This window comes from Roseibium marinum (genome assembly GCF_002906165.1).
In the GTDB taxonomy this organism is placed as follows: domain Bacteria; phylum Pseudomonadota; class Alphaproteobacteria; order Rhizobiales; family Stappiaceae; genus Roseibium; species Roseibium marinum.
The window spans coordinates 1-106972 of sequence record NZ_PPCN01000015.1 but is presented as its reverse complement, the minus strand read 5'-3'; the positions used below and the strand labels follow the sequence as shown (position 1 = coordinate 106972).

Annotated in this window: 96 protein-coding genes, 1 pseudogene and 1 other annotated feature; of the genes and pseudogenes, 33 read left to right on the top strand and 64 right to left on the bottom strand. The window is 60.4% G+C overall.

Features of this window, described 5'->3' with window-relative positions:
- A partial coding sequence (locus CLV41_RS24640; RefSeq protein ID WP_170107309.1) for an alcohol dehydrogenase catalytic domain-containing protein occupies window positions 1-212 on the bottom strand: 212 nt, incomplete at its 3' end.
- A 102-nt stretch (window positions 213-314) separates the two neighbouring features.
- Between CLV41_RS24640 and CLV41_RS24635 the strand changes: the two genes are divergently transcribed.
- Window positions 315-1001 carry a hypothetical protein gene (locus CLV41_RS24635; protein WP_146048632.1) on the top strand — a complete coding sequence of 229 codons (687 nt, stop codon included), beginning with the start codon at window positions 315-317 and terminating at the stop codon, window positions 999-1001.
- Between the two features lie 35 nt (window positions 1002-1036).
- On the opposite strand, the gene CLV41_RS24630 is transcribed toward CLV41_RS24635, so the two are convergent.
- The gene (locus CLV41_RS24630; RefSeq protein ID WP_103225141.1) at window positions 1037-2074 is read right to left on the bottom strand and encodes a quinoprotein relay system zinc metallohydrolase 2; all 1038 of its coding nucleotides are present in this window, start codon (window positions 2072-2074) and stop codon (window positions 1037-1039) included.
- A 228-nt stretch (window positions 2075-2302) separates the two neighbouring features.
- Between CLV41_RS24630 and CLV41_RS24625 the strand changes: the two genes are divergently transcribed.
- A complete protein-coding gene (locus CLV41_RS24625; RefSeq protein WP_103225140.1) occupies window positions 2303-3166 on the top strand; it encodes a quinoprotein dehydrogenase-associated SoxYZ-like carrier in 864 nt (287 codons plus the stop codon).
- Window positions 3167-3306: 140 nt separating this feature from the next.
- On the opposite strand, the gene CLV41_RS24620 is transcribed toward CLV41_RS24625, so the two are convergent.
- The 12 genes from CLV41_RS24620 to CLV41_RS24565 form a co-directional block, all read right to left on the bottom strand.
- Entirely contained in the window at window positions 3307-3705 is a 399-nt protein-coding gene (locus CLV41_RS24620) for a hypothetical protein (protein WP_408014289.1), read from the bottom strand.
- Window positions 3705-4406, bottom strand: a complete 702-nt coding sequence (locus CLV41_RS24615; protein WP_146048631.1) for a hypothetical protein — start codon at window positions 4404-4406, stop codon at window positions 3705-3707. The genes CLV41_RS24620 and CLV41_RS24615 overlap by 1 nt, the downstream gene beginning before the upstream one ends.
- Before the next feature lie 69 nt (window positions 4407-4475).
- Window positions 4476-6779, bottom strand: coding sequence for a hybrid sensor histidine kinase/response regulator (locus CLV41_RS24610; protein ID WP_103225138.1), 2304 nt, complete (start codon window positions 6777-6779; stop codon window positions 4476-4478).
- The gene (locus CLV41_RS24605) at window positions 6776-7945 is read right to left on the bottom strand and encodes an FIST N-terminal domain-containing protein (protein WP_103225137.1); all 1170 of its coding nucleotides are present in this window, start codon (window positions 7943-7945) and stop codon (window positions 6776-6778) included. The genes CLV41_RS24610 and CLV41_RS24605 overlap by 4 nt, the downstream gene beginning before the upstream one ends.
- Window positions 7946-7950: 5 nt before the next feature.
- The gene (locus CLV41_RS24600; RefSeq protein WP_103225136.1) at window positions 7951-8673 is read right to left on the bottom strand and encodes a response regulator; all 723 of its coding nucleotides are present in this window, start codon (window positions 8671-8673) and stop codon (window positions 7951-7953) included.
- Between the two features lie 393 nt (window positions 8674-9066).
- On the bottom strand, window positions 9067-9765 hold the full coding sequence (locus CLV41_RS24595; RefSeq protein ID WP_103225135.1) for an HAD family hydrolase: 699 nt from the start codon (window positions 9763-9765) through the stop codon (window positions 9067-9069).
- A 1-nt stretch (window position 9766) separates the two neighbouring features.
- Window positions 9767-10645 carry an ABC transporter permease gene (locus CLV41_RS24590; protein ID WP_103225134.1) on the bottom strand — a complete coding sequence of 293 codons (879 nt, stop codon included), beginning with the start codon at window positions 10643-10645 and terminating at the stop codon, window positions 9767-9769.
- Complete coding sequence (locus CLV41_RS24585) at window positions 10645-11580, bottom strand: ABC transporter permease (protein WP_103225133.1); 936 nt, start codon at window positions 11578-11580, stop codon at window positions 10645-10647. Before CLV41_RS24585 ends, CLV41_RS24590 begins: the two co-directional genes overlap by 1 nt.
- Complete coding sequence (locus CLV41_RS24580; RefSeq protein WP_103225132.1) at window positions 11577-12581, bottom strand: ABC transporter ATP-binding protein; 1005 nt, start codon at window positions 12579-12581, stop codon at window positions 11577-11579. Before CLV41_RS24580 ends, CLV41_RS24585 begins: the two co-directional genes overlap by 4 nt.
- A 36-nt stretch (window positions 12582-12617) precedes the next feature.
- Window positions 12618-13397 carry an ABC transporter ATP-binding protein gene (locus CLV41_RS24575; protein ID WP_103225131.1) on the bottom strand — a complete coding sequence of 260 codons (780 nt, stop codon included), beginning with the start codon at window positions 13395-13397 and terminating at the stop codon, window positions 12618-12620.
- 87 nt (window positions 13398-13484) lie between these two features.
- Complete coding sequence (locus tag CLV41_RS24570) at window positions 13485-15038, bottom strand: ABC transporter substrate-binding protein (RefSeq protein ID WP_103225130.1); 1554 nt, start codon at window positions 15036-15038, stop codon at window positions 13485-13487.
- Window positions 15035-16720 carry a sulfatase-like hydrolase/transferase gene (locus CLV41_RS24565; protein WP_103225129.1) on the bottom strand — a complete coding sequence of 562 codons (1686 nt, stop codon included), beginning with the start codon at window positions 16718-16720 and terminating at the stop codon, window positions 15035-15037. The genes CLV41_RS24570 and CLV41_RS24565 overlap by 4 nt, the downstream gene beginning before the upstream one ends.
- Window positions 16721-16805: 85 nt before the next feature.
- Here CLV41_RS24565 and phnF point away from each other — a divergent pair, with 85 nt between their 5' ends.
- On the top strand, window positions 16806-17588 hold the full coding sequence (phnF, locus tag CLV41_RS24560) for a phosphonate metabolism transcriptional regulator PhnF (RefSeq protein WP_103225128.1): 783 nt from the start codon (window positions 16806-16808) through the stop codon (window positions 17586-17588).
- 371 nt (window positions 17589-17959) lie between these two features.
- Here the strand turns inward: phnF and CLV41_RS24555 are convergent, their stop codons facing one another.
- The 7 genes from CLV41_RS24555 to CLV41_RS24525 all read right to left on the bottom strand — a co-directional run bounded on the left by CLV41_RS24555 (window position 17960) and on the right by CLV41_RS24525 (window position 26655).
- On the bottom strand, window positions 17960-18949 hold the full coding sequence (locus CLV41_RS24555) for an ABC transporter substrate-binding protein (RefSeq protein WP_103225127.1): 990 nt from the start codon (window positions 18947-18949) through the stop codon (window positions 17960-17962).
- Between the two features lie 166 nt (window positions 18950-19115).
- Entirely contained in the window at window positions 19116-20237 is a 1122-nt protein-coding gene (locus CLV41_RS24550; RefSeq protein ID WP_103225126.1) for an AbrB family transcriptional regulator, read from the bottom strand.
- Window position 20238: 1 nt separating this feature from the next.
- The gene (locus CLV41_RS24545) at window positions 20239-21714 is read right to left on the bottom strand and encodes an aldehyde dehydrogenase family protein (protein WP_103225125.1); all 1476 of its coding nucleotides are present in this window, start codon (window positions 21712-21714) and stop codon (window positions 20239-20241) included.
- Window positions 21711-23252 (bottom strand): tripartite tricarboxylate transporter permease, encoded by a 1542-nt coding sequence (locus tag CLV41_RS24540; RefSeq protein WP_103225124.1) that lies wholly within the window; start codon window positions 23250-23252, stop codon window positions 21711-21713. The genes CLV41_RS24545 and CLV41_RS24540 overlap by 4 nt, the downstream gene beginning before the upstream one ends.
- Before the next feature lie 15 nt (window positions 23253-23267).
- Window positions 23268-23738 carry a tripartite tricarboxylate transporter TctB family protein gene (locus CLV41_RS24535; protein ID WP_170107308.1) on the bottom strand — a complete coding sequence of 157 codons (471 nt, stop codon included), beginning with the start codon at window positions 23736-23738 and terminating at the stop codon, window positions 23268-23270.
- A 42-nt stretch (window positions 23739-23780) separates the two neighbouring features.
- Window positions 23781-24740: a tripartite tricarboxylate transporter substrate binding protein gene (locus CLV41_RS24530; protein ID WP_170107307.1), complete on the bottom strand. Its 960-nt coding sequence runs from the start codon at window positions 24738-24740 to the stop codon at window positions 23781-23783.
- 82 nt (window positions 24741-24822) lie between these two features.
- A complete protein-coding gene (locus tag CLV41_RS24525; RefSeq protein ID WP_103225149.1) occupies window positions 24823-26655 on the bottom strand; it encodes a thiamine pyrophosphate-binding protein in 1833 nt (610 codons plus the stop codon).
- Between the two features lie 224 nt (window positions 26656-26879).
- On the opposite strand from CLV41_RS24525, the gene CLV41_RS24520 reads away from it, so the two are divergent.
- Window positions 26880-28121 (top strand): LysR family transcriptional regulator, encoded by a 1242-nt coding sequence (locus CLV41_RS24520; protein WP_328590056.1) that lies wholly within the window; start codon window positions 26880-26882, stop codon window positions 28119-28121.
- Window positions 28122-28133: 12 nt separating this feature from the next.
- On the opposite strand, the gene CLV41_RS24515 is transcribed toward CLV41_RS24520, so the two are convergent.
- The 3 genes from CLV41_RS24515 to CLV41_RS24505 form a co-directional block, all read right to left on the bottom strand.
- Window positions 28134-28883 (bottom strand): class II aldolase/adducin family protein, encoded by a 750-nt coding sequence (locus tag CLV41_RS24515; protein WP_103225148.1) that lies wholly within the window; start codon window positions 28881-28883, stop codon window positions 28134-28136.
- Window positions 28884-29135: 252 nt separating this feature from the next.
- A complete protein-coding gene (locus tag CLV41_RS24510; protein WP_103225120.1) occupies window positions 29136-29744 on the bottom strand; it encodes a TetR/AcrR family transcriptional regulator in 609 nt (202 codons plus the stop codon).
- Window positions 29745-29883: 139 nt separating this feature from the next.
- Window positions 29884-30783, bottom strand: coding sequence for a LysR family transcriptional regulator (locus CLV41_RS24505; RefSeq protein WP_103225119.1), 900 nt, complete (start codon window positions 30781-30783; stop codon window positions 29884-29886).
- A 127-nt stretch (window positions 30784-30910) separates the two neighbouring features.
- On the opposite strand from CLV41_RS24505, the gene CLV41_RS24500 reads away from it, so the two are divergent.
- The 4 genes from CLV41_RS24500 (at window position 30911) to CLV41_RS24485 (ending at window position 34689) form a co-directional block, all read left to right on the top strand.
- Window positions 30911-31843 (top strand): VOC family protein, encoded by a 933-nt coding sequence (locus tag CLV41_RS24500; RefSeq protein WP_103225118.1) that lies wholly within the window; start codon window positions 30911-30913, stop codon window positions 31841-31843.
- 62 nt (window positions 31844-31905) lie between these two features.
- Window positions 31906-32526: an alpha/beta hydrolase gene (locus CLV41_RS24495; protein WP_103225117.1), complete on the top strand. Its 621-nt coding sequence runs from the start codon at window positions 31906-31908 to the stop codon at window positions 32524-32526.
- Entirely contained in the window at window positions 32523-33221 is a 699-nt protein-coding gene (locus CLV41_RS24490; RefSeq protein ID WP_103225116.1) for a pirin family protein, read from the top strand. The genes CLV41_RS24495 and CLV41_RS24490 overlap by 4 nt, the downstream gene beginning before the upstream one ends.
- Before the next feature lie 331 nt (window positions 33222-33552).
- Complete coding sequence (locus tag CLV41_RS24485; protein ID WP_103225115.1) at window positions 33553-34689, top strand: patatin-like phospholipase family protein; 1137 nt, start codon at window positions 33553-33555, stop codon at window positions 34687-34689.
- Between the two features lie 20 nt (window positions 34690-34709).
- Here the strand turns inward: CLV41_RS24485 and CLV41_RS24480 are convergent, their stop codons facing one another.
- From CLV41_RS24480 to CLV41_RS24460, 5 genes are all read right to left on the bottom strand, one after another.
- On the bottom strand, window positions 34710-35501 hold the full coding sequence (locus CLV41_RS24480; protein WP_103225114.1) for an SDR family oxidoreductase: 792 nt from the start codon (window positions 35499-35501) through the stop codon (window positions 34710-34712).
- 84 nt (window positions 35502-35585) lie between these two features.
- Window positions 35586-36368 carry a glucose 1-dehydrogenase gene (locus tag CLV41_RS24475; RefSeq protein ID WP_103225113.1) on the bottom strand — a complete coding sequence of 261 codons (783 nt, stop codon included), beginning with the start codon at window positions 36366-36368 and terminating at the stop codon, window positions 35586-35588.
- A 19-nt stretch (window positions 36369-36387) separates the two neighbouring features.
- Complete coding sequence (locus tag CLV41_RS24470; protein ID WP_103225112.1) at window positions 36388-37881, bottom strand: sugar ABC transporter ATP-binding protein; 1494 nt, start codon at window positions 37879-37881, stop codon at window positions 36388-36390.
- A gap of 32 nt (window positions 37882-37913) precedes the next feature.
- A complete protein-coding gene (locus CLV41_RS24465; protein WP_103225111.1) occupies window positions 37914-38849 on the bottom strand; it encodes a substrate-binding domain-containing protein in 936 nt (311 codons plus the stop codon).
- Between the two features lie 224 nt (window positions 38850-39073).
- Window positions 39074-40051, bottom strand: a complete 978-nt coding sequence (locus CLV41_RS24460) for an ABC transporter permease (RefSeq protein ID WP_103225110.1) — start codon at window positions 40049-40051, stop codon at window positions 39074-39076.
- A 202-nt stretch (window positions 40052-40253) separates the two neighbouring features.
- Here CLV41_RS24460 and CLV41_RS24455 point away from each other — a divergent pair, with 202 nt between their 5' ends.
- From CLV41_RS24455 to CLV41_RS24440, 4 genes are read left to right on the top strand one after another with little or no spacing between them, the layout of a single operon-like run.
- Window positions 40254-41072 carry a transketolase gene (locus tag CLV41_RS24455; RefSeq protein WP_103225109.1) on the top strand — a complete coding sequence of 273 codons (819 nt, stop codon included), beginning with the start codon at window positions 40254-40256 and terminating at the stop codon, window positions 41070-41072.
- Window positions 41072-42031, top strand: a complete 960-nt coding sequence (locus tag CLV41_RS24450) for a transketolase family protein (RefSeq protein ID WP_103225108.1) — start codon at window positions 41072-41074, stop codon at window positions 42029-42031. The genes CLV41_RS24455 and CLV41_RS24450 overlap by 1 nt, the downstream gene beginning before the upstream one ends.
- Window positions 42032-42037: 6 nt before the next feature.
- Complete coding sequence (locus CLV41_RS24445) at window positions 42038-43513, top strand: FGGY family carbohydrate kinase (RefSeq protein ID WP_103225107.1); 1476 nt, start codon at window positions 42038-42040, stop codon at window positions 43511-43513.
- Window positions 43514-43559: 46 nt separating this feature from the next.
- Window positions 43560-44543, top strand: a complete 984-nt coding sequence (locus CLV41_RS24440; RefSeq protein ID WP_103225106.1) for a sugar-binding transcriptional regulator — start codon at window positions 43560-43562, stop codon at window positions 44541-44543.
- 211 nt (window positions 44544-44754) lie between these two features.
- Here the strand turns inward: CLV41_RS24440 and CLV41_RS24435 are convergent, their stop codons facing one another.
- Window positions 44755-45225 (bottom strand): 6,7-dimethyl-8-ribityllumazine synthase, encoded by a 471-nt coding sequence (locus CLV41_RS24435; RefSeq protein ID WP_408014285.1) that lies wholly within the window; start codon window positions 45223-45225, stop codon window positions 44755-44757.
- Between the two features lie 132 nt (window positions 45226-45357).
- Window positions 45358-46314 (bottom strand): transaldolase, encoded by a 957-nt coding sequence (gene tal / locus CLV41_RS24430; protein WP_103225104.1) that lies wholly within the window; start codon window positions 46312-46314, stop codon window positions 45358-45360.
- Between the two features lie 350 nt (window positions 46315-46664).
- Window positions 46665-46722, top strand: a sequence feature (sul1 is cis-regulatory element that is thought to sense ions involved in sulfur or methionine metabolism; They are found in Alphaproteobacteria).
- A gap of 66 nt (window positions 46723-46788) precedes the next feature.
- Here tal and CLV41_RS24425 point away from each other — a divergent pair.
- Together CLV41_RS24425 and CLV41_RS24420 are read left to right on the top strand one after the other, a co-directional pair.
- Complete coding sequence (locus tag CLV41_RS24425; RefSeq protein WP_103225103.1) at window positions 46789-48279, top strand: SulP family inorganic anion transporter; 1491 nt, start codon at window positions 46789-46791, stop codon at window positions 48277-48279.
- A gap of 10 nt (window positions 48280-48289) precedes the next feature.
- Window positions 48290-49144, top strand: a complete 855-nt coding sequence (locus CLV41_RS24420; RefSeq protein WP_103225102.1) for a universal stress protein — start codon at window positions 48290-48292, stop codon at window positions 49142-49144.
- A 231-nt stretch (window positions 49145-49375) separates the two neighbouring features.
- On the opposite strand, the gene CLV41_RS24415 is transcribed toward CLV41_RS24420, so the two are convergent.
- On the bottom strand, window positions 49376-50299 hold the full coding sequence (locus CLV41_RS24415) for a response regulator transcription factor (RefSeq protein ID WP_208987712.1): 924 nt from the start codon (window positions 50297-50299) through the stop codon (window positions 49376-49378).
- Complete coding sequence (locus CLV41_RS24410; protein ID WP_103225100.1) at window positions 50286-53699, bottom strand: hybrid sensor histidine kinase/response regulator; 3414 nt, start codon at window positions 53697-53699, stop codon at window positions 50286-50288. The genes CLV41_RS24415 and CLV41_RS24410 overlap by 14 nt, the downstream gene beginning before the upstream one ends.
- 529 nt (window positions 53700-54228) lie before the next feature.
- Between CLV41_RS24410 and urtA the strand changes: the two genes are divergently transcribed.
- The 7 genes from urtA to CLV41_RS24375 all read left to right on the top strand — a co-directional run bounded on the left by urtA (window position 54229) and on the right by CLV41_RS24375 (window position 60856).
- Entirely contained in the window at window positions 54229-55407 is a 1179-nt protein-coding gene (urtA, locus tag CLV41_RS24405; protein ID WP_235867246.1) for an urea ABC transporter substrate-binding protein, read from the top strand.
- Window positions 55408-55606: 199 nt separating this feature from the next.
- Window positions 55607-56533: an urea ABC transporter permease subunit UrtB gene (gene urtB / locus CLV41_RS24400; protein WP_103225098.1), complete on the top strand. Its 927-nt coding sequence runs from the start codon at window positions 55607-55609 to the stop codon at window positions 56531-56533.
- A 10-nt stretch (window positions 56534-56543) separates the two neighbouring features.
- Entirely contained in the window at window positions 56544-57713 is a 1170-nt protein-coding gene (gene urtC, locus CLV41_RS24395; protein WP_103225097.1) for an urea ABC transporter permease subunit UrtC, read from the top strand.
- Window positions 57714-57725: 12 nt separating this feature from the next.
- Window positions 57726-58481 (top strand): urea ABC transporter ATP-binding protein UrtD, encoded by a 756-nt coding sequence (gene urtD, locus CLV41_RS24390; protein ID WP_103225096.1) that lies wholly within the window; start codon window positions 57726-57728, stop codon window positions 58479-58481.
- 9 nt (window positions 58482-58490) lie between these two features.
- Window positions 58491-59180, top strand: a complete 690-nt coding sequence (gene urtE / locus CLV41_RS24385) for an urea ABC transporter ATP-binding subunit UrtE (protein WP_103225095.1) — start codon at window positions 58491-58493, stop codon at window positions 59178-59180.
- 62 nt (window positions 59181-59242) lie between these two features.
- Window positions 59243-60472 (top strand): formamidase, encoded by a 1230-nt coding sequence (gene fmdA / locus CLV41_RS24380; protein WP_103225094.1) that lies wholly within the window; start codon window positions 59243-59245, stop codon window positions 60470-60472.
- A gap of 9 nt (window positions 60473-60481) precedes the next feature.
- Window positions 60482-60856 carry an FmdB family zinc ribbon protein gene (locus tag CLV41_RS24375; RefSeq protein WP_103225093.1) on the top strand — a complete coding sequence of 125 codons (375 nt, stop codon included), beginning with the start codon at window positions 60482-60484 and terminating at the stop codon, window positions 60854-60856.
- Between the two features lie 104 nt (window positions 60857-60960).
- Here CLV41_RS24375 and CLV41_RS24370 read toward each other — a convergent pair whose 3' ends face one another.
- The 4 genes from CLV41_RS24370 to CLV41_RS24355 form a co-directional block, all read right to left on the bottom strand.
- Window positions 60961-62211 carry an ABC transporter permease gene (locus tag CLV41_RS24370; protein ID WP_103225092.1) on the bottom strand — a complete coding sequence of 417 codons (1251 nt, stop codon included), beginning with the start codon at window positions 62209-62211 and terminating at the stop codon, window positions 60961-60963.
- On the bottom strand, window positions 62208-63131 hold the full coding sequence (locus CLV41_RS24365; protein WP_103225091.1) for an ABC transporter permease: 924 nt from the start codon (window positions 63129-63131) through the stop codon (window positions 62208-62210). The genes CLV41_RS24370 and CLV41_RS24365 overlap by 4 nt, the downstream gene beginning before the upstream one ends.
- A 2-nt stretch (window positions 63132-63133) precedes the next feature.
- Window positions 63134-64222, bottom strand: coding sequence for an ABC transporter ATP-binding protein (locus CLV41_RS24360; protein WP_103225147.1), 1089 nt, complete (start codon window positions 64220-64222; stop codon window positions 63134-63136).
- Window positions 64223-64321: 99 nt separating this feature from the next.
- Complete coding sequence (locus CLV41_RS24355) at window positions 64322-65458, bottom strand: extracellular solute-binding protein (protein ID WP_103225090.1); 1137 nt, start codon at window positions 65456-65458, stop codon at window positions 64322-64324.
- 289 nt (window positions 65459-65747) lie between these two features.
- On the opposite strand from CLV41_RS24355, the gene CLV41_RS24350 reads away from it, so the two are divergent.
- On the top strand, window positions 65748-67232 hold the full coding sequence (locus CLV41_RS24350) for an aminotransferase-like domain-containing protein (RefSeq protein WP_103225146.1): 1485 nt from the start codon (window positions 65748-65750) through the stop codon (window positions 67230-67232).
- 193 nt (window positions 67233-67425) lie between these two features.
- Here the strand turns inward: CLV41_RS24350 and CLV41_RS24345 are convergent, their stop codons facing one another.
- Entirely contained in the window at window positions 67426-68742 is a 1317-nt protein-coding gene (locus CLV41_RS24345; protein ID WP_208987711.1) for an aminotransferase class III-fold pyridoxal phosphate-dependent enzyme, read from the bottom strand.
- Between the two features lie 191 nt (window positions 68743-68933).
- Here CLV41_RS24345 and CLV41_RS24340 point away from each other — a divergent pair, with 191 nt between their 5' ends.
- The 8 genes from CLV41_RS24340 (at window position 68934) to CLV41_RS24305 (ending at window position 77398) form a co-directional block, all read left to right on the top strand.
- Entirely contained in the window at window positions 68934-69683 is a 750-nt protein-coding gene (locus CLV41_RS24340) for an SDR family NAD(P)-dependent oxidoreductase (protein ID WP_103225089.1), read from the top strand.
- 209 nt (window positions 69684-69892) lie between these two features.
- Window positions 69893-70972: a LacI family DNA-binding transcriptional regulator gene (locus CLV41_RS24335; protein WP_103225088.1), complete on the top strand. Its 1080-nt coding sequence runs from the start codon at window positions 69893-69895 to the stop codon at window positions 70970-70972.
- The gene (locus CLV41_RS24330; RefSeq protein WP_103225087.1) at window positions 70965-71987 is read left to right on the top strand and encodes an ABC transporter substrate-binding protein; all 1023 of its coding nucleotides are present in this window, start codon (window positions 70965-70967) and stop codon (window positions 71985-71987) included. The genes CLV41_RS24335 and CLV41_RS24330 overlap by 8 nt, the downstream gene beginning before the upstream one ends.
- Window positions 71988-72061: 74 nt before the next feature.
- Window positions 72062-72889: an ABC transporter permease gene (locus tag CLV41_RS24325; protein WP_103225086.1), complete on the top strand. Its 828-nt coding sequence runs from the start codon at window positions 72062-72064 to the stop codon at window positions 72887-72889.
- Window positions 72886-73665, top strand: a complete 780-nt coding sequence (locus tag CLV41_RS24320) for an ABC transporter permease (RefSeq protein ID WP_103225085.1) — start codon at window positions 72886-72888, stop codon at window positions 73663-73665. The genes CLV41_RS24325 and CLV41_RS24320 overlap by 4 nt, the downstream gene beginning before the upstream one ends.
- Window positions 73658-74692, top strand: a complete 1035-nt coding sequence (locus CLV41_RS24315; RefSeq protein WP_103225084.1) for an ABC transporter ATP-binding protein — start codon at window positions 73658-73660, stop codon at window positions 74690-74692. The genes CLV41_RS24320 and CLV41_RS24315 overlap by 8 nt, the downstream gene beginning before the upstream one ends.
- Window positions 74693-74699: 7 nt before the next feature.
- On the top strand, window positions 74700-75614 hold the full coding sequence (locus CLV41_RS24310) for a nucleoside hydrolase (protein ID WP_103225083.1): 915 nt from the start codon (window positions 74700-74702) through the stop codon (window positions 75612-75614).
- Window positions 75611-77398: an adenine deaminase gene (locus CLV41_RS24305; protein WP_103225082.1), complete on the top strand. Its 1788-nt coding sequence runs from the start codon at window positions 75611-75613 to the stop codon at window positions 77396-77398. The genes CLV41_RS24310 and CLV41_RS24305 overlap by 4 nt, the downstream gene beginning before the upstream one ends.
- A gap of 23 nt (window positions 77399-77421) precedes the next feature.
- On the opposite strand, the gene CLV41_RS24300 is transcribed toward CLV41_RS24305, so the two are convergent.
- The 3 genes from CLV41_RS24300 to CLV41_RS24290 are packed head-to-tail and all read right to left on the bottom strand — an operon-like array spanning window position 77422 to window position 80215.
- A complete protein-coding gene (locus CLV41_RS24300) occupies window positions 77422-78711 on the bottom strand; it encodes a Zn-dependent hydrolase (RefSeq protein WP_103225081.1) in 1290 nt (429 codons plus the stop codon).
- Window positions 78708-79367: a TenA family protein gene (locus tag CLV41_RS24295; protein WP_103225144.1), complete on the bottom strand. Its 660-nt coding sequence runs from the start codon at window positions 79365-79367 to the stop codon at window positions 78708-78710. The genes CLV41_RS24300 and CLV41_RS24295 overlap by 4 nt, the downstream gene beginning before the upstream one ends.
- A 5-nt stretch (window positions 79368-79372) precedes the next feature.
- Window positions 79373-80215, bottom strand: coding sequence for a BtpA/SgcQ family protein (locus CLV41_RS24290; protein WP_103225080.1), 843 nt, complete (start codon window positions 80213-80215; stop codon window positions 79373-79375).
- A 28-nt stretch (window positions 80216-80243) separates the two neighbouring features.
- On the opposite strand from CLV41_RS24290, the gene CLV41_RS24285 reads away from it, so the two are divergent.
- The gene (locus tag CLV41_RS24285) at window positions 80244-81140 is read left to right on the top strand and encodes a ribokinase (RefSeq protein ID WP_103225079.1); all 897 of its coding nucleotides are present in this window, start codon (window positions 80244-80246) and stop codon (window positions 81138-81140) included.
- 21 nt (window positions 81141-81161) lie between these two features.
- On the opposite strand, the gene CLV41_RS24280 is transcribed toward CLV41_RS24285, so the two are convergent.
- From CLV41_RS24280 to CLV41_RS24250, 7 genes are all read right to left on the bottom strand, one after another.
- Window positions 81162-81932 (bottom strand): glutamine amidotransferase, encoded by a 771-nt coding sequence (locus CLV41_RS24280; protein WP_103225078.1) that lies wholly within the window; start codon window positions 81930-81932, stop codon window positions 81162-81164.
- Between the two features lie 32 nt (window positions 81933-81964).
- A complete protein-coding gene (locus CLV41_RS24275; RefSeq protein ID WP_103225077.1) occupies window positions 81965-83035 on the bottom strand; it encodes a phosphotriesterase family protein in 1071 nt (356 codons plus the stop codon).
- A gap of 1 nt (window position 83036) precedes the next feature.
- Window positions 83037-84041 carry an ABC transporter permease gene (locus CLV41_RS24270; protein WP_103225076.1) on the bottom strand — a complete coding sequence of 335 codons (1005 nt, stop codon included), beginning with the start codon at window positions 84039-84041 and terminating at the stop codon, window positions 83037-83039.
- A complete protein-coding gene (locus CLV41_RS24265) occupies window positions 84038-84853 on the bottom strand; it encodes an ATP-binding cassette domain-containing protein (RefSeq protein ID WP_103225075.1) in 816 nt (271 codons plus the stop codon). Before CLV41_RS24265 ends, CLV41_RS24270 begins: the two co-directional genes overlap by 4 nt.
- Window positions 84850-85800: an ABC transporter substrate-binding protein gene (locus CLV41_RS24260; RefSeq protein ID WP_103225074.1), complete on the bottom strand. Its 951-nt coding sequence runs from the start codon at window positions 85798-85800 to the stop codon at window positions 84850-84852. The genes CLV41_RS24265 and CLV41_RS24260 overlap by 4 nt, the downstream gene beginning before the upstream one ends.
- 38 nt (window positions 85801-85838) lie before the next feature.
- On the bottom strand, window positions 85839-86864 hold the full coding sequence (locus tag CLV41_RS24255; protein ID WP_103225073.1) for a LacI family DNA-binding transcriptional regulator: 1026 nt from the start codon (window positions 86862-86864) through the stop codon (window positions 85839-85841).
- Between the two features lie 416 nt (window positions 86865-87280).
- Window positions 87281-88450 carry a M20 aminoacylase family protein gene (locus CLV41_RS24250; RefSeq protein ID WP_103225072.1) on the bottom strand — a complete coding sequence of 390 codons (1170 nt, stop codon included), beginning with the start codon at window positions 88448-88450 and terminating at the stop codon, window positions 87281-87283.
- Window positions 88451-88574: 124 nt separating this feature from the next.
- Between CLV41_RS24250 and CLV41_RS24245 the strand changes: the two genes are divergently transcribed.
- Entirely contained in the window at window positions 88575-89285 is a 711-nt protein-coding gene (locus CLV41_RS24245) for a phosphoribosyltransferase (RefSeq protein WP_103225071.1), read from the top strand.
- 6 nt (window positions 89286-89291) lie between these two features.
- Here the strand turns inward: CLV41_RS24245 and CLV41_RS24240 are convergent, their stop codons facing one another.
- The 10 genes from CLV41_RS24240 to CLV41_RS24195 form a co-directional block, all read right to left on the bottom strand.
- Window positions 89292-90368 (bottom strand): ABC transporter ATP-binding protein, encoded by a 1077-nt coding sequence (locus CLV41_RS24240; protein WP_103225070.1) that lies wholly within the window; start codon window positions 90366-90368, stop codon window positions 89292-89294.
- 11 nt (window positions 90369-90379) lie between these two features.
- The gene (locus CLV41_RS24235; RefSeq protein WP_103225069.1) at window positions 90380-91222 is read right to left on the bottom strand and encodes a carbohydrate ABC transporter permease; all 843 of its coding nucleotides are present in this window, start codon (window positions 91220-91222) and stop codon (window positions 90380-90382) included.
- Window positions 91223-91230: 8 nt separating this feature from the next.
- Window positions 91231-92160 carry a carbohydrate ABC transporter permease gene (locus tag CLV41_RS24230; RefSeq protein WP_103225068.1) on the bottom strand — a complete coding sequence of 310 codons (930 nt, stop codon included), beginning with the start codon at window positions 92158-92160 and terminating at the stop codon, window positions 91231-91233.
- Window positions 92157-93413 (bottom strand): ABC transporter substrate-binding protein, encoded by a 1257-nt coding sequence (locus CLV41_RS24225; RefSeq protein WP_103225067.1) that lies wholly within the window; start codon window positions 93411-93413, stop codon window positions 92157-92159. The genes CLV41_RS24230 and CLV41_RS24225 overlap by 4 nt, the downstream gene beginning before the upstream one ends.
- Window positions 93414-93459: 46 nt before the next feature.
- A complete protein-coding gene (locus CLV41_RS24220) occupies window positions 93460-94626 on the bottom strand; it encodes an aminotransferase class I/II-fold pyridoxal phosphate-dependent enzyme (RefSeq protein ID WP_103225066.1) in 1167 nt (388 codons plus the stop codon).
- Window positions 94619-95347 carry a FadR/GntR family transcriptional regulator gene (locus CLV41_RS24215; protein WP_103225065.1) on the bottom strand — a complete coding sequence of 243 codons (729 nt, stop codon included), beginning with the start codon at window positions 95345-95347 and terminating at the stop codon, window positions 94619-94621. The genes CLV41_RS24220 and CLV41_RS24215 overlap by 8 nt, the downstream gene beginning before the upstream one ends.
- Window positions 95348-95746: 399 nt before the next feature.
- On the bottom strand, window positions 95747-96646 hold the full coding sequence (locus tag CLV41_RS24210; RefSeq protein ID WP_103225064.1) for a hypothetical protein: 900 nt from the start codon (window positions 96644-96646) through the stop codon (window positions 95747-95749).
- Window positions 96647-97134: 488 nt separating this feature from the next.
- Window positions 97135-99273, bottom strand: a complete 2139-nt coding sequence (locus tag CLV41_RS24205) for a S8 family serine peptidase (RefSeq protein ID WP_103225063.1) — start codon at window positions 99271-99273, stop codon at window positions 97135-97137.
- Between the two features lie 14 nt (window positions 99274-99287).
- Window positions 99288-100415: a phosphatase PAP2 family protein gene (locus CLV41_RS24200; protein ID WP_103225062.1), complete on the bottom strand. Its 1128-nt coding sequence runs from the start codon at window positions 100413-100415 to the stop codon at window positions 99288-99290.
- A 29-nt stretch (window positions 100416-100444) separates the two neighbouring features.
- Window positions 100445-102088 carry a hypothetical protein gene (locus CLV41_RS24195; protein WP_103225061.1) on the bottom strand — a complete coding sequence of 548 codons (1644 nt, stop codon included), beginning with the start codon at window positions 102086-102088 and terminating at the stop codon, window positions 100445-100447.
- 144 nt (window positions 102089-102232) lie between these two features.
- Here CLV41_RS24195 and CLV41_RS24190 point away from each other — a divergent pair, with 144 nt between their 5' ends.
- On the top strand, window positions 102233-102433 hold the full coding sequence (locus tag CLV41_RS24190; protein WP_103225060.1) for a hypothetical protein: 201 nt from the start codon (window positions 102233-102235) through the stop codon (window positions 102431-102433).
- A gap of 412 nt (window positions 102434-102845) precedes the next feature.
- Here the strand turns inward: CLV41_RS24190 and CLV41_RS24185 are convergent, their stop codons facing one another.
- From CLV41_RS24185 to CLV41_RS28225, 6 genes and pseudogenes are all read right to left on the bottom strand, one after another.
- On the bottom strand, window positions 102846-103241 hold the full coding sequence (locus CLV41_RS24185) for a RidA family protein (protein WP_103225059.1): 396 nt from the start codon (window positions 103239-103241) through the stop codon (window positions 102846-102848).
- A 174-nt stretch (window positions 103242-103415) separates the two neighbouring features.
- The gene (locus CLV41_RS24180; RefSeq protein WP_103225058.1) at window positions 103416-104102 is read right to left on the bottom strand and encodes an ABC transporter ATP-binding protein; all 687 of its coding nucleotides are present in this window, start codon (window positions 104100-104102) and stop codon (window positions 103416-103418) included.
- Window positions 104099-104881, bottom strand: coding sequence for an ABC transporter ATP-binding protein (locus tag CLV41_RS24175; protein ID WP_103225057.1), 783 nt, complete (start codon window positions 104879-104881; stop codon window positions 104099-104101). Before CLV41_RS24175 ends, CLV41_RS24180 begins: the two co-directional genes overlap by 4 nt.
- Complete coding sequence (locus CLV41_RS24170; RefSeq protein ID WP_103225056.1) at window positions 104874-105857, bottom strand: branched-chain amino acid ABC transporter permease; 984 nt, start codon at window positions 105855-105857, stop codon at window positions 104874-104876. The genes CLV41_RS24175 and CLV41_RS24170 overlap by 8 nt, the downstream gene beginning before the upstream one ends.
- Window positions 105854-106774, bottom strand: coding sequence for a branched-chain amino acid ABC transporter permease (locus tag CLV41_RS24165; protein ID WP_103225143.1), 921 nt, complete (start codon window positions 106772-106774; stop codon window positions 105854-105856). The genes CLV41_RS24170 and CLV41_RS24165 overlap by 4 nt, the downstream gene beginning before the upstream one ends.
- 72 nt (window positions 106775-106846) lie before the next feature.
- Window positions 106847-106972: pseudogene (locus CLV41_RS28225) on the bottom strand (ABC transporter substrate-binding protein); the annotation flags it as partial.

The window sequence follows — 106972 nt, the reverse complement described above, 5'->3', positions numbered from 1 at the left end:
ACCTCCACGACGATTCCGGCGCCTTCATGGCCCAGGATCGCCGGGAACAATCCCTCGGGATCGGCTCCTGACAGAGTGAACTCGTCCGTGTGGCAAATTCCGGTGGCCTTGACTTCCACCAGCACCTCGAACGCACGCGGGCCTTCCAGATTGACTGTCGTAACTTCGAGCGGTTTTCCCGCAGAAACGGCAACCGCCGCACGTACTTCCATTTGAAATCTCCGCCCCGTGAATTCATTGAATGCGAACCTATTCATCGACTATAGGTTGGCCCTCCATCCAGGCAATTGCGACCTTAGTGTGCATTCCTTTGCATGGACAAAAATGGCTATTTGACTGACACTGAAGCGACTGAGGTGAAGGGAATGAAAGCAATTCAAACACTTTCGGCAGTTTTACTCGCCAAAGTATTCCTGTGTGGCATTTGCATCGATTACGCTGCGGCCGCTACGTTTGATGATCCCACCTGGCCGTGCCAGCAACGCAAGGTCGAAAGCCTTTCAATGGCCCTTATGTGGACCAGCCAGTTGCCGGAAGGGTTCGATCCCCAAAAGCCCGGCACGCTGACGCCGCAAGCCCGGGACCTTGCGGCGCTGCTGTCACTGCGCAAGTTTTCGCTCGAGGAAGCCGAAACGGCCATCCGGGAGTTCGCCGATAGCGACAACAACGCCGAACCTCAGCAAATGGCAGCCATTTTTGCCCAGGTGTTCAATTCGCTCGGCAACACCCGCCGGCAGATTATCAACGGTATTGAAAGCTACTCCCTGAAGCAGATCGCGCTTTCGGAAAAGATCGACCTGACCCGATCGGATATGCGGGTGCTGATGGATGCCGAAAAGCCGGACTTCGACAAGGTGGACGCGCTTGAAGAACAGCTGGATTGGGACGAACGCGTCTTTCGCGACCGCGGCAGATCGCTCACATATGTGTGCGAAACACCCGTGCTGATCGAAAAACGGCTCTACGCTCTGGCTCATCTTCTCATGAAGTACGCCAAATAATACCAACGGCTGTCTCCCGCCCGTCCCCGGTCCGCTTATTCCCATTCCAGCTCCGTGAAGGCCACCGTTGCGTTGCGCGCGTTATACGCGTCGAAGAGGTCCCAAAAGGGCGCCTGTTCCAGCGCGATCCGGGTCACCGCGCTGCTCATGCGTTCACCGGCATCCAATGCCTTGCGTGTATCATCTTCAAGGGCGAGCAGATAACTGCGCATCGGAGCGACACCGTCGGCAACCGGCAGTGCCGGACCGCCATGACCCGGAACGACCCTGTCGGCCGCCATCGTTTCGAACTCCCCGAGGATGCCCTTCCAGCCTTTCAGCGATCCGTCCAGCACCGGCACGTGGCCCTCGAAAATCAAGTCCCCGGCAAACAGCGTCCCGGTGAGATCGTCCAGGGCCGTCAGGTCCGAGGACGAATGCGCCAGGGGCCAGGCCTTCAGCACGAGTTTCCGGCCACCAAGATCGATTTCAGACACCTGCCCGACAGCAAAGTCCGCATGCGTTCCCAGAAAGCCCGCTTCTCCGATCGCCGTTCCGAACGTGCGGAGATAAGTCTCTTCTCTTTCTCTGAGGGCGCGAAACAAATTCGGGTGGCCGACGATCTCGGCTCCGGCCTCGGCGAACACTGCGGCCCCGAACACGTGATCGGGATGAACATGGGTCAGAACCAGGTGACTGACCGGCAATGGGCTGAGCTTCCGGATCGCCCTGTACAAGTCTTCGCCGACCGCGCGGGACCCACCTGCATCGATAACGGCGATCGACTTCTCGCCGATGACCACGCCCGAATTCGAAATATCGCCCAAATTGGCCGAACTCGGCTGAGATATCTCTCCCCTGTGCACAAAAATGCCGTTTGCGACTTCCGTGAGTTGCAGTCCGGCAGGCATTTCGCGGCACGTTGCGGCATCGATTGCAGCTTCGTGGCCGGCTTGAAAATGAAGACTGATGTCCAGGCCGTCCCTGACGGCGACGCATCTTTGCTCGGACGGTGTTTCGAGACCGGCAAGCAATTGCTGCCGGCAAATCTCGGGGTTACTCAACAGACACAGGTTGATAATGATCTCAAACATTTGCTCTCTGTTCCCGCTCAGGTCCGGCGCAGAATTACTGTTCATGCCAATCCAGAATCCCTTACGGCACAGAGCAGAACAATACCTCCCAAAGGCTTGATTTCGGGATTACCGTCGCTGTGGTAGAATAACACTACGCCACGGCACCAGAAGAAAACTTGAAGCCCCATTGGCCTGTCCGCATTCGGGTTTTCACAGCGATCCGGCCGATGGTTTGGGAGTAGATCCATGAATGAGTTTCGCAAACCGGCTGACCTCCTCCGGTTCCGCCTTCTGGCTGTCCCGCTTGTGTTGTCCTGCGCCCTTGTCGTCCTGCCAATGAACGCTGCAGCCGCCGAGCCGCAAACGGCCGACAATCCGCTGCGGATCGAAGGCAGCTGGACCGATTTGCGAGAAGACATTCTGGGAGAAATCCTCCCCGCGCCGGCAATGGGCGTCATAGATCTGGAGGCTCCTTACCGGGCCCATGACGCGGCAACTGTTCCCGTGCGCATCAAACAGCCTTCGCCGAATTCGCCCGCGGTTGACCGCGCGTTTCTTATTATTGACGAAAACCCGGCTCCGGTGGCCGCCGAAATGACATTCGGCAAGGCGATGCATCCGCTCGACCTGGAGTTCAGGGTCCGGGTAAATCAATATTCCAACGTGCGTGTCGTGGCGGAAACCGACAAGGGCACGGTCATGGCGGGGCGTTTTGTGAAGGCATCCGGCGGCTGCTCCGCACCGGCGACAAAATCACCGGAACTGGCGCTTTCTCAGATGGGAACGATCCGGGCCAAGCATTTTTTGCCCGATATCGAAAATTCTTCAAACCGCCGCGAAGCGCAAATCATGATACGGCACCCCAACTACTCGGGCCTGCAGAGGGATCAGGTGACCCAGCTTTTCATTTCCGCTCATTTCGTCAATTTCATAGAAGTCAAACAGGGTGAGGACACGCTCTTCACGCTGGAAGGCGGTATTTCCCTCTCCGAAAACCCGGTTATACGCTTCGCCTACACGGACAACGGGACGGACGAACTGCGGATACGCGCGGAAGATACCGACGGCAACGTGTGGGAAGAAGTCATCACAAAAGGCAAGGAAAGCTGACGGCTGCTTTGCGCACAGCATCCCGACCCCTCGGGATGTTCACCGTGCTTGTCTTGAACGCTGTTTCAGCAGAAACATACGCGCCTTGCGGACTGATCCGCCTCAAACCATTCAGCTCATTTGTGGGCCCGCAAAACACTCTAGAAACAGCGAATATCGGCTTCCGCCTGGGCCCGCCGGAGATCGGCGACAAGATTGTTCGCGCTCGCAGCTGTCCGGAAAATCGACATGCGCTCCCCGCCGACCAGTTGCAATGAAAGCACCGTTTCGGCCTCGACGTATTTCTTGTAGGGAAGGATCGACGCGATAATGTCGATTGAGCAGGAACATTTGCGCAGCACGTCGCTGGTCTGGCCGTTCGTCGCCATGCATGCGAACACGTATTCGGCTCTGGCCGCTGTGGGATAGTCGTTCAGGCCTTCCGGTGCGCTTTCGGCGCGGGCCTGCACAAAGGGCAATACCGACAGGCAGGCAACGCCGACCGCCAACGCTGTCAACTGCCTCACCCTTGGGCCGAAGCAAAGGTTCTTGCCAAGCATCATTCTGCCTCGCCCTGATTGAGAAAAACGATCGAATTCGAATAGGCCGGCAAGGTATCGGGACGTTCAGAGCGCCGGCCACGGTCAACCGTTGTCTCAGCCTTCAGGGAATAGTACCAGCCCGGCACGTCTTCCGATACCGTGAAGGTGAGTGCAAGTGTCTCCACGCCCCGCATCTTGTCGCTCGCGGGATCGTTCTTGAAGGGAAAGAGAACGATCGTTCGTGCCTTCAGCTTGCGGCCGTCGAGCGAAATTTCCAGGTCACGAACTGGTCTTTGTTTCAACAGCGCCGCTTTGATCCTGTTGCGGATATAAAAAGGGCTTCCACCAGAGGAACCGGCAAGGTCCCTGATGACCGTCTCAAGAAAATACATGATAAGGGGATTGCCCACATCCGCCGGAAAACTGCCGACCCCCCTCACCTTGCTGCCGGGGTCGAAATACAGGTCAGCCATGCCCTCCTGAGCGAATTTCAGCGTTACCGTACCGCTGTTTCCGGTTTCGAGCATCTCGTTTCCTGGAGCGGTCACACTTTTGCGATAGTCGAGGAAAGACGTCCTTGGAAGGCTGTCCAGAGTTCCTTCCTTGAAAAGAAGTTCGTATGTGTCCGCCGCATGACCGGCGGACGTCATCAGGTAAACGAGCAACCACACAAGGGCGCTCAAGGTCATGCCTTTAGGCATTGTGGCAGTTGGCAGCATGGCACTTTGCCTTCCACTTGCTGGGCAGTTGACGGTCAAGTCCGTACCCTAAGCCGCCCATTCGCGCTGTCAGCACAGACTTTTGTCGGCATTCTTCGCGGTCTCAATCGTTTCGAATCTATCTGTCGCATCGCCCTTGCCCGCACCGCAGCGTCTCGTCTTCCAGTCAATCAGGGGACGCAGCCGTGAAAGCTGTACCGGCTTGGTCAAGATGGTGAAATGGTGTTTCAGGCTTTCGTTCACCAGGCTGTCTTCCCGGTTCGCCGTGATCATGATCGCGGGGATGTCGCTTTTCGTCTCCCGTCTCAGGTTCACGATGGTCTTGACACCGTTGTCACCGCCATCGAGCTGATAGTCAGCCAGGATGATATCCGGAGCCATGCCCAGTTCGCGCACCTGGTCCAGGGCCTCGGCGGTCGACGCCGCGGTCAGAACACTGCCCCCCCAGGCCTCGATTTTCCGGGCGGTTGCAAACAGCACGTCCGGATTGTTCTCCACAATCAGGACAATGACGTCCATGTCGCTCGACGGCTTTGAGAAGACGGATCTTTCCATGTTTTCGATTTCAACCGGCGGCTGGCTGCAGGGAACCGTGATCGAAAACACCGACCCGACCCCTGGCTTCGAACGAACCGTAACGGAGTGGCCCAACCGCCTGCAGGCGCGGTCCACGATCGACAGACCCAGCCCCATGCCAAAGCCGACGTTATCGGGGGTCGCCCTCGTAAATTCGTCGAAAATCCGCTTCTGGTCTTTCTTCGAAATACCAATTCCAGTGTCCCAGACCTCAAGAACGACATTCGAGCCCTTGCGCCGGCACCCTGCCAGGATACGGCCGTTTTCCGTATATTGGATAGCGTTCACGATCAGGTTCTGCACCGACCGCAGCAGGTAGCGCTGGTCGCTCCTGACCCAAAGACTGCAGGGCACGATATCGAGCCGGAGATCCTTTTCATCAGCCAGTTGCATGCAGTCGATTTGGACCGAAGCCAGAATTTCACCGACATTGAAAGTGCTGAGCGTCAGTTCGGTGCCGGTGGAATCCAGGCGTGAAATATCAAGCAGGGCATGCAGCAGGGACTCGATCGACTTGAATGACCTCTCAAGCCGCGAGACCGTTTCGGCCACTGCTTTATTCTCGACGCTCTCGCTCATGGTGGAAATCAGGAGCTTGGCCGCGTTGACCGGCTGCAGGAGATCGTGACTGGCCGCCGCGAAGAACTTCGTCTTTGAGGAAACCGCCTCTTCCGCGCGTTCCTTGGCCTCACGCAGTTGCTCGTCGATCCGGATCTGCTCCTGGTTCTGACGCCTCAACCGGTTGTTGGCCTCGGTGAGTTCAATAGTCCGTTCACGAACCCGCCGCTCCAGCAAATCGGTCATCTGTGCCTCGGCAGTGAAATCCATGACATTCATGATGAAGCCCTTGTCCGGCAAACGATGAATGCTGATGTTCAGGAGCTCTCCGGAGAAAAGCCGGACCTTCCTTTCGATCCCGTCGCAATCCGGATCCACGGCGGCAAGGAATTCCTGCTGCGTCGCGACCCGCGTCTCCGCCGGCAACTCGTGCCTGATGAAAAATTCAAGGACCTGACTGAGAGCCGTTCCCTTTCTGACCAGTTGCATCGGCAGCCGCAACAATTTGCGAAACCGTTCGTTGCCCAGGATCAGGGAGCCCGCCGCTGAAAAAGTGCAGACGCCTTGGGAAATATGCTCGAATGCGGCGTTCAGGAAGACCGCCTGTTCGTCGATCAGCCTGTCCTTTTCAATACGGTTTTGCAAAACGATGCTGGTGATTTCGGTAGACAGCAGAACGGTCTTGCTGGCCGACGCGGACTTTCGCGTGATCTGAAACCACCTGTCGTTTTTCAATCCGAAGACCGAGGGATATTTCGCCTGTTTCTGGTTGTCGCTCTCCCGCACCCTGTTATCGGCCGGCACGCCGCTGGAGATGACCTGCCTGCTGCCGCTCAAGGCACTGAAATAATCTCCTATGCTGAGCCCGGTGACGACCTTGTCGGAGAGGTCAGGCACCATGTTCTTGAATTGGGTGTTGCAGATTTCCAGCGTGTCTTCTGTAAAAAGGGCGAAGCCGCCTTCCATCGCGTCGAGCGCATCCGCGAGATTGCGCTCGGTTTGTTCACGGGCGAATTCGGAAATGCGCAGCTGGTTGCTTGCCTGGCCCAATGTATCGAGCACCTGTTCCAGGTGTTTTGTCTTCTCCCAGACTTCACCTTGAAGCGTGATCGCGGATTGAAAGAGAGAATACGCCGATCCTCCCACGTCGTTTTCCCTGGCTGCCCGCTGAACCAATGCCTTGATGATTTTCGCCTGCTGTTCGACCTGGACCTCCAGAGGCTCGTTGGTGTCGATCAATAGAGCACCTCGTCTTTCGGCGGATAGAAGGCGACGCCGACAAACGTCTGGTTGACGTGAACGCCCAGATGCTGCTCCCCGTAGGTATTGAAACCGAAGACGCGGTTTTGACTCAGGATCCGGGATACGCTCTCGACCAGGTTGTTCTGTTCGATTTCGAGCCGTCGGAGATAGCAGTCAAATCCGATCACGAAGTCCGGACGGCCGGTTTTCCTCCGGCAATGTTCGAGCCCCATTTCGAGCGTCTTGAGGATTTCCGTGCCCCGGCCGAGCGTCAGGATGAGACCATCGTCGATCGCGGAGAGGAACCAGAGCCCCCCGTCTTCGGCAACCTGCTGGATTGCTCTCACATGCCAGCTCTTGCCGTTTCGCACCAGAACGGGGTTTTCGGCGAATACCTTGGGGGAAAGATCCTCGACGGCACAGTTCACGTAGCGCGCATATTCCCTCGCGGCGGGAACGCCGTTGATTTCAAGAACGAGCCGTTCGTCCGGGACGGCATGTGTCACCACCATTTGCCTGTCGGTCGGCAAGATGTGGTCAAAGCCGACACCGCCGAAGGACAGGTCGGTTTCGATCAGCAAAAGCAGCGCCGCATTCCTGTGCGCGACACCGCCGTGAAGCACATAGGTCTCGTTGAACGCAAGGCCATTGCCCGCCGAACCGCCGAACACCGGGATGTCCCCCAGTCCGGCATTCAACGCCGCCACAAGCAGGTCCTCCTGTTTGGACATGCCATCCGCGATGATGAAGGCCACCCTCTTCCAGTTGCCCGTTCGCGGGAACCTGTCGGTCAGCACCTTGGCCTGATTGGCCGTGGATTCGATCGAGCTGGGTTTAAGGGGCTTTATCAGTGCGGACGAGCACCGGAAGTGCCGCCTCGGAAAGGCGATCAGCAGCAAGGCGTCGTTCTCGTAGCCGACCGATGTAATCTGTCCCGCGGTTGAACAGCCGAACACGGCCGCCGAAGGCATTTGCCCCGAAATTTCCGCCGCAACCTTTTCCGGATCGAGATGGTCCGGCATGAAGAAGAGAACGAAACAGATGGCGGCGGGCCCGAAGCCGCCGATGGCTTCCCGGACCGCTTCCGTTTCTTCCCTCGCATGCGACACGCCGATTTGGACTGTCTTCGGCTTCTCAGGCGGATTGTCGGTCAATGCCGTCATATGTGTCAGCTCAACAGCGCCCTTGCATCCATGTCGGATATCGCCGGCTCCGTTCCAAAGCTGACGCTTTTCACCAGCACCGCGGCCTGCGTCCGGTTACTGACGCCGAGCCGCCGCAACAGGGCCGTGATATGAGCCTTGACCGTCGCTTCCGCCAGGGACAATTCATACGCGATTTGCTTGTTCGGTTTCCCGGCGCAAATCAGCTTCATGATCCGGTTCTGCTGTGGTGTGAGGACGGCGATCTTCTGGGCGACCTGCTGCAAGGTCAGTTCGGATTTCGCGGACCTTTGGCACGGGGTAAATCCCGGAGGGAAGAACCTGCGGCCCTCGCGGATTTCCACAAGCGCTTTTTGCAGCAAATTCACCGATGCGTCTTTGGGAATGAACCCCGCGGCGCCCGCCGACATGAGCGCGCTGACGGATTCGTCAGAGGACTCCGCGGAAATCACCAGCACCGGCACATCCGGCAATCGGTCCTTCACCTTCATGAAGCCGCTCAACCCGGTTGCGTCCGGCAGCTTAAGATCCAGCATCACGAGGTCCAAACGCAATCGCGAATTAACCTGCCGCAAGCCGTCCTGAAGCGAGTTCGCCTTTTTCACGCTTTTCGAATTGAACAGCCTTTCAAGCGTGGACGCGAGCGCATCGCAATACAGGGGATGATCATCGATCACGAGAATCGATCTGATCTGAGCGTGTTCTTGAGAACTACACTTTTTACTCATTCGACTGACTCCTCCCAGTCTGTCGAACAGAGTATCAACCACACCGCCAAAGATGCAAGAACTACCGGATCGCACCTCGTTTCGGAAAATTGATACTTTAGTATATGGCGCTCTTAATTTTACAAGTAAAATCCATGAGTTAGGGTATGGGAAGACCACTTCAACAATAAAATTACTACCCGGCCTGTCAGCAGCATTGGCGGCCTGGTCACAAATTAGCCGGGTTCCGGTCGCCGCGAGATTCGTTGGTGGTGACTAAAGCGCTTGAATCGCCCCGGGTATGCCGGCAACTGCAACGAATGCGTTTGTTCGCGGAAAATGAGAAAAAATTATGCCTGCGGCAATCAAACGGACGATAGCCAGCTGAGATCAACCGATCAGCTTTGAGACCTCTCAACTGTCCCCCGCCAACAGGTCCGGGAGAATTTCATCGGCGCTGTATATGACACGCTCGGCACCTGCTTCAAGGAGTTGTCGTTCGGCTTCCGGATCATGATTTCTGTAAGCAAAGGCAATTACTCTGGCACCGAACGTGCGCGCCGCTTTAATACCTGAGGAGCTGTCCTCGACGACAAGGCATTCGTCGGCTGAAACGCCATTCTGGGCTGCCGCATAATAGAGAATATCGGGTGCAGGCTTTCCCCGGGCGACCATCTCGGCTGAGTAAATCTGGTCCCTCAGAACATCGGACAGATTCGCTCGACCAACGCTGAACTTAAGGCGCCTCATATCGCTGTTTGAAGCTACACAGGTGGTGACACCGCTCTTCTTCACGATTTCAGAGAATGCGGATCCGAGCGGCAATTCCAAGAGCAATGCATCAAAGGCGGATTTTCGCATCTCGTCCGCGATCAAGCCGATTGTCTTGCCGGTTGATCTTTCGACGCACAAGACAATCTCTTCCTCTCTCACGCCGCTGAATTCGCGCATGAATGTCTCAAGATCGCCGCCGTAACCGACTTCACTTAAAATAGACCAGTAAGTCCGGCAGACAATTGGCTCACTGTCAACGAGAACACCGTCGCAGTCCAATATCAGAAGTTTGACGGCGGCGGAGTGTCCCGGTTTCTTGTTATTCTTGATATTCGGCAATCTAGCGCTTCCCTTTTATCTTTGGATCCAGAACATCGCGGAGCCAGTCGCCGATGAGGCTGGTCGATAAACTGGCGAGAGCGACAACCACTCCGGGGATGACGGCTATCCACCAGGCGTTGACAAGATATTCGCGCCCTTCACCGAGCATCGTCCCGAGGCTCGTTTGTGGCGGTTGAACGCCGAGCCCGAGGAAACTCAATGTTGTTTCAAGCAGCAAGGTTTCCGGAAAGTTGAGCGTGAAGGCAACGATCAGGGCGCTGGCGATGTTGGGTAAAATGTGAAGCACGTAAACTCTCACGGGGCCGCCCCCGATATGAGACGTCGCGACCGCATATCCCTCTTCACGTGCCGCCAGTGTCATGCCACGGGCGATCCTCGCGTAGCGTTCCCAGCCGAATACGCCAACCACAGCGACAAAAAGCCAGAAGGTATTGCCGAAAAACGCAATCGACGCCATGGCAACGATGATGAAAGGAAGCGCCGCTTGAACATCCACGAGCATCATGATGAAATCATCGGCGATGCCACGAACCGCGCCTGCAACAAGACCAAGCGTTGTTCCCAGGACGGCCCCGATTACAGTCCCCAGAAATGCAATCGACATACTAGTTTTAATGGAAATAATCAGGCGGGAGAGCATGTCTCGCCCCAGCTGATCCGTGCCAAGGATGTGGTCGAACGCTCCACCGAAGAGGACTGGCGGATGTAATCTCATGCGCAGATTGCTGATCAGCGCATCAGTTGGCGTGAGAAGATCCGCCGCCAGCGATATCGCAAAAAGCGCAGCAAGCCACAAGGCAGAAAGCCAGATCGCCGGCGGAATGATGTGTAGTCTTTGAACGATCGTCCTCAGGCCGAGGGAGGTTTGCACAAGCATCAGTTACGACCTTTCTGCAAACCATCGCGAATGCGCGGATCGAGCCATCCGTAGAGAAGATCGACGATCAGATTCACGCAAACCATTGTTACAGCGATCAGCAAGACGATGGTCTGAACGACTGCCAGATCACGAGATGCGACTGCCGTGACGGTCAGTCGTCCGATACCGGGCCAGGCAAACACGGCTTCGGTGACGACAGCCCCCGCGATCAGACTGCCAAGAAGAAAGCCGATGACGGTCACTGTTGGAATTGCGGCATTTGGCAGCGCATGCCGGACAACAACTGTGAACCGCGACAGGCCCCGGGCCTTTGCAGAGCGCACATAGGGTTTTGAGATAACTTCCAGCATTGCCGATCGGACAAATCTGGCAATAACGGCCGCACCTGCCGTTCCGATAGTCACAACCGGCATAATGAGATGTTGCCAGGTGCCGCTGCCCGTGCTCGGAAGCCATCTGAGATACATGGAAAAGAATAAAATCAGCAAAATACCGAGGAAGAAGTTGGGAAGGCTATAGCCGAACACGGCAATCGACATCACCAGCCGGTCGACCCATGTATTGTGCTTGAGTGCACTGATGATGCCGAGCGGGAACCCCATTGCGAGCATCAAAAAGAAAGACGTCCCAAGCAGAAGCAAGGTCTTCGGAATGCGTTCGCCGACGACCTGTGAAGCCGGGCGGCCGTCGACAAAGGAATGTCCGAGATCACCACCCATGACATTCTTCAGATAAGCAAGGTACTGATCCGGAAGCGGCCGATCCAGACCCCACTTCTCACGAAAGTCCTCGACCGTTTTCGGAGAGGCATCGGGAGGCAGAAACGTTTGCGCCGGGTCACCTGATGTTCTGAGCACGATGAACGTCAATGTGACAATTACCAGCAGTGCGACAAACATCCGAATGAACTTGCCAATGATGAATTCCGTCATTTGGCCGCCTCCGCGGCCATCTCAAGTTTCGCTCGATTTTGCGCGGTAACCAGATGGCATGCGACGGCCTGATCGTCTGACGTTGCAGTCAGCGCAGGGATGACCGAGTTGCACACATTCCAGGCCTGAGAGCATCGAGGGTGAAATGGGCAGCCCCCTAGCCTGTTGGTCGGGCTTGGCGGCTCGCCTTGCAATGTGGCCCGTTTTCCCTGTCGTCTGCCGATTTTGGGAGACGCCCCGAAGAGTGCGCGCGTGTAGGGATGAGACAGTTCGCCTCCGACACTTTGCGTAGAGCCGATTTCCACGATTTGTCCGAGATACATAACGGCGATCCGATCTGCGATCCTCGGAACGAGGTGCAGATCGTGCGTGATAAAAAGAATAGCGGTATGTCGCTCTTTCTGGATGGATTTGAGCAGACCGACGATTTCCGCCTGCACACTAGCATCCAGAGCGGAGACAGCTTCATCGCAAACCAGAATTTCCGGTTCCAAAAGAAGCGCCCGGGCAATGGCAACGCGCTGTAATTGACCTCCGGACAATTCATGTGGCCGCCTTGTGAGAACGGTTTCAGAAAGCCGAACGGCGGACAATATGTCTCGAATTGCAGCGCCATCTCGACTGTCCAGTTCCCGGTGGATCCGGAAGGGCTCCTCAAGCAGGCTTTCAATCGTCCATCTTGGATCCATCGCCGAACTTGGATCCTGAACGACGGGTTGGGCAAGTCGCGAGCGGACCAGACGGCTAAGGTTGCGAACCTCTTGACCTTTTATTTTAATTGAGCCGCCGGTAGGTTTCTGATCGCCTATGATAAGTCGGCCAAGGGTGCTCTTGCCGCTGCCGCTCTCCCCCACAATCGCAACGGTTTCGTCTCGGTTGAGTGTCAAGTTGACAGTGTCGACCGCGCTGAGTGTTTCTTTTGCAGCAAAGAAACCGCCACGCATAACAAAGTCCACGCTCGCATCCCTGACCTCGATGAGATCGCATCCACTTTGTATCATTGTCGTCTCTCCACTATTTTTGTTGTTGTTGTTGTTTTAGCCGAGAGCCAGATTCACCAGAGATCTGGTGTAATCTTCTGCAGGTGCGCTAAACAGAGCCTCATTCGTAAGTGTTTCGACCTGCTGTCCGTGTCTCATGACGAGAACACGATCAGAGATATCCGCGATGACCGCGAGGTCATGGCTGATGAACAATACGGCCATGCCTTCTTCTTCCCTCAGGCGATCTATGAGATCGAGGACTTGCGCTTGCACAGTTGTGTCCAGGGCGGTTGTCGGTTCATCGGCGATCAGGAGCTTTGGTCTGGCGGCCAGAGCAAGGGCAATCATGACCCGCTGGCAGGTGCCGCCTGAAAGATGATGGGGAAACTGGAGCAGACGTTTGTCCGGATCGCCAATCCCCACCTCTTCCAGCAGACCAATAGCTTCCTCGCGGCAACCGCTCCGATCCAGCGACCTGTGTGTTCTGAGCGTTTCCAGAAAATGCGCACCAATCGTGCGTACGGGATTGAGCGAGGCCCGGGGGTCCTGAAAAATCATTCCGATATCCGATCCCCGCAACCGTGCGAGAGACGAGGCATTGTTTAACTGAAATGACTGACCCTTGAGCCTCAATACCCCCGTTGCCTGCAGCGGTTGGTCAAGCAACCCCACAAGCGCCAGTGCGCTGAGCGATTTCCCGCTTCCGGACTCGCCCACGATACCCAGAACTTCGCCGCGCTCGATGTGGAAGCTCAGATCGTGGACAAGTGCCTGACCCTGGTCCAGGCCGTTCGATCGGATCGAGATCCCTTCTGCTTTCACGAGCGCATTCATACAAATCCCGTTTCCCGTTGTGCTACGCGATCCACGCGGGCTGAAGCCTGCGTGGATCTTGGCTCAATCTGCCTTGGAATGAGTGGCCTAGTTGACGGTTCCGGCATTTTCAGCACGCATATCCATATATGGCAGCGGATATGGTTCCCATTTGATCCCATCACGAATGCCATAGAACATTCCAAGCGCATGGACGACGATCGCCGGCGGGTCGATATCGTGGAAAATATCCAGTGCCTCGCGATGAAGAGCCTTGCGCTTTTCAAGATCAAATTCTGTCTCCAGAATTTTCCCGATTTCTTCAAAGCGGTCGTTTGACCACGTATTTGCCTTTGCCTGAATGAAGCCCGTCGGGCCATACAGCGGCCAGAGCGACCCCAACAGGTCCGGGTAGTTCATATTGATGGATCCGTTGAAGGCAGCATCGATCGGTTGCTCAAGGACCTGACCCCAACCGTCCTTCACCTGCAGATCGACATTCACTCCGATGGCACGCCACATGTCCGCAACAGCCTGGGCCGTCAGCAGCTCACCGGTGTAATATCCGGTTTGCGTGCGAAATGGGATTGGAGCACCGTCATACCCTGCTTCCTTGAGCAGCGCCTTGGCAGCGTCCGGGTCGTAGGTGGCACCGGGGTAGTCGGCAAGATACAGTTCGCCATAGGCCTCCCACTGAAACCCGTTCGGCACTTCGATCTTGCCGCCAAAGATCGTGTCGGCGATGAGTTCCCTGTCGATTGCAAGGCTCAGGGCTTTGCGGACTTTGGCATCGGCCAACCAGCCTGTGTTCGTGCCCAGGTTGATGACCCGATGGTTTGCGATCGCGCCGCCGATGACGGACACGCCTTCGGCGGACTCCAGCGTCGCGAACTGGTCGGGTTCAACTTCCGAGATGATGTCGAAATCGCCTGCGATCAAACCTGAAATGCGAGCTGCCGTTTCAGGAACAATCTGAAACCTGATACTCGCGAAAGGGGGTTTGCCGCCCCAGTAATCGTCATGCGCCGTAAGCAGCAAATAGTCGCCGGAAACATATTCAGCGACTTTGTACGGGCCTGTTCCGACAGGGGCCAATGCCCACTTGTCCCAATCTCCGGTCGCTTCAAATGCGGCTTTTGAGATAATTTGCGACGACCAGCCTGCAAGGCGCTGCTCCAGCAGAGGATCGGGTGCGTGGCTCGTGATCCGCACCTTGTAGGGGCTGAGGGCCTCAACATTCGCGATAGTCCCCATATAGGGGCGTGTCAGCGCGAAGCCTGGAGAGTCTTCCGATGACATATGCTCGGGACCATAGCTGAAGACAAAATCTTCGGATGTCATCTCCGTACCGTCATGGAACTTGACGCCTTCGCGAAGTGTCAGTTCGATGGTTCGATCGTCGATCCGCTCCCAGGAACTGGCGAGACCGGGCTCAAGTAACCAATTGTTTTTGAAATTGATTTTGATCGGATAGTCGTAGACGTTGTAAAGGGTTCGCAATGAAACGTTGCGGCTGAAGAGTACCGGATCCAGTTTTGGAGGGTTGTCTTGCACGGCAATCACAATATCGGGCCTGTCCTCGGCGAGGACCGGCGAAACCGCTGTTAGCGACAAGGCAGCCGATAACAACAGGCCCGCCAATTTGAAGGGCTTGAAGTTCATTTCGAGTTTCCTTTGTGTTTCGATATTTCGAAGGGGGTGTGCCAGACATCTCGATACGCCCGGTCGTTGTTTTGAGCCCGCTCGGGTTTTTGAATATTCGGCCAGCCCAGAAGGCCATGCGTCGAGGACGAGACTGCCGTTAGCGTCCGGTCCGCCTGAGATATTCTCCAATCCAGCATGGAAGACATGCAGCAGATCATGTCCTCGCGCGCCGCCGGCTCACGGGCAATATTGTTGAATTCATCTGGATCTTGAACGAGGTCGAAAAGAATGGGGTCGAATGCCGGGAAATGGACGTATTTGTATCTCTCGCCCCGAATGATCGCGGCACCGCATTCGTCAGCGCTTGTTCCCAGCGCTCTGTCTCTGCTGTGCCGCAAATCCCGGAAGTCGACTTCCATAAAGGCGTTGTCGCGCCATGCCGGCAATTCGCCTTCGAGCAGCGGTAACAGTGAGTGACCATCACACTGACGAGGAATGCCGGCTCCGAGAAAATCCAGAACCGTCGGCATGATATCCACGTGTTCGGTGAATAGATCGCAGAGCTGGCCCCTTGTTTTGTCAGCTTTTTTTCTCGGATCGCGAATAATCAGGGGCACGTGGAATGTCGGCTCGAAATAACTTTCTTTGCCAAAAAGATAGTGATCGCCGAGCATTTCACCGTGATCGCTGGTGAAAACGATGAGGGTATCGTCAAGAACGCCCTCACGTTCGAGGCGATCCAGGAGCCTGCCGACATTGTCGTCGATCTCCTTCATCATGCCTCGATACACAGCGCGGGCATTTTGAATAGCGTCATCACTCAGATCCGCGGCCGGGCCGTCGACACCCTGCAGGTAGTCGCCCGCCTGAACATTCTCGATCAAATGTGAAAGAACAGGATGCCGGTCTGCTTCCGCCGCTTTCGTGCTCAGCCTGTTTGGTTTGGATAGATCCTTGGGATCGGTGAATTCATGAAAGGGAGCGCTCACGGAAATCGGCGGGTGAGGCCGCCAGTAGCCAAGGAACAGGCACCAGGGTTCGGTTCCTCTGCCTGTTATGAAATCCAGGGCTGCGTCCGTCATCCAGCGAGTGTCGGAATGTTCCGCGGCGATCGGCGAAGGCTTTATTCCGATTTCCGTGACCGTGTCATTCCATATCTCGAAAGGATTTTCGGGAAGAACATAACCTTTGGATCGCAGAAAGGAGAAATAGGCTTCGAATTCCGGCTCCTCAAAGGATTGTACCGGCGTAAAGCCCGGCATATTGGCCCCATACATTGAAAACCGGGGGTCTGATGGAGCTGTTGAGTGCGGATCGGGGATCCAGGATGTGTATCCGACCAGTCCGGAGAGCATTCCAAACTTCTGGAGCTCCAAAGCCAGATTGGTTTTCCCGTCTCTTAGCGGCACGCCGTTTTGGACCACACGATGGTTCATCATGTATTGACCGGTCAGCAAACAAGCGCGCGCCGGGCCGCAGGGCGAAGCATTGCAATAGTGACGCTTAAAAAGCGCGCCATCCCTGGCGAGTCGGGACAGGTTGGGCAGATCCATATCGCCCCCCCAATCAGCCGGCAGATAATCGCCCCGCCATTGATCGGCGACAATCAGCAATATGTTTTGCTTTTTTCCCACCGAAATCCCCTTTGCGGCTACTTTCAACTTGTCAGGTTGTTGGTACAAGTGATAGCGTAACAACATTGCATCTGTGTGACAATTGAAAATTTCGGACGGCGCGGATCAGATGCTATGAAGCCTTTGACGTTTTGCGAGGCCAGGAGGCGGGATGACTCAGAAACTGCAACCGATCACCGGAATGGCCCTCTGGCGCCACATCACCGACAAACTGGGCGATGCCATCGATCGTAATGAACTCAGACCGGGGGACGCTCTTCCCTCCGAGCATGATCTGATGTCGGAATATGGAGTAAGCCGTAACACGGTGAGACGGGCCCTTGGCCGCTTGAGAGAGCTCGGTAAGATCGAGGTTTCTCAGGGCAAAGGCGCTTTCGTAAGAAGTGAGCCGCTTCAGCACACGATCACGGTGCGGACGCGGTTTGCTGACAATTTGGCTGTAGAGGGTCTGGATTTTGATGTTCAGATCCTGTCGCAGCGGAAGATCAAGGCGAATGAATCTCTGGCACAGGCATTGGATTTAAAGACCGGAGATCCGGTCATTTATCTCAAGGCGCTGACGTCCGTCGAAAACACGCCGGTTTCCTACGGCAAGATTTTTCATCCTGCGGACCGGTTTCCAAACATCGCAAAGGCACGCGCCAACAACTCCAATCTCGCAGAAGTTTATGAAGGTTTTGGGGTGAAAGACTTTATTCGTCGCGTCACCTGGATCAGCGCCCGCAACCCGACCGAGGAAGAAGCGCAACTCCTGAGGCAGGACGCGATCGATCCGGTATTGCTTTCCCGCAAAATCGATGTCGATACGGAAGGCGTCCCGGTTGAATTCAACGAAACAGTATGGTCGGCACGCCGGGCACAGCTTTGCCTGCCTGTCTCGGAATTTGCGCGCGCGGAGGATGAGAATATTCGATCTCATGTACTCCCGGACTAAACACCTGGGGTCCACGAACACTTAGGAGCTGGTCGAGGTTTGAGTGCAAATCTCTTCGAGACGCGCTGGTGGTGGCGCATGGCGCAAAGGCTTTGACACAGCTCTGCGAAGCCGGATTGCTGTCCTTCGGGTCGTTCAGAAAGCGATTGTCTCCGGCGTTGTAAAATCTTGAAAACCTGGACGGCTTCCTGCGATCTCGCGCCTTGGCGACAACCATTTTCTGAACGACCTGAAAGCAAAATTTCGTGGGTTCCTCCCCCAGAGCGTGTCGCGTTTAAGTGGATTCATGGTTTCAGGAAGACGCCTGAGGCAGCGTTTGCTTTGCAAATGCGTTCGGGCGATTTCCTGAATTCAATTTAACGCGACACGCTCTAGATCACCACGCTCTCGAACGTGCTGGGATCGAAGAGTTCTTCCGGGTCGACCTTGCGCGGCGACAGACCCTGGGCGTGATGGTGATGCAGGAAGGTCTCCAGCACATGCCGGTTGGCGTTCAGTCCGTAGGACCAGTAGTCATCTCCCATGAGCTTCCTGGTGTCATGAACCTGTTCCTCGACAAAGGGCAGCATCACCTTGGTTGCCGAGGTATCGCCAAGCCGTTCCGCGCACAGGCTCTTCGCGGCGCTGAACGCCTTCACCATTGTCGCCGCAAGCCAGGGGTGAGCCTCGGCCAGGTCCCGGCGGATGCCGACGATATGCATGATCGGAAAGATCTTCGTGCGCCGGTAGTAGTCCATCGCGGCGGCGCGCGGATCCTCGAATGCCCAGCCGACCCGGTTCGCCTCTCCGAAGCATGAGGGTATGCGCGGCCCGATCATGGCGTCGATGTCACCGTTGCGCAGGAGAGCAGACAGTGTGCTGCCTTCCGGCGCGTCGGTGAGTTTCACATCCGGCGGCAGGTTGAGTTTTATCTTCTCCGGCCGTCCGGGCTCCTCGATCCCGGCGCGTATCCATTCCACGTCCCGCGGCGCCACACCGAATTCATCCTCCATCAGCGCCCGCGCCCAGACATTCGCGGTCAATTGGTACTCGGGCAGCCCGATCCGCTTGCCTTTCAGATCCGCCGGACTGTCGATACCGCGGTCCTTGCGGACATAGATGGAGGTATGCCGGAAAGCGCGGGAGGGAAAGACGGGGATGCCGACATAGGGGCAATCGCCGTTGGCGGTCTTGACCGCGAAGGAACTGAGCGACAGTTCGCAGACATCGAAATCCGCGTGCCGGAAGGCGCGGAAGAAGATTTCCTCCGGGCTCAGACGCAGAAACACCGGATCGACACCGTCGATCTTAACGTCGCCATTGAACAGGGGCCGCATACGGTCGTAGTCCCCGACGGCGATGGACAAATTCAGGTCGTTCATGAAACAGGTCTCTCCTCTCACAGGGGACGGCACGTTCGCCGGTCCGGTTCTCGTATTTCCAACAGCACCCGATTTTCCCTGCTTTCAGGCGAGCGGGGCACGATGCTCTGACGTTTCAAAAGCGACCGGCTCTTCGCGCCGGTCGCGTGTGGCATTTCCGGCCCCTTCATGCGTCGAACCGATTGCGGACGAACCTGTAGGCATGCGGAATGACCAGCACGGTGAAGGTGATCCGGTAAAGGTGGTGAAGCACGACGAAGGGGACACTCAGGCTCAAGGTAAGGGCGATCAGGCTCATTTCGGCCAGGCCGCCCGGCGCCAGAGCCAGCAGAAGGCTCTCGATATCGGCGCCCAGCCAGTCATGCAGCGCGATTGCCGTTCCAAGCGCCAGCGACATGGTTATCACGAACGCCGCCACGGAAAGACCGAACGCCTGGACCAGATCGCGCCAGGCAATGCCGACGAAGCCGACACCCAGCGATGTCCCGACCACAAGCTGCGTGATCGCGATCAACACCGGCGGCGGTGTCGCGCCATGGGTCAGGCCGATGATATTGACGGCTGCTCCGAAGAGGACGGCGCCTGAGATATCGGGTGCGGGCAGCCTGAAGCGGCGGGCGAAGAGCGTCCCCGATATGCCCGCGAGAGCCAGAATCAGGTAGTCGGTCCAGACCGGCTCGGCACCGCTTGCCACTGCCGCGACATCGCTCATGCTGCCAACGAGTTGGCCTTCATAGAGCCAGAAACCGATCGGGATCAGGAAGACGATCAGGGAAATACGCAGGAAATGCTGGATCTGAATGATGCGTTCGTCGCCGCCTGCCCTGACGCCGAGCAGAATTGCTTCCAGGAACCCGCCGGGAAAGGAGGCAAAGAACGCGGTCGGAATGTCATAGCGCCCGATACGCAGAAAAACCGCGAAGACAAGGCTGTGGGCGACGACGAGAAAGACCGTCAGGGCCAGAAGGCTCGGCCACCAGCCGGGCATTGTCAGGAGGATTTCCCGTGTGAAGGCGCTGCCGACCATGAGCCCGAGGATCGGCAGGAACAGCCCTCGTGAGCCGGGAGGCCATGAGGGGGCCTGCCCGAAGAACCGAATGCCCATGAGAGCGGCGGCACACAGGGATATCTGCGCGCCGACAAGCCAGGGCAACGGCAGTCCGATCCACGCGGCCGCCGCACCGCCAAGCGCGGCGATCGCCAGGGTCGCGAGAGGCGTTCTGACGCGCTTGACGACAAGCTGCGGGGACAGGGTGGCCAGGAGTGCCTGAGCGGATCTGTGTGTCACGTCAATCCAGATTGATATGGATGTTCTTTTCCCGTGTGAACGCGAGCAGTTCACCGATGCATTCCTCGCGTCCGATACCCGATTGTTTCACGCCGCCAAACGGTGCGCCGAGGAAATGCGCCCCGGACTTGTTGACCCAGACGAAGCCGGCGTCGGCCTGCCGGGCGAGACGATGGGCGCGTGCCAGATCCCGGGTCCAGATCGAGCATGTCAGCCCGAACTCGACCCCGTTGACCGCCGTCATCATCCGGGCTTCATCGGACCATTTCAATACCGAGAGGACGGGGCCGAAGATTTCCTCCCGCGCAATCGTCATGTCGGGCGTGACATCGGCAAAGACCGTGGGCTCGACGAAGAAGCCGTTTTCCAGTCCAGGCGCATCCGGCACGTTACCGCCGCAGACCAGCCTGGCGCCCTCCTCCCGGCCTTTGCGGATATAGCCCAGCACCCGCTCATGCTGGCTCTTGCTCACCAGCGCTCCCATCGTCGTCGCCATGTCGACGGGATTGCCCGGTTTGAACGCGCCGCAAAGATCGACCACCCGTTCCAGCACCGCGTCGTGAATATCCTCATGCAGGAATGCCCGGCTGGTCGAGCCGCAGGACTGCCCGCACCAGGCGAAGTTCATCCCGGCAACGATGCCCCTTGCCGTCTTTTCGACATCGGCATCGGCGCAGGCGATCAGCGCGTTCTTGCCGCCGAGTTCCAGCATCACATCCTTGATCGTGCCGGAAGCACCCGTCATCACCGCCCGTCCGGTCGGCACACTGCCGATCAGGCCGACTTTCGCCACAAGCGGATGGCTCGCCAGGACCGCCCCGGCGTCCACGCCGCCATGAACGACATTCAGCACTCCGGCCGGAAGGATCCCGTCGATCAGTTCCAGCAGGCGCAGCACCGAAAGCGGCGCCTGTTCGGCCGGTTTCATCACCACGGTGTTGCCGGCCGCGAGCGGCGCGGCCATCTTTGCCGCGCAGAACATGAGAGGATGGTTGAAGGCGACGATCCGCCCAACCACGCCAAGAGGCTCGCGAACGGTGAAATTCACCGCGTCCGGACCCATCGGAATACTGTCGCCCTTCATTTCCGTGACAAGACCGGCGAAGAAATCGAGCTGGCTTACAGCGATGTCCACGTCCTTCAGCATGGCGGCGACCGGATTGCCGCTGTCCGCCGCATCGACCAGCGCAAGCTCCTGCTTGTTCGCCCGCAGGATGTCGGCGATCTGTCTCAGCTGCCGGGCCCGCTCCAGAGGCGGCGTGTCGCGCCAGGCGGGAAAGGCCTTGTGCGCGGCTTCGATCGCCGCGCGCATGTCGTCCGGGTCCGCGTAACTTGCTTCCCCGTAGCTCTCGCCTGTTGCCGGGCTGCCGCAGGGGCGGACCTGCCCTTTGCGGGCGGCATGCCATCCGCCGGCGTAATAGAGTTGCCGGTGCTCGGGAAACCGGATCCGCGGTTCGCTCAGATGATGTGCGCTCATGATCCGTTGTCCGGTGCGGTTGTGTCCGGTGAGCGCACAGGCGCGATCCGGTTCTTGGTGCGGGCGATGCGCCAGAGGGAAAAGACCGTCAGCGCGGTGAAGAACAGGACGATCGGATGCTGGAAGAGTTCAAGCGGCTGGTCCTTGAAGAGGATAACCGACTGGCGCACCGATTGTTCGAAGGTGCTGCCCAGCGCGAAGCCGATGATGAAGGTCGCAAAGGAGAAATCCATCTTGCGCATGAAATAGCCGACGACGGCGAAGACCATCATGACCGCGACGGAGAACATGGCATTGCCGTTGGCATAGGCGCCGGCGATGCAGAAGATCACCAGAATGGGATGGATGATCGCCTTGGGCACGCTGACAAGGAGGGCGAAAAAACGCAATCCGAAATTGCCGATTGCGAAGTTGATCCAGTTCGCCAGGAACATGGCGGCGAAAATGCCGTAGACCAGCCGCCCGTGTTCCTGAAAGATCAACGGTCCGGGATCGACGCCGTGCATGAGGAAGGCGCCGATAAGGATCGCCGCGGACAGGCTGCCGGGAATGCCGAGCGCCAGCAACGGGATCAGGTTGGCGCCGATGACCGCGCTGTTCGCCGCTTCCGTGGCGGCGATGCCCTCCAGTTTTCCGGTGCCGAATTCCTCCGGATTTTTCGAGGCTCTTTTGGCCGCGCCATATCCAAGGAAACCCGCCACGATCGCGCCGATACCCGGGACCGCGCCGACGCCCGTCCCGATGAGGGCGGAGCGGACAATGGTCCTCAGGCAGCTTTTGTATTCGGCAAAGGACACGCGGCGGTCTTCCCTGGGCAGGTCCTTGCTGAAGATCCTGTTGCGGCCGGTGTCCGTTTCCCGTCCGAGCAGCGTCGTCTCGATCTGGATCAGGATTTCCGACAGCGCCAGCAGGCCGATTGTCATCGGGATGATGGGAATGCCCTCGATGAGATTGCTTATGCCCATGGTCAGACGCGGCTGCGCCGTCTCGATATCGAGCCCCACCGTTGACAGGAACGCGCCCAGAACCGCCGCGATCAGCCCGCGCAGCAGCGAGTTGCCGCTCAGCCCCGCGACGATTGTCAGCGAAAAGGCGAAGACGGCCGCCATTTCCGCGGGTCCCATCTTCAGGGCGATGATCGCCAGCGGCGCGGCAACGGTGAACAGAACGATATCTGAAAAAATGTCGCCGGAGACCGACGAGTAGAGCGCCATCTTGAGCGCTTTCAGGCCCTTGCCTTTTTTGACCAGCGGATAGCCGTCGAAGGCGGTCGAAGTCGATTCCGGCGAGCCCGGCGTATTGAGCAGGATCGCGGAAACGGATCCCCCATAGGTGCCGCCCTTGTTGATGCCGATCAGAAAAGCGACGGCCGCGAGCGGTGTCATGGAATAGGTCAGGGGCACGGCGACGGCGATCGCCATCGGTCCGTTGAGGCCGGGAATGGCCCCGACCATGATGCCCATGAAGACGCCGAATGCGATATAGCCGATATTAACGAGCGTGAAGGCATCGGAAATGCCGGCAAGGATTGTTTCCATTATTCCACTCAGAGCCTATGTCGGCAGGAAGACAAGGAACAGGTGCCTGAACACCATGTAGACGAGCACCGGAGCGGCAAGGCACATGAGGGCCAGCCGGACCGGGTGTTTGCGCAGGTTGCCCATCGCCAGTCCACCGCAAAAAACGGTGAAGACACCGGCCCAGATGAAGCCGGCGTATTCCATGAGAAGATAGGCAATCGCCAACACCGCCGCGGCGGCGCCGATGAACAGCCAGTCGGCCGGTTCCATCGGTGACGTCTCCTGCGCGCCGGAGGCAGCGGCTCCTCGGCGAACTTCGAGCAGTCTGCTGCCGGCCAGCGCGGCCGCCAGCAGCACAAAGAACCACATCAGCAAGCGTGGGAAGAAATCAGGCGCAAGCCCGTAGTCGGAATGGCCGCTGATCTGGACCGGAATGATCAGCCAGAGGCTGACCAGTCCGAACACTGTCAGGACAAGGCCGCTTGCGATATCGCTCTTGCGCACAATTTCCTCCCGCAACGCTCCGGGTGTCCCGGCACGCGGCCCTTATTGAGCCAGCATCTTCTCGACGAAAGGCTTTACCTGCTCGCGCTGCATCTTCAGATAGTCAAGCGTCTCTTCCGGTGTCCGGTAATCGGCGGACAGATACATCTTGGACTGAAGTTCGGCAGCCAGTTCCGGTGTGAGCGCGGCCTTGACAGCCGCGGACAGCTTGGCCTTGACGTCTTCCGGCAGACCTTTGGGAGCCGACAGCATGAACGTATCGACAAAGGCGTAGTCGATGCCCAGTTCCTGCAGGGTCGGAATATCCTGGAAGTCCGGATTGCGGACATAGCCCAGCGACAGGATCGGCTTCATTTCACCGGCCTTCACCTGGCCATGCCAGCCCGAAGCGCCCCAGGTCAGATCGGTATGGCCGCCAAGGACGTTCTGGATACCGGCCTTTCCGCCCTTGACCGGAACGATATTGAACTTGACGCCTTCCTTTTCCTCGATGGCGATCGCCATCAGACGCGACACGGAAACCTGGGAGGACAGGGACAGGGCCTTGTCGTTCTCCTTGGCGTCCTTGATCATGTCGGCGTAAGTGTTCCAGGGTGAATCGGCACGCACCACCAGCGCATCCTGCGGATAGGAAACGGTTGCGATGTGATCGAAGCCGTCCAGTTCGAACTGGATGTCAGAATTGAGCAAGGGCGCGAGGACGAATGCCGCGCTGGCGCCCATGCCGATAGTGTAGCCGTCCGGCTTGTCATGCATCAGCGTCGTGGCCATGACCGTGCCGCCACCGCCGGGTTTCTGGACCGCGACGACCGGAACGCCGAGTTCCTTTTCCAGGTTCCTCTGGATCAACCGTGCGGTCGTATCGACAGCCCCGCCCGGATTGAAGCCGATATACATCGTGATTGGTTTGTCAGGATATTCGGCAAGCGCCGGCACCGCCGGAAAGGCCAGGCCGGCGGCGACCGCAGCCAGGGCCAGCTTCTTCATCATCGTTGCAGTCATTTCGTTCTCCTCCGATTTCCGTTTCATTTCCTCCCGGTCTTGTCGCCGGGTTTGTACCAGCCGCCCCGCCTCCCCGGAGGGGTCACTGCTGGCCAAAGTCGTTTGCGTAGCCGTCCTCTATCGCGGCATCGATCAGGACCCTGCCGCCGGCGCGAACCGTTCCGGTTGCCTCCCGGATCGCCGTTTCAAGATCCGCCCGGCTTTTGACCGGTCCTATCGTTTCGAAGCCTTGCGCCGCCGCCATCGCGCGGATATCGACCTGCGGATCGGTGAGCCGCTGGCCGATCCACTTGTTGTCCGCCGGCCGTCCGCGTGCATCGGCGATCCGTTCCTGATGCCGCTCGTCGTTGAAATAGGATGTGTTGTTGGCGACGATGATCAGAAGTGGCACTTGCAGATGGCTGGCTGTCCAAAGCGCGTTTATGCCCATCAGCGTATCGCCGTCGCCCAGAACGGCGGTGACGATCCTGCCGCTGTCCTTGAGCGCCAGGGCCGCGCCGACGGCATGTCCGGGACCGACCCCGACGGCCGCGCCACCATCCTTGCCGAGATAGGAAAGCGGATGGTCGAAATGGCTTGCCGCCGCGGGCCAGCCGAGTGGCAGGCGGACCAGGGTGACGTCTTCGGCGCGGGCATGGGCGCGAATGCTCAGCGCGAAATCGCCGAGCGAAATCTTTCCGGACACTGTGCCGGGTGCTTCGGCAGGCAACTTGTCCGACCAATGCGTGCCGTCGAAATCCCATGTGCTTGAACCCGGTGCCGCGCGGCTCTCAAGCCTGTCCAGCAGGACGGAGACGACGATGTCCGGGTGCGCCAGAATGTTCGTATCGGCCGCCGGCAATGCCTGATGATCCATGCTCCAGCCGTTGGTTACGGTTGAATCCAGCGAGCAATGGATGATCGGGCAGTCCAGCGGGTCCTGGGTCTGGGACTTCCCGGTACAGCTTCTGAGGTAGCCGGCCAGATCCATCCAGTCGAAGGACAGGATGAGATCGGCCTCCGCAATCAACTCCTGCTCGGCAAGGCTTCTGGCCTCGCCGCATGGCGGCAGCAGGTGCTGGCGATGCGGGGTCGGAAAGACAGACGGATTGTGAATGCTGGTCATCACGGCGGCGCCACAGGCCTCGGCCAGCGCTATTCTGCGGTTCCATTCCCGCACGCCCCGTTCCATCCGGCCGAACAGGAAAACCGGCCGCTGCGACCGCTCCAGGGCCGCGGCCACCTTTTCCAGATCGGCCTTGCCCGGAGCCGGAGGTTCAGGGGCTTGAAACCGCTTCACGTCGGGAATGGAAATCTCCCGCCCGAGTTTTTCCTCCTGCATGCTCACGTCAAGGCATACGTAAGCCGGCCCGTAGGGCGGCGTCGTCGTGACCTGATAGGCGCGCAGGAGAGATTCAATGGACGCCTCCACCGAAGCCGGCTGGTCGTCCCATTTGATGAACGGCCGGATCAGAGCACCCTGGTCCCTGGATGTGTGCACCCAGTCGATCCAAGGCCGCCGCTTGTGCGCGTCGACCGGACCGGTCGCCCCGATGATGAGCATCGGCACGCGGTCGCACCAGGCGTTGTAAATGCTCATGGAAGCGTGCATCAGGCCGACATTGGAGTGAAGCGCCACCGCCATCGGCTTGCCGGTCACGCGGGCGTAGCCGTCGGCTATGGCAACCGCATGCTCCTCATGCAGGCACACCACCATCTTCGGATCGATATTGCCGAGATAGTTGACCAGCGAGTCGTGCAGCCCCCGAAAACTCGATCCGGGAACCAGGGCAATATAGGGAATTTCGAAAAGACGCAGGAGTTCGGCAACGGCATCGCTGCCCCATTGCAGGGCAGTGGTCTCGCATGGAACGGGATTTTCCAGCTCGTCGAGCCAGATTGTTCCGCTTTCGCCGTGGCGGCGAATCTCGTCCATGACCATCGTCCTCCCGTGCCGGCCTGTTTGAATTTTTCAGCCGGCTTATTGGGGTCCATAGTGGGAAGAAAACCGGACGCAGGGAAATGCCATCTGCTATCGATTGATGCATTTTGGTTATAGGCTTCGAGGTCAAGTTCCGGCAAATCGGCAAAAACTCTTGAGAAATTGGGAAAAAGCGCGTTCCTTGACTCCGTATAGAATAAAATTCCGATTGGAGATCCATCCTGCCCAAGCTCCGCAAACTTCATGTCGCATTATCGGTTGCGGAGTCCGGCAGCTTTTCGGGCGCCGCACGCCACATCAACATGACGCAACCCGCCGTCACCCGTGCGGTACAGAGCCTTGAGGACGAACTCGGCATTCTGCTGTTCCATCGCAGTTCGCGAACGCTTGCCTTGACGGATGCCGGCAAGCTCCTGGTCGATCGGGTCCGCAGGACGCAGCATCACCTGAAGCGAAGCGAGACGGAGCTTCGCGCCCTGAACCGGAACGCTCCCGCCGAAGAGCACTCCTTCGTGCAACATGCATCCGATCACGAGTTTGCAGCTCTTCTGGGCATCGCGGACTTCGGCTCGATCAACAGCGCCGCACGTGCCGCCGGACTGACGCAACCGGCCATGAGCAAATCGCTGCGGACGCTGGAAAATCGCGTCGGAACAGCCCTTTTCTACCGCATGAAAACCACCATGAAACTCACGCGGTCCGGCGAAGTTCTCCTGCGCCGGGTGAAACTCGCGCAGGCGGAAATCCGCCAGGCCGTCGAGGAGATAGGTTATCTCAGGGGCGAAACGGGCGGCAGGATCCGGATCGGCGCCCTGCCTCTGACCCTTGGCGGGCTTGTCCCGGTTGCGGTCGAAAAGCTGCTGTGCAGCTTTCCCGACGCCCAGGTCGCCATAGTCGACGGGACGTATGAGGCCCTCCTGAGAGATCTCGCCGAGGGCAACATCGATATATTGGCCGGAACCATCCGCCAGCCGATCCCGATAGGCGGGCTGGAGTCCGAGGAACTGTTCAGGGACGATATCGCCATCATAGCGGCGCGGAACCATCCGCTCGCGGCGCGCGATCATGTCGGCCTGGCCGACTGCCTGGATCACGGCTGGGTCCTGCCCTTCGGGGGCGTGCCGATCCGGGCTCTGTTCGAGAGCGCACTGTCCGCCGCGGGCCTGCCTTCGCCGCGCAATGTCATCGAGACGGATTCAGTCGTGACCGTGCGCTCGCTCCTGTTGCGCGGCGACCGGCTGGCGCTCCTGTCGCGGTTTCAGGTCGATCTGGAAGTGGACTGGCGCGTCCTGAAGATCCTGTCGGTTGAGATCAGCTCCGGCAACCGGCCCGTCGGCATCACCATCCGCTCCGATTTTTCCCCGACACCGATGGCTTCCGCCCTTCTGGGTTCCCTGCGCGCCGTTGCCGCGGAGCTCAGCGGCACAAGGCCCGTTTCCCCGAACAAGGCGCAGATTTAGACGTCCGCCCGTTCACGAACAGCGGCGCGCCCAGTACTCCCAGGCGCGGGCGACGGGAGCACCGCCGTCATGCTTGGCCGCCGCTTGCCGGATTTCACCCTCTGTCAGATAGGACGGCGTTCCAAGGCGAAGGGCGTTCGTCAGCACCTCGGCATTGTCCCGCATGCAGATCGCGATGAACACCGTCTGCCGGATGTCGGGTCCGGCGCAGACCGCGCCGTGGCGGGCCAGCAGGCAGCTCGGCTCAGTGCCAAGCGTTTGCGCAAGCGAGCGGGCCATGTCGAGATCGGATACCAGCAGGCTCGTGTCATCGAAGCTGTCCTGGCTGTCCCACACCGGCACCCGAGCTCCCATGACGGCGCCGAGATGAAACACAGGCCGCAGCGCCACATCGGCGACGGCAAAGGGCAGCACGGACGGCGCATGATGATGCACGACCGAATTGACATCGGGGCGCGCGGCCAGAATGGCGGCGTGCAGGACGCGCTCCAGATAAGGCTTCCCCTCGCCCTCCAGCACGTTGCCCTCCAGATCGAAGCGCATGATGTCCCCGGCCTCAACCAGTTCCGGACTGCGGGACCGCGACAGAAAGAACGCGCCTGGATCGTGCGGATCGCGCACGCTGATATGCCCGAAAGCATCCAGCACACCTTCCCCCGCCAGGATCCTGTTGGCCGTCACGAGGTCATCGATGACTGAGTGCGTGACGGTGTCGTTTGCCGAAAATATCCCCTCCGGCTGCCGCCGGTCCAAAGTGGTCATGTGAATGAGTTTCCCGAAACAGAGATCGAACGCAGGCGCAGACATTGCCAGAATTTTGTCGGCCCGGTCAAAACCTGTTCCTGAAGCAGCGGCAAAGCGTCTAGAGAGCATGTCGCGTTGAATTGAACCCAGGAAATTGCCCGAACGCATTTGCAATGCAAACACTGCCCCGAGCGTCTTCCTGAAACCATGAATCCGCTTAAACGCGACACGCTTTAGTACCCAGGCTGCGGGGTCGCGGCAATCGCCCGCTCAGGAACCTTCGAACAGCAGCTCGATATAGCGGTAGAGATGATCGATACTGTCTTTCGCTTGCTGCGGATCGCCGCTTGCTTTAGCCAGGATAAATGCCCCCTGGAGGACGGCCTGCGTGTGCAGCGCGAGGGATTTCGCGGTCCAGCTCCCGTCGCAGCCATAGGTGTCCATCGCCGCCTGAATATCGGCCACGAGCGTATCGGCATGTCCGGCAATGCCCTGCCAGCAGGCGGACCGGATCGCCGGGCTCGTCCCGAAAACCTCCTGCGTCATCGTGCCGAGAAGACAGGTGAATTCGGCCAGCTCTCCGGCAACAAGCTCTTTTCTGAAAGCCACATAGGCCAGCACCCGCCGCAGCGGATCGGCAGGCTGGTGATAGGCCGCGTCCGTGAAGAGCCCCGCGGTCGTCTCCGACCAGTGATTGGCAGCCGCGACCGCCCAGTCTTCCTTGCTCTTGAAATGGTGAAAAAAGCCGCCCTTGGTCACCCCTGCTTCCGCGCAGATCTCGTCCACATTCGTCGCGGAATACCCCTTGGCCCGCACGACCTTGAGGGCGGCATCCAGCAGTTTGTCCTTTGCCGATACCCGGTTTCCCGCTTGCGTCATGGCAGTCTCCTTTTCTTTTTTAGTACCAACCGGTTGGTATTTTCGTCAAGAAGAAACGCCCTCTGTCATGAATGTGGAACGGCTTCTACAGATGACCGCGCAGGAGAGGCGGACGAGGAACCAACTTCCCGCCCACTGCTCACAATGGCCGCGTGCGCGTAACATAACGCTCAAAGAAATCCGAGAATTTCGCCACGCGCATCGGCAGGCGTTCATAGGGCGGATAATAGAGCGTCAGCCACAGCTCCGGCGGCTCCCATTCCGCCAGCACCTGAACCAGAAGGCCATTGGAGATCGCATCCTCGACAATGAAATGCGGCAGCAGCGCGATCCCCTCGCCGTTTTCCGCCAGCCTTGAGATCAGGTCGCCATTGTTGCCCGCAAGCGTCCGCCCGGCCCTGACCCGGCGCGTCCTGCCCTGGCAGCGCAATTCCCAGGTCTCCTCCAGCGAGCGCGCGTCATAGGCAAGACAGGTGTGGCTGTTCAGATCCTCCGGTGTCTCCGGTGCCCCGAAGGAGGCCAGATACCCCGGCGAGGCAACCAGGATGCGCCGGACCGGGCAGAGTTTACGCCAGATCGTCGACTTGTCGCGCGGTGGTTCGGAAATCCGGATCGCCAGATCGAAATCGTCGGAGACGATGTCGATGAAACTGTCGGTGAGATTGAGCGACAGGACCGTGCCCGGATATTCGACCCGGAAAGCCGAAGCGACATCGGGCAGGATCTGCAGGCCGAGCGACATCGGCGCGTTGATCCGGATCAGCCCCGCCACGTCGCCATGCTGCTCCCGCAGATCTTCGGTCACCTTGCGAAAATCGTCCAGCAGCGGACGGATACGGGCCGCGAACACCGCCCCCGCCGAGGTCAGAGATACATGCCGCGTTGTCCTGAGCAGGAGCTGAATTCCAAGCTCCTCCTCAAGTCCGCTGACAGCCCGCGTGACGGTGGGCGCCGTCATGGCAAGCTGACGCGCGGCCGCGGCAAAGCTCCGCAGTTCGGCGACGGTGAGAAATATCCGGACCTGCCCGAGATCGATCATGACCTGATTATTTCATAATATGAAATAATATCATAGAAATTATTGCTATTCCAAACCGGCCGATCCTGACCCATTTTCCTGTCAACGGCACACGCCAACACGTTTTCGAAACAAAGGACCAGCGGTCATGCTCAAGCAAATCAAGGGCCTGCATCACGTCACGTCGATGGCGGCCAACGCTCAGGAAAACAGCGATTTCTTCACCAAGGCGCTCGGTCTGCGCCGGGTCAAGAAAACCGTCAATTTCGACGACCCGGAAGTCTATCACCTCTACTACGGCGACGAGGTTGGAACTCCGGGATCGGTGATGACCTATTTCCCCTTCCCGCATATCGCCAGGGGCCGGCAGGGCACCGGCGAAGTCGGGGAGACCTATTTCACGGTTCCCCGGGGGTCCCTCGGCTATTGGAAGGAACGTCTTTCGCGGCGCAATGTAAGCGGTCTTGGCGAAGACAGCGTTTTCGGCGAGAACCGCCTGCGCTTCGAAGGGCCCGACGGTGACCGCTTCGCGCTGATCGAGGTCGGCAATGACGTCCGCGAGGGCTGGACAGCGGGCGGCATCGGCTCCGCCGAAGCGATCCAGGGCTTCCACGGTGCGAGCTTCCGCCTGCAGGACGCAGGCGCCACGGCCGAACTGCTGAAGTTCATGAACTACAGCGAAGTCGACCGCAAGGACAACTGGACTCGTTTTTCGGTCGAGGGCGGCAACGGAGCCGACTTCATCGACATCGAAACGCTCCCTTCCGGCAATCGCGCCCGCCAGGGCGCCGGGTCTGTCCACCACATCGCCTTCGCGGTGGAGGACCGGGCCGCGCAGCTGGAGGTCCGCAAGGCGCTTCTCGACACGGGCTATCAGGTGACGCCGGTCATCGACCGGGATTATTTCTGGGCGATCTACTTCCGCGCACCGGGCGGCATCCTGTTCGAGGTCGCCACCAACGAACCCGGCTTCGACCGTGACGAGGATACCGCTCATCTCGGCGAGGCCCTGAAGCTGCCGGGCCGCTACGAGGAATTCCGGACGCAGATCGAAAAGAATCTCAGCCCGATCATCGATTAACCGCTTTGCGGCGGCGCGGAGCCGCCGCTCCGCGCCCGCAAACATGTGAAAAGAGAAACGATATGTCCCTTTCCCTCTATCACGCCCTGACAAAACCCCCGGCTCCGGGCGCACCCCTGGTTTTCGCCTTTCACGGCACGGGAGGCGACGAGCACCAGTTCTCGCAGTTTGTGGACGAAATCCTCCCAGGCGCCGGACTTGTCTCGCCGCGCGGCGATGTTTCCGAACACGGCGCGTTGCGCTTCTTCCGCCGCACCGGCGAAGGCGTTTACGACATGGACGACCTGGCGCTCAGAACCGGCAGGATGGTGGCGTTCATCGAGGCGCACAAGGAAGCCAATCCGGGTCATCCCGTCTATGCGTTCGGCTATTCCAACGGCGCGAATATCCTTGCCTCCGTGGCCTTCACCCGGCCCGATCTCTTCGACCGGGTCGCCCTCCTCCACCCGCTCATTGCGTGGACGCCCGACGCCAATCCCGGTCTTGCCGGAAAGGATATCCTGATCACCGCCGGCCGCCGCGATCCGATCTGCCCGCCTAAACAGACCGCCGCCCTGATCTCCTGGCTTGAGGGCCAGAAAGCCGGAGTGAGCGCCGAATTGCATGACGGCGGACACGAGATCCGGCAACAGGAGGTTGCCGCCCTGCAGGCCTTCCTGACCGATCCGGAGCATTCATCATGACCCTGATTCACGAAAACATGAGCCGTGGCCACACAGGAACCGGCTGGCTGGACAGCTTTCACACGTTTTCCTTCGGCAGTTTCCGCGATCCCTCGCGGATGGGCTATGGGTCCCTGCGTGTCATCAACGAGGACAGGATCATTCCAGGCTCGGGTTTCGCGGAGCATGGGCACGCGGACATGGATATCCTCACCCTGGTCCTGTCCGGCGCGCTGCGCCACAAGGATACGATCGGCAACGAGACCACCATCGCACCGGGCGAGGTCCAGCTCATGTCCGCCGGCAGCGGGATCCGGCACTCGGAAATGAACGCTTCGGACACGGAGCCCGCGCATTTCCTGCAGATCTGGCTGATCCCGGAGACACTGGGAGGAGCGCCGACTTATCAGCAGGCGTTTCTTCCCGCGCCGGGGGCTGCACGGAGCTGGTCGCTTCTGGCCAGCGGCACGCCGGGGGTAGCTCCCCTGCGGCTTCTGTCCGACACGAAAGTCTCCATCGTGCATCCGCTCGCGGGCGCGGAAACCGGGGTGCCGGTTTCAAGCGGACGAAAGACCTTTCTCCACGTGGTGGAAGGTCTCGCCACCCTTGCGGGCGAACGGATCTCCTCGGGCGACGGATTGCAGCTCGGCAGTGAGGACATCCCTGCCCTGACATGGCTCACGGATGGTCAGGCCCTGCTGTTCGACATGGCGTGACAAGGTCACGATGTGAAACTGTACGAGGCGGCGGGAACTTTTAGGCCGCCAAGGGCTTCACATCCGGGAGCGGAAATACCTGTTGCCGGTTCGCAAGCCGGAGCAGCGCGCGATCACGTTCTTGTGAATAGCTATAGGATTTGTTGCAGTGCAGCATATCTTCTCGATGGAGGCGTTCGCCGGATCGGCGGACGCAACGCCGGGAGCCGATCACAACTTGATCTCGAGCGAAAACCCGAGATTTAAAAACAATCAAGAGGAGGAGAAGGTTCAGGCTGGTGACCACCGCTTCGCGGTGTGTGAACCGGACTGTTGAAAAAGGAAGTCGGCAATGAGACGGCAAGTTTCGACCGGTGGCATCATCTCCCTCAATCTCGCGCTTCAGGGCGGCGGAGCGCACGGAGCCTTCACCTGGGGTGTTCTGGACCGCCTCCTTGACGAAAAATCATTTCAGATCAACGCTATCTCCGGCACCTCCGCCGGGGCCATGAACGGTGCCGCGCTGGTGTCCGGCCTTGCAGCAGGGGGCAGGTCAGGGGCACAGCAATCCCTGGAAACCTTCTGGCGGGACGTTTCCGACCGGGGCCGCTTCACCCGCTACAACGCGGCAACCGCGCAGGCGGTGTTCGGCGGCCTGGGTATCGACATCGCCATGTTTCGGCCGCTTCTGGAGACCGGACTGCAGATGTTCTCGCCTTACGAGCTCAATCCGGTCGGGCTGAACCCCTTGCGCAATGTCATCAGGGCCGCGATCGATCTTGACGCCATTGCGCGCTCGCCAATCGCGTTTTTTGTCACGGCGACCCATGTCGCCACCGGCGAAGCCCGCATCTTTTCCAACGACGAGATCAGCAGCGAGGTCCTCCTCGCCTCCGCCTGCCTGCCGACGCTTTTCCACGCGATCGAGATTGACGGGGAATTCTACTGGGACGGCGGATACAGTGGAAATCCGAGCCTGATGCCGCTGGTGCGCACAACTGGCGCGCTTGATTTACTGCTTGTGCAGACCAGCCCCACGCAGCGCTCCACAATCCCGCAGAACGCCCGTGAGATTGCCTTGCGCGAGAAGGAAATTTCCTTCAACGCGCCGCTGATCAACGAACTCAGATTGCTTGCCGAACTGCAGGACCAGGCCAGGCGCCGCAGTCCCGCGCGCCGCATGGGTGTCCTTCCGCGCCTCTCGGCTCTGGGATCCGGCAAGGAGAGTGAGGGCGGCACTGCCACCGATCCTCTCGCCAACCTGAGACTGCACCGCATAACCAGCGAAGAGATGAACGGACGCAGCGGTCAGTCGAAGATGAACTCCGCCTGGCAATTCCTGACGGGTCTGCGCGATGAAGGCCGGCAGGCCGCCGACCGGTTCCTGAGCGACCACGGCGCTGACCTGGGACGCAGATCGTCGCTCGACCTGTCGCGCTGGCTGCAATGTGTCGGCAAAACCGAGGTGAAAACGGCCCGCGCCTCTTAGGTTCCCGGGCCGTCCGCTCCTTACCAGCAGCAAAAACCGCCGTCCACCAGCAAGTCGACGCCGGTGCAGTAGGACGCGGCGTCCGACAGAAGGAAAACCGCCGGACCGACCATCTCATCCACGTTCGCCATGCGTTGCATGGGGGTCTGGCTTTCGAACTCCCTGGTCTGATGCACCATTTCCGGCCGGGTGTTCATGGGTGTCGCGGTATAGCCGGGCGAGATGGAATTCACCCGGATTCCTCGATCCACCCATTCCATCGCCATCGATTTCGACATGTGGATGACACCTGCCTTTGAGGCGTTGTAATGCACCTGCGACAGGCCCCGGTTGACGATCACGCCGGACATGGAGGCGATGTTCACGATGGCCCCGCCCTTGCCGTGCGCCAGCATCGCCCGCCCTTCCGCCCGGCAGGAAAGCCAGACGCCCTTCATGTTGATGTCCATGAGGGTCTGATACTGCTCTTCGCTCATGTCTTCGCACGGACTTGCGTTGGCGATGCCCGCTGCATTGACCGCCAGCGTCAACGCCCCGAGCTCGGCCTCGACACGCGTCACCGCATCGGCAAGCGCATCCTCCGAAGTCACATCCGCCGCGATTTCGACAGACCTGCGCCCCGTCTTTGCAATGAATTCTGCCGTCTGAGCCAGGCCGTCATCGGTGCGGCGGTCCAGAAGCCCCACATCCGCGCCGCATTGCGCAAGCCCCATCGCGATGCGCTGGCCGATGCCGCTGCCGGCGCCGGTGACGAGCGCCACCCGGCCCGTAAGGTCAAAAAGCGCCGGTGCATTCAAGGTAATTTCAGCCAACTTTTCCATCCTCGCAGAAGCTCTAACACATTGAATTCGATGAATTGCAGATGACAAATGGAACGCGACTTGTCATCCATCGGCCTAGGACATGATCAGCCCGCCATCGACATTGATGGTCTGGCCGGTGATGTAGTCGGCGTCCTCACTGGCAAGGAAGGCGATCAGTCCGGCCACGTCCTTGCCCTCGCCCGCGCGCTTCATCGGTATGTTCTGAACCCAGCTCGCCATCAATTCGCCCGGACCGTAATCGCCCAGCATCTGACCCCAAACCCGGTCATTGTAGTCCCACATGTCCGTCTTGATGATCCCCGGACAGATCGCGTTCACCGTGATCCCTTCCAGGGCGACTTCCTTTGCAAGGCTCTGGGTCAGGCCCATCACTCCGAATTTCGAAGCGGCATAATGCGGGGTGTAGATGAACCCGTCGCGCGCCTGGCCGGAGGCCGTGTTGATCAGCCGCCCCCCGCGCCCGTGCTTGCGCATCTGCCGGATAGCTTCCTGGCAGCACAGGAAAACCCCCTTGGTGTTGACCGCCATGGTGGCGTCCCATTTGTCTTCCGTCAGGTCCTCGACCTTGGCGATGGTGATGATGCCGGCGTTCTGCACCGAAATATCCACCTGGCCGAACTCATCGAAGGCGCGCTCGTAAAGCACCCGCACGGCTTCCGGATCCGTTACGTCGCATACGACGCCGGACACGGCGGCTCCGCTCTCGCGAAGCTTCGCGGCAGCCTCTTCCACCTGTGGCTCGACCGAAGCGATCACCACATTGGCGCCCTCCGCGGTGAAGCGCTCGGCAATGGCGTAGCCGATCCCCTTGTTGCCGCCGGTGATGACAACTGTTTTTCCGTCGAAACGATTCATCTCTTGTTACCTTCGCAAATCATGCGGTTGCCAGTTCCATGACGGAAACATCGTTTGCCTCGTCACGATCCAGAATACCGGTCTGCCGGCCTGCCGCCATCACCAGGATGCGGTTCGAGACGCCAAGCACTTCTTCAAGATCGGAGCTGACCACGATCACCGCCACGCCGTCGGCGGCGAGTGCGTGAATGATCTCGTAGATCGAGGATCGCGCGCCGACGTCGATGCCGCGTGTCGGTTCGTCCAGAAGCACGACACGCGGATTGCGGGCAAGCCACTTGGCGATGACGACCTTCTGCTGGTTGCCGCCGGACATCTCGGACGCCTTCTGGCGGCCCCTGCCCTTCACGCCGAATTTGCGGATGTTTTCATCGGCGAATTCCCGCACCCGGTGCGACCTGATCCATCCGGCCCTGGCGACCGATTCAAAATTCGAATAGGCGATGTTCTCCGCGATGCTGTGATCGAGAATGACACCCTGCAGCTTGCGGTCCTCGGGAACCAGCACGATGCCGTTGCGGATGGCGTCGCGGGGCGAGTTCGGCGTGATATCCCGCCCGTTCAGCTTGACCGAGCCGGAGCGTATCGGATCCGCGCCCGCGATCGCCCGTACCAGTTCCGTGCGCCCGGCGCCGATCAGGCCCGCGATCCCAAAGATTTCGCCTTTGCGGACCGAAAAATTCACATCGGTGAACCGGCCCGAGGGCGATGAAAAATTGCTGACTTCCAGCACGGTCTCCTCGTCCGGAACGGCCAGCGGCGGAAACATCTGCTCCATGCTGCGTCCGACCATCGCCTCCACGATGGTGCGCACCGGAAGATCGGCGGTGTCGAATTCCTGCACCTTGTGGCCGTCGCGCATGACGACGATCCTGTCGGCGATCTGCTTGATCTCCTCCAGGCGGTGCGAGATGTAAACGATGCCGACACCCTCGGATTTCAGCCGCTCGATCTGCTTGAAGAGCAGCTTGGTCTCTTCGCCGCCCAGGGCGGCGGTGGGCTCATCGAGAATGAGAAGCTTCGCATTGAGCGTCAGTGCCTTGGCGATCTCGATCAGCTGCTGGCTGGCGGTCGAAAGCCCTTCGACATACTGGCGCGGCGAGATGTCGAGGCCGAGACGTTCAAGGCCGCGATGGGCACGGCTTTCCATCTCCCTGCGGTCGACCCGCCCGTGCTTCATCGGGTAGCGCCCGACAAAAATGTTCTCGGCGATGGACAGATGCGGCAGCAGCAGCAGTTCCTGATGGATCATGCCGACGCCCGCGTCTATCGCTTCGCGGGGATTGGCGGGCGCGTAGGACGCGCCCTGCCAGGTCATTGTTCCGGCGCTCGGCAGGACCGTTCCGGAGATGATGTTCGACAGCGTCGATTTTCCGGCGCCGTTTTCGCCAAGCAGCGCCACGACCTCGCCGGCGTGGATATCCATGTCGATACCGTGCAGAACTTCAATCGGTCCGTAGGACTTGTGAATGTTCCGCAGTGTAAGGATCGGAGATCTGCCGTCGGACGTCATGGCGCCGCCTTTCTTCCGGTCGTGCCGGTTGCTTACGGGTGCTGCTTCACGAATTTCGGCGCATCGTCGCAAGTCGTCAGCACGGCGTTGGGGATCTGCCGCTCGGGCACTTCTTCCCCGGCAGCCACCTTGATGGCGGAATCGACCGCGAGGCGGCCCATCAGCTGCGTGCTCTGCGTCGCGGTCACGATGAAGGGACCTTCGCATTTAGCCAGATATTCGAGGGCCGCGACGTCGCCGTCATAACCGCCGATGATGACCGTGTCGGAGAGTCCCGCGACATCGACAGCCTTGGCCGCGCCCATGGCCAGCCCGTCGGCCTGTCCGAAGATCAACTTGATATCGGGATGCGCCTGGAGCATGTTCTGGGCAATGGAAAAGCCCTCGTCGGGAGACCACATCTGGCTCCACTGCTGGGTGACCAGTTCGATGCCCGGATTTTCATCGATGGCGCGCTTGCAACCGGCGAAACGGTCGACTTCCGGCGTGGTGCCCTTCTGGCCGTGAATGATGGCCATCTTGCCTTTGCCCTCAGCCAGACCGATGATGTGGTTGCAGACCTGATAGGCGGATTCAACGCTTTCGCCGGCGATGAACGTGTCGCCGGGAGCGCCTTCCGGTGTCCTGTCGACATTGATGACCGGAATGCCCTCGGCCCGCGCCAGTCTTGTCGGAACGGCCGCTGCCGCGGCACCCGCCGGGATGTAGATGAATGCATCGATCCCCTGGGTGATCAGATCCTGAACCTGGTTGACCTGCGTTGCCGTGTCGTTCTTGGCATCGACGACGATCACTTCGATACCCTTCTCCCCGGCATAGGCTTCAACGCCGAGTTTGATCTGGTTGAAGAAGTCCGCCTGCAGGTTGGGAACCGCGAGGCCAATCTTGTTCACATCGCCAGCCAGGGCCGACCCGGCCATCAGGGTCGTAGCGACCGCGGCAACCATTGCCTTCATTGTCGTCTTCATTGAATTTTCCTCCACTGTGATTTGGGCCGTTCTTCTGCCGACCCGATTTAGCCCGGCTGTCGCCGACCCTTCGCTTGATCGCCCCGCTTCCACCAGGAAGACAAAAGTCGATCTATTTCAGTAACTTGCGATATCTTCTCAATAAACATCCAGACACAGGATATTCTTCCGGCACCGGGAGTATTTCGTCGGCTTCTCGCAATGCTTCCGGTAACGTCTTCCCGTCAGCTCCGGCGTTTGATTGTCTCGACGGCCACGGCAAGCACGATGACCGAGCCGATGATGACGGCCTGCAGAAAGGGTGACACGCCGATCAGGTTCAGGCCGTTGCGCAGCACGCCGATGATCAGGACGCCGACGATGGTCCCCACAACGCCGCCGGTGCCGCCGGACAGGCTGGTGCCGCCGATGACCACCGCCGCGATGGCATCCAGTTCATAGGCCACACCCGAACTCGGCTGCACCGCATCGAGGCGCGCCGCGAGCAGGATACCTCCCAACCCTGAAAGGACCGCGGAAGCCACGTACACCAGCACCGTTGTGCGTTGGACATCGATCCCCGCAAGACGCGCCACTTCCGGGTTGCCGCCGATTGCATAAAGCGAACGCCCGCCCTCGCGGTAACGCAGATACAGGGTCGCGACAGTGAAAACGATCAGCATGACGGCGACGGTCATGGTCAGAAACCCGCCATAACGAATGATCGCGCCCATGTTGAACCAGGCGGGAAAGCCGATGATCTGCGAGCCGTTGGTGATCATGTTCGCCACACCGCGCGCGATCGACATCATGGCCAGCGTCGCGATGAAGGCGGGAATCCTGAAGGCCGTGATCAGCAGCCCGGACACCGCACCGGCGACGGCCGAGGCCAGCAGCGCTCCGCCGATGGCAATCGCCATCGGCATCCCGGCCTCCACGTTGAGATACCCCAGCACCATCATGGAGAGCGCCAGCACCGATCCGACCGAAAGATCTATGCCGCCGATCAGAATGACGAAGGTCATGCCGACCGCCATGATGCCAAGCACGGTGATCTGATCGAGAATGTTCAGGAAGTTTCTGAACGACAGGAACGAATCCGTCGCGATTGAAAGAAACACGCACAGCAGAAGCAGACCGATCAGCGGCCCTGTAGCCCCGCGGATCGAGACCATTTCCAGCAAACGCGATTTTCCAACGTCATGATCGGCTGTCACCGTCATCTCCTCCTCCCAAACACGAATATTTATTCATGTATGCAAAAAAATCATACTCAGCAGTTTTTTGTCTGTCAAGATCCGAAAAGATCTAAAAATCCCCGGTAATCTCCGAATTTCTCCATTGTCGGAATTTGAAACCAGCTTGACAGCATTCATTTGTGCATGTTTAATATCAATAGAATAATTATGCAAGGGCAAGCATGTCATGACACCCAGTGAGCTCCGCGTTATCGCAAATCGTATCAGGCGGCGAGACCTTCAGGCGGTTTTCGAGGCCGGTGCCGGCCACATCGGCGGTGAAATGTCGGTAACGGACATCCTGACAGCGCTTTATTTTCGGGTTTTGAACATCGACCCGGCCCATCCCGATGTGCCGGACCGGGATCGCCTGGTCCTCAGCAAGGGACACACGGCCTGCGCGCTCTATGTGACGCTCGCCGAAAAAGGCTTCATTCCCAAGGATGAAATCAGCACATTCCTGAAACCGCATTCCCGTCTGAACGGGCACCCCAACCGCACTAAGGTGCCCGGTGTGGAGGCCAATACCGGCCCGCTCGGCCACGGCCTGCCGATCGGTGTCGGCATGGCGATGGCCGCCAAACTCGACAAGGCGGATTGGCGGACCTTCGTCGTCACGGGCGACGGCGAAATGCAGGAAGGCTCCAACTGGGAAGCGATCATGGCGGCTGCCCAGTTCAAGCTGGACAATCTGACGCTGATCATTGACCACAACCGGCTGCAACAGGGCGCGCGCGTGGCCGACACGAACAATGTCGCCCCCTTCGCTCCAAAGCTGGAGGCCTTCGGCTGGGCCGTGGAGGAAATCGACGGTCATGACATGGCGGCGATCAGCGCGGCGCTTGATCGCGGCGCGATCACCCCCGGCAAACCGAAATGCATCGTCGCCCATACATTCAAGGGAAAGGGTGTTTCCTTCATGACCGACGATGTCGCATGGCACCACAAGGTTCCCAGCGCGGACCAGTACAAACAGGCGATGCGCGAACTGGAGGAGGCAGTTTGATGACGATCCCGGTACCACCTGGGCAGCTGTACGACTGCCGTGACGCCTTTGTCGCCACGCTCGAGGCGCTCGCGCAGAAAAACAGCGATATCATCGCCGTGTGCAACGACTCCGTCGGCTCCAGCAAACTGGGCGGGTTTCGTGACAGATGGCCGGACCGGCTGGTCAATGTCGGCATCGCGGAACAGAATATGGTCGGTGTGGGCGCGGGCCTTGCAAATGGTGGCAAGATCCCCTTTGTCTGCGCCGCCTCGTGCTTTCTCACCGGCCGTGCGCTGGAACAGATCAAGGCGGATATCGCCTACACCAACACCAATGTAAAACTCTGCGGCATCAGCTCCGGCATGGCCTATGGCGAACTCGGGCCGACCCACCATTCGATCGAGGATTTCGCCTGGATACGGGCGCTGCCCAATATTCCGGTCATCGCCCCGGCGGATCGGGCGGAAACGATTGCCGCGGTGGAATGGTCCGCGCAATATGAAGGACCGGTCTTCCTGCGGCTGAGCCGCGTCGGCGTGCCGGATCTTCTTCCCGAAGGGCATGTCTTCGAGCTCGGCAAGGCCAATATGCTGCGCGACGGCACCGACCTGACCATCATCGCCAACGGCGTTCTCACCCACCGGGCCATGGCCGCCGCGCAAGTGCTTGCCGCGCGCGGTGTCTCAGCCCGGGTGCTCAACATGGCGACCGTCCGCCCCATCGATCGTGATGCGGTCCTGGCGGCTGCGAACGAAACCGGTGCTATCCTTACTTGCGAGGAACATACCGTTTTCGGTGGACTTGGCAGTGCGGTCGCCGAAGTTGTTGTTGAAACCCGGCCCGTTCCGATGAAGCTGCTGGGTGTGCCGGGCATTTTCGCCCCGACAGGCTCCGCGAATTTCCTGCTGGACGAATTCGGCATGTCCCCTGAAGGCATCGCCGCAAGCGCCGCGGAGCTCATGAAGAAGAAGGCCTGAGCAACTATGACCATCCGGGCCGTTCTGGCGATTGACGAGGGGACGACCAACAGCAAGGCCGTCCTTGTTGGCGAAAACGGCGATATTCTTGCCAGCGGCAGTGCGCCTGTCCCGACAGAACACCCCCGGCCCGGATGGGTTCAGCAATCGGCTGAGGACATCTGGTCCGCCACCCTTGAGGCGATAAGATCCTGCCTGTCGGCAACGCCGGACGTCGACATCGCGGCACTGGGAATATCCAACCAGCGCGAATCGATGCTCGTCTGGGACAGGGCGACCGGCGAACCGCTTGGCCCGGTCATCACCTGGCAGTGCCGCCGCACCGCGGCAACCTGCAGCGCGCTCAAGTCGGCCGGCCATGAACCTTCGGTGCTCCGGCTCACCGGACTGCCGCTCGACCCGATGTTTCCGGCAACCAAGGCCAGATGGTTGCTTGAGAACCACTGCCAGGGGCGCGACCCCGCCGACATCTGTCTGGGGACGGTCGACTCCTGGCTCATCTGGAACTTCTCCGGCGGGCAGGCCCACATGACCGACCGCTCCAATGCGGCGCGGACGCAACTTCTCGATATCGCGACCGGCATATGGGACGACACTCTGTGCACGCTGTTCGGGGTTCCGAAAGCAGCGCTGCCACAAGTAACGGATTCCTCCCACGTCTTCGGCGTCACCACGGATGTGCCCGGCCTTCGCAACGGCATCCCGATTGCCGCGGCAGTGGGCGACTCCCACGCGGCCCTTTTCGGCCACGGCGCTTTCGGCGCTGGCGACGGCAAGATCACCTTCGGCACCGGTTCGTCGATCATGACGACAATCCCGGAATTCATCGCGCCGCCACAAGGCATCACCACAACGATCGCCTGGTCCATTGGCGGCAAGATGACCTATGCGTTAGAGGGCAACATTCTGGTCAGCGCCGCCATTCTGCCATGGACCGCGGAATTGCTTGGCCTGGAAAGCGTCGACGCCCTTCTGGAGCTCGCGCAGACCGTCGACGAATGCCTGGGCGTTACCCTGGTGCCGGCGCATGTCGGTCTCGGCGCGCCTCACTGGCAGGCGGACGCACGTGGCCTGATAAGCGGCCTCACATTCTCCTCAGGTCCGGCCCATGTCGCCCGCGCGGCCGCCGAGAGCATGGCCTTTCAGGTGAACGACATCTACCGGATCATGGCGAGCGCGACCGGGCACGGAATCGGGCGGCTTTACGTCGATGGCGGCCCGAGCCGCAATCCCTTCCTGATGAAGCTGGTTGCCGATTATCTCAACCACCCTGTCACGATGTGCGACAATACCGAGGCCTCCGCCCTGGGAGCGGCCTATCTGGCAGGCCTCGCGGCGGGTGTCTGGCCGGACCTGGCGACCATTTCAGGACTGAAGAGAAGCGGCACGGAACTGAGCCCCGATATGGCCGACGAAACGCGGGCTCGATCGCTGGAAAACTGGCAGATCGCAATTACCCGCTCGACAATTATCAATATTTGAATATTTATTCATAGGAGCCGGACCCGAACCAACTGGAGCTGATGACGTGTCGCGCCTGAATGAATTACGCATGATCGCTCGGGTTGCCCAGATGTATCACATCGAAGGCAAGCGGCAGGCCGATATCGCCAAACATCTGCGCATCTCCCAGGCAACGGTCTCCCGAATGCTCAAGAAGGCTCAGGACGAGGAGATCGTGCGCACCACGGTCGTCGCCCCGTCGGGGACCTACAGCGAACTGGAGACGGGGCTCAGGGAAGCGTTCGGGCTCGCCGAGGCCATCGTGGTGGAATGCTCCGAGGACCGCGAAGGCGCGATCATGGCCCGCATCGGCGAAGCGGCCGCGCATATCATCGAGGCCACCTTGCAGCCCGGCGAGATCATCGGCGTTTCCAGCTGGAGCCAGACCATTCTCAAGATGGTCGACAACATCCATCCGATGAAGAACGGCAAGGCGAAATACGTTGTCCAGACCCTGGGCGGCATGGGCGACCCGACGGTTCAGATCCACGCCACGCAACTGACCTCGCGCCTTGCCAAACTGACCGGCGCCGAGGCGCGGCTGCTGAGCGCCCCCGGTGTCGCACAATCGCGGGAAGCCAAGCTCGTTCTGCTCAGCGACCCTTACATCCGCGAGACCATCGACCTGTTCAGCCGCATAACGCTCGCCATTGTCGGCATCGGCGCGCTCGAACCGTCCTGGATGCTGGCCCGCTCCGGCAATATTTTCACGCCGAACGAACTGGCCGCGGTCAAGGAGGCCGGGGGCGTCGGCGACATCAGCCTGAGGTTCTTCGACCAGGACGGCGGAACCGTCAAAACCCCGCTCGATGACCGGGTGATCGGCATGCCGCTGGAAGATCTGGAGCATATAGAGCGTGTCGTCGCGCTGGCGGGCGGCGAAACCAAAACCGAGGCCATACGCGGCGCGCTGAGAACCGGCAAGATCGACGTCCTGATCACCGACAGGTTCACCGCCGAACGGCTGGTCGCCACGCCTCAAGCCGAAGCGCAGGCAAAGCCACTTTAGGATTCAGTCTGGCGGAAAGGCCAGCATATGCATTCCTGTTCCCGGTTGGCAAAGCGCCAACCGGTACCAGAGTGCCGATATGCAGGTACGTCAACCGCACCCCGAGTGCTGTCCCGGACTTGATCCGGGACCACCGGCGGCTCCGGATCAAGTCCGGGGCGGCCGACGGGTGATAACCAGAGTCGGGCAGTCTCCGCGCGGAAGCAACTGGTTACGCGCCGAGCTGCGCCACCAGATCGGCCGCGCTGACTGCGGCGTCCGCGGCTTCCCTGCCCTTCTTGACGAAATGCTCGCTGAAAAAGCCTTCATGGTCACTGGTCGGCTGGAAATGATGCGGCGTCAGGGAGACCGAGAGCACCGGAACGCCCGACTTGAGCCCGGCATCCATCAGTCCTGAAACGACCGCCTGAGCGACAAAATCGTGGCGGTAGATACCACCGTCGACGACAAGCGCAGCGGCGGCGATAGCGTCGTATTTTCCCGTTTCGGCCAATTTGAGCGCAATGAGCGGCATTTCGAAAGCGCCTGGAACATCGAAGCTTTCCACGTCGGCCTCCGCATCCAGCTCCGACAGTCTCTGCTTGAAGCCCTCGAACGCCTTGTCGACGATGTTCGCGTGCCAGCGCGCCTTTATGAAGGCGAATTTCCTGGTTCTGCTCAAAGATCCCGTTCCTTTTTGCATGTTTCTTGAGGTTTGCTGTGCGCCCAGCCGGGTCAGCGCCCCCCTTAATGTTTAACGCCGGAAATTGCCGCCGCGCAATTTGAAAGCCGCGGTCCGCCGGAACGGACACGCGGCTTCAGGCAACGTCCATCGTCAGGCGGCGGAAGCCTTCATGCGCTCCGCCACGAGGGTGATCAGCGTCTTGTGGTCCTTGTCGAAGTTGCGGATGCCCTCGGCGAGTTTTTCGGTTGCCATCGGGTCCGCGTTCATCTGCCAGCGGAACGCCGCCTCGCCCATTTTGACGGGAGCGACGCCCGTGGCGTTTTCCGGCGACAGCACCCTTTTCAATTCGGAGGTATCGTTTTCCAGCTCGGTCAACAGCTTCGGCGCAATGGTCAGGTTATCGCAACCCGCCAGGGCCTTGATCTGCCCGGTGTTGCGGAACGAAGCCCCCATCACGATGGTGGAGATGCCGTTGGACTTGTAATAGTCGTAGATCGAGCGGACCGATTTGACACCCGGGTCTTCGTCGGGCGCATAACTGTCGCGCCCTTCCGCCTTCTTGTACCAGTCGGTGATGCGGCCGACGAAGGGTGAAATCAGAAAGGCGCCGGCATCGGCGCAGGCCACCGCCTGAGCCATGGAAAACAGCAGCGTCAAATTGCAGTCGATGCCCTCGCGCTGCAGGATCTCGGCGGCGCGGATGCCTTCCCAGGTCGAAGCGAGCTTGATGAGGATCCGTTCCTTGCCGACGCCGCGCCTGTCGTATTCGGCGATGATCGCGTGTGCCCGCTTGACCGAAGCTTCGGTATCGAAAGACAGGCAGGCATCCACTTCCGTCGAGACACGGCCCGGCACCAGCGTCGTCAACTCTGCGCCGATGGCGACCGTCAGGACATCCGTGACCTGCTCCGGCGAAAGGCCGTTTTTGCGCCCGGTTTCGATCTCACGTACGATCAGGGCTTCCGATGCCGGGTCCTTGAGCGCTCCCAGCACCAGCGACGGGTTCGTTGTGCAATCCACCGGTGCAAAGGCCTTTACAGCCGCAACATCGCCGGTGTCCGCGACAACGACCGTCATGTTTCTGAGTTGTTCAAGCACACTCGCCATTTTAAGCCTCCAAATTCAACATCATTATGCGTCAACGCATGTGCCCGAAGCACGATCCGCGTCTTTGCCCACAAACGCCATCACACGGGCGCTGTTGTCAAATCTTTCCTGATCTTTGCACATGGAGGAAGGAACGCAGCACCGGCAAAGCCGACCTCGCGGGGAAAATTTTACCCTTGGACAACCAGGCAATCCACCCTTCATTGCAGGAAGGATTGCCATGATATCATCATAGCCGTTTGGTGAAAGAAGCCAGGGTCCTCCTGTCTGAACGCTGGTGCGGGCCGTCGCGGTTCCGGCCCTTTCAAGACTTGGCTTTTGCACTGCAACACGCTATGAGATCCGGATCACACGGACCCGGGTGAGATTCCCGGGTGGCTCTTCCGGCCGCCTATCCGCCGGACAACCCGAAACATTATCTTGAACCACCGTAGCCGGAAATGCCGCTCCGGATGACAGGACTTTGGGCTGTTTATGATCTCCTTTACTCAATACAAAAACCAATGGACGGGCAACGTCCGGGCGGACCTGCTGTCGGGCCTCGTCGTCGCGCTCGCCCTGATCCCGGAGGCGATCGCCTTCTCCATCATCGCCGGTGTCGATCCGAAGGTCGGCCTGTATGCCTCCTTTTCCATTGCCGTGCTTGTCGCCATAACCGGTGGCCGTCCGGGCATGATCTCGGCGGCGACCGCCGCGACGGCGGTGCTCATGGTGACGCTGGTCAAGGATTACGGACTGCAATATCTGCTTGCCACGACCGTTCTTGCGGGTCTGCTGCAGATCGGCGCGGGATTGCTGAAGCTCGGATACGTGATGCGGTTCGTTTCCCGCTCCGTCATGACCGGTTTCGTCAACGCGCTTGCGATCCTGATCTTCATGGCGCAGCTGCCGGAACTGGATCCCTCGCGCGTCCCGCTCCTGACATTCGCTCTCGTGGCCGCCGGTCTGGCGATCATCTATCTGTTCCCGCGCGTGACCAAGGTCATCCCCTCGCCGCTGGTCACGATCATCGTGCTGACCGTCCTGTCGATCGCCTTCGGCTGGGACGTGCGCACCGTCGGCGACATGGGAGAACTCCCGGACACGCTGCCGATATTCCTGCTCCCGGACATCCCGCTGACTTTCGAGACCCTGCAGATCATCTTCCCCTATTCGCTCGCCGTCGCAGTGGTCGGCCTGCTGGAAAGCCTGATGACGCAGCAGATCGTCGACGATCTCACCGATACGCCTTCCGACCGGAACCAGGAATGCATCGGCCAGGGCATCGCCAACACGGCGACCGGCTTCATCGGCGGCATGGCCGGTTGCGCCATGATCGGCCAGTCGATGATCAACGTGAAATCCGGTGGACGCGGACGCCTGTCCTGCTTCGCCGCCGGCGTCTTTCTCCTGTTCATGGTGGTCGTTCTGGGCGATCTCGTCGGCCAGATCCCCATGGCGGCCCTGGTGTCGATCATGATCATGGTGTCGATCGGGACATTCTCGTGGAGTTCGATCAAGAACCTGAAGGAACATCCCCGCTCGTCTTCCATCGTCATGCTGGCGACGGTGTTCTTCGTGGTCTACACCCACAACCTTGCCATCGGCGTGCTCGTCGGCGTGTTGCTCTCGGGCCTGTTCTTCGCCTGGAAGATCTCGCAGATCTTCCGCGTGACCACGACGATCAGCCCGGACGGGCGCCACCGGACCTACCGGATCGCTGGACAGCTGTTCTTCGCCTCTTCGGAGGATTTCATGAAAGCGCTCGACTTCAAGGAAGCCGCTGAGAAGGTGACGATCGATGTCAGCCGCGCCCATATCTGGGATATCTCATCGGTCGCCGCACTCGACATGGCAGTCCTGAAATTCCGCCGGGAAGGCGCGGAAGTGGACATCGTCGGAATGAACGAGGCATCGGAAACCATCGTCGACAGCCTTGCGATCCACGACAAGCCGGGCGCCATGGAAAAACTTCTGGGGCATTAGGGAGGCTCACATGACAACAGGCACATTGATTGCCCTTGTGGACGGTTCGAAATATTCGCAAAGCGTCTGTCACTACGCGGCATGGATCGCGAAGCGGATCGAGGCCACGGTCAAGATCTATCACGTCCTCGGACGCCGTCAGGGTGTCGACCGGCAGGATCTCAGCGGAGCAATCGAACTCGGCGCACGCTCCCACATTCTGGAGGAGTTGAGCGAACTCGACACAAGGCGCGCCAAACTCGCACACGCCCAGGGCCGGGCGATCCTCGAAGATGCCCAGGCAATCGTCGAGGCCGCCGGCGTGAGCGTTGAGACGCGGCTGCGCCAGGGCGATCTTGTCGAGACCGTCCTCGCCAAGGAAGACACCGGCGACATGATCGTCATCGGCAAACGCGGCGAAGCGGCCGACTTTGCCAAGCTCCATCTCGGGTCGAACCTGGAGCGTGTCGTCCGCTCCAGCAGCAAGCCGGTCTTCGTCGCCAACCGCGAGTTCAAGCCGGTCAGCAAGGTCCTGATTGCCTTCGACGGTGGACACTCCTCGCTGAAGGCAGTGGACTATCTGGCGCGCAACCGGCTGCTTGCGGATCTGCCGGTCGCGCTGGCGTTCGCGGGAGTGGAAACCCCGGACATTCGCAAGGCCCTCGAAAACGCGAAGTCAACTCTGTCGGCCGGCGGTTTTAAAGCCGAAATCCTCATCGAGAACGGCAAGCCGGAAAACACGCTCGGCAAGCTGGTCGAGGAAAAGGGCTTCGATCTGGTCGTCATGGGGGCCTACGGGCATTCCCGGATCCGCAGTCTGATCATCGGCTCGACCACTTCGGAGATGATACGCACCTGCAAGGTGCCGATCCTGCTCATGCGTTGAACGGAATACACGGTGCGGACAACGCAACTCCGGCAGGCGGACGGCGGTTCCTTTCCGCATTCCGCCGCCGCGATCATCGTATGATCGGTGTTCCGATTTACCGAAACATCCGGAATGCATGCCGGGACAGCACTCGGCCTCCCGGGCGGAGCGCCCGATGCGGCACCACATCGCCTCATTCGGTCTATGTGTTCACCAACGGCAACGCGCCGGGGCAGGTTCTGGCCGGCTTCACTGCTCCAGCAGCTTCCTGAGGGACAGGATGGCCGCCGACGTGCGGTTCTCGACGCCCAGCTTGCCGAAGATCCGGTCCAGGTGCTTGTTGACCGTCCTCGGGCTCATCTCCAGGATCGCGGCGATTTCCTTGTTCGACTTGCCGTTCGCGATCCAGCTCAGGACTTCCGCCTCGCGCTCCGTCAGATTGAAGGCCGCCTTCAGCACGTCCGTCGGCTCGCCCCCGGCCACCTCGACGACCCTTAAAAGGTGCTCCGTGGTGCTGATCACACCCGCATAGCTGAACCTCAGTTCGCGTCCGGACATGCTGGCGACGGTGTCCCGGCCCATCTGCGGCGCCTTGCCGGAATCGAGCAGAAGCTGGCGCAGCCACTCGACCGTCGGCGCCGGAAGTTTCCCGCCTGAGGCGGTTTCGCCGGCCGGACGCCCTTCGACCAGTTCGAGGGCCTGGGGCGTCGCCCAGCAGATGTTGCCGGACAGGTCGACCGACAGGAGGAACCGGCCTGAGGCATCCAGCGCGACATGGGCGCTGTGGGAATTGCGGGCATTCGAAATATGCACCCGCAGGCGGGCGATCAGCTCCTCCGGGTCTACGGGCTTGGTGATGTAGTCGACGCCGCCCGCCTCCAGCCCGCGAACGATGTGTTCGGTCTCGCTCAGTCCCGTCATGAACAGGACCGGCACGTCCCGAAGGGCCTCGAAGGCCTTCAGCCGCTTGCTGGTCTCGAAGCCGTCGAGTTCGGGCATGACGGCATCCATCAGGATCGCGTCCGGGGTCACCCGCCTGGCGATATCGAGCGCCTTCCTTCCGTCCTGCGCCACAAGCACCGTGTAACCGGCTTCTTCCAGCGCATCCGTCAGCATGCCCAGAGAGGACGGCGTATCGTCGACAACGAGCACGGTCTCGCTAGGAGCATTCATGATCATGTCCGAGTCTCTCCAGTAGCTTGTCATATCGGGTCAGGTCGAATTCGCGGATCAGCTCCCGCATGTGGGTGACGAAATCAGCCGCATGCGGCTCATGCGCCTCGATGTCGTCCAGCTTGGCCCGGATGCCGCGCACATAGCCGATGCTGCTGAGCTGTTTCAGCATGCCGAGGCTTTCCACCGACGGCAGCGCGGAGCTTTTGAAATCCGGAGCACCTGCCGGTGCATTCTCCAGCAGCGCAAACCGGTTCTGAGCCTCATCCGTGCGCCAGACCAGTTTCAGCGCCAGGTGCAGTTTTTCCAGCAGCTCGTTCAGGCGCACGGGTTTGACCAGATAATCGTCGTGGTAGATCCGGTGCAGCGGATCGCGGCCGCTGTCGTCCGCATTCGCCGAAATCATGATGATGACCGCATCGCCATGGCCGCTGTCGCGCAGCTTGCGCGCCAGCCGCCAGCCGCTCATCCCCGGCATGCTGATATCCAGCAGAAAGGCGTCCGGCTGCTCGCCGGCGGCCATCTCGAGACAGGCCTGGCCGCCCGGAGCCGTGAGGACCTTGAAACCGAGCGGCGTCAGGACGTCCCTGATCAGGGTCCGCTGCGTGGGGTCGTCATCGACCACCATGACCGTCTGGACGGGACCGTGATAGCCGACGATACGCTTTTCGGCTCTGACGGCTCTGGCCGGAGCCTCCGCCGCGCTCAGGAGCATGCGGACCTTGAAGCGGCTGCCCTTGCCCGGCTCGCTTTCCACCTGGATGTCCCCGCCCATGACCTCGCTGAGCAGTTTGGTGATGGTCAGCCCGAGCCCGGTGCCGGGCACGGAAACCTGGCCTTCCTCCTCGATGCGCTCGAAGGGATTGAAGATCCTCTCCAGATTTTCAGGGGCGATCCCGATCCCGGTGTCGATCACCGAGAACTCGGCCACCTGGCTGTGATAGGTCACCTTCAGGCTGACACTTCCGCCATCCGTCCATTTGATCGCATTGGACAACAGGTTGATGAGAACCTGGCGCAGCCGCTTTTCGTCGCCGAACACATAGACCGGCAGGTTATCCGCCGGCACGAAACTGAACCGCAGCGCCTTGGCATCGGTCTGCAGCCGGAACATGTCGACGATCTGGGTCAGGAATTCATGCAGGTTGAAGCGCTCCCGGTAGATCGTCAGATGCCCGGCCTCGATCTTGGAAATATCCAGCAGCCCTTCGATGAGGCCGGCGAGATGGTCGGCTGAATGCTGTATCACCTTGACCGCGTCGCGCCGGTGCACCGGGATCGCCGGATCCTTGCGCATGAGCTGCGCATAACCGGCGATCGCGTTGAGCGGCGAGCGCAGTTCGTGGCTGATCCCCACCACGTAGCGGCTCTTCGCCTCGTTGGCGGATTCCGCCGCCTCCTTGGCTTTCTGGAGCTTGGCGTCCGTGCGCTTGTGCGCCCTGATCTCGCGCATCAGCAGGCTGGTCTGGCGGCGGGTCTCCTCATTGGCGAATTTGCGGCTTTCGTGAACCAGCACGAACAGCCAGGCCATCACGCCGGAAATCACCAGAAGAATGAAAAACACCTGGGTGAGCGCCCGCCCGATTCCCTCGCGGCTGGCATCCGCGCCGAGTGTGTTCGCCTCGACAAAGACCAGCGACAGGATCGCCCCGAGCGACAGCGTGACGATCGTCATCACGGAAAGATAAATGCCGAGACGCGAACTGATCCACCCCGCCACGTCCGTCGGCAACAGGGCGTGCAGCAGCGCCTTCATCTGGTCGCCGATGCGCGCGTTTTCCTTGCAGTCGTCCTCGCAGCGCGCGTCCAGGGAACAGCACAGCGAGCAGATCGGACCCGAATAGACCGGGCAATGCGCCATGTCCTCGCTCTCGAAGGAATGCTCGCAGATACAGCAGCGCAGGGACAGTTTCTGCGCTTCCACGCCTTGTGCGGCAGGCTCCGGCTGGCGGGCGATATAGTATTTTCCCTTGGTCGCATAGGCGATCAGCGGCGCCAGCACGATGGCGACGGCAAGGGCGATATAGCTGGCAAGCGCGTGGGCGGTCTGGCCGAACACGCCGGAATAGGCGACCAGCGCGGTCAGGCTGGCAAGGATCATCGAACCGAGCCCGACCGGATTGATGTCGTAAAGGTGGGCGCGTTTGAACTCGATATGACGCGGGCTCAAACCGAGCGGCTTGTTGATCACCAGATCGGCGAAAAGCGCGCCTATCCAGGCGACCGCCACCACGGAGTAGAGCCCCAGCGTGCGTTCAAGCGCCTTGTAGACGCCCAGCTCCATCAGCGCGAGGGCGATCACCACGTTGAAGACCAGCCAGACCACCCGGCCCGGGTGGCTGTGCGTCAGGCGGGAGAAGAAATTCGACCAGGCGATCGAGCCCGCATAGGAATTGGTGACGTTGATCTTGATCTGGCAGACGATCACGAAGATCCCGGTCAGGGCGACGGCCATTTCCGGGGTCGTCGCCCTGGTGAAGGCGACCAGATACATATGTGTCGGCTCGACGGCCTTGTCGGGGCTGAGTCCGCTCTGCAGCGCGACCACCACCAGGAAGGATCCGAACAGCAGCTTGATGGCCCCGATCACGATCCAGCCCGGCCCCGCCGCCAGCATGGCCAGCCACCACTTGAGCTTCTGCCCCTGCCGTTTTCTCGGCAGGAAGCGGAGAAAATCCACCTGTTCGCCGATTTGGGCGATCAGGGAAAACAAAACGGCGCTGGCGGCCCCGAACAGCAGCAGATCGAACCGGCCGCCCTCATCCCCAAAGCGCCCCGAAAAACTCTGCCAGTCCTCCAGCGGCGCGAGACCCTGCCAGGCCAGAAACGCGAAGGGCAGGAGTTGAAGCACGATCCAGACCGGCTGGGTATAGATCTGCAGACGGCTGATGAGGGTGATCCCGTAGACCACCAGCGGAATGATCACCAGTGTGCAGACCAGATAGCCGATATTGACCGGCACGCCGAAAAACAGGTCCAGCGCGGTGGCCATGATCGCCGCTTCCAGCGCGAAGAAGATGAAGGTGAAGCTGGCATAGATGAGCGAGGTGACCGTCGAGCCGATATAGCCGAAGCCGGCCCCGCGGGTCAGCAGATCGATATCGACCCCGTATTTCACCGCGTAGAACGCAATGGGCAGCCCGGTGATGAAAATGATCAACCCGACCACGAGGATCGACGAGACCGCATTGGTGAAGCCGTAATTACAGGTGATGGAGGCCCCGATGGCCTCCAAGGCAAGAAAGGATATGGCGCCAAGCGCGGTATTGGCGACCCAGACCGGAGACCAGCGGCGCGCACTCTTCGCGGTAAAGCGCAGGGCAAAGTCTTCCAGGGTCTGGTTGGCCACCCATTGATTGTAGGTTCGACGTAAGCGGACCACCCGCTGATGACTTGCCATTCACCCCCACCTGACGCTCAGGTCGTTCGATGCGGAGCCTATCGATTGTGCACCGCAACCATCATTCATGCAAAAGCCGCTTATTCTCCCGGCAAAACCGGCAGAAACATCCAGCCTCAACGCGTTTCCGCGGTTTGTTTTGCAATATTCATGCCTCTTTGGTGCGATTTTTCAGGAAAAAGTCTAAAATTATCGATTTTAGATCAGAATATTCAGTTTCTCCAAAGAAGAGAAACGAGAATTAGAAGAATAACCAAGAATACATTATGAATTTTCACTCTCTCTTCGCTTCGCAAACTTTAAATTATTTCACAGACAGCGTGGTCGCGAAATAAGTCAATTAACCCACAGCAACTGACGCATTGCGGCAGCGCACAATTTCAGACGAGCCTTGAGCCATGCGGAGATGCCGGCCGGCACTCTGCTTCAACCTCAAACACGGAGGGGTCCAAGAATGCGACGTCTGAAAGACTTGATTGAAAACCGGCTCTCCCGCCGGTCTGTCCTGTCGGGGACAGCCGCCGCGGCGATGCTGGTCACTGCGGGCGCCATTGCGCCGGCATACGCCGATGACGTGAACACGACAGGTCTCGCGGTCACCGAAGACACGGTGAAAGTCGGCATCCTGCATTCCGTCACCGGCACCATGGCGATTTCCGAAACCGGATCGGTACAGGCCGAAAAGCTCGCGATCGAACAGATCAACGCCATGGGCGGTGTCCTCGGACGCAAGATCGAATTCATCCAGGAAGACGGTGGCTCGGACTGGCCGACTTTCGCTGAAAAAGCCAAGAAGCTTCTGGTGAGCGACAAGGTTGCCGCGGTCTTCGGCTGCTGGACCTCCGCCTCGCGCAAGGCCGTCCTGCCGGTCTTCGAGCAGTATAACGGCATGCTCTACTACCCGACCTTCTATGAAGGCCTCGAGCAGTCGCCGAACGTGATCTACACCGGCCAGGAAGCCACCCAGCAGATCATCGCCGGCATCGACTGGGTCGCAAAGGAGAAGGGCGCCAAGAGCTTCTACCTGCTCGGTTCCGACTATATCTGGCCGCGCACCTCCAACAAGATCGCCCGCAAGCACATCGAGAAGCTGGGCATGAAAGTCGTGGGCGAGGAGTATTATCCGCTCGGCCACACCCAGTTCAACTCGGTCATCAACAAGATCAAGCTGAAGAAGCCGGACGTGATCTACGCGATCGTCGTGGGCGGTTCCAACGTTGCCTTCTACAAGCAGCTCAAGGCGGCCGGCATCGACATGACCAAGGAGAAGCCGGTTCTGCTCACCATCTCGGTGACGGAAGACGAAATCCGCGGCATTGGCGGGGAAAACATCGATGGCGCCTATGCCGCGATGAAATACTTCCAGTCCCTCGACAATGAGAACAACAAGGAATTCGTTGCCGCTTTCAAGGAAAAGTGGGGCGACGACATCGTCATCGGCGATGTGACCCAGGCCGCCTATCTCGGCCCCTGGCTCTGGAAGGCGGCTGTCGAAAAGGCCGGAAGCTTCGACATCGACAAGGTGCGTCTGGCCTCGCCCGGTATCGAGCTGACCACGGCACCGGAAGGCTATGTCCGGGTGCATGAGAACCATCACCTGTGGTCCAAGACCCGCATCGGCCTGGCCAAACCCGACGGGCAATACGAGCTGGTCTATGAAACCGCGGACCTGATGGAGCCGGATCCGTTCCCGGAAGGCTACCAGTAAGGCCTGGTTGATCTCCCCCCCGGGCAGGCCCTGGGGAGGTCCAAGGGAGGAACCACCCGCTCCATCAAGGCGGGTCACACCCGGGGCGCTGCTCGGATGCAGCCTGCGCGGCGCCCCACTCCGACACCGTTCCAGAATTTCTTCCCGAAAGAGGGGCGCAGGTTCGCAACGCCGGCCCCGCAGCATGGAGACGCGCGCAATGTTCGCCGATTACACATGGACAGAACTCGGGTCCATTTTCGCCATGCAGGGCTTTGCCGGACTGATCCTGTTTTCCGTGTTCGTCCTGATGGCTCTGGGTCTTGCAATCATTTTCGGTCAGATGGGCGTCATCAACATGGCTCACGGCGAGTTCATGATCCTCGGCGCCTATGTCACCTATCTGTGCTCCAACTTCGTCGAAGCGTTTATCCCCGCACTGTTCGGCGTCTATTTCTTCTTCGCCATGATCCTGGCCTTTTTCGCCGCCGGAGCGCTTGGAGCGCTGGTGGAATGGTCGCTGATCCGGCATCTCTACCGCAGGCCTCTCGACACGCTGCTGGCCACCTGGGGCCTCAGCCTCATCCTGCAGCAGGCCTACCGCTCGATCTTCGGCGCACGCGAAGTCGGTGTGACGCTGCCCAACTGGCTGCTCGGCTCGGTGCCGCTCAGCGACATCATTGAAATTCCGATCAACGGGATCTTCGTCATGGTGCTGACGCTGGTGATCGCGGTCAGCGTCTATTTCCTGATGTTTCGCTCGCGTACTGGCATGCAGTCCCGGGCCGTGGTGCAGAACCGGGTTATGGCAGGCGCCGTCGGCATCAACACGGAGAGGGTCGACCGCATGACCTTCGCCCTCGGTTGCGGCATCGCCGGCGTGGCAGGCAGCGCCTTCACCATGATCGGATCCACCGGACCGACCGCCGGCCAGCTCTATATCGTCGACACCTTCCTGATCGTCGTCTTCGGCGGCGCGGCCAGCCTGCTCGGCACCATCGCCTCCTCCTTCGCCATCAGCCAGGCGCAGTCGACGATGGAGTTCTTCCTCTCCGGTTCGATGGCCAAGGTTCTCACGCTCCTGACCGTGGTCGGCATCCTGATGCTGCGCCCGGAAGGCCTGTTCTCCCACAAGATCCGCCGCTGAGGAGGTTTCCATGACCAACGTTAAATCCTTCATGGCGCGACAGGACATCCTTGCCCTTCTCATCCTGGCCGCGGTGCTTTTCGTCGTCATGCCGATGTCCATGGACATTTTCAGGCTCAACCTGTTCGGCAAATATCTGACCTATGCCTTCGTCGCGATCGGTCTGGTGCTGTGCTGGGGCAAGGGCGGTATCCTCAGCCTCGGCCAGGGCGTCTTCTTCGGCCTCGGCGGTTACTGCATGGCCATGTATCTGAAACTGGAATCCTCCACCCCGGAGGCGACCGCCATCCAGTCCACACCCGGCATTCCGGACTTCATGGACTGGAACCAGATCACGGAACTGCCCTGGTTCTGGGAACCTTTCAACAGCCTGACCTTCACGCTTGTAGCGATCCTCGTCGTCCCGGCGCTGTTTGCTTTCGTCATCGGCGCCGCGATGTTCAAGCGCCGCGTGGGCGGGGTCTATTTCGCCATCATCACCCAGGCGATCGCGGCAATCCTGACGATCCTGATCATCGGCCAGCAGGGCTACACCGGCGGCGTCAACGGCATCACCGATCTCAGGACACTGAAAGGCTGGGACATCCGCACCGACGAGGCCAAATACATCCTCTACTACGTCAACGGCGCGCTGCTGATCGGCGTTCTGGTGCTCTGCCAGTTCGTGCTGCAGAGCAAGCTCGGCCGGCTTCTCGTGGCCCTGCGCGACAAGGAGGACAGGGTCCGCTTTTCCGGCTACGACGTCGCCAACTTCAAGATATTCGTTTTCTGCTTCGCCGCCGTCCTCTCCGCCATCGGCGGGGCCATGTTCACGCTGCAGGTCGGCTTCATGTCGCCCTCCTTCGTCGGCATCGTGCCCTCCATCGAGATGGTGATCTTCTGCGCGGTCGGCGGCCGCCTGTCGATCTTCGGCGCGGTCTACGGAACGCTGCTGGTCAACTGGGCCAAGACCACCTTTTCTGAAACCTTCCCGGAACTCTGGCTCTTCGGCCTCGGCGCTCTCTTCATCGCCGTGGTGCTGGTGTTCCCGAACGGTCTGTCCGGTCTCTACCGCAGCTATCTGGCGCCGCATGTCGACCGCTGGATCTTCCGCAAACCTCCGGCGGGAGGCTTCACCGGCGCCGGTCCTCTCGACACACCGGCGTTTGAACCCGAACCCGCCGCCAGGCCCGCAGAGTAGGAGCGCACCCCGATGAACACCGTTACCAACAACACGGACTTCCTGCTCGCCATCGAAAACCTGACGGTCTCCTTCGACGGTTTCAAGGCGGTCAACGACCTCAATCTTTATGTCGACGAGAACGAGATCCACGTCATCATCGGCCCCAATGGCGCCGGCAAGACCACCGTCCTCGACCTGATCTGCGGCCGCACCAAGGCGACGGACGGCTCGATCAAGTTCCGCAACAGGGAGCTGACCGAGATGCGCGAGCATGAGATCGTCCGCGAAGGGGTCGGCCGGAAGTTCCAGAACCCGTCGATCTACGAGGACCTGACCGTCTTCGAGAACCTGGAGATCTCCTTCCCGCGCGGCCGCAGCGTGTTCGGCGCGCTCGCCTTCAAGCGCGATGCCGAAGTCATCGACCGCGTCCACGAAATCGCGGCGATGGTGTTCCTGAAGGAGCTTCTGGACACCCAGGCCGCCTTTCTCAGCCACGGTCAGAAGCAGTGGCTGGAAATCGGCATGCTGCTCATCCAGGACCCCGAACTCCTCATGCTGGACGAACCGGTTGCGGGAATGAGCGTCTCGGAACGCAAGCAGACCGCGAAACTCCTCAACGAGATCACCAAGGGGCGCTCGGTGATGGTTGTCGAGCACGACATGAAATTCGTCGAGGACATCGCCCACCGCGTCACGGTCCTGCATCAGGGCAAGATCCTCTCCGAGGGCTCCATGGCCAAGGTGCAAGCCGACCCGAAAGTCATCGACGTCTATCTGGGACATTAGGAGAGAGCCATGCTGAATGTTGCGCATTACCACGTCGCATATGGCCAGAGCGAAGTGCTGCACGGGCTGGATTTCACGGTCGCACCTGGCGAGATCATCGCCATCATGGGCCGCAACGGCATGGGCAAGACCACGCTGATGAAATCGCTGATGGGCATCGTTGCGACCAGCAACGGCAACGCCGCCGTCGATGGCGTCGACATCACCACGCTCAAAAGCTACGAGCGGGTCGCCAGGGGCATCGCCTATGTGCCGCAGGGCCGGATGATCTTCCCGACCATGACGGTCGAGGAGAATATCGAGACCGGCCTCACCATCAGCGGGCGAAGCAAGGTGCCGGGGGACATCTACGAACTCTTCCCGGTGCTGCTCGACATGAAGGGCCGGCGCGGCGGCAACCTCTCCGGCGGCCAGCAGCAGCAACTCGCCATCGCCCGGGCGCTGGCCACCAATCCCAAGGTCCTGTTGCTGGACGAGCCGACCGAAGGCATCCAGCCGTCGATCATCCGCGAAATGGCCCGCGTGCTCAAACGCATCCGTGACGAGCGCGGCCTTTCCATCGTCGTGTCCGAACAGGTCCTGTCCTTCGCGCTCGATGTCGCCGACCGCGTCCTCGTTCTGGAAAACGGCAAGCTCGTCCATGACGAACCGCGTGCCGATGTCGACGAGGCGAAGGTCTCCGCCTTCCTGTCCGTCTGAACCGGAGCTTTCAAAGTTCAACCGCGCTCGACAACACGGCGCATTTTCAAGAGGAGAACCCCATGGCTGATACGCTGATCTCGGTAGACTTGAGCGAGTCTCCGCATACCAACGAGAAGATCCACAACCGCTGGCATCCGGATATCCCGATGGCCGTGTGGGTAGAGCCGGGCGACGACTTCAAGATCGAGACCTACGACTGGACCGGCGGCCAGATCAAGAACGACGACGATGCCGCCGACGTGCGCGACGTGGAACTGGAACAGGTGCACTATCTGTCAGGCCCCATCGGCGTCAAAGGAGCCGAGCCGGGCGATCTTCTGGTGGTCGACATTCTCGACATCGGCGCCAAGGAAGAGATGCTCTGGGGCTTCAACGGCTTCTTCTCCAAGCAGAACGGCGGCGGTTTCCTGACCGAACATTTCCCGCAAGCGCAGAAGTCGATCTGGGACATCGAGGGCATGTTCACCCGGTCGCGCCACGTACCGGGCGTCAACTATGCCGGGCTGATCCACCCCGGCCTGATCGGCTGCCTGCCGGACCGCAAGATGCTCGACACCTGGAACGAGCGCGAGACGTCTCTCTTCAACACCGATCCGGACCGCGTTCCTGCCCTTGCCGCCCTGCCAAACACCCAGTCGGCGCATATGGGCCAGATGAAAGGCGAGGCAAGGGACAAGGCCGCCGCGGAAGGCGCCCGCACCGTGCCGCCGCGCGAACATGGCGGCAACTGCGACATCAAGGATCTGTCCCGCGGTTCGAAGATCTACTTCCCGGTCTATGTGGACGGGGCCGGTCTCTCCATGGGCGACCTGCACTTCAGCCAGGGCGACGGCGAGATCACCTTCTGCGGCGCCATCGAGATGGCGGGCTGGCTGCACATCCGTGTGACGCTCATCAAGGACGGGATCGCCAAATACGGCGTCAGGAACCCGATCTTCAAGCCCTCACCGATCACGCCGAAATACGACGACTACCTGATCTTCGAAGGCATTTCCGTCGACGAGGCCGGCACCCAGCATTACCTGGACGTCCATATCGCCTATCGCATGGCCTGTCTCAACGCCATCGAATACATGAAGAAATTCGGCTACACCGGCGCCCAGGCCTACGCCATTCTCGGCACCGCCCCGGTGCAGGGACATATCTCCGGAGTGGTCGATATCCCCAATGCCTGCGCTACCTTGTGGCTGCCCACCGACATCTTCGAATTCGACATGATGCCGGGTTCGGACGGGCCGGTGAAACATCTCGACGGGTCCATCGACGTGCCGCTGGCACCGGATCTTTAAGGAGCACCCATGCCGGTCTATGACTATCTCTGCGCATCCTGCGGACCGATCACCGCCCAGCGGCCGATGTCCGCGCATGCCGATCCTATCGAATGTCCGGCGTGCAGGCAGGAGGCCCCCAGGGCCCTCCTGCGGGCGCCGAACATGCCGGGTCTTTCAACAGAACAGCGCTCGGCCCATGAGCGCAACGAGGTCGCCCGCCACAACCCGGCCTTCTCGACCAGATCCGGACGGGAGGACCGGGCGAAGGAAGCCCGCAAACGCCATCCGTCCGGGTGTTCCTGCTGCTCGGGCGGCAAGGGAAACTTCCGCTCCAGCGCGGTCTACAAGGCCGACGGCAGCAAGACCTTCCCCTCAAAACGGCCATGGATGATCAGCCACTGAAACAACAGGCGCCCGGTCGACAGCGACCGGGTGCCGGGCCTTCCGTGCTTTTCCCCAGCAACCAGAAATCAGTCCGACGCAAACACAACACCTTCACCCTGAGCCTATTGCGAAGGCTTCAGACCGTTCGGGGTGAATGCTCCTCCGAACGGCGAAGGATTGGCCGTGGCCGGCGCGTCTGTCGGAGCTGCGGCGGGCGCCGGCTCTTCCTGTCCCGGCGCCAGGCCATTGGGGCTGAACGCCCCGCCGAAAGGCGACGGGTTGGCTTTCCCGGCCGCATCGGCTGGTGAGGTCACCGGCGCAGTGGTTTTCTGCTGCTCCTGCATTTTCCGGCGCTGCTCTTCCAGAAGCTCGTGCTGACGCGCACGCTTGTCGTCGAGGATCTGCTGCTTGCAGACAGAAGCGTCGTGCCGTGTGCCCTGCCAGGCGGCAAGGCCCGCGATACCGGCGAGGATCAGGAAAACCGTCAACGGATGGACCAGGGTCTTCAGAACCGGATTGCCGTAGATCCGCGACCGTGTGGCGATGCCCGTGCGCAGCACTTCCTTGCGGCGCGTGTGCGCTTCATGAACGATCGCACCGATCAGGGTAATTCCGATGATGATCACCGCCAACGCCGACAGGGAGGGATCGGTGCCGTGCCGCACCTTGGAGGCCAGCGCTGTGGTGAAGGTGTTGCCGGACAGGATCGTGAACACGGTGGTGTTGTAGTTCTCGAAGGACGCCAGGAAGGTCAGGAAGGCCGCCGACCCAATGGCCGGCCCGAGGAACGGCAGGAGAATCTTGCGGAAAGCCTGACCGGGCGTTGCCCCCAGATCGAGGGCAGCCTCGGTCAGGATCGGATCGAACCTTTGCAGCCTCGCCAGGAACACCAGCATGGCGTAGGCCGATATGAAGGTCACCTGGCCGGCCAGGGTCAGGAACATGCCGTCGAAGAAAAACGAGCCATATTCCGCTCCGACGCTGCGGCCCAGCGCGCCCCAGAAGACGATGGTCGAGATTCCCAGAACCACGCCCGGGATCAGGATCGGTGTGATCAGAACCGTGTAGAGCACCGCCCGCAGCCGGGAGCTGAGCTCCGAAAGAGCCAGTGCGCCGGCAAGGCCGATGGGCACCGCGATGGCGACGACGCTGACGGCAATCACCAGGCTGTTCAGCAGACCGCTCATCAGCCGGTCGTTGGCGAACAGAACACCGAACCATTCCGTGGTGAAACACTCCCACGGCGTGATCCTCGGAAAGGACGAGGAGTTGAACGCCGTGATCACCATGATGATCAGCGGACCGAACAGGAAGGAGAAGAAAAGAAGGGAAAATCCCGCCGCGACGCCGCCGCCGCCCGTGCCCCGGTTCATCGGCCGATCTCCCCGATGGATACCTTGAAGACCCGCATCAGCATCATCACGAAGGAGATGCAGACGATGAGCAGGATGACCGCATAGGCCGAGCCGCGCTGCCAGTTGGCGCTCTCGTTGAACCACTGGTAGATGAGCTGGGTGAACCAGAGACTGGACGGACCGCCAAGGATCTGCGGGGCGGCCAGCGCCCCCGCCGTCAGCATGAACACCATGGTCGCGCCGGAGGCGATGCCCGGCTTGGCGACCGGCAGCACCACCCGCCAGTGCACCCGCCACCAGCTCGCGCCCATGTCCCGCGCCGCTTCGATCTGGTTCCGGTCCAGCGCCTCCACGGCGTTGAAGATCGGAAACACCATCAGCAGAATGTAGGCATAGGTCAGCCCGGAATAGAGCGCCACATCCGCGCGGATGAAGTCGACCGGCTGGTCCCACAGTCCCATCGACATGCCGACGCCGTTGATCAGCCCCGTAGCGCCGAAGAGCACGCGGAAGGCGAAGGCGCGCAGGATTTCATTGACCCAGAAGGGCACGATCAGGCCGATGACCATCATCCGCGCGGCAACGCCGGTGGCCGAATGCGCCAGGATGAACGCAATCGGATAGCACAGCATGATGTCGATACAGGTGACGAAGACCGCCGCGACCAGCGTCCTGACCAGGATGCCGATATCGAGCGTATTCACCGTGCCGTCATTACCCTGGAAGAAATAGGCGTAGTTTTCGAGTGTATAGACATCCTGCGGGCCGCCGACGTCCGAGGCGGGCAGGTTGAAGCGGAACGAATAGTCGAGCATTGCGATCTGCGGCAGGGCGATCAGGAAGATCACCCAGATCAGGACAGCGATGCCGACAAAGGCGGCGGCGCCGAGTCCGTGCTTGCCGGCGATTTCCTTCAAGGCTGTCCGAAGAGCCTGCATCCCTATGCCCCCGCCAGTACGCCGTGCGGAAGGACGATGGCCTGGTCCGGTTCGAAACCGACCGGCATCGCCGCGCCTGACAGCGTGTCGGCGGTGCCGCCGAGATTGACCCGGGACAGGCGCAGGGGAACACCGTTCGCCTCCAGGAACATCTGCCGCGCGTTGCCCTCGAACTCTTCCTTGACCCATTTGGCCTCTATCGCGTTCGGCAGGCCGTCGCCGAGGCTCAGTTGCTCGGGCCGGATGAACAGGATGCAGTCCTCGCCGGTCTTGTACTGGCGCCCTCCGGCGGCCCGCCCCTGCAGACGGCCGAGCGGCGTTTCGACCGATACCAGCGTTTCCGACTGGGAGGCTACCTTGCCTTCGATCGCGTTGGACTGGCCGACAAAGGACGCCACGAAGGATGTCTTGGGGCGATTGTAGATCGTCTCGGGCGGATCGACCTGTTCGATGACACCGGCATTCATCACCGCGACCCGGTCGGACATTGTCAGGGCCTCGCCCTGGTCATGGGTGATATAGATGAACGTCAGCCCGACCTGCTGCTGGATCGTGCGCAATTCCGTGCGCATGTGATGCCGCAATTTCAGATCGAGAGCCGACAGTGGCTCATCGAGCAGCAGGATGTCCGGCTCCACCGCCAGCGCACGGGCGATCGCCACGCGCTGCCGCTGCCCACCCGACAATTCGTGAACCTTCTTGTCGCCGACGCCGGGCAGCGCGATCATCTCCAGAAGCTCTTCCGCGCGCTTGCGGCGCTCCTTCCTGCCGATACCGCGCACTTCCAGCGGGAAGGCGATATTGTCGGCAACGCTCATCAGCGGAAACAGGGCAAGGTTCTGGAAGATCAGAGCCGTCGGGCGCTTGTTGGGGCCGATGCCCTTCATGTCCTGCCCGCCGATCAGGACCCGGCCCTCGGTCGGTTCGCTGAAGCCTGAAATGCAGCGCAGCAGCGTGGTCTTGCCGCACCCCGACGGACCCAGAAAGGAAAAGAACTCCCCGCCCTTGATCACGAGATGCGCGTTGTCGACTGCCGTATAGGCCCCGAAGCGAATGGAAACGTGATCCAGAACAATATCTCTTGTGGCCATGGAGCTCTCGGAAAGACGGCTGAACGGAACGGGGAAAACAGACGGCAGAATGCCGGACGAGACTGCGCCCGGCATCCAGTACCCGTTTATCCAGACGTGTTATGCGGACAGGAACTTGTTGGTGTATTCGGTCCGCTTTTCCGAGTACCAGGGAGCCTCGGCAGGCCACGCGTTCAGATTGCCCAGCGCCTCTCCCGGATAGGCATCGGCGAAGTTCTTGGCATAGATTTCCCCGCCGAATTCCGCAGCGCCGACGACAGGCGAATTGTAACCATGTGTCTTGATGGCCTCTCCGGCCAGCTTTGCATCATAGGCAGCCTCGATGAAGGCGTAGATCTGCTCGATATTTTTCGCACCTGTCGGCATGGCCATGCCGTCGACCCACGCCATCGCGCCTTCTTTCGGCGCCCGGTACATGACCGGCTCACCCGCGGTCTTGAGCGCCAGCGGCGGGCCGTCCCAGGTCTGGCCGACAATGACGCCTTCGTTCAGGAGACCGTTCTTCTGCGTGTCGGCATCGTTCCAGATCAGCTTGATGTTCGGCTTCTTGGCGATGGCGGCCTCGACGAGCTTGGTCCAGACCTCGTCCATTTTCTCCGGGCTCTCGTAGGCTGCCCACATGGAACCGGCATCCAGTTCTCCGCGTCCTTCCAGACCGAGGCCGAGGCCAAGTAGCATGGAGTGGCCGCGGCCCATTGTCTTGCCCGCATTGGCCTCGTCCCAGACATCGTAATAGCTCGGGAATTCACCTGCCGGCACGAATGCGTCCGTCCGCCATGCAATGCCTTCCGTGCCCCAGATATGCGGCAGCCAGAAAACGCCTTTTCCGTCGAAATTCCAGTGGGTCTCGCCCAGCGCCATGGAGGGATTGACCTTGTCGAGGTCCACCTTCGACATGTCGAACGGCTGCAGCAGGCCCAGCTCCGCCCAGAGCAGGTTGCGATTCACGGTCGGGGAGACGATGTCGAAGCCTTCGCCGCTGGTGGCCTTCAGCTTGTTGATGATTTCCTCGTTGGAGCCGATGCCGGTGAAATTGATCTTGATCCCGGTCTTGTCCGTGAAGCCGCTGACGAAGCTTTCCGGCAGATAGTCCGACCACATCATGATGTTGATCTCGCCGGACGAGGCCAGCACGCTGGAACTGACGATAGCGGGCATGGACAGCCCTGCGCCGGCCGCGGCAGCGCTCTTCAGAAAATCGCGCCGCGTGGTGCGTGCACCCTTTTTGAAATTCATTGTGACATCCCCTGTCTGTTGGACTCGCCAAACTGTTCATCGCTCTGGCGCGGTACAGGCCGGATCTTTTTGCCCGGGTCTTTTTTGCATGGGCCGCAATGCCCGTGACGATCCTGCGCCGCGTTGACCGGAAGACTATTGCGGTGCAACATCCAGCCTTAGAGCCAGAGGGTGAAAACTATGGTGCCAGGGCATGCAACAGGGCTTGCTCCGCGCGAGGTTACAGCCAAAACTGTCGTCGCGAAATCAGATGGGCACCGGCGCCGTTTTCGCACTGCGGGAAATTCAAATGCTTACGACCTATTTCGACAAACCTCTCGATCCGTGCCGGCGCCTGCAGCACCAGATCCAGGAGCGGCTGATCGAGGCGATCCTCGACGGTGTCTGGCCGCTGCACGAGCCCCTGCCGGCCACACGCGTCTTTTCAAGGCAGATCAACGTGTCCCGCAATACCGTCGCCATCGTCTACGAACGGCTGGTGGAGGACGGTTACCTGAAATCGGTCAACCGGCGCGGATATTTCATAAATGAGCGCCATATCCGCGAACAGCTCAATATTCGCATCGACGATCATGCCAAGGAGATCCTTCCCCGGTCAAAGCATCCCTTCGACCCTGGCGCGCTTATGACCCGCCACTATTCGGATCAGGAGAACATTCACAAACCGGCCGACTGGCAGAGTTTCGATTTCCCCTTCATTTTCGGCCAACTCTCGCCCGACAAAACGTCCGTCGCCCGCTGGCGGGATTGCGTCCGCCTGGCCGGAACCGCCCAGCACGCGCCGACCTGGATCGGCGACCTGGTCGATCGGGACGATCCGATGCTGGTCGACCAGATCATCCGCCGCATGCTGCCGCAGCGGGGCTTTCGGGCGGATCCGGACGAGATCCTGATCACGGTCGGGGCCCAGAACGCCCTGTTCATGGTGGCCCACATGTTCTGCCGGCCCGGCATTCGCGTCGATATCGAGGAACCGGGCTACGTGGATGCGCGCAACATATTCCAGGCGCTGGGTGCGGAAATCAGGCACCACCGGGTGGATTCGAACGGCATGCGCGTCGGCGATGATCTGGAAGGCGCGCGGCTGGTCTATGTCACGCCGGGACATCAGTCGCCGACCAATGTCACCATGTCCATGGAAAGGCGGCTGAGATTGCTGGCTCAGGCGGAAACCAACGATTTCATCATTCTGGAAGACGACTATGAGCATGAACTGAATTTTGTCGGCGCGCAGAAGCCTTCCCTGCGCAGTTTCGACCGGACGGGCCGCGTCATCCATGTCGCCAGCCTGTCGAAGGCGCTTTTTCCGGGCCTGCGTCTCGGCTTCATCGCGGCGGACAGGCGCATCATCCGGGAACTGCGGGCGTTGCGGCGGCTCATGTACCGGCACCCTTCCGCGCTCGACCAGCGGGCCATGGCGATCTTCCTCTCCGAGGGCCAATATGATTCCCACATTCGCCGCCAGAGGAAAATCCTGTCGCAGAAGTGGAAGAAGATCTTCAAGCTGATCGAAACCCACCTTCCCGCCTGCGAAGCGACGGTCACCACTGGCGGGTCAGGTGTCTGGATCAGGCTTCCCGACGGAATAAGAGCCATGGAGCTTCAGGCCCTGGCCGCCCGGCACGGCATCCTGATCGAAGCAGGCGACATCCACTATCTGTCACCGCAAAAACCCCGCAACCGCATCCGGCTCGGCTTCGGTGCTGTCGCCGAGGAGAAGATGGAACCCGGCATCCGGCGGCTCGCCGAGCTCCTTGCGCAAATCGCGAGTTAACAAGGCCTAACGCCCCCCTCCCATCGCCGTCGCGGACGCAGCCAAGCGGAGATCCGGGACTTCGCGTTGCGGTAAACCCCGCGTCGCAGGAGAGAAGCTCCCCGCTCAAGGCCTTCAGGTTTTCAAGATTTTGCACCACCGGAGACAGTCGCTTTCTGAACGACCTGAAAGCATGATTTTATGGGTCCGAATCCTAAAGCTCCGCCCGACCCAGCACGGTCTGGAGAATATCGACCATCATCGACAGGTCCTCTTCCGACGTTGTCAGAGCAGGTGCGAAAATCAGGGCGTCGCCGGTTGCCTTCACGTGCAGGCCCTCGTCGAACAGCCGACGCTGCACGATGGATCCCTTCGCCCCGGGCGCCTCGCCAGGTGTCAGCTGGATGCCGGCCATCATGCCGTAGCCGCGCAGGTCGGTGACATGGGGAAGGTTGCGCAGGCTGAAGACTGCGTCGAGGAAGATCGGCGACAGGCTGGCGGCCCGGTCAAACAGGCCTTCACTCTCGTAGATGCCGAGGGTCGCCAGCGCGGCGGCGCAGGCGACAGGGTGGGCCGAATAGGTATAGCCGTGCATCAGCTCCGGCCTGTCGGCGGAAATGGAGCCTATCACGGTTTGCTGGATTTCGGTTTTCACGGCGACGGCGCTCATCGGGATGGCCCCGTTGGTCAGGGCCTTCGCCAATGTCATGACATCCGGCGTCACGCCGAATTCCTGCGCGGCAAACGCGGAGCCCGTACGGCCGAACCCGGTGATCACCTCGTCGAACACCAGAAGAATGCCGTATTTGTCGGCGATCTCCCGCAGGCGCTGAAGATAGCCGAGGGGCGGAACGATGGTGCCGATGGACCCGGCGATGGGTTCGACGAAGACGGCCGCGATGGTCTCGCCGCCATACGTCATGCAGATCTCTTCAAGATCCTCGGCCAGATGGGCTCCCTCTTCCGGCTGACCCGTTGTGAACCTTTGTTCTTCGTTCCAGGTGTGGCGCATGTGAACCACGTCGCAGGTCACGCCGGCAAAGTCCCGCCGGTTGCCGACCATGCCCGCCAGGGACGTACCGCCGAGATTGACCCCGTGATAAGCCCAGGAGCGCGAAACGAAACGGGTGCGCTGGGGTTCCCCCATGGCCTTGTGATAGGCAAGGCAGATCTTGATGGCGCTATCGACCGCCTCGGAGCCGGAGGAGCCGAAAAAGACCCTATCCAGGCCTTCGGGAAGAATGTCGCTCAGGGCTTCGGCCAGCTTGAAGGAGATCGGCGCGGCCCGCTGAAAATGCGGCGTATAGTCCAGCTTCTGAAGCTGTTTATAGACAGCCTCGGCGATTTCCTTGCGGCCGTGACCGGCCGCACAGGTGAACAGACCCGACGACCCGTCCAGCACTTCCCGGCCCTCCGGCGTCCAGTAGCGCACGCCCTCCGCCCGTTCGAACATCTGAGGTTCCTGGTGGAACAGCCGGTTGTTGGTGAACGGCATCCAGTGATGGTCCATGTTGATCGGCATCTGGGTCATGGCACGGGGGTCCTCAAGATCGAAACGGTCCAATCACTCCTAGGACCTGACGTTCCGCGGCCGTAGAGCCAGAGCTCTCATTCGTAAGGGCCAGAGGCGCTTGCCGCCTGTTTTGCCATTGTGCCGGCGCGCCCTGTTCGTATGGTCCGGTCAAATCGAATGCTGCACGCAAACTCAGAAAAGGCAGGCCCATGACCGGCACAATTCTCATCACCGGAACCACATCGGGTTTCGGCCAGGTCATGGCACGGCTGTTTACCCGAAACGGCTGGAAGGTCATCGGCACCGGCCGGCGTGCGGACAGGCTGGAAAAGCTGAACGAAGAGCTTGGCGACGCCTTTTGCCCGGTGGTCTTCGACATCATGGACGAGGCGGCGACGAGAGCCGCCCTTTCCGGCCTGCCGGAAGACTTTCAGGACATCGACATTCTGGTGAACAACGCCGGCCTCGCCCTTGGCACCGCATTGGCGCCGGACACCAGGCTGTCCGACTGGAAGACCATGATCGATACCAACATCACCGGCCTTGTCACCATCACCGACCTGCTCCTGCCGAAGCTCATCGAGCGCAAGGGCATGATCGTCAACATTTCCTCCATCGCCGCCAACTGGCCCTATCCGGGCGGCAATGTCTATGCGGGAACCAAGGCCTTCTTGCGTCAGTTTTCGCTCGGGCTGCGCTCGGACCTTCACGGCAAGGGCGTCCGGGTGACCTCGATTGAACCGGGCCTGTGCGAAAGCGAGTTCACCCTGGTGCGCACCGGCGGCAACAGAGAAAGCTATGACGCGCTTTATGGCGGCGCCAACGCGATCCAGCCTGAGGACATCGCCGGCACGGTCTTTTGGATCGCAACCCAGCCGGCCCATCTCAACATCAACTCCCTGGAAATCATGCCCGTCAGCCAGTCCTGGACCGGCTGGCAGATCGCCCGGGAGAACTGAGATCGGCCCAGGATTGGCTGACCGGAAAACAGCGAGAACCGAAGCCGCGCCCTGTCCATGGGGACCCGTTTTTCCTTTTTGCCGCCACAGGTTGAATCGACCCGGGAGACGTTTTCACGTCATGAAAGGAGTCGACATCAGCGGATATTCTGCATAGTCTGATTAAGCGCTTAATCAGATTTGTTCCAACGGTCGGCACTCCAAAACAGATGGCACCGCGCCCCAATCTTTCGGATATTGCCAGAGCCCTCGGCGTTTCCAGCGCGACCGTATCCAACGCCCTATCGGGCAAGGGAAGGGTCTCTGCGCAGCTGTCACGGCAGATTGCGGAAAAAGCGAAAGAACTCGGCTATGTTCCCAGCCTTGCGGGACGGGCCCTGAGCACCGGGCGCAGTCATGTTCTCGGCCTGGTGCTGGCCGATATCGGCCATCCGTTGTTCCCCCAATTCGCCCAGGCGATCGAGCAGGCCGCCACAAGGGCCGGCTACGGCGTTCTGATCGGCGACAGCCGCGGTGACGTCAAAACCCAGACCGCCGCCATCGACCAGCTTATCGAACGCGGCGCCGACGGCATTATCCTCGTACCCCGGCACGGCACCAGGATCGCGGAAATCAACAGTCCCGTTGCGGTGATCGACACACCGTCGACACCCGGAAACACCGTTTCCGCCGACCACTGGCAGGGCGGCAGGCTGATCGGCGCGCATTTGCGCGATCTCGGGCACACCCGCCTTGCCATCATCGGGCTTCACCAGGATTCAAATGTTCAGGCCGACCGCATCGGCGGCATCCGCACGGGCTTCGGCCCGGAAGGCTCTGTCCGCACGCTGTGGATCGACGCCCTGGAAGCGGCAGCCGGACCGGGTTGCGAGCTCGGGCTCGCGGAGCTGGTCCGTCATGGCTACACGGCCTTCGCCGCCGTGTCCGACATTCATGCCCTGCGCGCCGTCAGCGAGTTGCAGCGATCCGGCCTCTCGGTGCCCGCGCACGTCACTGTCACCGGCTTTGACGATCTGCATTGGGCCCGCTCCATTTCACCCGCCCTGACGACGGTGCGCATGGACATGGAAAGGATCGCCCGGCTCGCCGTGGCCGATCTCCTTTTGCAGATCGAACCGGACAGGATCGCTCCACCCGTGGACGAGGCCGCTCGACCTCAGGCCGTGCCGATGGAACTCATTGTCCGAAGCTCCAGCGCCTCGCCGCATGGCAACCTTTTCCCATCGCAGGATAACAACAACACAGATCCTGACACCCTCCCCTCCAGAGAAGGAACAAACAATGCTTAGAAGAACCCTCGCCGCGGGCGTCGCCCTCTGCGCTTTCACCGCACCGGCGCTTGCCGCCGACGACAAGCTGGTCATTTCCGTTTACGGATTTGGCCAGGATGCATTCAAGGAAATCGTCTACGATCCCTTCGAGAAGATCTGCGGCTGCGAGCTGGTGGTGGAGACCGGCAACAGCGTGGAGCGCCTGGCGAAACTGGAAGCCCGCAAGGACGATCCGGAGATCGACATGGCGGTCATGTCCACACATGATGCTCTTTCAGCGGCACGCAAAGGCATCACCCAGTCCATCGACGTCACGAAACTGTCCAACTTCGACAAGCTCTACGACATCGCCAAGGACCCGCTGGGCGATCATCTCGGCATCGGCTACACCTTCTACGCCACGTCCATCGCCTACCGCGCCGACAAGGTGAAGATCGAAAGCTGGTCCGATCTGTTCCAGGACGACCTGAAGGGCCGCGTGGCATTTCCCAATGTGACCACCAACCAGGGTCCTCCCGCGCTCTACATGCTCGGCAAGGCCATGGGCGACGATGCCCCCTCGCTTTCCGCGCCAATCGCTGAAGTCGGTGCGAACAAGGACGATATCCTCACATTCTACGTCCGCTCCTCCCAGGTCGCGCAGCTCATGCAGCAGGAAGAAATCCTGGCAGCGCCCATCGGCCGCTTCGCCTGGGGCGCCTATCCGAAAATGGACATGAACATTGCCTGGGCAACGCCGAAGGAAGGCCAGACCGGCGGCATGAATGTCATGATCCTGACCAAGGGCGCCAAACACGAAGACCTGGCCTACCAGTTCATGGATTACTGGCTGTCCACCGAGATCCAGACGAAACTCGCCGAGGCCCTGGTCGACAGCCCGGCCAACGCAGACGTGAAGGTCTCCGACGAAGTGGCGGAAAACCTAACATATGGCGAGGAAACGGTGAAGAACCTTCATCTGCTGCCGCCGGCCGTCATTCTGGACAACCGCGAAACCTGGCTCGCCGAATGGAACGACAAGGTCGGCCAGTAAAGCTGCCCGTTTCCGGATAACCCAAAGTCAGCAGGCAGCGTAACAACGCTGCCTGCGCATACAAGGCAGGTTTCATGTTTCAGAACCGGGCGGAAGCACTCGCCCTCGCTCTGCCGGCGGTCGTGTTCGCGGCGGTCGTCTTTCTCGTTCCCGTCGGCATTCTTCTGTCGGAAGGTTTCCGGATGGAAGGCGCGTGGAGCTTGAGCGCCTATGTCGACTTTTTCTCAAAACCGCTCAATCAGACCGTCTTCTGGCGCACCCTGAAACTCGGCGCCATGGTGACGGCCGTCTCGGCGGTCATCGGCTATGCCACCGCCTATGCCATCGTCACGCTGCCTCCCACGGCGCGCGGCCGCATGATCGGCCTTGTGGTCATGCCGCTGATGATTTCTCCGGTTGCCCGGACCTATGCCTGGATCGTCATCCTCGGCCGCACCGGCTTCGTCAACCAGATCATCGTCGGTCTGGGACTGTCCGACACGCCTGTCCGGTTTCTCTTCACCGAAACCGCCGTCTTCATCGGCCTGCTGCAGCTTTTCCTGCCCCTGATGATCCTTTCCCTGCTCAGCGCCCTGGAAAACATGCCCAAGGACGCCGTTCCCGCCGCGCGGGTGCTCGGCGCCAACTGGCTGCAGGTCTTTTTCAAGGTGATCCTGCCACTGACACGGGAAGGCCTCGTCATCGGCGGCACGCTGGTCTTCACCGGATCGCTCACCGCCTATATCACCCCCGCCATTCTCGGCGGCTCGAAGGTTCTCATGCTGGAAACCCTCCTCTATCAGCGAGTGACGGTCGCCAATGACTTCGCATCCGCGAGCATCATCGCCATGATCCTGATCGTCATGAGCTTCTCTGCGAACATGCTGCTGAAACGCCTCGCAACAGCGAGGAACAGACGATGACCGGCCGTCTTCTTTCCTATGCCACCCTCACCCTGGTGCTCGCCTTCCTTTTGGGTCCGTTCCTGATCATCGTCGCGGCGGCCCTGTCCGCCGGAGAGACGCTGGCCTTTCCGCCCCAGGGCCTGTCCCTGAAATGGGTCTTCAAGGTCTTCGAGATCGAGAGTTTCCGGAAAAGCTTCGCCCTGTCGATGTTCCTTGCCGTCTTTGGCACGCTGGCGGCGCTCGTTCTCGGGGTTCCGGTCGCCTATGCCGCCTCACGCTACAAGCTGCCCTTCCGCGAGACCCTGCGCACCATCGTCTCCGCGCCTATCATCGTACCGGGGATCATCGTCGGCCTCGCGCTCCTGCGCTACCTGGTGATCCCGCTGGATGTCGGCGTCGGACTGGCGCTCTTCATCGCGCACACGGCCCTTATCCTGCCCTATGCGGTGCGGGTCGTCTCCGCCTCCCTGGAAAACCTGCGCAGCGACATCGAGGAGGCCGCCGTCATTCTCGGCTCGTCGCGCGCCGGGGCTTTCTTCCGGGTGGTGCTGCCCAATATCCGCAACGGCATCCTCGCCGCTTTCATCCTCGGTTTCGTCACCAGCTTCAATCAGGTTCCGGTCTCCCTGTTCCTGTCCGGCCCCGGCGTCAGAACCCTGCCCATCGACATGATCTGGTACATGGAAATCACCTACGACCCGTCCGTGGCCGCGCTTGCCGCGCTGCTGGCCTTCCTGTCCATCGCCATCGTGTTTCTGGCCGAACGTTTCCTCGGATTTTCCCGTTATGTCTGATCTGACCTATCTCTCGCTGAAAGACGTCACGCTGGCCTATGGCAAGTCGGTTGCCGTCGACAGACTGAGTCTCGACATCACAAGGGGCGAACTGATCGCTCTGCTCGGCCCGTCCGGGTGTGGCAAGACCACAACCATGCGGGCGATCACCGGCCTCATGCGTCCGGCCGCCGGCCGTATCACCCTGGACGGCGCGGACATCACCTATCTGCCGGCGAACAAGCGTCAGGTCGGACTTGTGTTCCAGTCCTACGCCCTCTTTCCCCACCTGAACGTCTTCGAAAACGTCGCCTTCGGCCTGCGCCTCAAAAGGCTGGACGGCAAGACGCTCGATACCAGGGTCGACGGCGGGCTGGACCTTGTCGGCCTGTCCCATCTGACGAACCGCAAACCCGCGGAGCTTTCCGGCGGCCAGCAGCAGCGCGTCGCCCTGGCGCGCTCCCTCGTCATGGACCCGAAGGTGCTTCTGCTGGACGAGCCGCTCTCCAACCTCGACGCGAGGCTGCGGCTGGAAATGCGCACGGAGCTGCAGCGGGTTCAGCGCGAGAGCGGCGTGACCATGGTCTTCGTCACCCACGACCAGAGCGAGGCCCTGGCGCTTGCCGACCGGATCGTCGTCATGAAGGACGGCTATATCGAACAGCTCGGCACGCCCGAGGACGTCTATGACCGGCCCTCGACCCGCTTCGTGGCCGACTTCGTCGGTTTCGAGAACATTTTCGCCGTGGAAAACGGCAAGCTGAAAACCGCCGACGGCGAGGTCCCCCTCAACCCGGGCGCGCCGATCGAGGGCACCGTGAAGGGTCTGGCGTGGCGCCCGTCCAAAGTGACGCTTGGATCCGGGTCGTTCTCCGGCATCGTCAAAGGGTCGTCCTTTGCCGGCCATGCCCGCGAGTACCTGCTCGACAGTGCCCTTGGCCCGATCAAGGCGGAACAGCCCGTTCCGCACGATGCCTATGCCATCGGCGACCGGATCGCCTTCGACCTCGCGCCGGAACACGCCGCCCGGCTGAACCGGATGGAGTGACAAGACCATGATCTGGATCGATACGGATATGGGTTTCGACGATATCCTGGCGGTGATGATAATCGCCGACAGCCGGAAAATATCCGGCATTTCCCTGGTTTTCGGCAACGCTCCGCTTGAAGAAGTCCGCAAAAATGCGGCCGGAGCCCGTTCTCTGCTGGGCTGGCGAATGCCGATCCATACAGGCGCGGCGAAGGCCATCCTCGGTGAGCTGATCACGCCCGGACATGTGCTCGGCCCGACCGGCATCCCGACCCGGGGCGCCCGGCTTCCGGAATGCCCACCCGTTCCGGTATCGCCCGCTCTGGCTGCTCTATCGGGTTGGCTGGAGGCGCTTGAGGAGCCGGGAGAGATTCTGGCGCTCGGACCTTTGACCAATCTTGCCGTTCTTGCCCTTTCCCGCCCCGATCTTCTCCCGAAGATCGCAAAGGTCACATGGATGGGCGGTGCGGCGGGCCGGGGCAATCAGACCCCTTCCGCCGAATTCAACGCCTATGCGGATCCAGAAGCGCTGAAGATTGTCCTCGACAGCGGCGTTTCCCTGGATTTTGTCGATCTGGAACTGTGCCGCCAGGTCCTGATCGGGCCGGATGACCTGCGGGCGCTGGAAGCAACCGGCACGCAAAAAGGCCGCGTGCTCGCCGATCTCTGCGGTGCCTATGTGGATATCGCCCTTGAGAGAGGCCGAGAGAAAATGGCCGTTTATGATCCTTGCGCGGCGGCGGCCCTGGTCATTCCCGAGGCCTTCACCTTCGCTCCCGGCTTTGTCGAAGTTGAACTCACGGGCACGCATACCCGCGGCCGGACGGTCCTGGATCAACGGCCCGGGATCACGCCGAACTGCCGCTGGGCGATGCATGCGGACGCGCCCCGCGTTCTTTCGCTCGCACTGGAGACGCTGCAAAAGGCAGCCCTTTCATGACCGACGTTGCAAACGAACCCGCCGACCTTGCCGCACGCCCCTTGCGGGACCGGGCTGTAAAGGCAGCCAAGGGCATTGAACCTTTCGACCTCCTGATAAGGGGCGGCACGCTTGTCGATGCGGTCACCGGAGAACTGAGGCAGGCCGATATCGGTGTTTGCGGAGCCTTGATCGCCAGCGTTCACGAAGCAGGCACCCGCAACGATGCGGCGGAAATCGTCGACGCCGCCGGACTGTTCGTCTCTCCCGGTCTCATCGACACCCATATGCATGTGGAAAGCTCCATGGTCACCCCGGCAAGCTATGCCGAAGCGGTGCTGCCCCGGGGGGTGACCACCATCGTCTGGGACCCGCACGAGCTGGCGAATGTTCATGGCATGGCCGGGGTGGACTGGGCCATCGGGGCTTCGCTTCCCCTGCCCTTGCGGATCCTGTTGCTTGCCCCGTCCTGCGTCCCCTCGGCGCCCGGACTGGAAAGGTCCGGCGCGGATTTCGGACGGGCGGAATTGAACGGCCTGCTCGAACGCAAGGCCATTGCCGGTGTCGCCGAGGTCATGAACATGCAAGGCGTGATCGACCGTGCCCCGCGCATGACGGACGTGGTGCAGGCGGGCCTTGAAAGCGGCAAGCTTGTCTGCGGTCACGCCCGGGGCCTGGAAGGGACGGACCTCAATGCCTTCATGGCGGCGGGGATCACCTCCGACCACGAGCTGACTTCCGGCGCGGATCTGATGCGCAAGCTCAGGGCGGGGCTGACCATCGAGCTGCGCGGTTCCCACGATCATCTGCTGCCGGAATTCGTGGAAACCCTCAACGCGCTCAATGCCCTGCCGTCCACGCTGACGTTGTGCACGGACGATGTCTTCCCCGACGATCTTCACGCCACCGGCGGCCTCAACGACGTCGTCGCCCGGCTCGTCCGCTACGGCCTGGCACCGGTGAGGGCAATTCAGGCGGGCACCCTCAACGCCGCGCACCGGCTCGGGCGCGCCGACCTCGGTCTCGTCGCCCCCGGCCGGCGGGCGGATATCGCGCTGTTTGAAGATCTTGAGAGCTTTATGGCGGCGAAGGTTATCGCCAACGGCGTTGCCATAGCGGAAAACGGCACCCTGACCGCTCCGCTCGCCGGCACGGACCCGGCACTGTTGCGGAACTCCGTTCATTGCACGCAGGTCACTGCGGAGGATTTCAAGGTCCGCTCCGGCGGCAGGAGCGTCGAGGTCGCGACCATCGACCGGCCCCGGTTCACACGCTGGGGCACCGCCATTACAGAGGTCGAGAACGGCTGTGTCGTTCCCCCGCAAGGCGCCACCCTGATGAGCGTCATCCACCGTCACGGACGCGGCGATACCGGCCCCGCGACCGGCTACCTGACGTCCTGGGGGACATGGCGGGGCGCCTTCTGCACCACGGTCTCCCACGACAGCCACAACGTCACGGTCTTCGGCGGCAACGAGGAGGATATGGCGCTTGCGGCGAACTGGGTGATTTCCCGCCAGGGCGGAATGGCCGTTGCCAAAGACGGAAAGATCCTTGCCGGACTCGCCCTGCCGCTTTCCGGCCTGATCACCGACGCACCGCTGAGTGAAACGGCCTGCGACTTTGCGGCAGTCCGGCAAGCCATGGAAGAGATCGTCACATGGCAGCCGCCCTACCTGGTCTTCAAGGCCTGTTTCGGCGCCACCCTTGCCTGCAATGCCGGCCCCCATCTGACCGACCTCGGCCTTGCGGACGCCACCCTCGACACACCGATGGAAAGCCCCGTCCTCAAGATACTCGGTTAGGCTCCATACCGAGTGGATGGAACTCACTTGGGAGTTTCCCCTTCAAGTGCACCTGACCCGGCGCTGCCCCTTCTTGCGAGGAGCTCCATCACCGCGGAAAAAAGCATGCTGCCTCCCGCGATGGACCAGTCCGGCTCCACAAATTCGGCTTCGTTGTGACTGAGACCGTCGCGGCATGGCACGAAAATCATTGCCGACGGGGCAACACGGTTCACGAAAAGGGCGTCATGGAAAGCGCCGGAGAGTATTTTCTTCGATTGAAGTCCCGCCGTTTCGGCTGCGCTGGAAAGGACGTCCAGCATGCCGGACGGAAAAGTCGCCGGCGCCATATTGAAGGTCTCGCGCAGCTCGACCGTGCACCCGTTTGTCTCCGCGTGCCTTTTCAGAACCTCCCCGATGCGCTTTACAAGACTGTCCAGAAGACCGGTTTCCACATGGCGCGCGTCAACGGTGCAGCACGCAATCTCCGGAATGGCGTTGACCGCCCCAGGGGAAAGCGTCATCTGGCCGACTGTGAACCGGGCCCTTTCGTCTTGCGGCATCACCGTCCCGAAGAGTTCGGCGAGGGCTTCGCTCAGGGCACGCATGGGATCGCGTCGATATTCGAGCCCCGTGGTGCCCGCATGGGCGGCCTGGCCGGTGACCTTCACCTCAAGCCATCGCGTCCCCTGTATACCGGTGACGATCCCGATGGGAATGCCTTCCTTTTCGAGCGACGGTCCTTGCTCGATATGGACTTCGAGATAGGCGGCAACGGGAAATCCAAGAGGACGCATGGCCGCCTCCGGCAGAGCTTCGAGCGTGGCTGCCAGTTCCTCTTTCAAGGACGAACCGTCCGTGGAGATAATCGTGGCCCAACTCTGGGGAATAGCGCCGGCCGCAAAGGCGGAAGACCCCATGCATCCTGGCGCGAAGCGGCAGCCTTCCTCATTCATCCAGGCAACGACCTCGACCGGACATTCGGTTTCGATGCCTTTGTCTTCCAGGCTTTCCAGCACCTCGTAGGCGGCAAGGGTACCCAGAGCGCCGTCGAACCGGCCGCCGGTCGGCTGGCTGTCCAGATGACTTCCGATCAAAAGCGGAGGCAGGTCCGCATCACGCCCCTCACGTCGTACGAACAGATTGGCCGCGGGATCCTGAAACACGGAAAACCCGCGCGCACGCGCGAGTTCCGTGAGAAGTCGGCGGGCCCGGCGGTCGAGTTCGGTGAGAGCCTGGCGGTTGACGCCACCTTTCGCGGTTGCCCCGATCCGGGCGAATTCTTCCAGGCGCAGGAGAAGACGATTGCCGTTTATCGTGTGGCTGGTGCTCATTTGACGGCTGCTTCAAGATAGGGAGCATCATGAAAGGCGATTTCCAGCGCCTGGACATGAGCGAATATGGTGCTGAGACGGGCTCGTTCCTCGTGACCGAGGGTCTTGCCCGCCGTATCCAGAATGTCTTTCAACCAGCGGGCCTGGGCTTCGAAAGCCGGCTCCACGTGCATCTCGACCCATTCCTTCAACAGAGGATCGGTGATCGTGCATTCCACGGCCGCTTTCGACCAGGTCCAGTACATCCACTCGGCCGCGAACATTGCCGCAACGATGTCCAGAAAATCGCCCTCACGGGCAATGGCCAGCATGCCGTCCCGAAAAGCGGCAACTTCCGGCAGGCCGGTGTCATGGGCATTCGGATCGATGCCGCGTTCCGCGAAAGCTCTCCCGAAAAAGGCGATCTGGTGATTGGCCAGCGCATCGAGAATGGCGATCAGCCTTCGCTTGTGGGCCATCGTGACGGCTTTCGCCGTCGCAAAGGCGAAGATGGCGACCGCGGTATCGACAAAGGCGCCTTCGTAAACGAGGTAACGGTCGAAAACGCCACGGTCCAATCGATCGGCCTTGATGTCCTGTATGAAGCGATGGTTCACCATCGCCTCCAGAACCGTCCGGTTCTCAAGCAGAATTTGGTCCGAAAGAGGCTCCTGCATCGGGCTCATGTCTCCAGCGCGGGGGCCGCGGCATCCATGAAGGTTTTCACCCGGACCGGATCGACCGGGTTCCACCAGACTCCCCCCTCCTTCAGGGAAGACGCGACAATCACGCCGCCGGTACGCGCCAGGATATCGGCAACATTCTGCGGAGTAACGCCGGAACCGACGACAACGGGGAGACTGGTGGCTGAGCCGATCTGGTCGATTTCCTCCAGAGTGGCGGAGTTTCCGGTGCGTTGACCTGTGGCGATCACCACATCCGCGTCGAAGAAGGCAAGGTCGCGGGTCAGCTCCTCGATTGTCCGGTCGGCGGTGATCGCGTGAGCGCCATGCTTCACGTGGCTGTCGGCGAAGACCTTGATATGCTCCGAGCGTAACAGGGAGCGGTAGCGCAGTGCCTCCGCCGCACGGCCTTCCATGAACCCTTCGTTTGCCACATAGGCGTTTGCCCATTGGTTGACCCGGATGAAGCCGGCTCCTCCGGCCGCTGCGACAGCGAAGGCCGGCAGCGGTGCATTGGCGAGGACATTGATGCCGAGGGGCATGCCTGTGGCGCGCGCGATGCGGTCCGTCACAACGGACATGAAAGCCGCGGTTTCATGGCCAATGTCCTCGGGCTTCGAAAAGGGTACATCACCGTGGTTTTCGATAATCAGTCCGTGCAGACCACCCTTGATCAGAGCATCCGCATCGCGCATACAGGCATCGTAGATACCGTCCATTGCAGCGCCTGAATAGCGTGGAGCACCGGGGAAGGGAGGACAATGCACCATTCCGATCAATGCCTTGTCTGTACCGAATATTTCCCGTATTGCGCTGGATGACTTGTTTGATACGTCCTGCATTTTCTTTCCTTTTGAGCGAAAGCTACACATGCGTGCTTACGTAATCGGGAACGTCGCCATCGACGAAACCATCTCTGTCTCTTCCTTCCCGCAAGCCGGGGCGTCCCTTCTCGGCCGCGAGCAAAGCCGCGACCTGGGTGGCAAGGGCGCCAATCAGTCGGTTGTCTGCGGCCGTTGCGGCCTTCCCACAACCCTGATCGCCGCGGTTGGCGAGGGCTTCCGCTCCAGGATGATCCAGGACCAGCTCGCTCGGGAACCCATCGAGAGCGAACTGATCCGTCTCAGCGGCGTCGCAAGCGATTTCTCCATCGTCTTCACCACGCCTGACGGCGAAAATGCCATCGTTACGACCACCGAAGCGGCGGAAAGCCTTACGCTCGACGCCGTTCTTCGCACCCTTTCCAAAGCACGGCCCGGCGACATCGCCGTTCTGCAGGGGAACCTGTCCGAAGCCGTGACCCGCGGGATCCTGAAAACGGCACGTGAGAAAGCCCTGGTTACCGCCTTCAACCCGTCTCCCTTGCGATCCTATTTCCCTGATCTTTGGCCGGACGTCGACCTTGCCTTTCTGAACAAGGGCGAGGCTCAAAGCCTGACCGGCACCGACGGTGAAGCGGCGGCACGGAAGCTTCTTGCCGAAGGCGTGCGCCAGGTGGTGCTTACAGCCGGAGGCGAAGGAGCTACGCTCGCGGACAGGACGGGTTTCGTGAGCGTGCCCGCCTTCCCGGCGACGGTTCTCGACACCACGGGAGCCGGCGACACGTTCATGGCGGTTGCCATCGCATCGTCCGCCCTGCGCGGCTGCGACCTGGACGAGCGTGCCCTGCGTCACGCCTCGGCAGCCTCGGCCTTGACAGTCGGCCGGTGCGGAACACGTTCCGCCTTTCCGACCGAACAGGAACTGGCAGGCATTCTTGCCGATTGATCCAATTCTCCCCGCATCACCTCACTTTTTTTCAGTCATCCAGCCAAGCAGGTTCTTCCAGAGCCTGCCGTAGTTCTCCCATTCGCAAAACGCCGGCGACAGCCAGTGCGGACCGATGTCCGATGTCCAGGCTGCCGTGCGGCCCTTGCCGTAACTGCCGAGCACCAGAAGCGGAAAGCCGCCCTGGTCTTCCGGCAGCCTGGCGACGACTTCGACATCCTCACGCTCCCGGACTTCCACCTCGTTGATGCCCAACAGCGGCGGCCATTCACCGTCGATACCGGCAAATACCGGGTGATCCGGCTTGAGAATATCGGCGGTGGTGCCTTCGGGAATTTCAACCCGGTCGTCATAGGGAAGGCATGTCACCGGAAGGACTTCCTCGACCGGCGTACGCCGCCAGCGGGCCTTGCCGTCAATGCCCTGAAAGGAAAAATAGCCGCCGATCATCAGGAGGTTTCCACCCTTTTCAACCCAGGCCCTGATGAGTTTGAGGCGATTGGGCACCGTTCGCGAATGCAACCAGACTTCCGGAGGCAGCAAAAGGGAATTCGCGCCGATGTCGGAGAGAATGATCGCGTCGTAGGCATCCAGCCCTTCCATTTCGAACGGGAACTGCTCGACGGCGTCGTGCGCGGTCATGTAGGTCAATTCGAATTCGCTGCCCTTGAGGGCTTTCACCAGGGGTTCGGCACCCAGGTGAAAGGTCACGCTGCCAAACTGGTCGAACCCCTTGTAGTGAGTGGCGGAGCTTATCCAGCTTTCGCCGACGAGCAGGACTTTGGTGGTCATTACTATTCCAATCTAGTGTACGTTACGTTGGTTCAGGCTGCGGCCTGAAATACCGATCTGGGGTTGTCGCGCAGGAAAACGGTCAGGCTTTCGTCGTCCAATCCATGCCGCTTCAGGCGCGGCAGGAAGTGGCGCTGCACATAGCCGTAACCGTTGCCACCGTAGTGGGTGAGCATCATCTTCAGGAAGACATCGTGGGAGAGCAGGATCCGGTCCCGGTATCCCTCATCCACCAGCTTGACGATCGCGGCCGCGGCCTGGTCGTCGCTCGGACACTGCACCTGCTGGTCGGCATAGAAGAAATCCATTCCGATCATGTCGTATTCGATGAAAGCTCCCCTGGAGGCGAGTTCGCTTTGATAAGCGAGATCGTCCCAGGAGGGGTTCATGTGACACAATACCGTGTGGCGGGGGTCCGCGCCTTCCTCCGCGACGAGGTCCAGAACCTCGTGGCCGAGGCGGAACCAGCCGGGCAGATGGACCATCAGGGGAAGTCCCGTTCGCACATGAGCCTGAGCGGCACCGCGCAGGGATTTGCGTTCGGCGTCCGTGAATGCCGCGGAGACACCGATTTCGCCGATAAGTCCTATCTTCAAACCGGTTCCGTCCACGCCGTCAATGGCCTCGGCGACGATCTCGTCCGCGATCTGTTCAACGGTCATGTCCGCCAGTCTCGCCGGATGCGACCCATCCAGATAGAAACCGGCCCCCATGACGATATTGAGACCGGTCGCCCTGGAGATGCGGGCGAGCGCTTCCGGATCCCGGCCGATGCCGTGACAGGTCGGCTCGACAACGGTGTTGCCGCCCTGCCGGGCGAAAGCCGCCAGTTCGGTGATGGCCAGACGTTCGTCATCCAGCGAAATATTGTGCTTGTTCACAAAGGGATCCTGGCGCAACTCGCCGAGGATCTCCATGCAGACAAAACTGTCGGCCAGATGTTGACGGTCCCGGGTGCGGGGCGGGTTCCACCAGCAGCGGCAATCGTTGAGGATGTGCTCGTGCATCAATGTGACGCCGAGCTGCTCCACCGGGATGGGTCCCTGGACACTCATGACCTGTCCGGAGCGCACATGGCCAGGAGAAAGTTCCTTCTTGCTCATGTCAATTCCGCTTCTTGCCGCCAAATCGGAAGTTGGTGGTGAATATCCGGGTGTTCAACCAGATGGCCAGCAGGATGATCGCACCGGTTACGATCTGGGTGAAGAATGGCGAGATATGCATCAGGATCAACCCGTTACCTATCACCGCAATCGTCAGGGTCCCCAGCACAGTACCGATCATGGTTCCCCGGCCGCCCATGAGAGAGGTTCCGCCGAGAACGACCGCCGCGATGACCTGCAGCTCGAAGCCGACCGCCGCATTGGACGATCCGGAGCCGAGGCGGGCGGAGATCAGGATGGCGGCAAGCGCGCAGGCGAACCCCGATACCATGTACACGGATGCCACGATCCATTTGGCCGGCATGCCGACCCGGCGGGCGGCTTCCAGATTGGACCCCACGGCGACGACCTGACGGCCGTATTTGGTTACGGAGATCACCACGAACCCGGCGATCGCCACCAGAATTCCGAGAATGGCCGGAAAGGGCATGCCGAAGAGTTCGCCCCGGCCAATGAAAAAGAAGCCGGGCACATCGCGGATCGGAATGGAATAGCCCTGGGTCAGATAAAGGGCGAAGCCGCGCAGGATGGACAGGCCTGCCAGTGTGACAATGAAGGCGGGAATGCCCTGGTAGGAGACAAACCAGCCCTGCATGAGACCGATGACGCCCCCGAGAACCAGCATCGCAACGATGACAAGGGGCCAGGGAACCCCAAGGGCCAGAACGATCGCGGCGATCGCATTGATCAGTGCCACCATCGATCCGACAGAAAGGTCTATGCCCCCCGTCAGAATAACGAGGGTCATGGCAATCGCCACGACAAGAATTGGCGCGGCCTGACGCACGATGTTCAGGACATTGCCGACGGAGAAGAATGTCGTCGTCATGACAGAGAAGAACACGATGCAGACCAGAAAAAAGAAGGCGATGGACAGGACCTGGGCATGCTCACCGAGGAAATCGGCGAACGGGTGCCCTTTGGTACGCTCGGTGTAGACCGTCAATGTCTTTCCTCTCCGACAATCAGTTTCACCAAATCTTCCAGATCGGTTTCAGCTATGTTGCGTTCGGCCACCTTGGTTCCTTCGTACATGACCGCGATACGGTCGCAGACGCGGAAGAGATCCTGCAGGCGATGGGTGATGAGCACGACGGCAACGCCCCTGGCCTTGACGCGGTTGATGAGGGACAGCACCGCCTCCACTTCCGCCACGGCAAGCGCGGAAGTCGGTTCGTCCATGATCAGAACCTTGGGCTGGAAGGACGCGGCGCGGGCGATGGCAATTGCCTGACGCTGACCGCCGGACAGTTTCTCCACTTTCGCGGTGAGGCGCGGAATGCGGATTTCAAGAGAATCCAGCATCTTCCGGGCTTCTTCGATCATGCGCTTGCGGTCGAGAAAAGGCCCCTTTGTCAGCTCGCGGCCCAGAAAAAGATTGCCCACCACATCGATGTGGTCGCACAGGCTGAGGTCCTGGAACACCATTTCGATGCTGCCCCGCCGGGCCTCGGCCGGACCGGAAAAGCGCACGGTCTTCCCGTTCAGCGTGATGGTTCCCTCGTCGGGGATATGGGTTCCTGAAATGATCTTGGAGAGCGTCGACTTGCCGGCGGCATTGTCGCCCACCAATCCGAGGCACTCACCCGGGTAAAGATCCAGGTCGACCCCGCGCAGAGCCTCATGAGAGCCGAAGGTCTTGCGGATGCCGCGCAAGGACACAGCCGGCGTAGTCGCGGCCGCCATTCCGGTTGACCGGGGATCGCTGGGATCCCCGGTGCCGCCAACAGCGGTCAATGGCTGTTGGTCATCGATCATTTAAAAGTGTCTCGGTAAGGATCGACGTTCGCTTTGGTCACGATGGTTACGGGGATGTCGATGCTTTTCTCGACGGTGCCGCCCGATGTGACCTTGTCCAGAGCCTCAACGGCGGCAACACCTTCCCCTTTCGGGTCCTGCTGAACGACGGCCGCGACATAGCCGGCATCGATCCCGGAAATGGCTTGAGCCGTCAGGTCCCAACCGAAGATCTTGATGTCGTCCTGTTTGCCCTGGCTTTCAACGGCGGCGATCGCGCCCAGAAGAGCCGGTTCGCCCGTGGCATAGATAGCGGTCAGATCCGGGTTGCCGGTGATCAGGTTTTCCGCCGCCGTCAGAGCGTTGTCCTGAATGTTCTGGCCATCGACAACGCCGGCGACTTCAATGCCGTCCTTGTCCTTGATCGCGTCCTCGAAACCCTTCTGGCGCAGGTTCTGAATGAAGGAGTTCAGGGCTCCGACTATGCCAACCTTGGCCTTGCCGTCCATATTGCTTTTCACATAGTCGACAAAATAAGCGCCCATGTCCGCGCCGGCTTGACCGTTGTCGACACCAATTTGAGCCTTTTGCGGGCCTTCCGGAAGAACCGCGTCAATGGCGACCACCGGAATACCCGCTTCGTTGGCGGCTTCAACGGCTGGCATGATGCCATTGACGTCAATTGCGACGACGATGAAACCGTCGACCTTCTGGGTGATGTAGGTTTCAATAGCGCTGTTCTGCGCCGAAGGATCGTTGTTGGCATTGAAGATCACCAGCTTGTCGCCGCTCTTGTCGGCAGCTTCCTGGGCACCTTCGTTGATCTGGTTGAAGAACAGCGCCTGCTGATTGATCTGGATAAGCGCATATGTCTTGTCTTTTGCAAGGGCTGGGCCCGCACCGAGACAGGCCAGAGCCGTTGTCGCGGCAAGAGCAGCACCAAAGGTCCTGCGGGAAAGAGATCTCATTGTTTGATAGTCCTCTGTTTGGTGGTGGTGCGTTGCTTTTATTTTTTCGTCGGAGGTGCAACAGAATCCCGTACGACGATTTCGACCGGCAGCAGTTCTTCGGACGCAAGGGGGGCATCCGGCTGCCAATCGGTATCCATGAGAAGAAAGAGGGCGCGCTGGCCTAATTTGCGCACCGGCTGCCGGATTGCCGTCAGGGGCGGTCCGAAAAGATGCAAGGGACCGACGTCGTCAAATCCGATGACGGACACGTCGGCCGGGATTGAAATGCCGCTTTCCCTGAACACCTCAATCAGCCCGATGGCGATTTCGTCCGAGGCGGCGAAGATCGCGGTGGCGGGCAGGTTTTCGGCTATGAACCGGCGCGCGGCCTCCCGGCCGAATTCAATGGTGTAAGCGCCGATGTAACGATCGATCGTAGCCCTATCGCCGTGGGTTTGCTGAAGCGCGCGTTCAAGACCCTTGTAGCGCCGCTGCGTAGAGATCATTTCCTCAGGACCTCCGATGTAGAGAACCCGGTGGTGGCCGAATTCCGCCAGATGGCGGCCCACCAGAAAGCCGCCGTTCTCGTTGTCGCAAAAGAGCTTGGGTACGGTCGCCAGAGGGACGTCTTCGTCGACGACCACGACCTTTCCGGTGCGATTGATCAATTCCGCCAGGTCACCGTTGTCCGGGTGATTGGTAACAAAGACCAGGCCGTCCACATGGTTGCGCTCGATCCGGCTCAAATAGGCCAGTTCCCTGTCGGCGCGGTTGAGGGTGGCATAAAGCGTCACCGCCAAACCGCGACTGTCCGCTTCTTCTTCAACCGCGGCAACCAGCGTAGCGAAAAAGGGATTGGCGATATCCGGAACGACCAGACCGATTGTATCCGTCTGGCCCCGGCTCAGCCGCCGGGCATGCGGGTTCGGTTCGTACTTGAGCCGGGCAATGGAAGACTCGATGCGTTTTTTTGTGGAGTCAGGCAAGTCCAGTTTGCCATTGAGAAAGCGTGAGACAGTTGTCACGGAGACACCGGCTTCCTTGGCTACATCCTTCAGACTTGTCGTTCTTCGCTCGGCCATATCCGTCCCGTAAAGCGATTTAGTAAATCGGTTTACAAAACCTGATCCATATGTTTCCGGCTGTCAAATGGATTCCCGTTACCATGACGATGAAAAAATAGGCATGCCCGAAACAGGCCCTTGGATACACCGCGTTCGAAGAAAACCCGTTCCCACCGAGGGGCTTTCGTAACGCATCGCGATGGTTGGACTTGTTGGTCTACCGCTATTGCGCAAGATGCCGCTTTGCGTATTGCCGGAGTCTTGGGCAGTTGTTTTGTCTTTGGCGGATGTTTTCTCGATTGCCGGCACTCGAGACGTCAAAGCTCAAGCCGCCAGCGCCGGCGAACTCAGACAGCGTTGCGAACCAGATCCTTCGCAAATTTCAACTTCGGCCTGCAGGAGCCTGAGCCTCACGGCTTCCGGCAAGGTTGCCGCTACGCCGTCAGTTCGCTTTCGGTCAGCCGGACCCAGAAACCGACGCCGGTCCCGATGGCCGCGTCATTGAAATCATAGGCGGTGTTGTGGTGAAGCGCGCCGTCGACGGCGGGTCCGTTGCCAAGCCAGACATAGGAGCCTGGGACCTCTTCGGAAAAAAACGCGAAATCGTCGCCGGCGGTGGACGGCGGGAAATCTGTTCGCACATTGTTGCCGCAGACCGCACGGGCGGCCTCCAGTGCCCGCTCCGTGACGTCCGGATTGTTCACCACGGGCGGAATCCGCCGGATGAAATCATAATCGGCGGCAATCCCGAACATGATGGCAACGCCCCGGACGAGGCGGCCGATCTCCGTCTCGAGCTGATCCCTGACTACCGGCGAATAGGCCCGCGCCGTCCCGCCGATTTCGACGAAGTCCGGAATGACATTCAGGGCATTGGGGTCCCCGGCATGAACCGAGCAGGCGCTGACGACCGCGGGCTGCAGAGGGTCCACCACCCGGCCGACAATCGTCTGAAGGCTTGCCAGGAAATGGCCGCAAGCCGTCACCGGGTCCTTGCCCAGATGCGGTTTGGCGCCATGGGTTCCAACCCCCTGGAAAGTGACCTTCCAGCTATCGGAGGATGCAAGCTGCGGTCCCGCCGTGACCGCCATCTCATCCACGGCGAGGCCGGGCATGTTGTGCAGGCCGTAGACCGCATCGCAGGGGAAGAGATCGAACAGGCCGTCCTCCACCATTTTCCGCGCGCCGCCCCGGCCTTCCTCTGCCGGCTGGAAGATGAAATGGACTGTGCCGTTGAAATGCCGGGTCCTTGCAAGATATCGCGCGGCCCCCAGCAGCAGAGTTGTATGCCCGTCATGACCGCAGGCATGCATCTTGCCCGGAACCGTGGATTTGTAAGGCCGGTCCGCCGTCTCCGGCATGGCAAGGGCATCCATGTCCGCTCGCAGGCCTATGCGGCGCGGCCCGTTGCCGTTCGTCAGCGTGCCGACGACGCCCGTACCGCCCAGGCCCTGGTGCACGGTTACACCGGCCTCTTTCAGGAGATCGGCAACGATGGCGCTTGTGCGCACTTCCTCAAAACCAAGCTCGGGATGGGCATGCAGGTTATGCCGGAGATTCTTGAGAAATGTCAGTTCCTCCGCATCCAGCGATATCTTGGTCATCGGATTTGTTGATCCTTTCGAGGAAGAAAAGGCTGAACCCCGTTCCGGACCGGACAAGGCGGCCGGGATCTGATAAATCCCGCGATAAGCGGATTTATCATAGTCGAACCCCGGAAAGCAGACAATGATCGGCGACGTCTTCGAAAAAGAACCCCATGTTTTCTGGCAGGAAACCGTCCCGGCGGGCACCTTCGAAACCTCTCCGCCGGACGGGCACCGGATCTTCTTTCCCGCCTTGCTGCCGGACGGAGACCAACTCGCGCTGCCGATCCGCGAACTGGCGGATGGTCAATCGGCTCTGGCGTCTCTCATCGTCAATCAGGCGTCCTTCGAAGTCGTCGACCGGCTGGCCGCGGCGCTTGCCGGGCTTGCCCGTCCCTTCTCACCGGACGTGGTGGTCGGCCTGCCGACGCTCGGCCTGACCCTGGCGGCCCCGGCCGCGCGCAACCTCGGCCACAGCCGCTTCGTCGCTTTAAGTACCTCGCGCAAATTCTGGTACCGGGACGAGCTCTCCGTTCCCCTGCGCTCGATCACCAGCCCGGACCAGACGAAACGCCTTTATCTCGATCCGCGCATGCTGCCGCTTTTGAAGGGCAGACGGGTGTTGCTGGTCGACGATGTCCTGAGCAGCGGCACCTCCATCCTCGCAGGGCTTCGCCTGCTGAAACTCTGCGGCATCGAACCGGTGGCGATCGGCGCCGCAATGCTTCAGACGATGCGCTGGAAAGAAGCGCTGGAGCAGGAAGAAAGCGGCCTGCCGGAACGGGTTATCGGCGTCTTCAGGACACCGAAGCTCATCCGCCACCCCGGCGGCGGATGGCAGCCGGAAGCGTAGGACAAATCAGCCTGAACCCAGGACAGTGTCCAGCCTTTGGCCGTCCGGAGCGAAGAGATGGACCTTGTCGAGCTCCAGCGCAATGTGGACGGGGTCGCCTGTCTTCAGCGGGAAATGCCCGTGCTGGCGGACAAGCACCTGCCCGATAGACGGCACATGCGCGTGAATGTTCGTGTCCGACCCCAGATGCTCGACCAGTTCCGCCTTTCCGGAGAAATGCGCGGATCCTTGCGGAACGATGTTCAAATGCTCGGGCCGCACACCCAGGTCACAGGCAACGGGACGCTCCGCTCCGGGTGAGATCCCGATCACCGTGCCGTCTTTCAGAAGTACACCCTTGTCCGTCGGTTCGACCTCCAGAATGTTCATGGTCGGAGACCCGATGAACTGGGCGACGAACCGGTTGGCCGGGCGTTCGTAAAGGTCCAGCGGCGTCCCGACCTGCTGGATCTTGCCCGCATTCAGCACCACGATCCTGTCGGCGAGGGTCAAAGCCTCGACCTGATCGTGAGTGACGTAGATCATGGTCGTTTCCAGGCGCTGATGCAGCCGGGCGATTTCCAGGCGCATCTCTACCCGCAGCGCGGCGTCCAGGTTGGACAGCGGTTCGTCGAACAGGAACGCGCTCGGATCGCGGACGATCGCCCGGCCCATGGCAACACGCTGGCGCTGACCGCCCGACAAGGCCTTCGGCAGGCGGGCGGTCAACGATGTGAGGCCAAGCGTCTTGGCCGCATCGCGCACCTTGTCTGCCCGCTCCTGCGAGGGAGCTTTGCGGATTTCGAGTGAAAACCCCATGTTGCGGGCAACATCCATATGCGGATAAAGCGCGTAGGACTGGAACACCATCGCCATGTCCCTGTCGCGCGGCTGCACCTCGTTCATGCGCCGCCCATCGACCCGGAACTCGCCTTCCGTGATCGGCTCCAGTCCTGCGATCATGCGCAGGAGTGTCGATTTCCCGCAGCCGGACGGGCCGACCAGCACAATGAATTCGCCATCCTCGATTTCCAGGTTGATGTCACGCATGACTTCAACGGGACCGTAGTTCTTGGCGATATTCTGCAGTTCGATGCGTGCCATGCTGAAACGCCCTACCCTTTGACGGCTCCGGAGGTCAGCCCCTGGACCAGATACCGCTGGATGAAGATGAAGAAGAGGCAGGACGGCACCAGCGCGAGCACGCCGGCCGCCATCATCTGCCCCCAGTCGACCGAGAATTTCGAAACGAAGGTCAACAGCCCGACCGGAAAGGTCATGGTGTCGTTCGAGTTGATCAGCATGAGCGCGAACAGCAATTCGCTCCAGGCCGCCGTGAAGATGAACCCGAGCGTGGCGCCGAGGCCCGGCAGGGTCAGCGGCAGGACGATCTTTCGGAGCGCCTGAAAGCGCGTGCATCCATCCATCATGCCGGCCTCCTCCAGATCCTTCGGAATACCGTCGAAGAAGGACTGCATCAGGAAGGTCGCGAAAGGTATGTTGAAGGCCGTGTAGACGATGATCAGGCTGGTGAGCGAATTGAGCAGCCCGACCGCCGCGACGATCTTGTAGATCGGTGCGATGATCATCAGCAGCGGAAACATCTGCGTGATCAGCATGATGGCCACCACGAGCCGCTTGCCGCGGAAATCGAAGCGCGAGAAGGCGTAGCCGGCCGCCGCCGCGATGCAGGTCGTGATCGCGGCGGTGGTGATCGAGACGACAAGGCTGTTCCGGAAATAGAACAGGAAGTCGGTCGCCAGCAGAACCGAGCGGAAATTCTCCAGCGTGAAGCTGCTCGGAATCAGCGCGGTTCCCTCCGTGTAGATCAGCTTGTCCGGCGTGACCGCGATCTTGGCGAGCCAATAGAGGGGAAACAGGGCGAAGCCGACATAAAGCGCCAGAGCCAGATATTTGCCGGTAATCGCCAGAGGCGAACTGTGACGATGCGCACTCATGACGAACCTCAGATCTTTACCAGCTTGCGGCGCAGGACCAGCAGGACCGCGGCATAGACGAGCAGCAGCCCCAGGAGCGCCACGGCAATCGCCGACGCATAGCCGAAGTCGAGCTTCCGGAACGCGGTGGTGAAAATATAGGTCGACAGGATCTGTGTCGAATTGGCCGGCCCGCCCCCCGTCATGACGAAGATCAGATCGGCGAAATTGGCGATCCAGATTGTCCGCAGCATGACGGTGATGGCGATCATTGGCGCCAGGAACGGCAGCGTGATCTTGGTGAACATCTGCCAGGCCGATGCCCCGTCGATCTCCGCGGCCTCGTAGAGCTCACCCGGGATCGACTGAAGGGCGGCCAGCAGGGTGATGGCGAAAAACGGAATGCCGAACCAGACATTGGCCGTGATCGGCCCCCACATGGCGAGGTTCGGGTCGCCGAGGATATTGAACGGCTCGGGCAGGATGCCGAGCGCCGCGAGCCAGTGCGGCAACGGGCCGATGGTGGGGTTGAAGAGCCAGGCCCAGGTCAGCGCCGACAGGAATGTCGGGACCGCCCAGGGCAGGAAAACCAGGGCCTGAACCAGTCGCTTGCCATGAAAGCTCGTGTTGAGCAGCAGCGCCAGGCCGAGGCCGAGAAAGAACTGGAAAGTGATGGATCCGGCCGTCCACCAGAATGTGTTGGTCAGGGCGAGCCAGAATTTCCGGTCGCTCCACAGGGTGCGAAAATTGTCGAACCCCGTCCAGCCCGTCTCGATCGGGCGCAGCAGGTTGACGGACTGGAACGCATAGGAAATTCCGATGACCAGCGGAACAAGCATCACCAGCGCGATCAGGACGAGCGCGGGCGAAAGGTAGACATACGGCTCCACCATGTAGCGCAGATAGAAGGAAGGCCGCGCCCGGGGGATCCCGGGCGCGGTGATTTTTCTCGCAGTCATTGCGCGGCTTTCCACCGGCCGTACTCTTCCGTCAGGAACTCGGCCCAGGTATCGGCCATTTCCTGCGCGCTGATCTGGCCAAGCAGGGCTTCCTGGCTTGTTTCCAGAGCGATGGAATCGGCGAAGTAACCGAACTGCTCAAGATAGGTCGGCATCACCGTCGGGACGTAGTTTTCCCCGTTGAGGGTCTCGAACCAGCCGGCGAACTGCTCGGTCTTGAAGTGGGGATCCTGGTCCGCGCCTTCATGGATCGGAATGACGCCGACGCGCTTCGCCCAGTCCTTGTTTGCTTCCGGGCCGGAAAGATGCGCGATGAGTTTCCAGGACAGGTCCTCGTTCTGCGTGCTGTCGAACATCGCCCAGCCCGCGAAACCGATTGTCGGAAACGCCTTGCCCGCGGGACCGACCGGCATTGGAACAACGGCGAAGTCTTCCGCGTCCATCCGTTCGGCAACCGCGATCAGCGCATCCGGGTCCTGGTCGAGGAACGCGCAGGTGCCCGAATAGAACCCGGCGACGATTTCATTGAAGCCCCAGCTCACGGAATCCTTCGGCGCATAGCCGTTCTGATACATATCGATCAGGAACTGCAGACCCTCGACGGATCCCGGCTGGTTGAGCGTGCTCTTGCCGTTCTCGTCGAAGAAAGTGTTATCGCCGTTCATGGTCGCGGCCATCATGATCCAGCCGTTCAGACCGCCCGGACCGCCGCGCAGGCAGTAACCGTATTTGCCGTCCAGCTCGGAAACCGCCTTGGAGGCCGCCATGAAGTCTTCCATGGTTTTCGGCGGCTCCTTGACGCCCGCTTCCTCAAGCAGCTTCTTGTTGTAGAACAGGGCGCGCAGATAGAAGCCGTAAGGGATCATCCGGGCGGTCTTGCCGTCCGTCTGGCGGCCCATGTCCAGGGCCTTCTGGGTCAGCGTCTTGCCGTATTCCCAGTCCGCGATCCTGCTGTTCAGGTCGACAAGCTTGTCCTTGTAGATCCCCGCCCAGCGGTCAGGCATTTCCACCACATCGGGAATGTCGCCGCCGGCCACCATGGTCGCGAATTTTTCGAACGCCTGCCCCCAGGGCAACGAGACGATCTCGACTTCGGTTCCCGGATTGGCCGCTTCGAAAGCATCCACCTGTTTTTGAAGAACTTCCGTCCGCTCCGGGCTTGTGATGACCTCCACAAGCTTCAGGGTCTCTGCACTTGCCGCTGATCCGGCAAGAAATGCCAATGCACTGATGGCTCCTATTAGTCCTCTCATAATCTGCTCCGCTCCTCTTTAAGGTTTATGATTTGAAAGCGCCGTCTTATTGCCGGGCGCTTGTCCTCAGGGCCGCCTCGAAGTCGGCCCAAAGATCGTTGGGGTCTTCCAGACCCAGGCTCAGACGCACGATCCTGTCGGAGACGCCAAAGCGTTGCATGGAATTCTGTTCACCGGCCTGCCTGAGGCCGATCCGCGTCGGCAGGATCAGGCTCTCGAAGCCGCCCCAGCTGACACCGAGACGGAACAGCTTCAGCCTGTCCGCGAGCTCCGGAATATCGATGCTCTCATCCAGCTCGACCGAAAGGAGGCCTGACCGTCCGCTCAAGCCCGGCACCATGTTGGGACCTGGCGACATGACAGCCGTGACGTTGGGATGGCAGGAAAGCCTGTCGACGAACAGGTTCGCCGACGCCTGGTGCTGGCGCATGCGGGCGCCCAGCGTGCGCAGACCCCGCGTCAGCAGGAACGCCTCGAAGGGCGCAAGCTTGCCGCCCAGCAGCGTCAGGGTCAGGTCGCGGATGCGGTTGATGAGGTCCGCGCGGGCGATCACCACGCCGGCGACCGTATCCGAATGGCCCGACAGATATTTGGATGCCGAATGAATGACGATATCGATGCCGAGCGTCAGCGGCCGCTGGAACAGGGGCGTCGCCCAGGAATTGTCCACGGCTGTCAGCGTTCCGTGACGTTTGGCATGAGCGGCCACCGCCGCCAGGTCCATCGTCTGGAAGACCACAGAGTTCGGGCTTTCCAGATAGGCGAGCTTTACCCCCTCAAGCAGATCCGGATCGTTCTGGAACGCCTCGGCGGAATGGTAGGAAACCTCGACGCCGAAAGGACGCAACATGCGCTCGAACAGCCGGTAGGCGTCCGGATAGACATGCTCCACGCAGGCGATACGGTCGCCCGGTTGAACGAAAGCGAAGACCGTGGAGGAAATAGCCGCCATTCCGGATGCGAAACCGACCGCGGCCTCGCCCTCTTCCGCGACCGCGACCAGATTCTCGAACGCGGCGACGGTCGGGTTCTGAACCCGCGTATAGAGCGGATCGGCCGACCGGCCCGCCATCCGGTCTTCAAAGGCCTGATAGCTGTCGAAGGTGAACAGCGAGGTCTGCACGATGGGCGGCACCGCGGCCCCGCCAAAGCCGGTTGCCGCCGCTGCCAGCAAGGTATCGATGGAATAGGGATCCGGCACGGTCTCAGCCATGATGTTCCTCGGAAATTTTCTGCGTCTCTGTGCAAACCATGTCGATGATCGTCGCGGTCAGCCCGGCGGCCTTTTCCTCGTCCCCGGCGATGATCGCATCCGCCAGCGGACGGTGTAGCGGGATGGTGTCCTCGCCGAGATGGGCCTTGCCGAACGGCGTGTCGTAGATGTCGTGGAAACACTTCTGGATCTGCTCGACGAACTGGCGGAACAGGGGATTGCCCGTCGCGTCGTGGATGGCGTTGTGAAACCTGTGATCGGCCGGGCGCCAGTCTTCTCCGGCCTCGAAGACCGCCATCAGTTCCGCCGCCCGCGCGTTTATGAGCTTGCGCTGTTCCGGCGTCGCGAGACGGGCGGCGATCCGCACCGCCTCGATTTCAAGCGGGCGCCGCACCTGCAGCATCCTCAGAAGGCTGATCGCCTCGTGTTTGATCGTCAGCGCCACGCGCACGGTGTTGCGGGAGATCTCGGCCGTGAGCCGGGTTCCCGCCCCCTTGTTGCGGCTGACAACACCCATGCTTTCCCAGGTTTTCAGAGTCTCGCGGATGGTCGACCGGCCAAAACCGAGACGCTGAACAAGATCGAGTTCAGGCGGCAGGCGGTCCCCCACCTTCAGCCCTTCCTCCTCGATCAGCCTGATGAGGGCACGCGGTACGTCCCACGGACCGTCATCCCGATCCGCGTCCTTGTCAAAACGTTTCTGCGCTGGATTCTGCGGCATGGACCGGGAGCGACCTTTCTCATTGTTCTCATTCACGATATCACTTTGTCTGACATTGTAAATACTTTGTCAGACAATGTTTTTTTGAACAAGAAGGAAAGGCGTAAGTTATTGATATTTATTAATATACATGGAAAGAGTCTTTGATGTCGGCGGAAAATTCGATCATGGAACCACAATAAAAGCGGCAAATCGCCCGCCGGCGGCATGCAGCACGCACCCGCGCATTCACCCCGGCAGGCGACCGCTGGGGACGCCTGCCGGGGAGTTGGGAAAGGATCGACAATCAGGCAGGTGCCGCCCGGCGTGAAAGGTCTCTGAGGACACCGCTTATTTCAGGGTGGATGTCTTCAGTCGGGAGGAATTGGCCTCAGTCAGACCGGGCGGCGTTCGCGAAAGTCACATGGACGGATAGCCGTCGATGACGTTTCGGTAGAAAGCCGCGATGTCTTTCGAGGCCTCCAGATCCGGGTGCATCTCGTCGGTCCAGCGTCCGCGGACGATGTTGCGAATGTCGACGACCGTCACATTGGCGTGTTTTTCGGAAACCTCCTCCAGCATGCCGTAGAACCGGTCGATGACATGGGCCAGAATTTCCGCGATCAGTTCCTTGTCCGCCCCCATGTCGAAACTCCGCCGCACGAACGGCCTGCCCAGCCAGGGACCGTCGGCACGGGCCACGGGATAGTCGTAGCCATGGACAAGCATCTGCGTTCCGGGTGAGGTGTTTCTCACATACCGCGCGATGTCCAGATATCCGTCCTTGAGCTTGCCGAGGATGGCGTCGAGCCTGTCGGGCATCAGATAGTCCTCGGGCTTGCCGGAGCCGTTTCCGGCACTGCGGTCCTTCAAAAGCTTTTGCAGCACACCGCATCCGAGAATTTCGTTGCCACCGCCGGAAAAGACGAAATAGTCGAAACGTCCCTTATCGATATGCAGCTTGAAGGGTTTTCTTTCGACCACCTGAGCGAATGTGATGCTCGGCCAGGCGGTGCTCGCGGTTTCGTAGTAACCTTCCAGCACATCGAAGAAAGTCTTGTTGTAACCGAGGAAACGCGACACTTCGATCAGAACGTTGACCCAGGCGTCACCGCCGGCGCAAACACTGGTAGGCGATCGCCGTATCCTGTGCGCAAGCGCATCGTCACCCTTGCCGATCGCGGACCATTCCACCGCCACCTGCTCCGGTGTCAGGGGAGCCCTGTTCTCATCGAGGATGTGATAAACAAGGCATTTGTTCGGATCTTTTTCAAATCTCGTATTATTCAGTACCGTTGCTTCCAGGACTTCAGCGTACATGTCTACCTCCTAAGCCGGGCAGATTGCAGTAGTCAGCGCGTGCAGGGACCGCGGGATCCGCAAGCAATACTGCGCGGTCCAGCGGTCGATGGGGCACGTCACCCAGGACCATGGTTCCAAGCGGCTCTTCCGCGGACGAGCGGATGCGGCGTGAAACCGGAACATTTCGGGGGACCTGCGATTGAACTGACATCTTTCCATTCCTGCCAACAATGTGGCCTGCTCCTTGAGGCATGACAGTCCCTCGAGCCGCCTGATCCCAGGCGGCACCGGAAAACAATTTGTCATGTTGCCAAGGAGAGGTCGTTCAAAGCGAAATCATATGATCTCGAGACAACTCTCTTATACCGGAGCCGCATCATTGCGCCTTCCGACATCAGTAATAATAAGCAATTTCGATTTGGAAGCTCGTGAGAAAAGCGTGAATGAACCGTTCCAAAAACAAATGGCCCGGTGAATACCGGGCCAGATCGATAATATAAATTATTTTATATTATGAGGAAGTTTCCGAGTCTGGCGCAAGCTTCCTTATCGTTGTCCGGAAGGCGGATCTTTTTCAGTAATGGAAGATAATTTTTCTTTCCGGCCTTCTCGACTTCCTCAGGTGAGCAGGTCGCGAAGGCTTCCGAAAGCCGCCTTGCCACCAGGGGCGCCGCGACACTCGTTCCCTGCACGACCGCGTAGGACCCGCTGCGGGTCCCCGCCCCGATCATCCCCGGCAGGACATTCGACCGGTCCGCTTGCGCGGTACAGTCAACGGTGCCGACCGGATTATCCGCGGACACCTTGCCGGAGGAACTGTAACTTGTTGGGACAGGCTTTTTGGTATCCCAATGTGTCTCCGCGGCGGGTTTGCACCCGGAAACAATCAGCGTTGTTTCGCCGGTCGCCATACCGTTGAGACTTCCAAATCGCCGGACATGGCTGCCGGCGTCATCGCTCTGGGATTGTTCACCGCGATCATTGTAGATGCGGTAGCGCGGATCGCCCAGATAGCTCTGCCGGCTCCCTTTTTGAAAAGCCTCCAGATCCAGATCGCGTTGAACCCAGAGATTGATCGGCGGATGGTCAACTGGCCCACCCTTTCCACGCTTCAATGTGACCCGCCAATCACCGGCAGGCGCTGCGGGGAGATCAAGATCGTCCGGTTCACTCGGAGCCAGCGCGATCACGACACGCCAGCGCCCCGACGTGCGATGGTTGTCGAGACTCATCTGACCGACATGCGGAGCGGGATGACGGTTACCGAGCCGTATGACTTCAAAGTTACGCGGGTCGCCATTTTCGAAATCGGCGTTCGGCTTGAGCTTCAGCGCGGCACTGGCTTTTTTAAAAGGTCCCTCGAGCTCGACTGTGAACGCGCCCGGATCAAACCCGGCAGGGAACCAGATTTCCAGATAATTGGACGTCCGGTCGGTCGGCTGAACGGTCCAGGTAAATTCAAATGCACCTGGTTTGAGGTCTTCCGCGGTAATTTCGCCGTGCAGGCGCTGCAGGTAGGTGTTGCCCGATGGAATGACGAGTGCCGTTGCTCTGCCGAGTTCACGGCGCTTTGTCACGATCTCGTTTATTGCCGCCTCAAGTTCGCTCGCCCCGTCATGCCTGCCCGCGGAAAATCCGTAGCTGAAGTTGATGACAACGCGAATATCCTCAACCCCATATCCGGCAGCGATCCTCTCGGCTCGCTCCAGAATGTAATGAACCGCCGAAAGCATATACATGTCTTTGCCGAAGCTCGACGTATCCCACGCGAGTGTGTTGGGAAGCTGCACCGCGATCAGACGGGTTTCCTCCGGCGGGTCAGTGAACTTGTTCGGGTCATAGCCCGCAGCAGCATCCATGATATGCGCACCATGGGTGGCGAGCCGATTGATTGCCGCAGGTGATCCGAACTGTTCGGAGGACACCCCTGCGCCGGCATAGAGCGCATCCTCGTCATCGTTTTCACGAATGAACCGTTCAATCACATCACGGGTGTACTCCCTGCCGAAAAGAACGCTCGAGGCCTCTGCGCCCGGCTTTTTGTCGGCCGACTGAACCCAGCAGAATTCAACGCGCGTCCTAAGGCCGTCGGCGGCCCTGAAATTGCGATGGGCAAAGGGAATGCCGTCGTCGATGACCGCCAGAACATTGATGACCTTGCCCTGGCTGTTTTTTCTGACCTCGGGATCCGGTGACCAGTCGGGATCCGCCGGAAGGGTGCCGATGTCGTCATGCATCGCGGCCGGGGCTACCGGAAACGCCATTCGAAAGCGGGGCTCATCGATCCCCTGGAACTGGACGGCTTCCTGAAGATCTACCCGCAAACTCTTCAGGCCGATCTCGCCTCTCGCTTTATTTTCGACAACAATCGGCCAGAACCGCAGGGGTATGTTTTCGCTTTTGCCCCAGACAGTAGGCAGCCACATCCGTCGGCCGGCCGTCGAGGCCGTGCTTGCAAGAAGCTCAGGCTTCCTCGGTGACGGATGTTCGGCGAGAGCCGTTAGAAAGTGGTTGTCGTTTTCGCGGAAGACGGGAAAGGCATAGGGTCTTCCGATCCCGAAATTCCAGGCTTCGTAAGGGCCGAGATAGCTCTCGAGCGCGGCGATGGAATTCCCATCGCCGCTTGCAGTGCTTGCGTCAGTCATGTCAGAGCTCCCGCTTACTGGTCGAACTCGCCGACCGCTCTCTCCCAGAGCCATTCAAACAGGGAACTTTTTGCGACCTTGCAATTCTGGAGTTCGCTCACGCCATGGTCTTTCCAGACGGGATCCCTGTAATGGGCGAGCATGAAATCGGAGTCCGCCTTTGCTTCATATTTCAGGCCGGTCATGAGCTGTGAAACGCCACATTTGTTCAAAACGATTTCGCCGATCATTTTACCAAGCAACGCTCCAGCCCAACTGTCGACCGGATAGTGCACGCCGGCGACAGTCCGGCTCACCGCAACCCGTTCCGCCTGTTTACGCACCAGCTTCTTGCGCTTGTCAGGGTCGGGATAGTGGGACTTTTTCTCGTCGATCAAACCTTCCAGCACGCGCGCAACGGCAAAGGCCTCCGTCGCGTGGGCACTTGGAAAGCTCCCGTGCCCCGGAGTGGTGATCATCGGTAGAACGGTCGCATCAATCCGATCCGGTCGACGAATAGCCAGATGATGTTTGACGATCATGGCAACGTGCGAGGCCAGAACCTGCGTGATCGCGATCAGCTCCAGAGTTTTCGGGTTGCGTGCCGGATAAAGGCCCAGGATCATGGCGAAATAGGGCGTCGGGAAGCCGAGCTGGCTGAGTATTTCGGGGGTCCGTTCCGGCCTTTGATCGATATAGGACCGGACGATCTTCACCTGTTGCTCGAACACGGACATCTCCGGACGGGTCACCTCGAAAAACGGCTGGGCACTGCCGCCACGGGCCTGATGCGACAGGACGACGGCGCCGTTCGGCTCCTCTCGTATGTCCCAGTGCAGTTCGCTCAAAAAGTCGCTGAGATAAAGCGACGCCCTCACCCAATCCGCCCATTTATCCAGATTGTCCGAAGAGGAAAACTTGAGCTCTTTCGGCGTGTGCGCCGCTGCGTCGCCGGCCGCGTGAGAGATCGCCTGCGCACTTGTCTGCAATCCCTGAACCGTGAGCGGGTCGAGAGCCGGACCCGCACCGGCGCCGAGAAAGCTGCCAATTCCTGTCAGATTCAAATTTCCAACGCCGCCTACTCCACCGACACCCCCAACACCGCCGACACCCCCAACACCACCGACACCACCGACACCACCGACACCACCGAAATAGGCCATTTCGCCCTCCACTTAAGAATAAACTATTGTTAAAATCCAACCGCGCTTAACGCGCGTGCAACATTCTGCCCAAGATGATAATCCGCCGCCGGATGCGCGCGCATATATGCTTCGACTGAAAACCCCGGTTGCCTGCGACGAAGTTCCTCGCCGACATCCCGTGCTTCTTCTGTCCTATCCAGAAAATGGAGCGCCGTTATCTTGGCGCGCAGCGTAGACAAATGGCGCTGATTGCGCTCCAGCGACATATCGGCGAACTTCAAGGCCTGCGTGTAGTCCCCTGCCGACAGGTAGGCTGTGGAGCACAGAGAATCGAAAAAATATTTGAACGGGTCGATGGGGGAAAGTTGACGTGCTTTTTCCGCTGCGTGAACCGCCTGTTGCCCGGCGTCCTGAAATGCAAACAAGGCGCCCCGCAACAGCCAGGACAGCGCTTCATTCGGGTTCTCGGTAAGAGCCATTCCGTAGCGTTCGGAAGCAACGTCCAGCCTTCTGAGCAGGTTGTTATGCGCGAATCCGTCAATTGTCAGGCAGAACGCATTCTCGGGATCGATGTCGAGCGCTTTCGCCGTGCTGCCGACAGCGCTTTTGGTATCCTGGGCCGGATCGGAACTCCACCCGTTGACGACACTCAGGATGTGCCACTTGCCACGCCAGGCAAGAACCTCCGCGGACCTCGGAGACCGTTTGACCGCCTCGTCAAGCAACTCGCGGGACTGCGCAAAATCACGGAGGGTCGTCCTGTGCATCAGGCTGACACCGGCCATGAGAAGTCTGTGGTCGGAGATTTCGGTAATGGGACGTCCGCGAACATAATTCAGGGTGTCGGACGCAATGGCACTGCCGACTGCCTGCACGATGTTGGTGAGACCTTGACCCGCATCGCTGATGAAATCCCTGAATTTTCCACTGAAACGGCGGGTCCACAGGATCCGGCCTGAGCTGGCATCCAGAAAATCGACATCGGTGATCACCTGATCGTCCAGCTTGTGAATGTTTCCACTCACGCAGTAATCGACACCAAGCTTGTCACGAATAACCTCAATATCGATCCGTCTCCCGGCAAATGCGCGGCTCGACAGGTGGGAAATAACCGACAGAAGATTGGTTCGCGAAAGGGACCGGCAGATCTCTTCGGCGAACCAGTCTCCAAGAACGGTCAATTCCGGATTGTTCTCGATGCTGAGCAGCGGCAGAACCGTGACTGTGGGTACAGGCGGCCTCGACAGGGAGGAGGAGGACGACGGCCTGAAAAGGGAATAGATCTGGTCAGGACTGGCTCTGATCCCGTTGCACCAGTCGATGAAATCCGGCGACTGAACGTCCAGGCCCTCCAGAAAGGTTCCCTGACCGGGACGGCCCGCGAAAGCGACCTTGCCGAGATCGAGCGTGACCTCGGAATTGTTGGTGGTGATCAGTTGCCCGTAATAGGGGCCCATAGCCGCCTTGATGTCGGAAAGGGCACGGCGCAGGCTTTGGCGGCCCGTGTCGTAGCACGCAACCCCCCAAAGCGTTTCCTGCAGAAAGGTCCGGCTTCTGCAACCGTGCGGAGCCGTCGCCAATAAAGCGAAGATCGCGCGGTGCTTCTTGCCGGTTATTTCGAACGCTCCAGGTTCAGCGGAACGGACGAAACAGGACCCGAACAGGTTTATTTCCAATATTTTGGCGCACATAGCCCATTGCCTCGACAAAAATGCGTAGTTTTATAAAACAGCAGTTCCGTGGCGGAACCAATAGGTTCACACTTTTTTCACGCTCGCAACCGGTTCCATGCCTCTAAACTCACGGCATCGTAAACTTAAAAGTGAGCGCGAGAATTGTCAGCCAAGAGCACGAACATTGATGATGTCGCGGATATCGTCGATTTCTTCCTTGCATGGAATTATCACCGGCAAACCGTGATTCAGATTTGCGAAATAGGTGATTTGAGCGAGCAGCAAAAGAAAACACTGTCCTGGCTGGTGAAGATGGCTGACCGGGTGAGTCTTTCAGATCTTGAAAAAGAGGATCGCGACTAGATCAACTTTCAGACCTGCAATCGGAAACAACTGCAGGTCTGAAAGCAGATCGATTCTAAAGTGGCCGGGCATCCAAAAGAGAGAACGGTACCTGTTTATAGAGGCCGAATTTACTCTAGACGACGCAACGTAATTGAAGCTTTAATGAAGCAAAAATAAAAACAGATTTGACAACTCAGAAAATTTCAAGTATTATAGGTGCGCACTTAGGGAATATGGAAGTGCAAATAATTTTTCAATAAGATCTTTTTTTAGGTAATATTCAGTGGCGGAGGCTCTCTCCGCCACAATTTTCGTTAATTAATTAAATCAACTTGAAAAATATTTGTATAAAAATTTCAAATGTAAGTATTAATAGAAATATCCCTCGCAATATGCCGGTATGGACCGGCTCAAGAGATGACCCTCCATCTCAGCCGATCTGGGCGGTGGCTTCGATCTCGATGAGGGCCTCGTCCTCGATCAGCCCGGCGACCACGACAACCGACATGGCCGGGAAATGCCGGCCGAAGACGCGGCGGTAGGCTTCGCCGACTTCCTTCTGCCGCGCCAGATATGCGCGCTTGTCGGTTATGAACCAGGTCAGACGCACGATATCGGTCACCGCGCCCCCCGCCTCTTCGACGATGGCGGCGATATTGGCGAGCGTCTGCTCCATCTGGGCAACAAAGTCCCCGGTCTCGAAGACCTGATCCCCGTTCCAGCCGATCTGGCCGCCGATATGAAGCGTCCGCCCTTCGGTCAGCACACCGTTTGCGTAGCCTTTCGCGGGAACCCAGCCCTGCGGTTGAACGATCCTGGCCGGCATCTCTCACACTCCCCGCGGCTTGTGCCACGATCCGGTTGGCCTGCCGGCGCAGGCGGACTTGCGATCACTTGAACCTGTTGCCGCCAGTGAAGGACGTGATATGCGCGAGCGTTGGGGAATGGTTGTCATTGTTCCTGTTCTTCCCTATTCCGGTCTTGACCAATTCAGCTTCGGTCAGACCCCTATATATTTATGCGTGACGTCATCGGTGAGGTCGGCAATGGCACCGGCCCACACGGACCGGCCGCGTTCCAGGATGACCGCCCTGTCGCTGATCTCCCGCAGCTCCCGGATCGATTTGTCGATCACCAGGATCGAAAGACCCGTTTCGGCCTTCAACTGACGGATAACGGCCCAGATTTCCTGACGGATGATAGGTGCAAGCCCCTCGGTCGCCTCGTCGAGAATCAGAAGTTTCGGGTTGGTCATCAGCGCCCGGCCGATGGCCAGCATCTGCTGCTCACCGCCCGATAGCGACGCCGCCCGCTGCCCGCGCCGTTCGCCCAGGCGCGGGAACAGCTCAATGACCCGCTCGAAGGTCCAGGCGCCTCGCCGGGCCGCGGCGGTCAGGTTTTCGTGAACCGTCAGACTGCCGAAGCAGCGGCGGCCCTCGGGAACCAGTCCGAGACCCAGCCGCGCGGCGCGATGGCTGGCGAGGTGGGTAAGATCCTTCCCGTTGAACGTCAGGGTACCCGACGCAGGCAGCATCCGGCAGATGCATTTGACCGTCGTGCTCTTGCCCATGCCGTTGCGCCCGAGCAGGGCGAGCACCTCGCCTTCGCCGATTGCGAGGTCCACACCGAAGAGGGCCTGGCTCGCGCCGTAGGAGGCGGTGACATTTTCAAGCGTCAGCAGGCTCATGCCTCATCCCCCAGATAGGCTTCGCGCACAGCCGCGTTGGCACGGATTTCCTCCACGGAACCGGTGGCGATCACTTCGCCATAGACCAGCACGCTGATCCTGTCGGCCAGGGAGAAGACCGCATCCATGTCATGTTCCACCAGAAGGATCGGCGCTTCCTGGCGGAGCTGGTCCAGAAAGCCGGTCAACAGCCTTGAGCCTTCCGGCCCCATTCCGGCCATCGGCTCGTCCATCACCAGGGCTTTCGGGCGCAGTGTCAGCGCCACCGCGACTTCGAGCTGGCGGCGCTGGCCGTGGCTGAGTTCGGCCGTCCGCTGACGGGCAAGGTCCTCAAGGCCGACTCGCAGCAGAGCTTCCTCCGCCGTTTCGGTAAGCGTCCTGTCGTGCAGCGCATCTTTCCAGAACCGCCAGGGCCTGCCGCTGGCGCCCAGGGCGCCGAGAACGGCATTCTGCAGAACCGTATCGTCCATCGCGAGAGAGGAAATCTGGAAGGTCCGGCCGAGCCCGGCCCGGGCCCGCATCCGCGTCGCCTGATGGGTGACGTCCCTCCCCAGAAGGTGAACCGACCCGGCGTCCGGTTTGAGCGTGCCGCAGATCTGCGCGATCAGCGTCGACTTGCCCGCCCCGTTCGGCCCGATGATCGCATGGATCTCTCCGGGCCTCAGATCCAGCGAGATTTCCCGGCTGGCACGCAGGGCGCCGAAACTCTTGCAGATGCCCCGCGTTTCCAGAACAGGTGTTTGCCGGGCAGGTGTCAACGGAACGGATTGTTCAGTCATGGACCGCCTCCCGTCCCGACACCATTCCGATCAGCCCGCCCCGGCCGAACAGCACGATCAGCAGCAGCAGCAGGCCGAGATAGATGTGCCAGAATTCGCTGAGTTCGCCGAGCCAGTGTTCCAGGGCGACGAAGACCAGCGCTCCGACCACAGGTCCGAACAGCCGCCCGACCCCGCCCAGGATCACGAATATCATGATCTCGCCGCTTGTCTGCCAGCTGAACATCACCGGGCTGACGAACCTGTTGAGATCGGCGAACAGGGCTCCCGCCAGTCCGGCGATGGCGCCGGACAGTACAAAGGCGACCAGGCGCAGACGGGCCGGATCGAGGCCGACGGTCTCCACGCGGACCGGCGCCTGACGCGCCGCATTCAGCGCCAGCCCGAACGGCGATTTGGCGAGCCGCCAGACAAAGACAAGCACGAGACACAGAAGCGCCAGGCACAGACCGTAGAACTGGATCGGATCGAGCGTGTTCAGGCCCGGAAAGCCGTTGCGAACATAGATCGACAAGCCGTCCTCGCCGCCGTATTCCGACCAGGAAATGGCGAAGAAAAAGAACATCTGCCCGAAAGCCAGCGTGATCATGATGAAGTAGACGCCGGCCGTGCGCAGCGACAGGATGCCGATCGCCAGCGCGGCAAGGGACGACACGGCGATGGCTGTCAGCCAGATGACCGGCATGGACTTCGTGCCCTCGATCAGCAATGGCCATTCGGCGAGGGCCGTATAGGTCTGCGCGTGGTGGGCGAGAATGCCCATCGCATAGCCGCCGAGCCCGAAGAACACGGCGTGGCCCAGACTGACCAGACCGCCGAGTCCCAGCGCGACATTCAGTCCGATGGCCGCGATGGCGAAGACCGCCGCCCGGGTCATCAGGGTGATGGTGAAAGGCTCGTCCGCCATGACCGCCCAGAGCGGGATCGCCACGAAAAGCGCCAGGGTGAATGCATTCACATGGGTTTCTCTGATCATGCCCGCGCTCCGAACAGTCCGGCAGGCTTGAGAACCAGCACCGCGGCCATCAGCACATAGATCGCCATGGAGGCAAGGGAAGACCCGATCGAGGTCGCCGTTGACGGATCGAAGAAGAGTTTCATGACTTCCGGCAGGAAGATACCGCCCAGCGTATCGGTCAGCCCGACGAGGAGAGCACCGATCAAGGCTCCCTTGATGGAGCCGATGCCGCCGATGACGATAACGACGAAAGCCATGATCAGAACCGGTTCGCCCATGCCGACCTGCACCGACTGAATGGCCCCTACCAGCGCCCCGGCAAAGCCGGCCAGCGCGGCGCCGAGTGCGAAGACGATGGTGTAGAGTTTCGCGATGTCGATCCCCAGGGCGGCAATCATCTCCCGGTCGTTTTCCCCGGCGCGGATCTGCACGCCGAGCCGGGTCTTCGAGATCAGCAGATAAAGCCCCAGCCCGACCGCCAGCCCGATAACGATGAGCGCCAGCCGGTAAAGCGGATACTGGATCCCGCCCGGCAGGGTAATCGGGCCGGACAGATAGTCCGGCACGTCCAGGAACAGCGGGAAAGACCCGAAGATCCAGCGGGTGCCTTCCGAGAAGATCAGGATCAGGGCGAAGGTCGCCAGCACCTGGTCCAGATGGTCCTTCCGGTAGAGCCGCCTTATGACGACCAGTTCCACAAGCGCCCCGGCAATTGCGGCCCCCGCGAGCGCGGCGATCAGCCCGAGCAGAAACGATCCCGTCTTACCGGCAACCGCCGCCGCGCAGAAGGCGCCGATCATGTAGAGCGAGCCATGGGCCAGATTGATCAGCCCCATGACACCGAAGATCAGCGTCAGCCCCGCCGCCATCAGAAACAGCATGATGCCGAACTGAAGACCGTTCAAAATCTGCTCTATGAGCAATATCAGTGACATGAACCCCCGCCCCTGGAGCATCAAAAACGATTGGTAGTCCGCGGCCCGTTTCCAGGCCGCGGACTCAGTGTCTTACATATCGCATTCGGCCCAATAGGCGTCGGCATGGCTGGTCAGCGCCGTGCCGATGATCTTGTTGGTGTAGACATCGCCTTCCTTGATCACCTCGCGGACATGGATGTCCTGGATCGGGTGATG

Coding starts and splice junctions, on each gene's coding strand:
- CLV41_RS24635 (WP_146048632.1), top strand. CDS start 315: ATGGACAAAAATGGCTATTTGACTGACACTGAAGCGACTGAGGTGAAG.
- CLV41_RS24630 (WP_103225141.1), bottom strand. CDS start 2,074: ATGTTTGAGATCATTATCAACCTGTGTCTGTTGAGTAACCCCGAGATT.
- CLV41_RS24625 (WP_103225140.1), top strand. CDS start 2,303: ATGAATGAGTTTCGCAAACCGGCTGACCTCCTCCGGTTCCGCCTTCTG.
- CLV41_RS24620 (WP_408014289.1), bottom strand. CDS start 3,705: ATGCTTGGCAAGAACCTTTGCTTCGGCCCAAGGGTGAGGCAGTTGACA.
- CLV41_RS24615 (WP_146048631.1), bottom strand. CDS start 4,406: ATGCTGCCAACTGCCACAATGCCTAAAGGCATGACCTTGAGCGCCCTT.
- CLV41_RS24605 (WP_103225137.1), bottom strand. CDS start 7,945: ATGACGGCATTGACCGACAATCCGCCTGAGAAGCCGAAGACAGTCCAA.
- CLV41_RS24600 (WP_103225136.1), bottom strand. CDS start 8,673: ATGAGTAAAAAGTGTAGTTCTCAAGAACACGCTCAGATCAGATCGATT.
- CLV41_RS24590 (WP_103225134.1), bottom strand. CDS start 10,645: ATGCTTGTGCAAACCTCCCTCGGCCTGAGGACGATCGTTCAAAGACTA.
- CLV41_RS24585 (WP_103225133.1), bottom strand. CDS start 11,580: ATGACGGAATTCATCATTGGCAAGTTCATTCGGATGTTTGTCGCACTG.
- CLV41_RS24580 (WP_103225132.1), bottom strand. CDS start 12,581: ATGATACAAAGTGGATGCGATCTCATCGAGGTCAGGGATGCGAGCGTG.
- CLV41_RS24575 (WP_103225131.1), bottom strand. CDS start 13,397: ATGAATGCGCTCGTGAAAGCAGAAGGGATCTCGATCCGATCGAACGGC.
- CLV41_RS24570 (WP_103225130.1), bottom strand. CDS start 15,038: ATGAACTTCAAGCCCTTCAAATTGGCGGGCCTGTTGTTATCGGCTGCC.
- CLV41_RS24565 (WP_103225129.1), bottom strand. CDS start 16,720: ATGTTGTTACGCTATCACTTGTACCAACAACCTGACAAGTTGAAAGTA.
- phnF (WP_103225128.1), top strand. CDS start 16,806: ATGACTCAGAAACTGCAACCGATCACCGGAATGGCCCTCTGGCGCCAC.
- CLV41_RS24555 (WP_103225127.1), bottom strand. CDS start 18,949: ATGAACGACCTGAATTTGTCCATCGCCGTCGGGGACTACGACCGTATG.
- CLV41_RS24545 (WP_103225125.1), bottom strand. CDS start 21,714: ATGAGCGCACATCATCTGAGCGAACCGCGGATCCGGTTTCCCGAGCAC.
- CLV41_RS24540 (WP_103225124.1), bottom strand. CDS start 23,252: ATGGAAACAATCCTTGCCGGCATTTCCGATGCCTTCACGCTCGTTAAT.
- CLV41_RS24530 (WP_170107307.1), bottom strand. CDS start 24,740: ATGACTGCAACGATGATGAAGAAGCTGGCCCTGGCTGCGGTCGCCGCC.
- CLV41_RS24525 (WP_103225149.1), bottom strand. CDS start 26,655: ATGGACGAGATTCGCCGCCACGGCGAAAGCGGAACAATCTGGCTCGAC.
- CLV41_RS24515 (WP_103225148.1), bottom strand. CDS start 28,883: ATGACCACTTTGGACCGGCGGCAGCCGGAGGGGATATTTTCGGCAAAC.
- CLV41_RS24510 (WP_103225120.1), bottom strand. CDS start 29,744: ATGACGCAAGCGGGAAACCGGGTATCGGCAAAGGACAAACTGCTGGAT.
- CLV41_RS24505 (WP_103225119.1), bottom strand. CDS start 30,783: ATGATCGATCTCGGGCAGGTCCGGATATTTCTCACCGTCGCCGAACTG.
- CLV41_RS24500 (WP_103225118.1), top strand. CDS start 30,911: ATGCTCAAGCAAATCAAGGGCCTGCATCACGTCACGTCGATGGCGGCC.
- CLV41_RS24495 (WP_103225117.1), top strand. CDS start 31,906: ATGTCCCTTTCCCTCTATCACGCCCTGACAAAACCCCCGGCTCCGGGC.
- CLV41_RS24490 (WP_103225116.1), top strand. CDS start 32,523: ATGACCCTGATTCACGAAAACATGAGCCGTGGCCACACAGGAACCGGC.
- CLV41_RS24485 (WP_103225115.1), top strand. CDS start 33,553: ATGAGACGGCAAGTTTCGACCGGTGGCATCATCTCCCTCAATCTCGCG.
- CLV41_RS24475 (WP_103225113.1), bottom strand. CDS start 36,368: ATGAATCGTTTCGACGGAAAAACAGTTGTCATCACCGGCGGCAACAAG.
- CLV41_RS24470 (WP_103225112.1), bottom strand. CDS start 37,881: ATGACGTCCGACGGCAGATCTCCGATCCTTACACTGCGGAACATTCAC.
- CLV41_RS24465 (WP_103225111.1), bottom strand. CDS start 38,849: ATGAAGACGACAATGAAGGCAATGGTTGCCGCGGTCGCTACGACCCTG.
- CLV41_RS24460 (WP_103225110.1), bottom strand. CDS start 40,051: ATGACGGTGACAGCCGATCATGACGTTGGAAAATCGCGTTTGCTGGAA.
- CLV41_RS24455 (WP_103225109.1), top strand. CDS start 40,254: ATGACACCCAGTGAGCTCCGCGTTATCGCAAATCGTATCAGGCGGCGA.
- CLV41_RS24450 (WP_103225108.1), top strand. CDS start 41,072: ATGACGATCCCGGTACCACCTGGGCAGCTGTACGACTGCCGTGACGCC.
- CLV41_RS24445 (WP_103225107.1), top strand. CDS start 42,038: ATGACCATCCGGGCCGTTCTGGCGATTGACGAGGGGACGACCAACAGC.
- CLV41_RS24435 (WP_408014285.1), bottom strand. CDS start 45,225: ATGCAAAAAGGAACGGGATCTTTGAGCAGAACCAGGAAATTCGCCTTC.
- tal (WP_103225104.1), bottom strand. CDS start 46,314: ATGGCGAGTGTGCTTGAACAACTCAGAAACATGACGGTCGTTGTCGCG.
- CLV41_RS24425 (WP_103225103.1), top strand. CDS start 46,789: ATGATCTCCTTTACTCAATACAAAAACCAATGGACGGGCAACGTCCGG.
- CLV41_RS24420 (WP_103225102.1), top strand. CDS start 48,290: ATGACAACAGGCACATTGATTGCCCTTGTGGACGGTTCGAAATATTCG.
- CLV41_RS24415 (WP_208987712.1), bottom strand. CDS start 50,299: ATGAATGCTCCTAGCGAGACCGTGCTCGTTGTCGACGATACGCCGTCC.
- CLV41_RS24410 (WP_103225100.1), bottom strand. CDS start 53,699: ATGGCAAGTCATCAGCGGGTGGTCCGCTTACGTCGAACCTACAATCAA.
- urtA (WP_235867246.1), top strand. CDS start 54,229: ATGCTGGTCACTGCGGGCGCCATTGCGCCGGCATACGCCGATGACGTG.
- urtB (WP_103225098.1), top strand. CDS start 55,607: ATGTTCGCCGATTACACATGGACAGAACTCGGGTCCATTTTCGCCATG.
- urtC (WP_103225097.1), top strand. CDS start 56,544: ATGACCAACGTTAAATCCTTCATGGCGCGACAGGACATCCTTGCCCTT.
- urtD (WP_103225096.1), top strand. CDS start 57,726: ATGAACACCGTTACCAACAACACGGACTTCCTGCTCGCCATCGAAAAC.
- urtE (WP_103225095.1), top strand. CDS start 58,491: ATGCTGAATGTTGCGCATTACCACGTCGCATATGGCCAGAGCGAAGTG.
- fmdA (WP_103225094.1), top strand. CDS start 59,243: ATGGCTGATACGCTGATCTCGGTAGACTTGAGCGAGTCTCCGCATACC.
- CLV41_RS24375 (WP_103225093.1), top strand. CDS start 60,482: ATGCCGGTCTATGACTATCTCTGCGCATCCTGCGGACCGATCACCGCC.
- CLV41_RS24370 (WP_103225092.1), bottom strand. CDS start 62,211: ATGAACCGGGGCACGGGCGGCGGCGGCGTCGCGGCGGGATTTTCCCTT.
- CLV41_RS24365 (WP_103225091.1), bottom strand. CDS start 63,131: ATGCAGGCTCTTCGGACAGCCTTGAAGGAAATCGCCGGCAAGCACGGA.
- CLV41_RS24360 (WP_103225147.1), bottom strand. CDS start 64,222: ATGGCCACAAGAGATATTGTTCTGGATCACGTTTCCATTCGCTTCGGG.
- CLV41_RS24355 (WP_103225090.1), bottom strand. CDS start 65,458: ATGAATTTCAAAAAGGGTGCACGCACCACGCGGCGCGATTTTCTGAAG.
- CLV41_RS24350 (WP_103225146.1), top strand. CDS start 65,748: ATGCTTACGACCTATTTCGACAAACCTCTCGATCCGTGCCGGCGCCTG.
- CLV41_RS24345 (WP_208987711.1), bottom strand. CDS start 68,742: ATGACCCAGATGCCGATCAACATGGACCATCACTGGATGCCGTTCACC.
- CLV41_RS24340 (WP_103225089.1), top strand. CDS start 68,934: ATGACCGGCACAATTCTCATCACCGGAACCACATCGGGTTTCGGCCAG.
- CLV41_RS24335 (WP_103225088.1), top strand. CDS start 69,893: ATGGCACCGCGCCCCAATCTTTCGGATATTGCCAGAGCCCTCGGCGTT.
- CLV41_RS24330 (WP_103225087.1), top strand. CDS start 70,965: ATGCTTAGAAGAACCCTCGCCGCGGGCGTCGCCCTCTGCGCTTTCACC.
- CLV41_RS24325 (WP_103225086.1), top strand. CDS start 72,062: ATGTTTCAGAACCGGGCGGAAGCACTCGCCCTCGCTCTGCCGGCGGTC.
- CLV41_RS24320 (WP_103225085.1), top strand. CDS start 72,886: ATGACCGGCCGTCTTCTTTCCTATGCCACCCTCACCCTGGTGCTCGCC.
- CLV41_RS24315 (WP_103225084.1), top strand. CDS start 73,658: ATGTCTGATCTGACCTATCTCTCGCTGAAAGACGTCACGCTGGCCTAT.
- CLV41_RS24310 (WP_103225083.1), top strand. CDS start 74,700: ATGATCTGGATCGATACGGATATGGGTTTCGACGATATCCTGGCGGTG.
- CLV41_RS24305 (WP_103225082.1), top strand. CDS start 75,611: ATGACCGACGTTGCAAACGAACCCGCCGACCTTGCCGCACGCCCCTTG.
- CLV41_RS24300 (WP_103225081.1), bottom strand. CDS start 78,711: ATGAGCACCAGCCACACGATAAACGGCAATCGTCTTCTCCTGCGCCTG.
- CLV41_RS24295 (WP_103225144.1), bottom strand. CDS start 79,367: ATGCAGGAGCCTCTTTCGGACCAAATTCTGCTTGAGAACCGGACGGTT.
- CLV41_RS24290 (WP_103225080.1), bottom strand. CDS start 80,215: ATGCAGGACGTATCAAACAAGTCATCCAGCGCAATACGGGAAATATTC.
- CLV41_RS24285 (WP_103225079.1), top strand. CDS start 80,244: ATGCGTGCTTACGTAATCGGGAACGTCGCCATCGACGAAACCATCTCT.
- CLV41_RS24280 (WP_103225078.1), bottom strand. CDS start 81,932: ATGACCACCAAAGTCCTGCTCGTCGGCGAAAGCTGGATAAGCTCCGCC.
- CLV41_RS24275 (WP_103225077.1), bottom strand. CDS start 83,035: ATGAGCAAGAAGGAACTTTCTCCTGGCCATGTGCGCTCCGGACAGGTC.
- CLV41_RS24265 (WP_103225075.1), bottom strand. CDS start 84,853: ATGATCGATGACCAACAGCCATTGACCGCTGTTGGCGGCACCGGGGAT.
- CLV41_RS24260 (WP_103225074.1), bottom strand. CDS start 85,800: ATGAGATCTCTTTCCCGCAGGACCTTTGGTGCTGCTCTTGCCGCGACA.
- CLV41_RS24255 (WP_103225073.1), bottom strand. CDS start 86,864: ATGGCCGAGCGAAGAACGACAAGTCTGAAGGATGTAGCCAAGGAAGCC.
- CLV41_RS24250 (WP_103225072.1), bottom strand. CDS start 88,450: ATGACCAAGATATCGCTGGATGCGGAGGAACTGACATTTCTCAAGAAT.
- CLV41_RS24245 (WP_103225071.1), top strand. CDS start 88,575: ATGATCGGCGACGTCTTCGAAAAAGAACCCCATGTTTTCTGGCAGGAA.
- CLV41_RS24240 (WP_103225070.1), bottom strand. CDS start 90,368: ATGGCACGCATCGAACTGCAGAATATCGCCAAGAACTACGGTCCCGTT.
- CLV41_RS24235 (WP_103225069.1), bottom strand. CDS start 91,222: ATGAGTGCGCATCGTCACAGTTCGCCTCTGGCGATTACCGGCAAATAT.
- CLV41_RS24230 (WP_103225068.1), bottom strand. CDS start 92,160: ATGACTGCGAGAAAAATCACCGCGCCCGGGATCCCCCGGGCGCGGCCT.
- CLV41_RS24225 (WP_103225067.1), bottom strand. CDS start 93,413: ATGAGAGGACTAATAGGAGCCATCAGTGCATTGGCATTTCTTGCCGGA.
- CLV41_RS24220 (WP_103225066.1), bottom strand. CDS start 94,626: ATGGCTGAGACCGTGCCGGATCCCTATTCCATCGATACCTTGCTGGCA.
- CLV41_RS24215 (WP_103225065.1), bottom strand. CDS start 95,347: ATGCCGCAGAATCCAGCGCAGAAACGTTTTGACAAGGACGCGGATCGG.
- CLV41_RS24210 (WP_103225064.1), bottom strand. CDS start 96,646: ATGTACGCTGAAGTCCTGGAAGCAACGGTACTGAATAATACGAGATTT.
- CLV41_RS24205 (WP_103225063.1), bottom strand. CDS start 99,273: ATGACTGACGCAAGCACTGCAAGCGGCGATGGGAATTCCATCGCCGCG.
- CLV41_RS24200 (WP_103225062.1), bottom strand. CDS start 100,415: ATGGCCTATTTCGGTGGTGTCGGTGGTGTCGGTGGTGTCGGTGGTGTT.
- CLV41_RS24195 (WP_103225061.1), bottom strand. CDS start 102,088: ATGTGCGCCAAAATATTGGAAATAAACCTGTTCGGGTCCTGTTTCGTC.
- CLV41_RS24185 (WP_103225059.1), bottom strand. CDS start 103,241: ATGCCGGCCAGGATCGTTCAACCGCAGGGCTGGGTTCCCGCGAAAGGC.
- CLV41_RS24180 (WP_103225058.1), bottom strand. CDS start 104,102: ATGAGCCTGCTGACGCTTGAAAATGTCACCGCCTCCTACGGCGCGAGC.
- CLV41_RS24175 (WP_103225057.1), bottom strand. CDS start 104,881: ATGACTGAACAATCCGTTCCGTTGACACCTGCCCGGCAAACACCTGTT.
- CLV41_RS24170 (WP_103225056.1), bottom strand. CDS start 105,857: ATGATCAGAGAAACCCATGTGAATGCATTCACCCTGGCGCTTTTCGTG.
- CLV41_RS24165 (WP_103225143.1), bottom strand. CDS start 106,774: ATGTCACTGATATTGCTCATAGAGCAGATTTTGAACGGTCTTCAGTTC.